This is a genomic window from Laceyella putida (genome assembly GCF_042665195.1).
Classification (GTDB): Bacteria; Bacillota; Bacilli; order Thermoactinomycetales; family Thermoactinomycetaceae; genus Laceyella; species Laceyella putida.
This window is the reverse complement of the sequence record NZ_JBHTBW010000020.1, coordinates 1-115343: the sequence shown is the minus strand read 5'-3', so window position 1 is coordinate 115343 and position 115343 is coordinate 1. Positions and strand designations below refer to the sequence as shown.

The following is a 115343-nucleotide window of genomic DNA, read 5'->3' as shown; positions in this document are numbered from 1 at the left end:
TGTCCAGCAAATGTTCTTCCATGTAATCGATCGCCTTTTGCAATGATTCAATCCATGCCATGGTTTTCACTCCTCACATAGATTCTAACAATGATTTCAAGATGAATCCTGTCCATTTGTGCTCTGTTCTGACTTGTCCCCATAGTACACCAAACCGTTGCCATATGGAAAAGGCCCCCACCGATCAAAGGGAGCCTTCTGAAGATACTGGTATTTCAAAATGAAATGGCTATCTATTCTACAAGCCTTTATTTGCTTATTTGTCCCAAGGATTTTTACGCGATTCTTTCAAAAAATTGTCCGCTTTCGCTTCTGAATAGCCTTTTCCCATTTTCCCATCATACTTGCCCTCGGGCCCAGTGGCCCAATTTGATTTGGGGTGCTTGGGCTGGATGTCCGTTTTTGATTCTTTGAACCAATGATTCATAGAAGATCACTCCTTGGAAAAAACAGGTGGATTTGATCCCGAATATTCATAGGGTTATATAACTTCGATGAATATCTTCAAAGTCCTACATGATCGGGGATGGTTTGCGGGGGCAATCATTGTCGGAAGATAAGCATGGTTCCCAGCCGTGGAGCAGCTGAATAATTGCAATGAAAAAGGATGAGGGAATGGAGTCCCCCATCCTTTTTTATTTCTTGGCCAGGTATTTGCGGATGTCGAAGGCCACGGCGACGACGATGATCAGGCCTTTGATGATTAATTGCCAGTAGGGGCTGATGCCGATAAAGGTCAGTCCGTAGTTGATGACGCTGAAGATGAGCACCCCGGTGACAACGCCGCCGACGGTGCCGATTCCGCCTGAGGTGGAGACGCCGCCGACGACGCAGGCCGCGATGGCATCCAGTTCGTACATGTTCCCGTAGTTGTTGGTCGCCCCGCCGGTCCGGGCTGCTTCCAGGACACCGCCGAGGGCATACAGGGCGCCGGCGATGGCGTAGATGGCGATGAGGTTGCGCGCCACGTTGATGCCGGAGACTTTGGCGGCGTGTTCATTGCCCCCGATGGCGTACATGTTTTTGCCGAAGCGGGTTTTGTTGAAGATCACCCAGACGATCGCGGCGACAATGATGGCGATGATCACGATATAGGGGAGCGAGTAGGTGCTACCGCCGATGGCGCCCGTTCCCAGGTCGCCGAAGTCTTTGCGCAGGCCACCGATGGGTTGGGAGCTGTTGGGCGGCAGGTCAAAGTAGATGGAGTTCAAGCCGTAGACGGCCACCATGGTGCCGAGCGTGGCGATGAAGGGCGGCACGTTGAGTTTGGCCACGATGATCCCGTTGATCAATCCGATGATGAGACCGGCGATGATGGCCAGGAGAATGGGGATCAACAGCGGCATTTCCGGCAGGTCGGGAAAGAATTTGCGTGGATAGTTTTCCATCTGCAACATCGACGCGGACAAGACGGCGGTGAAACCGACCACCCGTCCCGCGGACAGGTCGACGCCTCCCGTGATCAGGACAAAGGCGGCCCCGAGGGCGATGATCATGCGGGTGGAAGACTGCAACAAGATGTCGCGCAGGGTGATGATGGACAAAAAGTTGGTGTCATAGATGGCGATGCCGACAATGAGCACGGCCAAGACGATGTAGATGGCGTTTTGCCCCAGAAAGCCTTGCACTTTTTTGGCGTTTAATTGGTTCATGGTTCGCGATCCTCCTCTGTCAACCCATATGCTTCGTAGCCAGGCTCATGATTTTTTCCTCGGTGGCTTCGTCTCTGTCGAGGATGCCGGAGAGTTTGCCGTTGGACATGACCATGATCCGGTCGGACATGCCCATCAATTCCGGCATTTCCGAGGAAATCATGATGATGCTTTTGCCTTGTTTGGCCAGGTCGGCGATGATGGTGTAAATCTCGTATTTGGCTCCCACGTCAATCCCGCGCGTCGGCTCGTCCAGCATCAAAATCTCCGGTTGGGTGAGCAGCCAGCGGGCCAGCAGCACTTTTTGCTGGTTTCCCCCGGAGAGGTTTTGAATAGCTGTTTTGTGGGAAGGCGTTTTCACTTTCAACTTGGTGATGCCGTCCAACGTGTCTTGCAGCCGTTTTTTATCGTCCAAGAGAAAGGTTGGCGTTTCATAGCTCGCCTGGTTGGCGATGGTGGTGTTTTCCAAGATCGACAAGATGGGGAAGATGCCCGTCCCCCGCCGATCCTCCGTCAAGAGTGCCATCTTGTTGCGTTTGGCATCGACGGGGGAAGCGATGTGGACCTCTTTGCCGTGGATGTGGATGCGTCCGCTTTTGATTTTGCCGAGACCAAACAGGGCTTCCACCAGTTCCGTCCTCTGAGCTCCGACCAATCCGCCGATGCCGAGGATTTCCCCTTTGCGGAGTTCAAAGGAAACATCTTCAAACGAGTGCGGCACGGCCGAGGTCAAGTTTTCCACCCGCAAGAGCACCTCCCCGGGTTGGTTGGCCCGATCCGGGAAACGCTGGGTGAGGTCACGCCCCACCATGCGGGAGATGATCATGTCGGTGGTCAGCTCGGAGGCGGGCCATGTGCCGATCTTCTTGCCGTCCCGCATGATGGTCACATCGTCGGAGATTTGCAGGATCTCCTCCATTTTATGAGAGATATAGATGATGGCGACGCCGCGGCTTTTCAACTTGCGGATAATGCGGAATAATTGCTCCACTTCCGTGCGGGTCAAGGAAGAGGTCGGCTCGTCCATGACAATGATCTTGCTTTGGAAAGAGACGGCTTTGGCGATTTCGATCATCTGAACTTTGGAAACGGAGAGATGGCCCACGATGGCGCGGGGATCGATATCCATCTCAATCTCCTTGAACAGTTCCCATGTCGCTTGCTCCATCCGCTTGTGATCGACAAATGGGATGAAGCCCACCCGCTTGGTGGGAAAACGCCCGAGCCACAAGTTTTCCATCACGTTGCGGTAAGGGACGGGATGAAGCTCTTGATGGATCATGGATATGCCATGGGTGAGGGCGTCTTTGGAGTTGTGGATCTGGACTTTCTCCCCATCCACGACGATTTCGCCCGCGTCCGGTTTGTAGATGCCGAAAAGGCATTTCATCAAGGTGGACTTGCCGGCGCCATTTTCACCCATCAAGGCATGGACCGTGCCGGGACGCACTTGCAAGGTCACTTCGTCAAGAGCTTTGACGCCGGGAAACTCTTTTGATATCTGCTTCATTTCTAAGACGAATTCATGAGTTGTCATGATCGAGACCCCCTTTGCGAAGGAATGAACCTCAGTCAAAACAGTCGCATGAGCGCAGAAAGAAAGAGACTTCAGCCTGATCCGTCTCTTTCTTTCCGTGTCTCGCTTTAAGTCTGCTTACTTCGCTTCATTCATGTTTTCTTTGGTGATTTTCTTGTAAGGAATCCAGACATACTTGCCGTCGGTGATCTCATAGCCGGTGTTCGCTTTGTTCGGCGTCTTGCCGTCAGCCAGGACCTTGGCCAGTTCCAGGGTGGCTTTCCCTTGGTTCTTCGCATCGTTCAACACGGTTCCAAGCAAGGTTCCCTCTTCGAGCGCTTGCAGGGCGGGAGCGGTTGCGTCCACACCCACGACGGGCATGAATTTGTTGTCTTTGAAGTAGCCTTTGGCTTTCAATGCTTCGATCGCGCCGAGCGCCATGTCATCGTTGTTGGCGAAAACGGCTTCAATTTTGTCGCCGTGCGCGGACAAGAAGGCATCCATTTTCTCTTGGCCTTTCACGCGGTCCCACATCGCGGTGTCTTCCGCCAGTTTTTCTACCTTGATGCCCGCTTTCTGCACCGCTTCAATGGAGTATTTGGTGCGCAATTCAGCGTCTTGATGGCCCGGCTCACCTTTCAGCATCGCGTATTGCAACACGCCGTCCTTGTTTTTGTCCGCTTCCGGATGGGATTTGAAGTATTCGGCGATGATTTCACCGGAGAGGGTGCCGGATTCTTCCGCTTTGGCTCCCACATAGTAGACTTTGTCCCATTTCTGCATATCTTCTTTGAGCGGTTCGCGATTTAAGAACACCACAGGGATGTTGGCTTGTTTCGCTTTGTCAATCAATACGCCGGCGGCGGTGCGGTCAACCGGGTTGATTGCCAGGGCGCTGACGCGTTTGGTGATGAAGAGGTCGACTTTGTCATTTTGCGTGGGTTGCGCATTTTGGCTGTCCACGATATCGACTTTCACTTTGCCTTTTGCCGCTTCGGAGATGGCGTTGCGCACACCGGTCATGAAGGTGTCGTCAAATTTGTAGATGGCGACGCCGATCGTTTTCTCTCCGCTCTTTTGATTGCCCGAACAACCCACAGCCGCCGTCGCCATCAATGAACCGATCAATAGGATGGATAATGCCTTTTTCATGTTGATCCTCCTTTATCATGCAACATTCGTATGAAAACCCTTTCAATTATCAATGTATCACGAATATAGGGACAAGAAAGATGGAATCGTCTTCACTAAGTTGCGAAATTCTTCACTTTTTTGTCAAGGTGTCACCCGTTCTGCGGAAGGAGGCCACGGCGGTATTCACTTGGGCTGACGCCCGTGATCTTTTTAAAGACGCGGCTGAAGTAGTTGGGGTCTTTATACCCGACACTGAAACAAATTTCTTTCAAACTGCAATCGGAGTGGAGCAGCAATTGTTTGGCTTGTTCGATGCGGAGTCCGGTCAGATAGTCCATAAAGTTCATTTGAAACCGCTCTTTGAACAACTTGCTGAAATAGTGTGGGCTCAACCGCACATGGGCGGCCACTTCTTCGAGTGACAGGGGTCTGGTGTAATGTTCATCCATATACTGTTTGGCTTTGTGCAACAGGTCATGGGCGTGCAGGGCGCGTCTGTTCGTGACCCGTTCCACCAATCGGGTGAGCTCGGCGCGGGTCTGTTGTTTGATTTCGGCAAATGATTGGGATGGGCGCCATGTTATTTCGATGTCCCCGTCCAAGTGGCATTCTTTTAACATGTAGCTGACCAAGCTGAAAAGATCGGTGATGGTTTGCTTCAGTTTTTGTTCGTTTTCGCCAACGGTGCGGACGAAGTCTTCAAAGTACCGGTCAAAGTGCGTGAGCGCCCCTTCCACGTCCCCCCACTTGATGAGTTCAAACAATGTTTTCGCTTGTTCAAAGGAGAGCGCTTGCTCCAGTTGCTCCCGCAGGCGCATTTGCTCCGCTTGGGCTTCCCGTTCTTGAGACAGATCCGTCAGGGTGCGGCGGATGGCTTGGACGATTTCTTCGGTGCGGGCCGGTTTGAGCAAGTATTCTTTAACGCCTTGTTGCATGACTTGGCGGGCGTATTCAAATGTGTCGAAAGCGGAGACCATGATGAACTTCGTGTGGGGCAAGGCCTGCTTGATCTGCTTGACCGCCTCCACCCCGTCGATGCCCGGCATTTTGATGTCCAGCAAGATCACATCCGGCTTGCATTGGCGGGCCAGGTCGATCGCTTGGCGCCCGTTTTCCGCTTCACCGATGACTTGGACGTCAGGCAGATGTTTGGAGATGATCATGTTGAGCGCTTGTCTTTCCACACCTTCATCATCAACGATCAGAATGGTATACATCACGCGGTTCCTCCTTCCCATGCCGAACGGGGAGTCTTAAGGTGATGGTCGTCCCCCGGTTCGGAGCCGACTCGATGGTGACGAGATCTTCTTGACCATAAAACAGTTCCAAGCGTTTGCGAACATTTTTAAACCCGATGCCCGTCGAGTGCCCGCCTTGGCTTGCGCTGGCGACGCGATCCGCGTCTTTGCTCAGGAGTTGCCGTTTTGTCTCCTCATCCATGCCCACCCCGTTGTCGGTCACTTGCACCCGCACATGATCCGGATGTGAGGAGATCGTCAAGGTGAGCAGGGCGTCGGTCTCATATCCTTCGATCCCATGGATGAAGGCGTTTTCGACCAGCGGCTGCAAGGTTAAGCTGGGGATGGGTTGTGCCAAACAAGATTCATCAATGGAAGTGGAAAATTGGACCCGTTCGCCAAAGCGCGTCTGTTGGATGAAAAAGTATTCTTGAACGACGGCCACTTCCTCTTTCAAGGTGGTCGGTTTATTCAGGTCGCCCAGATTGTAGCGCAACAAGGCGGAGATGGAGTGAAGCAGATCACTGGTCTTTTCCGCCCCTTCGATATACGCCAGCTTGGACACCGTGTTGAGCGTGTTGAAGAGGAAGTGCGGGTTGATCTGGCTCTGTAAGCTTTTTAATTCCATTTCCTTGAGCAACTTGTCCAATTCTGATTTTTGTTTGATTTCCTGCACAAGCTGGCGGATGTTTGAGCGCATGCGGTTGAAGGTGTCCGTCAGCAAACGAAATTCATCATTGGTCGTAACCCGCACTTCTTTCCCATCGAAGTGGCCGAGCGAGATCTCTTTGGCCGCGCTGGAGAGCAGGCGGATCGGTCGGGTCATGCCATCAGAAAACCAGAGGGCGAAGATGACGCTAAAGATCATGGTCGAAGCGAAGATGGAGATGCCCATCGCTTGAAACAACTGATGTTGCTCATTCATATCGTGGTAAAACGTTTGGTAGTTGGTCAATTCGTCATTGATGAGCGTCAAGGTCATCTCCTGAATGAAGCGGGAGATGTTTTGCGCTTCGGACAGATGGGTCGAATAGGTGGTCAGTTGCTGTTTTTTAAAGGCGTCGATCACGATTTCGCTTTCGTCAAGGAAGCTGGTGATCAAGTTCTGATAATTCTTGACGGGGATCGACTGTTGCGGAAGTTGGTTCTTCAGGCGGGTGCGCAGCAAATTCAGCTGTTGGCGTTCCCGCTTGTAGCGCGCCAGGTGTTCAGGTGACCGTTCCACAAGATAAGCGTTAAGTGCTTGGTAAACGTTGTTGGTGTGTTGGGACACTTCGTTCAATAAGAAAAAACGTTGCAACAATTCATTATACTGATCAATTGATTTCTGGCTATTATGAAAGAGAAAAAAGGCGACGCTGTTTAACAGGACGACGAGAATCAAGGAATAGATCATAATTTTGGTACGTATGCGAATCATGGTGCCGGCACGCTCCATTCGACGGTTGCCTCTTGCAAGGGCAGATCCTCTTTGCCAATCACTTTGGTCTCCGTATGGTTCACGGTTGAAACGCGTTTGCCTTTGATGATATCTAGCATGAGCTTGACGGACTTGTAGCCCATTTCATAAGGGGTTTGCACCACCGTGGCTTGGATTTTGCCCCGTTTAAGCAAGTCCAGTGTTTCGGGAAGGGTATCAAACCCGATGATGTAAAAGGACTTGTCGTCGATTTCCTCGACCACTTGGGCAATCCCGATCGCGTCTAAGGCGCTTGTTCCGTAAAAGGCGGTCACATCGGGATGTTCGTGCAGGATTTTGCTCGCTTTTTCCGCGGCTTCGATCCGTGTGATATTGGATTCCTCCACGGCGGCAATGCGGATGCCCGGCGCTTGCTTGACGGCGTCACGAAAGCCTTGTACGCGCAGTTTTTGGTGTTCGGCGTCGAAGCGGCCGGTGATGATGCCGACGACGGCTTGGCCATGGGTGCCTTTGATTAAGGCTTGGCCGGCCAGGTAGCCGGACAGGTAGTTGTCGGTGCCGATGTAAGCGATCCGTTGGCTGTTGGGGGCATCGGTATCAATGGTGATGACGGGGATGCCTTTGGCGATCGCCTTGTTGATCAAAGGGGTGAATTGGCTTTCATTCAACCCTTGGGTGATAATTCCATCCACCTTGGAAGCAATGGCCATGTCGATTTTTTTCAGATGGGTTTCGATATCGGCCTGTTCCGGTCCGTTGTATTCGATGGAGACAGGAAGCTTTTTTTCCGCCGCCCTCGCCCCTTTCTCCACGAGCCGCCAATAGTCATTATCCATCTCTTCCGGGATCAGGACAAAGTGGTATGATGCGGCAGGGGTGTTGGGACGCTTCGCCAACTTGCGGTTATATTGAAGCGCTTTCGCGCTGAACGCAATGGAAAGAGAGAGGGAGAGAATCAAAAGGAAGAGGCCGAATGAATAGACCCACTTGCGATAATATGCCATCAGGGCTTGCCTCCCTTCGTGGATATGATGATGAATAAAAATATCAAAATCATATGTTGTCAAAAGATAGTGGGTGTCTTCATTATAGCCCATTCTTTAAGATGGGGTAGTTTCTCATCAAATGGAATATATATGAAAATAGCTAGGGAGAATGCCGTTAGAATAGAAATCCCCTTAAGATCGATGGATCTTAAGGGGATGGATTGTCCAAAAAACGCAGCGGCGCGTCATTGGCCGCCATAAACACGGCCCTGCTTGTCCACAACGAACGATTTGACGATGGTGCGGGCAAAGGGGGAGCCGGTGGCGGTGACTCCACGGATGTTGATGGTCATGTTGTAGGTGCCTTTCGTGGCGGGGATCCGGATGGAGCCGGGATGGATCGGGCTGCGTTTGCGGAGAATGACGCGCTCCCGCTTGTTGTTCGATTGCGGATCGGGTATGAGTTGTATTTGCGCTTCTGTTCGGATCTCTTTGATTAAGTTGGGTCTCTTCCCTGTGCCTGTGGTGGTCAGTTGAAAATCAGGCGCATAAGGACGGCTTTGCTGAAGGTGAAGCTGGGCGGACAGAGGGGAATCGAATGTGACGATCAGGGCATAGGCGGCTTTATGCGATGTGGAGGTGCGTATTTTCCAAGTGCCGGCTTGCGGCTGGTCAATCTGGACGATATGTTGCCAAGAGCCTTTGAAGATGGTATCGGTGTCTTGAGACACTTGGAACTGGGCGGGTTGAACTTGGCCATCCGGGCGAATGAGCTCGATGCGGCTGAGGGGTTGGCTGCTCATCCAGTTGAGGGTGATGCGGGTTGCTCCCGGTTCGACCGGGAAGGCTTCTTCCTTGGACCCGTCCTGTTCTCCCCCGGTAAGGTAGACATCGTTAGCGGATGGGATGGGAGGGGCGTCTTCCTGTTTAGCCGCAGCGGCTGTGGGCAGTCGTTCCGTGGTCAGGTATGGTTTGAAAACCTCGAAGGTGGGACTTCCTTGAAAGATGGACAGATGATGCCAATTGCCGGTTCGCAGGTGTTTGCCATAAGGGAGGATGGTGCTGTGAAGCGGCACGACGCCATCGCTCTCCACATTCATGTAGACGCCGCCAAACCACGTGGGGGATAAGAATGGTCCCCAACTGTTTCCCGAAATACTAAAGTAAGCGTTTTCATTTATTTCCGGCATGTTGTCGGTTTGGGCGCGAAACGAATTCATGACGCCGGTTTGCAAGCTATAGACAGCTTCATTTCTCGTTCCGATGAGGGAGGACAGCCACCATACCCAATCACTGTAGGCCAGGTCGGCGAGAGGGCTTCCATAATGGGGCGTGCCAATCGTGATCACATTGGATACCAAAGGGTGTTTCCCGTAATGAACAAGAGCGGTTTGCGTATCGATGCCGCCCTTGCTGTAGCCGACGACGACCAGTTTCTTCCCGTGAAAGTGATCGGAGATCTGTTGCAATTGATCGGCCAGCATGTTGCCGTTTGCCCAATTGCTGCGGGGCGTGCCGCCTGCGTCATGGAGTTCGACAAAGGCCGTTTCGAAACCGGCGTCCCGCGTGCGCTGATACATGTCATTCAAGATGTACCAGATACTGGCTGAGTTATATAACCCTTGGACGAACACAACCACAGGCTTATTGGGATCGGGGTGGGCGGGCGCATCGCCAATGTAGACAGAACCGGGAGTGCCCGGGATCCCGATCACGATGGGGAAGATCGAACCACCATGCGATGTGGCCTGAGGCATAAGCATGGCAACCAGAAGGATGAAAACGACACTCAGGGAAGCAAACGATTTTTTCATAAACAACCCCCTTGTTGATAGAACATTTTGAATTCAACTGTATTATAACAGATTGGGGTTTTTGTTGTTAATATGTAAAACATTTATTTAATAAAAGAATTAATTAGGGGATTTATTATTTAAGATTAAAATGGGATGGGTGGCTGTGCCATATCATGTACCGGGAGAGAACCACATGAATAATCTGCCTTCCTTCATGTTCCGATATTGGAAAAGTGAAGTGCGTTCCCGTTCTTCGTCAATCTGCCCCTTTTGCGACCGACAGGAAAGGGAAACCTTCCGGGTAGAATGGATCGCGGAGACGGAACCGTCCATTTGAAGGTGATTCCGCGCTATGTCGCCTCGCCGTACCTGATTGGTTGTGGCCTTCATTTGCCTGGGAAATATTGAAGTGTTGGAGACCAGGTGGCTTGGTTTTTGTTTGAACTGAAACAATTTTACCTGAAATCCGTCTTTATGGTATAAATAACAAATCATCCGAAAAGAGTGGGTCCCATGCACAAGAGGTTTGTCTGGCTATGCGCCATGTTTGTTTGGGGAGCAAGTTTGTTGGCTTTTCCCGGCCACACCGTCGCTTGCAGTTGCATCGAGCCGTTGCCGCCCCAGAAAGCGTTGGCGGATAGTGCGGCGGTTTTCACAGGAAAAGTGATCGAAGTGAAAGGGAAATCGATTGGGATGGAAGATTTGTCGGTGCGGGTGGCAGTGGATACGGTGTGGAAGGGACAGAAGCGACAGGAGATATGGATTAAAACACCTCCGCAAGAGGGAATGTGCCGTTTTGATTTTCAGCCGGATCAAGAATATCTCATTTATGCCAAAAGCAATCAAGGGGGATTGTACACCAACCTCTGTTTCAGGACGAAGCGGTTGGCAGATGCGGGCGGGGACTTGCAGGCCTTGGGCAAGGGGACAAAGGTTGCGCATCCCGAGAAGGCAAAGTCGCCCGGGCCTCTTACACAAGCAGAGCGGCGGAGTGACGGGTTCTTATGGAGTGCGGGGGGCATCGCGGTTGGCTTCGCTCTGTTGTTTTTTCTCTGGTATCGCTTAAAAAGGAATGGGAAATCGGATTGAGTGTCTCACGCTTTCCCAAAAGGAAAAGCGAGTCCTTGGTGAGACTCGCTTTTTTGCCGCGCTAGACGAGATAGACAAATAAGACGCCGATGAGGGTGGCGATGACATAGATGACCGACAGCAGAATAATGCTCTTCTTTCTGCTCCGGTTGTATTGTTCATTCTTCGCTTGGGACTGGGTTGATCCCAAGCGGAACGTGGCGAAAAAGGCGAAAAGGCACAGAAAGACACACAGCAATATTGCGCCTGTGATCAGCATCGCAATAAACTCCTTTGCTGGTAAGATTTTGTTCCTATTCAGGATAACAAATCGAGCGGTGGGTTGGAATACAACCCCGCCCCATTTCCTTGCCAGGTGCGGTTCCGCGTCAAGCAAAGGAATGCCGGTTGGCTGAAAGCGGGCAAGGAAGGGGGAAATGGATGTAGCCCGGCGGAAGAGGGGCCAAAACGTTGGACCGGCCAATCAGGAAGAAGGTTTGGTTGTTTCCACTTTGCTGTTTCCCATCAAGGCAATGGCGATCGCGGAAAGGACGACCGGAATCAAGGCCAAGAGAAAGGTGTAGGTGATGGAAGCGGACAGGGCGTCAACGATTTTGTCCAGGATCATCGGGGGAATCTTAGCGCGTTGGCTCGCTTCGAAGATGGCCCGTGGATCCTCGATATGGGCCAGATTCATCCCTGGAGCGCCAGGTGCGCCCTGCATGCTTTTAAAGGCTTCCGCCAGCTTGTCGGTAAACACCTTGTTCTGAATCGAGCCGAAAATGGTAACCCCCAACGTCATGCCGAGCGAGCGGAAGAACGAGTTGGTCGAGTTGGCCGAACCGCGGTAACGGGGTTCCATGTTGTGTACCGATGCCGTTGGCAAGAGCGAGAAAGAGAATCCCACACCAAAGCCGACGAGGATCATATAGACGGTCACTAACCAGCGTGCCGTATCGGGCGTCAGGGTACTTAGCAGAACCATCCCGGAGAAGTAAACGATGATCGAAACCGCCATCAGCGAGCGGAAGCGGAATTTGGTTTGGAACACCCCGCCGATTGCGCTCCCCGCCACCGAACCCAACATCATGGGGGTCAATACCAGACCGGCGTTTGTGGCGGGACCGCCATACACCGCTTGCACGAAAATCGGGATAAAGACGGTTAAGATGACAAAGGTTGCGCCGTATAAGAAGGCGATCACTTGCGATGCGGCAAACAAACGGCGCTTGAACATCCAAAAAGAAATGATCGGATCGGAAGCTTTCGTTTCCGCATAGATGAAGATCAGGAAGAAGACCGCAAAGGCGGCGAACAAGCCGATGATTTGGGCCGAGTCCCAAGCGTACTCCTTGCCGCCCAATTCCAGGGCAAACATCAGGCTAACCACCGCGACCACCAGCGTAACCGCGCCCCACCAGTCGATTTTTTGCTCTTTGTACTCAGGCGATTCTTTATACGCCACCAGAATGAGGATCATCGAGACCAAGCCGAGCGGAACATTTACATAGAAAATCCAGTGCCAGCTGATGTATTCGGTGATGTAAGCGCCCAGGAGCGGGCCGAATACGCTGGATGCGCCAAATACCGCACCCAAGAGTCCGGTCATCTTGCCGCGCCGTTCAGGTGGGAAGATATCGAAGATGATGGTGAAGGCAATCGGCATCAATGCGCCCCCGCCAATCCCCTGAATCGCCCGGTAGATGCTGAGCTGAACGATGCTTTGGGCCGTTCCGCACAGGATCGAGCCCAATAGGAAAACGGCCAGACCCAAGAGGAAGAAGCGCTTGCGTCCGTACATATCGGACAACTTGCCGAAAATCGGCATTCCGGCCATCACCGTCACCATATAGGCGGAAGTAACCCAGACGAATTTGTCCAATCCGCCCAGCTCGGCCACGATCGTTCCCATGGCGGTCGCCACAATGGTGTTGTCCATGGCCGCCATCAAGATGGCCATCATCAAGCCGATGACGACCAAGCGCAAGTTGCTTTCTTTCGAAACCATTTTTTATCTCCTTCAATGGATTGATAAAGGCATAAGACCATTTTATCGTTAGGTTTACCCGTCTCGTCAAGACAAGATTGATTGAGATGAAGGGATCCTTTTTGACACTTAGGATGCCCCAAGGGGCCCCTTGCTTTTCAAGGTTCGAAGGGAGTGGGAAAGTTTTTCAAGTCATGTTTTCAATTTTTATAAATGTGGAGAATACATGCGGGACTGGGCATCAGCCTCATGAGCGGGAAATTTCACCTACGCCCAGAATGGCGGAATCACTCCCGATATGAAGTTGATCTTTGAAAAAAGCAAAGAGCAGTGACAAGACAAAACGAGGTGCCGATTCTTAACAATGGCACCTCGTCTTCGTTCGCTATATTTTCTTCTGTAACTGGCTGAGGAACTCGATATGGTAATCATCGCGGCTTTCCATGGCTTCATCGAGATACACATGGATTTGCTTCTTCAAAAAGCGGGTTTCCTCTGTGGTGAGGAAGATGTCGGGACAACCGAATTTATTTAAAATGGATGCGATCAAAGAACGTTCTTGCCGTGAGTGATCTAACAATCTCATCAGTTTCTTGGCCAGAAAATATCTCTCTTTCAGATTGATGTAACTCATCGGGCTCATCCTTTCTTTGCAGGGATTGATGAGCGAGGGAAGCGGGATTCATGACTTCGCTCAATATCTCCCCAACGAGTTGGGCAAACTCCGGCTGGCTACGTTGGCGGGGATGCGGAAGGGGAATCGGCGCATTCAACGCGACTCTTCCGTTCCGCAACAAAATGATACGGTCCGCCATAGCCACCGCTTCTTCCACATCATGCGTAACCAGCAAGGCGGTGAAGCGATGTTCTTGCCACAGCTGAAGAATGAGTTGCTGCATTTCCATGCGCGTCAATGCATCCAGGGCGCCCAAGGGTTCATCCAGCAACAAGAGAGGGGGGCGACTGAGCAGGGCGCGGGCGAGAGCGACCCGCTGCTGTTGCCCGCCGGAGAGAGTCGCAGGCCAATCATCGGCATGGGTTCTTAATCCCACACGATCCAAGAGGGTTAAAATCTGCGCTTTTTTGACTTCTTTCGTTTGGATATGCCTTGCGCCAAGGGACACATTCCCATATACGGTTTTCCATGGCAGCAAGCGTGGATTTTGAAACATCACTCTCGCCATGCCGTTGATTTTCTTAAGAGGCTGGCCGTTTTGCAGGATTTCGCCCGCCGTGGGTCTTTCCAAGCCCGCCAGCAAGCGCAGCAGCGTACTTTTGCCACAACCGGATTGGCCCACAATGGCGATGAATTCCCCTGACTTTACCTGAAGGTCCACTTCATGCAAAACCTGCCGTTGTCCGTATTGTTTCTTCACTTTCCGGATGGTGAGAGCAATGCCTTGGTTTGTGCGGCTCATATGACCTTCCTCCTAGTGTAAGGTTGTGCGGCTGATCCGCCATCGCAAGCAGGCTTTTTCCAGTCCTTTGGCCAAGGTGTCCGCCAATTTGCCGAGAAGGGCATAGATCAAGATGCTTAACACGACAACATCCATCTGCATAAATTCACGCGCGTTCATCGCCATATATCCGATCCCGGTGTCAGACGCGATGGTTTCCGCCACAATGAGGGTCAGCCACATGATGCCAAGGGCATAACGGAGGCCGACCAAAATGGAGGGAAGGGAACCCGGCAAGATGATGTGCCAAAACAACTCCCTCTGTCCCAACCCATAACTTTTACCCATTTCGACCAAGTCGGCTTCCACCGAGCGAATGCCGTGGAAGGTGTTGAGATAAATGGGAAAAAACACGCCCAGAGAGATCAGGAACAACTTCGCTTCTTCTCCGATCCCGAACCATAAAATCGCCAGGGGAATGAGAGCGAGATGCGGGATGTTTCTAAGCATTTGCACGGTGGTGTCCAGGAATTTCTCGGCCAGGGTGAACAGCCCGTTGACCAGGCCGAGCGCCAGCCCGATCGAGCCGCCGATGAGGAGGCCAAGCAAAGCGCGGTGCATGCTGTTCCCGATATGATGGGGAAGCTCCCCCGAGGCGGAGAGCTGGATGGCCGCTTTGACAATGGCCAGCGGTTCGGGCAACGTCTGATTGGAGATCCAGCCGATATGGCTTAAGCTTTGCCACACAAGGATCAAGAGGACCGGGACGCTCCAGGGGATGAGCGCTTTTCCCGCGCGCCGGAGCAGAATGAGGATGTTCATCGAATCCCCCCTGTTTGCGTCGGAAAAATGTCATTGGCCATGAGTTCCCCTCGCGGTTGATGGATGGAAGACAGGAAATTGCTTTTATGTGGCGTGAAAGGAAGAAGGGGAAAGAGGGTTTCCGCTACCCGGTACGCTTCTTCCAGATGGGGATAGCCGGACAGGATAAACGTGTCGATCCCCAAGGCGGCGTATTCTTTCATTCGTTCCGCAACGGTTTCGGGACTTCCCACCAGGGCCGTGCCCGCCCCGCCACGAACCAACCCCACCCCCGCCCAGAGGTTGGGGCTGATTTCCAGATTCGCCCGACTGCCTTGATGGAGTTGGGCCATGCGCTGTTGACCAACCGAATCATATCGGCTGAATATCTTTTGCGTAGCGGCAATCGTTTCATCATCCACATAACGAATCAGACGATTGGCGGCTTCCCACGCTTCTTGGTCTGTTTCCCGCACGATGACATGGAGGCGAATGCCGAAACGGACCGTTCTTCCCTGTTCACCGGCCAGTTGGCGCACGAGGCCGATTTTATCGGCGACTTGCGCCGGGGGTTCCCCCCAAGTTAAGTAGACATCCACATGTTTGGCGGCCACATGCTGCCCCGCCAAGGATGAACCTCCAAAGTATAAAGGGGGATAGGGGTTCTGCGCCGGTGGAAATAAGACTTTGCCCGCTTCGATCTTGAGGTGGTCGCCCAAGAAATGCACTTCCTCCCCCTGCATCAGTTGCCGCCATACGGTGAGGAATTCATCGGTGAGCCGATACCGGGAAGCGTGATCGAGGTGGAGACCGTCACCCGCCAGTTCCACCGGATCGCCCCCTGTCACGACGTTGACCAGCAATCTCCCCCCGGACAACCGGTCAAAGGTGGCGGCCATTCGGGCCGCGGCGGTGGGAGAAATCAATCCGGGGCGCACCGCCACCAAAAAACGCATGTTCTCTGTGACGGATATCAAAGAAGATGCGGCGATCCAAGCGTCTTCGCAGGATCGTCCCGTCGGCAACAGCGCGCCACTGTAACCCAATTGGTCTACGGCTTGCGCCATTTGACGCATATATGCGAAATCGACAGAACGTCCCCCGATGGTGGTGCCGAGATATCTTCCATCCCCATGGGTCGGGATAAACCAGAATATATTCATGGATGCACACCCTCTTCCTATTTTTGAATGCCCTTGCTCCAAATGGCTTCTTTAACTTGAATCTGCTTGGGGATCAAGCCGATGTCATAAAAGGTGTCGGCAATCAACTGCTGATCAGAGACGATGGCGGGTTGGAAGGTTTCGATGCCATAGTCCGACCGGCGAATGGCCCTATCAACGGCCTTGACATCCATCCCGATCTGCTTGGCGAGCAAAGAGGCGGCTTCCTGCCGATGTTTCGCAAACCAAGCGGCGCTCTTCTTCAACTCATCCAGGAGGATGTCGATTTCCGCCTCATGTTTTTCGCTGAAGGCCTTTGTGGCGAAGAAGTATTCGCGGTTGGAGGTGATCCCATCCGCGTTGACGAGGGTTTTTGCCCCCAAGTCCACTTCGGCGGCGGAATAGTAAGGATCCCAGATGACCCAGGCATCCACGCTGTGTTTGGCGAAGGCGGCGCGGGCATCCGCGGGAGGCAGGTAAACCGGCTGGATGTCCTGGTAACGCAACCCCGCTTTTTCGAGGGATTTGACCAGGAAGTAATGAACGTTGGATCCTTTGTTCAAGGCCACTTTTTTGCCTTTCAACTCTTCCACCCGCCGGATGGGGGAATCTTTATGGACAAGGATCGCTTCCGTTTGCGGTTTGGGAGAACCCGCCCCGATATAGACAAGGGAACTACCCGCGGCTTGCGCGAAGATGGGCGGTGTGTTCCCGGTATGGCCAATGTCGATGCTTCCCGTATTCAAAGCCTCCAGCAACTGCGGCCCGGCGGGAAAGGGAACCCACTGAACCCGATAGCCCAAAGGATTTAACCGCTTTTCCAGAGTCCCGCGCGCTTTGAGGATGCTTACACTGCCAAACTTCTGGTACCCGATGCGGATCAGCTTCTCTTGCTGTGTCGCGGCATCCGGTTGGCAACCGGCAATCAGCGCGGCCACCACGAAAACAAGGGTCAACAGAATGAAGGAAAGGCTGGTTGATCTTCGCAAGGGAGTCACCTCTGTGATGAAATGTTTGTATACAGCAAAAGACCCCACTATCCCCCATGACAGGATGGGTTGCGGGGCCTCCGTTGGTACGGTTGGCTATTTTTTGTTTTTGAAGGGGACGCGGTTTCGCGTGGACGTGGAGGACTCCAAAGGGTATCGCCGTTTTTCTGTCCGGTCGATCTGGATGATGTGCGAGTCATGCACGGTGATCAACACGGAACCGTATTGTAACCCTTCCAATGACTCAATGATCTGTTGCAACTGCGCGTCAGTGAGGGATAATGATTTCATCGTGGCGGCTCTCTCCTTTTTGGTCATTTGATTCCAGAGGACAGAAGCAAAGAGAAAGAGAATGGCAACTGTGAACTTGATAAAACATAGTTAATTAGTCGGATATAAAATATAAATTCATATAAATTTAATCGGGTTTAAATCTAATATAAAGGATGGAAAGATAAAAGTCAATATTGATATAATTTTCTTTACATATAAATGCCATTTGCCAGTTGTTCACAAACGGATAAGTGCCTGATGGTGGTTTATTTGCGAAGGTAGATCGTCATTGGATGAAAACAGCTGTTCAGGCTTAAGTTCAGGCGCTGAACAGCTGTTTCTTTTAATCGACGTAAGTGTTCAATTGGGTTGCGACATTGGCGGAAATCGAAGACTCATCCCCCAAGAGATAGATCACCTGGATGTTTTTCTGGTTGGCATCCAAGTAGGTTTTAAGGTTGGCGTACAACGACGATGTTGGGGTGAGCACCAATGGCGACAGCGTCGGCGCCAAGGAGCCGGCGAACGGACCGCCCGCCAAAGCGTCCGGATAGTCTGTTCCTTTGGCGAAGACCATGAAGCGCAAGTCCATGCCAAATTCTTTGATCAGGTTTAAGTTGACGGCGTAACGGTCCGCGCCATCGATGCGCTTGACATCACCCAACGCGTCCAATTTGGTGGCGATGGCGTCCGGCACACTGCCCACTCCGCCGACGATAATGAAGTTTTTGATGCGGGTGTGGCTTTTCAGGAACGCATCAATTTCCGCTGGCAATGACGTGCTGTTTGGATTGATCAGCAAGGTTGGGATCAACGCGTCACTGGTCAGGCTGGACGCCGATAACGCATCGGGGAAATCCAAGCCGCTGGCGATAATCGCCGTATCCTTGGTTTCCGCGCCCAAGATGCGGGTCAATTCGCTGGCGGCGTTGGCGGAAACGGCGAAGCGGTTGGCCCCGTCAATGCGTTGAATGGTGGTCACGCCCAACTCTTTCAATTGCGTTTCCACCGCGGTGTCGACCGTGCCCACGCCTCCCATGATGATGGCGCGGCTGGGCTGACGACGCTGGATCTCTGAAACGGTCGCGGTTGGCAGGCTGGTTTGCGCCGTCAGCAAGACAGGGGCTTGGTTTAATCCGGCGAGGGAACCTCCCGACAGCGCATCAGCAAACTTGCCATCGCCCCCACTGGTGATAATCACCGTATCGGAAGGCGGCATTTCCTTGGACACATTGGCCGCCACATCATAACGGCTGTATCCGTCCAGGCGCTTGAGTGCGGGAACGACCAGGTCCAAGTTGATATAGGTGGCGTTGCCCGTAGCGGTAACCGATTGCATGTCCACATAGTTGTTGCCTGGGTGAAGCGGAACGGAGAAGTTGAAGTCGCCGATAAAGCTTTGCGTGAACGTTTCATTGCTGACCAGTTCCGTCTCTGTATCGGTCGTTCCGCTGAACAGCAGGCTGGATGTGTTCTGCGGCAGGCGGCTGACCGGGAACGTCGGGCTGGTGAAAGTGATCGCCGGAACGCGCAAGTCCGGTTCACTTGCGAATTGGACACCGCTGATCACATAGTCATAGCTGAGGGCGGAAGTGTTGTCCACGAAGACCATGAACGAATAATCCCCCGCCGGTAAGGTGTCGCCGCTTTGGTAGAAGGAGAGATTCCCGGAGGCATCCATGCCCACGAGGAGATAGTCGATTTTGGTGCTGGTATGGTTGGCCGTGATCTGTACTTGGCTTGAGCTGGCAACTTGGAAGACATATTCGTCTTGCCGGGTGTTGCTGGCTTGTCCTTTATAATTGACCGAGGTGGTGGTCACTTCGTCCGCCGCCAGGGGGGAACGTGATTCTCCATTCGATTTCTTCTGTTGCTTTTGTTTTGTTTCTTGTTTCATCGCCATAATCCGATGAAATTTCTTCATTTTAAAATCGTCGGTCGTTGTTTTTTTCGCTGCTTGGATCACATCTTTGCTAGCATGGGCACTGTTGGGCAGAAATGAAAAGGGCAACAGTGCGAGGAGTGCGCTGAGAAGAATGAGAATGTTGCGCAAACCGGACACACCTCTTTCTTTGTTGTTGTGATTTAACTACATCATTATATTTTAAAAATATATATAAAGAAAATAGTGGTTAAATATAAATATTAGGTTTATTATGTATTCGTATGCTTACAGAAGTTGCCGACTGAAAGCCCAACTCTTTCAAGGATGGGATGAAAGTCGGCGTTGCTCGGTAATCCCTTTTATGGGATTGTTAAGAGCAACAATCTTCAGTATAATCTAACGCATGAGCGGTGCTCATCCCACTGGTAGTGGGTTTTGTTCCTCTGTACGTCATGATATGGGGTTCCAGTGGCGAACCAATCTCTCCCACTGGGTAAAATCATGAGAGTGAGTAAAACGGAACTAGAACGCTGGTAATAGGCGTTCCGCCCATGTGGGTACATGCAACATGAGTTGTAGAACTGCATGGGACGGGCTGATGAGACAGCCCTGAACTTGGGAGTTGCATGAAGCAGAAATGGATTGAGTGCGCTAACTACCCAAGAATCCCACGGCTTCAGCCGTGTGGAGTCTCAAACAAAGAGGTGAACTTATGCGAAAAGTAGCTTCGATGCTGTTGTTGGTCGGCTTGTTGTTGGTTCTTCCGGCACAATCACCGTCGTCAGCCGCGATGTTGAATGTGATTGACTCATCGAGCAATGTTGCCGTGTACTTGGTGCCGCACGCTGATGATGAGGTGCTCAGTTTTGGGGTGCCGATCTTGAACGATCTGCGTGCCGGCAAAAAAGTGTATATGGTGCTCTTCTCGCCGGGGGAAGACTCCATCGCGCGTGAAGTGATCAATGGGAAAGCGGATGAAGAAACGGTGAGCAGCGCGTACAAGCCGGGTGACCCGGTGCGTTGCGCGTGGCATGCGCGCTACCATGACCCCGTGGCCGAAGGGTACCTGCATGGGCATGTGACCAAGGAAGAGTTTGGCCAAGCGCGGATCGATGAGTTTTATCTGGCCAGCCAAGAGATGGGCGTGCCCCGCGCCAACCTGAAGACGAGCATCCTGCCGAACGGCCAGTTTACATATGACTCCGTCAAATCGATCATCTTAACCTATGACCGCCTCTTTCCCAATGCCCAGTTCAAAACGTTTTCTTCGGTGGACTTGCATGTCGACCATGCCCTGATCGGGAAGGTGTTGGACGACATGTATGCGGAAGGGCGCATCAACAAGCCGCAGACCAATATCGTCTCCATCGCGACCGACCGGTTCCACTCCCACGGGGATGAAACGGAAGTGCCAGGGTACAAGCTGTACTTGACCGACAGCGCAGATAAGGTGAAATTGCAAAATGCCGTCAACCACGTGTACAAAGGATGGGATCCGCACAATGGCGTATACGGCTTGGGTTATCACAGCGTGCCGGCCCAGTTTGACGCGCTGCTGGCGGACACCTACACCAAAATCGCGGCGTATTGAGCAAGATAACGGTTGGAAGCTTCCGGGCTTGCAACCGTTTTTCTTTTCACTTCTTCTCGTTCTTCTCGATGGTGACTTTTTCCCATTCCGCTACCTTCAATTTCTTTAACTCAGGTTTGTCCTCCGCCTCGGAGAAGTCCACTTTGGCAAATGACTGCGTGAGCGCAATGTCACCCGCGTAAATCCAAGCATGGCCCCGTTTTTCCACATAGACACCTGTGACGACCGCATCCGTGGTCATCTCCGGATCAAAGTAGAGATAGACCGCTTTTTTGTCCTTGTCTTCCGTCCCGGTGGAACCGACCCAGACGGTGCCCTCATCCTTCAAGAACGGCTTGATATGCGCGATGCCGGCCTTGGTTTTGGTGCGCCCGGTGAGCCGGGACAGTTTGTCCAGATCGCGCTTCCCCGCGGTGTGGATTTCAATCACATAATCCAAGCCGGTTTTCTCTGCGCCATCCAAGGCCTCATATCCGCCGCAACCCGCCAGCATGAGGGGGAGTGTCAAGGCAAGGGTGAAGATGACTTGGCGTAAACGCTGGTTCATAAAGGATTCCTCCTTTGATGGCATAATTAAAAAAATAAACATTTTATTATTTAATGATTTATATTGAAAAAAACAACTCTTTTATTATTATATATAATTGTGGAGAACGAAAGAAGAAAGAAAATCAACAAGTAAATTTTTCAAGAAAACGAAAGGAACATGAATATTACAAGGAGGAAAAACATGGGATTTTTCTATGGGGAGAAGTATGCTGGCTTTCGTCGCTGTTTCTCTATTTTCCTCACGTTTGCCCTCATTCTGACCATGTTGCCGTTCGATCCGGCTCCGGTGTCGGCTGAAGGCAAAAGTCCGTTGAAATGGGGCAAAAAGAAGGAAAAGAAGGAACTTTTGGACAAGCGTACGGCCACGACCAAACTGTTTGACAACGGAGATGGGACCTATACCAAGGAAATTTATTTCAGTCCCGTACATAAGAAAGCGGGCAAACAGTGGAAGGAGATTTCCACCAAAACCAAGCGGGCCGGGGACAAGGTGAAGCCGGAAAGCACCGAGCTGGACGTCCAGTTTGAAGCGACCAGCAAAGACGGCAAATACGCCACGGTGCAGTCCGGTGAACATCGTGTAGCCTACACCTTTGTCGGCGCGGCGGGCAAAGATGCCGACGGAAAAGAGAAAGAAGAGAAAGCCCGCGACAGCCAAGCGGTCCACCAAGCGGCTGAAGTGACCTACAAGCACGTCGTGCCTGATGTGCATCTGCGTAACAAGATCTTCAACAAGAAAGTCAAAGAAGACATTGTGCTGGAGAAGTATACGGGCGTGAATGAGTTCCGGTTCCGGTTGGATACCAAGCTGGAAGCGAAAGAGCAAAAAGACGGTTCCATCCACTTGGTGGACAAAAAGGGCGACACCGTCTTCGTGCTGGGGAAACCGTTTATGGAAGACTCCAACATCGACCCGAAATCGGACGAGCCCGCCCAATCGGACGAAGTGGAGGTCGAACTGAAGCGGGAGAAGGATCACTACTTGCTCACCGTCAAGGCGGATGAGGAGTGGCTGAAAGATGAGAAGCGAAAATATCCGGTCTACATCGATCCATCCACCTCGTTGCAGACAGTGGGGGACACCTATGTGTCGGATAAGTACACCACGACCAACTACGGTTCCGACACCGAGCTGAAAGTGGGCTATTACGACACCACCACGGGAACCAACTATTCCTACCTGAAGCAAGACATCAGCGGGCTCCGCGGCATGATCATCGACTCAGCCACGTTGAACGTCCATGTCTTGCACAGTTACTACAACCCCCCGACCAAGACGGGCCTGTGGCTCGATGTGGTGAACAAGGATTGGACCGAATCCGGGTTGACCTGGAGTTACCAGCAACAAAACGGCATCACTTCCACCAATATCGGCAAGCTGGATGTGGCGGAAGGACAGATTGCCGCCTTCAACGTGAAAAGCACCGTTCAAGCCTGGGCGGATGGTACGAAAGGCAACTATGGATTCAAGTTCCACACCAATGGCAACGGACAAACTTATTGGAAGAAGTTGAGCTCTTCCGAAAGCGCCACCAACAAGCCTTACCTGTCCGTCACCTACCATGCGCCGACGGCCAACTTGCCGACCGCGCTCGCATACTCCAACTGGGCGGGCAGTGCCAACGGTTTTGTCGATTTGCGCTGGGAACCGGTGCAAGGGGCGACCGAGTATTATCTCTGGATCTACAACGGCAAAGAGTACCAGAAGCTGAATGTGGGGAACACCACCTATTACTCCACTTCCGGCAAGAAGCTGTGGCCAACGGAGGAAGAGATCGCCGCCGGACGTTATGAACTGCACATCAACCCAACCACGTTGAAAGAAGATGGCGGCGGAACCGACTTGGCCAAAGACCCGACTCCGGTCTATCGCAACGCGGGCAACACCACGGCCACGGGCGAGTATGTGTTCCGGTTAAGCGCCAAAACGCTAGCCGGGGAAACCCCGCAAACGGCGGATGTGAAGATTGCCATTCCGGATCGTACCGAAGACTTGGGAACGGAAGAGTTTTGGGCCTTCAACGAAGTGCCGGGTGGAGATGTCAACCTCGTGACGGGGAACTTGGTCATTTCTGAAACCGACTTGGAACTCCCGGGACGCGAGCCGGAGATGTCCATCGAGCGGACATACAACAGCCGTTCCAAAGCAACCGGGCCATTCGGTAAAGGTTGGACCTTCAACTATGGTATGCGTGTGGAAGAGGACAGCAAAGGAAATATTGTTGTCCATGACATGGATGGCGGAAACCATTACTTCCAGAAGCAGGTGGATGGCACGTATTCTGCCCCGTTAGGTGTGAAACTCACCTTAAAAGGTTCCAAAGCGACGGGTTGGACTATCACGGATAAAGACCAAACCGTTTACACCTTTGATACAGAAGGAAAGCTGACCCAGATCGAGGATGCGAACAAAAACAAGCTGACCTTGACTTATAACGATTTGAAGCAACTGGTGAAGATTACTGATCCGAGCAATCGGGAATTTAATCTAACTTATACCAATGGCAGAATCACGCAGATTTCGGGTCCGGATAACCGAGTATGGAAATACAATTATAACTTTGAAAGAGATTTTCTTATCAGTGTAACGGATGAAACGCAATCTATAACGAGATACGGTTACTATTATGACGGTGGATTGGAAAACAAGCTGGCTGTGGTCATTGAGCCAGGAGAGATGGAAACTTGGTATGAATATGATTATCAAGGCAAGTTGTTTAAAGTGAATGATCCGGAAGAGAGTTATACCTACATCGGGTATGATCCCATTAATAAAATGACGAAAGTGGAAGACCCCAATATCAACGAAACGTACTATTACTACAATGACGCAGGAAACCTTATCAAAGAAGTGGAGGATCCGAACGGTCTCAATTTGGTTACCACTTACACTTGGGATCACAACAACCTGACCCGGGTATGTGATCCGGAAGCGAACAAAAACCAAACTTGTGCCACGGCACCAACGGAGTTGTACGAATATGACACCAACGGCAACCTGACCAAGGCGCAGGACGCCACCGGGACGGAAACGTTCAAATACAACCAGAACAATGATGTGGTGGAATACAAGGACCCCAATGGAGAGACGTTTAAAACGTTATACGATGCCAAAGGGAATGAAATCTCGGAAGTCGACCCCGACAAAGTGAGTGAAGCGCAAGTCACCGACGGAAAAGGGAACGTTACCGAGACGACCGATGAATTGGGTGTTGGCGAAAACCTGGTCATCAATCCTGGTTTGGAACGGGTAGTCAGTGGCGCTCCTGAAGCGTGGACCGTGCAAAAAGTGAATGACAGCGGGTCGGTGGCATCCGATTCAACCGTGTATTACAGCGGCACCCAATCGGTCAAAATAACCACCAAATCCACATCGGCAAGCTTGGGGTTTGCCGGGGCGACACAAGAGCTGTATGTGGCGCCAAACACCACGTACACTCTAAGCGCAATGATCAAATCCCAGGGGTTGACCCAAGCGGGGGCATTCCTGAACGTCTTGCAGTTGAAAGAAGATGGCACCTACTCTTCGGGAGGTTGGAAAGATAACCGCTTTAGCCGGGTAAGCGGCACGCAAGATTGGACCCAGAGACAAGTGACTTTTACCACGGCGGCTGATACGGTCAAAGTCAGAATCTATCTGGAGGTCGACCATTCCAGCCTGCAAGGGGTGGGCACGGCTTGGTTTGATGAAGTGATGCTGGAAGCGGGCGATGTGTCGACCGACTATAACCCGATCGAAAACAGCAGTTTTGAAGAAGGATTGGCTTACTGGCGCACTTCCGCTGGTACCGGTTCGGTGGATACGGCCAATGCCTTTGACGGGGCGCAGTCGCTCAAAATGGCGCGCTCGTCAGCAACCGAGACCGGCATTCAATACGTGCAATACATTCCGTTAAACCAATCTACGCCTGAACCCATTACCGTCACCGGATTAAGCAAAGCATCCAACGTGACCAATACCGAAACCAAGGATCCGAACGGGGATTATTCGATTTGGGTGGATGCGATTCAAGAAGACAACACCTATGTCACGGACCAAGCGAAGTTTGCGCTCGGCACCCATGATTGGCAGCGGGCGGCCGTCACCATCAACCCGACCAAGAAGTTAAAGGAAGTGCGGGTCTATGTCCTGTTCCGCGGCAACAACACGGGTACCGTCTGGTTTGACAACATCCGCGTGAAAAAAGGCAGCGCGGTGGAGAAATACGAGTATGACGCCTCGGGCAACAACATTACCAAGGTGACCGACCCGAGCGGCAAATCGGAAGAGATCGCCTATGACGCCTATGGCAACGAAACCAGCATCAAAGATGCCAAAGGGTTGACGACGCAATACACTTATGATAAGTCCAACCAACTAAAAACGGTGACCTTGCCGGGCAACACCCTGAAAGTGCACTATACCCATGATGAAAGCGGGAATGTCATTGAGAAAAAGGTAACCAGTGCGGACGGGCAAACGGTTTATAATACGATATCCTACGAGTACGACAATGATAAAATGACGTCTGTCACGGATGAGCTGGGAAACACCACGCATTATGAATATGATGGTGAAGGAGACGTCAATGTAATAACCAATCCGAATGGTTCAACTGTGAAACACATTGAGGCTGACGATGGAACCTATGTCGGTATCCATTATAACGATACTGAATTGTATCGCATTCACTATGATGACAAAGGCAACGAGAAACAGATTGACAATGTGAAGTTGGGCACTTCCAAAACCCACACCTTTGATGCCAGCGATCGCTTGGTGCAACAGATACAAGGGAACAACACCTTAAAGTGGACATACGATCCCAACGATCAGCTCATCAAGCAAGAAGCGCAAATCGGAAGCCAATTGATCACGCACAATTACGCTTACAACGATTCCGAGAACAATATCCAGGTCAGTGACCATACTGGCAAAGTGTACCGATTTGACTACGATGAGAAGGGCAATGTCCGCACCGCTGTGTATGCGAATGGAGTGGGGACCTCGGGCTCGTATGATGACAATAACCAAGTGACCGAAGTGGTGATCGGGACGAAAGAGGGCACCCCCATCGCCAAGTACAAGTATGCGTATGATGCCAACGGCAACCGTACCAGTATTGTGGACAAGGATGGCAAAGAGCTGAAGTTCACCTATGATGTGTTGGATCAGCTCACATCCGAAACCGACCCCGTGACCGGAAACACGATCCATTACACTTATGATCCGTTGGGGAACCGGACGAAGAAAGAAGTCAAAGACAGTGCGGGCAATGTGGTTTCCAGCACGTCGTATACCTATAATGTGGGGAACCAGCTGACACAAGTGGACGGTACGGCGTATGCCTATGACAAAAACGGGAATCGGCTGGAAGATGGCAAACACACCTATGTCTGGGATGCGGGTGACCGTTTGGTTGAAGTGAAAGACAAGGCGACCGGCACCACCATCGCCACCTACGATTACGATGAAGACGGACGACGCGTTCGTTCGACAGTGGGCGGCAAGGTAACCAACTACTATTATGATGGGGAAACCAACCGCGTCCTTTACGAGACGGACGGAAACAATGCGTTGACCCGTTATTACACCTACAATGAAGACGGACAGTTGCTCAGCATGACCAAAGCGTCTGGGGAGACCTACTATTACCAAACGAACGCGCACGGCGATGTCGTGGCCGTCACCGACCAACAAGGGACGGTTGTGGCATCTTACGTGTATGACGCCTGGGGTAACATCCTGAGCAAGACGGGGGCTTTCGCTGATGAGAACCCCTACCGTTACGCGGGATACCGCTATGACACCGAGACGGGCCTTTATTACTTGATGGCGCGGTACTACCAGCCGGTGGAAGGTGTCTTCCTCTCCATGGACCCGGATCCGGGGGATGAAGATGATCCGCAGTCGCAAAACGTCTACACGTATGCCAACAACAACCCGCTTCGTTATACGGATCCAGATGGTCACTGGATTAACTTGGCCATTGGCATTGTATCCGGCATCTATCGCGGATACAAGACGTACAAAAAGACGGGAAGTTTGAAAAAAGCCGTTTGGGCCGGCGCCAAACAGGCGGTGATGGATGCGGTTCCGATTGGCCGTGTCTTCAAGGCGCTCAAGTACGGTGCGAAGGCATATAAGGCGTACAAATCTTACAAATACGCCAAAAAGTACACCAAGCGGATTCCGAAGAAAGCAACAAAGAAAAAGTATAAAAAGTACTATTCCGCAAGCAAGGCGAAAAAAGCGAACCAACGCCGTTACGGTGCTGGCAAAAAGGTTAAATCAACCAAAAAAGTTACCACAAAACGAAAAGTTTCAAGGAAACAAAGCAAATACACATCCAACCGCAGCAAAGGAAACCGCAAATACCAAAATTCCAGCGGAACGCGCAAGGTCAAAAAAGGCCAGAAGCAGGTAACTAGAAAGCAACACACCACGAAGAAAGCTCCAAAAGCGAACAAAATCAAGCGTGAGCAAGTGAGGCAGCAGAAAGAACAACAAAAATGGCAACAATGTACTGCTTCTACAATTGTGGCAACCATGGCTGCCACTTCTACAGACATGAAGCAATGTAAAGCCTCCGATATATTCGAAACGAGGGATCTTTCGAAAGAGCTCAAGGAAGAGTTGGAGTCGATAATGATCGACTATTCGGAGACGATTCTAAACCAGTTTACTGAAGAGGCAATCGGATTAAGAGTTAATTTGCCAAATAAGGAAGCTACAGGAGGAAATGTAGCAATTGCAGAAGTGCTGATCACTATTAGCGGCGCTGATGGAGATGTGCCATTACTGAACAAAGATGGGAAAACCCGTTGGAAATCCCATTCTGGCATAGGGAACCCAATCGACAAGAATCCACGTTACTTCCCCGGTTGGGAAGACATGCCGACTCCATCGACTGATCCTAATAAACCGTATGGACCATATGCACTAAAATACATGAATGATTTCATGTTAAAACTGCAAGATGGCGAGGTACCAAATCCACATGACCGTAGAAAGGATTCGGAATTTAAGATCCTCGAACCGATTGCGCGGCAAATTCTTGAGCAGAAAGCGGCAGGCAAAACAGTCAAAGGGAAAATTACCTTGTTTTCGGAAAGACCGCTCTGCTTTAGTTGCCAAGGTGTGGTAAGCCAGTTTAGAGAGATGTTTCCGGAAGTCGAATTGGAAATTTACAGCAATAAAATAAAGCTAAATGACGATGAGGATCCTTCCTTCATTGATGAAGTGAGGAAAAGACGAAAAAACAGGTAGAACAGTTAATCGTAAATATGATGAAGGGGAAGCCACTTAAAAGCGGTGGCTTCTTTTTTCATGAAGTGTAGAAATGTTGACCAACATATTACATGATAGAGATAAAAGATGTGTGATGGGGGAATGAAGTGATGCTAGAACGAGACAAAGTAAACTTATCTCTGATCCTTGCCGCCGAACAGGGAGCGGTGGAAACTGTACGTCAGCTGCTTGACGCCGGGGCCGACGTGAATGCCGTGGATGGACAAGGTGAGACGGCGCTGCATAAAGCGGCGGTTCAAGGGGACCTGGCCATGATTCAGTGTTTGGTAGAAGCTGGGGCTGATGTGAATCGGCAAAACCAAAGGGGAGAGACGGCCATCCATAAAGCGTTTTCCACCTATCAGGTGCCGCTTGGCGTGGCACAGGAGATATTGTCTCATTTGTTGCGGCATGGTGCCGACCCGATGCTGGCTGACCAAGAGGGGCGGACCCTGTTGCATCAGAATTTGGGTGCTGGTGCGCCAAAGGTGGTTGAACAGTTATCGGACTACCCCTCCTTATTGTGCATGAGGGATGGCCATGGTCGCTTGCCACAGCATTGCTCCCAAAATGAAGCTTCGTTCCGCTACTTGGCTGAACGGTCGGGGTATGTGGAGCGGTCCCTTGTCTCTTCCCAAGGCATGGAGTTGGGCGAGTGGTGCGAAGAGATGCAAGCACCTTCGCATCTCACTTACTTCGCTCCGGCCGTGGTTCGTCTCCATCCGCTCAACGATGAACTGTTGGTGGGTCATCCGGATGGGAAAATTAGTCGCTGGTGCTATGGACCGGATTTATCGTTTGCAGAAGGGATCCAAACGGATCAATGTTTTATCCAAGATCTGGCTGTTGCGCCCGAGGGGGATTGGTTTGCGGTCGTCGCACCCAACCTCTGGGGCATTGAAATACGGAGCATGCGAGGTTTGCGACGTATCGATTTGTTGCGGAATGAATATACCATGGAACCGGAGTGGATGAATGCTTTGTGCATCAGCCCCGACGGGAAATGGATCATTACTGATGTCAACGATGACGGGTATGAGGGTGTCGGTTGGGGTGACCGTGAAACGAATGCCTTTCATTTTCGGTCGTGGAAAGAGTTAGGGTACGAAGACCCGGACTATGGATATGGGACCGCGGTTCAATTGGTACTTTCGCCTGACCAGAAGCGGTTGGCGCTGAATGAATTACATGGTTCTTCCACCTTAGTCCATGTATTCCCTGGTATTTTGGCTGAGCATGAACGAAAGGGATCGCAGGATGAATGGCTGTTGAGTCAGCAGGCTTGGGCTGAAATGGGCACCTATATTTCTGACCTTCGTTTTCATCCAGACTCTAGCCGATTAATATTTTTCAAAAGTCCAAGTAACAATCAACATCGACCAGGGTGGGTGGGAGATCTCGTGGCCATTGCGGCAACTCATAAGGAAGAGCTGTGGCGTGTTTCCATTGATGCCATCCTCGCCGGATCAGAAACGGAGCTGTTTGAAAATGCATTTCATCGCCGTTACGCCGGTAAAGTATTCGTTGGCCAAGAGGAGGTGGTTTGCACCGCCCCAGGCGGACTTCTTCTGTTTTTTGATGTGGAAACAGGAGCGTTTAAGCGCAAACTGAAAGTGAACGGGCAACACATTTTGGCGATCGGCAGGCATCGGGACGGCGGCAAGATCCGGGTGGCGACGGAGCGGGAGTTGCAAGTGATCGAGTGGAAGTAAATGGTTCTCCCGCCAACGGTTTCGTTTTTAAAAAGTGACCATCCTCGTCGTAGAGGACGGTTGCTTTTCTCCTTATAACGGATAAGCCCTGGTCTGTTTCACTAGTATTGGTTATAAGCATTGACTACCTGGAAGGGAACAACCTCAGGATGAAAACAAACGATACGGAAAAGTGCTTATCTTCACCTTCAGGATTGGAACCTGGTGAATGGTGTGAACATATTCGCCTACCAAAGATGGTCCGCCTCCATCCTATCAAAGATGAGTTATTCGTAATCACGGAAAGCGGCAAGTTGGCTCGCTGGCGTTACACACCGGCACTCACGTTTGTGGATGGATTGGAAACATCGGATATCAACGATTTGACCTTTTCTTCAGACGGGCAGTGGTTTGCGGTATCGGCTCCGGCCCTCCGTAGCATTGATATCCGAAGCACGGAGGATTTGAGCCTCTTGCGTCAAATACGGAATGCGTTCACTAATGGAGAATACATGTTTTCCATGTGCCTGGATCAAGACGGAAGCTGGCTGGTGATCGATTCATGCAGGAAACCGGGTGAGTTGGATGAAGAAGAGGGGCTGGCCTGGATTCATTTGCAGACGGGAGAGGCCCATGCCCGGACATGGCCGGAGATGGATTATGTAGATCCCGAAGAATTGGGTTATGGACATATCTGCCAAATGGCGCTCTCACCCGACCAAAAGCGGTTGGCGGTGAATGAATGGAAAGAAGGCAGTGCGGTGATTCACATTTTTCCGAGCCTGCTTAAGGGACATCAGCGCACCGGATCATTGGAAGAAAGGCAATTGAGCCAGTTTGCATGGGTTGATATTAATTCCAATGTATCTGACCTTTGTTTCCATCCCGATTCCACCTGCTTGGTCTGTTTTAAGACGACAAGCATGGATGGATGGAAATATGATCATTGGCGTTATCCCTCTGTTGGTGCCGGTTGGGTGGGTGAGTTGATTACCATTTCCGCAACACGTCGGGAAGAGTTGTGGCGGGTGCCGATTGATTCCCGCTTGACCGGCTGGGAGCGGGGAATCCTGGAAGGGCATTATGCCCCTCATGGCTATGCGGGCAAAGTGTTGGCTGGAGAAACGGAAGTGGTCTGCACAACTCCAAACGGACAGCTTCTCTTCTTTGATATGAAAACGGGTGAATTTCAACGCAAATTGAAAGTGAACGGAAACCACATTTACGCCATCGGTTTGCACAAAGACGGCGACAAGATCCGGGTGGCGACGGATCGGGAGTTGCAGGTGATCGAGTGGAAGTAAATGGTTGTTCCATTAACGTTTCGTTTTAAAAAAATGACTGTCCTTATCGAGGGGATTGTTTCTTTTCTCCTTTTTATAACGGATAAACCCTTGTCTGTTTCAGTGGTATCGGTTGATAAGAGTAAGCATTGACTATCTGTTTACAGCATAAGGGGGAATAACCTCAGAATGAAAGCCAACGATTCAGAAAAACGCTTATCCTCCCCTTCCGGATTGGAACTTGGTGAATGGTGTGAACATACTCGCCTACGCAAAATGGTCCGCCTTCACCCTCTTAAGGATGAGCTGTTTGTCGCTGAGGAAAGCGGCAAGTTGGTACGCTGGCGTTACACGCCAACACTCACGTTTGTGGATGGATTGGAAACAGAAGATATCCAAGATTTGGTTTTTTCTCCAGACGGGAAGTGGATGGTGTTGTCGAATCGATCCATGAACAGGATTGACATCCGAAGCACGGAGGATTTGGGTCTCTTGAGTCAAATACAGAACGAGTTCACGAATGAATGCATGTTTAGTTTGTGTCTGGATCAAGAGGGAAATTGGCTGGTGATCGATTCATGCAAGAAACCGGGTGAATTGGACGAAGACGAGGGATTGGCTTGGATCCATTTGGAAACTGGAGAAGCATTTGCGCGAACATGGCAAGAAATGGATTATTTTGATCCCGAAGAATATGGTTATGGAATTGTCTACAAAATACAGCTTTCACCCGACCAAAAGCGGTTGGCGGTGAATGAATGGAAAGAAGGCAGCGCGGTGATTCATATCTTCCCAAGCCAGATCAAGGGACATCAGCGCACCGGATCATTGGAAGAAAGGCAATTGAGCCAGTTTGCATGGTATGATATCCACTCCTTTGTATCGGACTTTTGTTTCCATCCCGATTCCGCCCGCTTGGTTTGTTTTAGAACGACAAACTCATATACATTGAAATATGATCTTCGGCAATATGATTCTGGTTGGGTAGGAGATCTAGTTTCCATTTCCGCCACGGATCGGGAAGAATTATGGCGTGTCCCGATTGATTCCAGCTTAACCGGTTGGGAGCAGGGAGTTCCAGAGGGATTTTATGCTGATGAATATGCCGGCAAAGTGTTGGTGGGGGAAACGGAAGTGGTCTGCACCGCCCCGAACGGACAGCTTCTCTTCTTCGACATGAAAACGGGTGAATTTAAACGCAAATTGAAAGTGAACGGAAACTACATTTACGCCATCGGTTGGCATCGGGACGGTGGCAAGATCCGGGTGGCCACGGATCGGGAACTGCAAGTGATCGAGTGGAAATGATTGTTCTTCCGTTAACGTTTTATTTTTGAAAAAGCAACGATTCCATTAAGGGATGGGTTGCTTTTTCTCCTATTTATAGCGGATAAGTCATAGGGGTGTTTTATTTATCATGAACCAAAAGACTGTGCATCTCGTCAGGAGGAAAGTTGAATGCATCAAAAACATGAAGCTTCCGAATGAAGCCATCGTTTCTGCCGCCCGATCGGGAGAGTTGGATCAGGTGCGCCGACTTATTGAAGCGGGCGCCAATGTCAACGCGGCGGATGAGCAAGGATACACCGCTTTGCATGTCGCAGTCAGCAAAGAAAGCTTGCCGATGGTGAGACTTTTGGTGGAAGCGGGCGCCGATGTCAATGCGGCGGACCACAAAGGAAATACACCTTTGCATCGGCTCTTCACATTTTGCCGTTCGATGGAAAGGATGAAAGAAATCTACCTGTATATGATCCAAAGTGGGGCCGATCCAACCAGAGTCAATCATGAAGGGCGTACGTTGTTGCATATGGCCATCAATATGGGACCTGTGGGATGGAAAAATGCCTTGGCGTTGTTGGAAGACAATCCGTTGTTGCGCCGAACGAGGGATCATCAAGGCCGTTTTCCGCAACACTGCACGCATTTCGAGGAAAAATTTAAATTATTTGTGGAATTGCTGGGCGAAGTTGAAAAGACCATCTCCGTTCCATCAGAGTTGAAGCTAGGTGAATGGTGTGAAACCCTTAACTATGTGCCGTTGATAGGCTATAAGGCCCGGCCGATGGTGAGACTCCATCCGGTTCGGGACGAACTGTTGGCGTCACCCCGGCATGGCCAAATCGGCAAATGGAGATATGCGCCCAAGATTTCCTTTGAGAAGGGAATGCAAACGCACCAATATCTCATCAAAGATTTGGCTGTTTTTCCACAAGGGGATGAAATGGTGATAACCGCCGAACACCTGTGGGGAGTGGAACGGAGGTCGGGCACCGATTTGTCTCCCATCGGATTGATCCAGAATGAATACACGATGGAACCGGAGTGGATGACGGCGTTATCCATCAGCCCGGATGGAAGGTGGCTGATGGTGGATGTGGAAGAGGGGATGGGCTGGATTGAACGGGAGACGGGCGAGTTTCGGAGAACGTCATGGGAAGAGTTGGGTTATCCAGAGCCGGAGTATGGATATGGCACCGCTGTGCAACTGATCCTTTCGCAAGATCAGAAACGATTGTCGTTAAACGAATCGAAGGGCGGAGACGCTAATTTGCACATCATGAACAGTTTGTTTGCGGAAGGAGAAGGGCCGTTGGTTTCCTACTATTCAAGAGGGGAATACGAGATCACTGATTTGTGCTTCTGCAACGAGTCGCGGCGCCTGTTTTATTTTCGCTCTTCCTCTTACCATGACGCCAAAGCGAGAAATGGCTGGGTGGGTGACTTGGTCGCGGTATCGGCAACCAAACGCCAAGAATACTGGAGTGTCCCGATTGACCGGCAACTCACGGAAAATGAGCGTGGCATTTCAGAAATGGCCTATGCGTTGGGTTACGCCGGCAAAGTGTTGGCGGGGGAAACGGAAGTGGTCTGCACCGCGCCAGGGGGCCAACTCCTTTTCTTCGACATGGAAACGGGCGCATTCAAGCGGAAAGTGAAGGTGAACGGGCAACACATTTTGGCAATCGGCCGACATCGGGACGGCGACAAGATCCGGGTGGCGACGGAGCGGGAGTTGCAAGTGATTGAGTGGAATTGATTGTTTTCCGTTAACGTATCGTTCTGAAAAAGTAACCATCCTTATCAGTGGTTTGTTGCTTTTTCTTCTTATAGTGGATAAGCTCTTGTCTGTAGTGGCATTGGTTAATAAGAGTAAGCATTGGCTACCTGCAAAGGGGGAATAGACTCAGGATGAAAAACAACGATACGGAAAAGCGCTTATCTTCCCCTTCGGGATTGGAACCTGGTGAATGGTGCGAAGATTATTTGATACCGAGGAGAGTCCGCCTTCACCCTCTTAAGGATGAGCTGTTCGTCGCCGAGGAAAGCGGCAAGTTGGTACGCTGGCGTTACACACCCGCACTCACGTTTGTGGATGGATTGGAGACGGCGGATATCGAAGATTTGGTCTTTTCTCCGGACGGACAGTGGTTTGCGGTGTCGGCTCGCTCCCTTCGCAGTATCGACATCCGAAACGCGGAGGATTTGAGCCGCTTGAGACAAATGCAGAATGCACTCACCAATGGAGAATACATGTTTTCCATGTGCCTGGATCAAGACGGAAGTTGGCTGGTGATCGATTCATGCAGGAAACCGGGTGAGTTGGATGAAGAAGAGGGGTTGGCCTGGATTCATTTGCAGATGGGAGAGGCCCATGCCCGGACATGGTCGTAAATGGATTATTTCGACCCGGAAGGATTGGGTTATGGAATCGTTTACAACGTTCAACTATCACCCGACCAAAAACGGTTGGCAGTGAATGAATGGAAAGAAGGCAGCGCGGTGATTCATATTTTCCCAAGTCTGATTAAGGGCAATCAACGCACCGGATCATTGGAAGAAAAGCGATTGAGCCAGCGGGCGTGGTATGATATCAACGCTTATGTATCCGACTTGGGTTTCCATCCCGATTCCATTAAGACAACAGACCCCAATCTATGGAAGAGATATGATCATCGGGGATATGATGCAGGCTGGGTGGGGGATCTCGTGGCCATTTCCGCAACGCGGCGGGAAGAATTGTGGCGTGTTCCGATTGATTCCCGCTTGACCGATTGGGAACGGGGAATCCCGGAGGGACAGTATGTCAAGGGATACGCCGGGAAAGTGCTGGTGGGGGAACGGGAAGTGGTTTGCACCGCGCCGGGAGGACGGCTTCTCTTTTTCGACATGAAAACGGGTGAATTTAAACGCAAACTAAAACTGAACGGTACCTGCATTTATGCCATCGGTTGGCACAAAGACGGCGACAAGATCCGGGTGGCGACGGATCGGGAGTTGCAGGTGATCGAGTGGAAGTAAATGGTTGTTCCATTAACGTTTCGTTTTAAAAAAATGACTGTCCTTATCGAGGGGATTGTTTCTTTTCTCCTTTTTATAACGGATAAACCCTTGTCTGTTTCAGTAGTATCGGTTGATAAGAGTAAGCATTGACTATCTCTTTACAGCATAAGGGGGAATAACCTCAGGATGAAAGCCAACGATGCAGAAAAGCGCTTATCTTCACCTTCAGGATTGGAACTTGGTGAATGGTGTGAACATACTCGCCTACCCAGGATGGTCCGCCTCCATCCGATTAAAAATGAGCTGTTTGTCGCTGAGGAAAGCGGCAAGTTGGTACGCTGGCGTTATACGCCAACACTCACGTTTGTGGATGGGTTGGAAACAGAAGATATCCAAGATTTGGTTTTTTCTCCAGACGGGAAGTGGATGGTGTTGTCGAATCGATCCATGAACAGGATTGACATCCGAAGCACGGAGGATTTGGGTCTCTTGAGTCAAATACAGAACGAGTTCACGAATGAATGCATGTTTAGTTTGTGTCTGGATCAAGAGGGAAATTGGCTGGTGATCGATTCATGCAAGAAACCAGGTGAATTGGACGAAGACGAGGGGTTGGCTTGGATCCATTTGGAAACGGGAGAAGCATTTGCGCGAACATGGCAGGAAATGGATTATTTCGATCCGGAAGGATTGGGTTATGGCATCGTTTACAACGTTCAACTTTCACCCGACCAAAAACGGTTGGCAGTGAATGAATGGAAAGAAGGTAGCGCGGTGATTCACATCTTTCCAAGCTTGCTCAAGGGCAATCAACGCACCGGATCATTGGAAGAAAGGAAATTGAGCCAGTTTGCTTGGTATGATATCAACGCTTATGTATCCGACTTGGGTTTCCACCCCGATTCCACCCGCCTGGTCTGTTTTAAGACAACAGACACCAATCTATGGAAGAGATATGATCATCGGGGATATGATGCAGGTTGGGTGGGGGATCTGGTGGCCATTTCCGCAACGCGGCGGGAAGAAATGTGGCGGGTTCCGATAGATGCCCGCTTGACCGATTGGGAACGGGGAATCCCGGAGGGACAGTATGCCAAGGGATACGCCGGCAAAGTGTTGGTGGGGAAACGGGAAGTGGTCTGTACGGCACCAGGGGGACAGCTCCTTTTCTTCGACATGAAAACGGGTGAATTTAAACGCAAATTGAAAGTGAACGGAAACTACATTTACGCCATCGGTTGGCACCGGGACGGCGACAAGATCCGGGTGGCGACGGATCGGGAGTTGCAGGTGATCGAGTGGAAGTAATGTTCGATTCGACGCAAGGTTGTGATACCGTTTCATAGATTTATTATAATGTATTGCGTGGCAGTTTGTTTCAATGTATCTGCCTGCATATTTCTTTTCATCAACCAAACGCAATGATCGAATGTGGGAATTTCCGCTAACTGAACATCAAAAAACCCCGGGATGGACCCAGGGCAAATGAGTGGAGACAAAGGGATTAATCCTCATATTCCTCTTGATCGTAGTAGGGCCAGTCTTCATTTTCCACAAAGATATCGCCCGTTACGATGTCGATGCGAAGGTCCCACGCATATGGGACGCGCAGCCGTTGATGGACGCGACCCCAGAATTCCATCGTTTTCAGCTCATGTTCTTTGAAGAGGGCCAAGCACTCTTGGATGGCATCGCGATCCAGTTGCAGCTGGGTGTCCGTTAAGCGAAGGATGGCCACGTGTTCGGCGTGCAGTTCGCGGAATTGGTTCACCTCATCCACTGTGGCTTTGGCGATGACGGTTCCATCTCTCGGTTGGCCGTCATAAATGTTTTTTCCGACGATCATATTGGGTTTCTCCTTTTGTGTTTCATTGATAACATTATTTTATAGAATGTCCGGGTTGAAGCATAGCCTTTTGCGTGTCTGGCCTAAAGCATCTGAATTCCCAGTAAGGTGGGCGTTGTGGGATGGGCCATGTTTCATCCCCTTCGTTGATGGATACAAGAGGGACAGGCATGTGCATGTCAATATGCCATGTCGTTTCCCGGCATTCCTTTTTCCTTGTCCAATAAGATCATGATGATACGATCAAGTGGGATGGCGGAAGGACTTCTGGAATAAAGCGGTTGATGCCACAAGTTTGTTTATACATAAATAGAAGAGGAGATTCATAGACACCCATGACAGAGTTGCTCCATGAATTACAACAGGTTGAAGCGGAATTGATGGCTGGGGTTTTCGATGATCGGGAGAGGGGATGGATCACAGAGCTGCGCCCGAAGTGTTATGAATGGGTAGATCATGCGAATCCGGATGTGCAACGAACGGCGGCGTCGATTCTGTATTGGTTGGGAATCGATGCGGAATATGGGAGTCACTTGCTGGAAACGCGGCAGAAAGTGTTTCAGCTTCTGCATGCGCATCCCCTGTTTCAGAGTTCGGTTGCGGACACGCTGTTACAGGGATGGGATGAGCTCGACTGGGCCCGCATGAACCACGCCTATGGGAAGGCGGTGGATGTCCCGATTCATTTGAAAGCGATGTGTTCCGGGGATGTGCGGCTGCGCAAGCGGGGCTTGGCCGGGATCATCAATAATGTGTATCACCAGGGGGGATACTGTCAAGCCGTTCCCTATACGATTCGCTTCCTCGTTCGTTTGCTGGCAAGGGAGTATCCTTACGCTGACATGCAACAGGAAATCATAGACGTGCTGCTGTCTTGTTTTGCGGATGATGAGATCCTTGTTTACGGGCAGACGCGTCAAGCGTTGCGGGAAGGGATGGTCCTGTACCTCCCCTATCTGGAGCATGAGGAGCTTGAAGTTCAGGATCAAGTGATCGAATTGCTTGGAAAAGTGGGGGAAGGCCATCCGCTCGCCCAGCGGGTATTGATGGACAAAATTGAACGGGCGCCATGGGGATATCAGCGATCCCTCGCGCTTTACGCTTTTGGGTACTTGCGGGAATGGTCACCGGAACATGCGCAACGGGTGGTTGACTGGATGAGGACGCATCCATCCCGTGAATGGCGAAGGGATGCGGCGGTGGCGCTAATTTTTTTTCATAAGGGGAAAGGTCCGGTCGAGGCTTGGGAGAACATTCTGGATTATTTTCTCCATCATCAACCAGAGGAATCGCAAGCATATCAAACCTTCATGAAATGGTGGACGGAATACCTTTACGAGGATCTTCCCACCGACCCGGAAGGAATCATTTACAAGATCGCCAGTTTGTAGCCGTGGAATGCAGAAGAAAAAGCTGTTTACCCCTTTGTCGGGCTAAACAGCTTTTGCGTTTACTGGACGTATTGCTCCAATTGGTTGGCCACACTCGCCGAGATGGAGCCTTCATCCCCAAGTATGTAGATGACTTGGATTTTACTCCGGTTCGCATCCAAATACGACTGGAGGCTTGTGGTCAAGCTGGTCGTTGGGGTGAGGAACAATGGCGATAACACTGGTGCCGAGAAAGCGGCGAGCGGGCCGCCGGACAGGGCGTCAGGGTAATCGGTTCCTTTGGCGAAGACCAAGTGGCCTAAGTCCATGCCGTACAATTTGGCCAGGTTCAAGTTCACTTGATAACGGTCAGCGCCCACTACTCGCTTCACAGTGCCGCCGAGGGCCGTTAAGCGATCGGCAACGGCTTTGGAGACACTGCCTTCGTCACCCACAATCACGAAGTTTCTCACTTTTGTGTGGTTTTTGATGAACGTTTCGATTTCGACCGGCACTTTGCTGTCGGTCACAAGCAAAGTGGGTACCAATGCGTCACTCGCCAGGCTGGAAGAGGATAAGGCATCCGGGAAGATCAGCCCGTTGGCGATGATCGCCGTATCACTCGTGGCCGCACCCAGTTCAGCCGTCAGGTGATTCGCCGCATTGGCCGCGACAGCAAAGCGGTTGGCGCCGCTCATGCGTTTGATATTGGTGACACCCAACCCTTTTAATTGCGTTTCCACACTGGTACCGATGGTATCCGTTCCACCCATGATCACGGCGGTGGTTGGTTGGCGCCGTTTGATTTCCTCTACGATCGGCGCTGGCAGTGCGGATTGCGAGGACAAGAGAATCGGTCCTTGATACAAACCGGCCAGGGAACCGCCGGACAAGGCATCGGCAAATTTGCCCGCGCCCCCGCTGGCGATGATCACCGTATCGGATAGTGGCATTTCTTTCGCCACGTTGGCGGAAACGTCAAACCGATCATGGCCGCCAAGGCGTTTGATCGTTGGCACAACCAAGTCCAAGGTGTAGTATGTGGCGTTGCCGGAAGCCGCAACCGCGGACAGATCCACATAGTTGTTGCCCGGGTGGAGTGGCAGGGTGAAGTTGAAATCCCCGGTAAAGCTCTTATAAAAGTCGTCGTTGCTGAAAATTTCCGCTTGCGCGTTGGTGTTCCCGCTAAATATGATGCTGCTTGTATTTTGTGGCAAGCGGCTGACAGGGAAGGACGGGCTGGTAAAGGCGATCGTTGGCAAGGTGGTATCGGGTTGGCTTGCAAACGTTACGCCGCTGATCACATAGTCGTAACTGAGGGCGGAAGCGCTGTCCGCCATGACGACAAAAGAGTATTCTCCAGCCGGCAGGGTATCCCCGCTTTGATAGAGTTGGATGGAACCGGATGAATCGACGCCAGCCAACATGTAATCAATTTTCGCATGGGTGTGATTGGCTGTGATACGCACAGTGCCTGGGCTAGACACACGGAACACATACTCGTCTTGCTTTGTGTTGCTGGCTGTTCCCTTGTAGTTCACAGGGGTGGTCACGGTTTGGGCGGTGATGCCGCGCGTGCTTAACTTGGGTTCGGATTGCCATTTGGAGTGCTCTTTCACCCCCATGATGCGATGCAGGGTTTTCAATTTGTCCGCTTCAGACAGTTGCGTTTGGGTCGTGCCCACTGTTGCTGTCGCATGGGCTGTGGCGGGCAGGACGGACAACTGCAATGCCGCCACCACGGAGAGCGAAATCGTGAACAGTTTGTGCAAATAGAACACCTCCACTTATAAGAATCTCAATTAAGTGATATTATTTTACTATAAAAGTTAATTAATAGATTAGTATGAAAAGGTCGGTTATTTGATGGTTTTGTGAAGAAAAGGCAAAGAGGTGTTGAAATGAAGCGTTTGTTTTCGATTGCGCTGATTATGGCGGTGTTATTGCTTGTCCCCTCACACACCCAGTTGTCCGCCGCGACCACGGTAGTGGATCCATCGAGCAATGTGGCCGTATACATCGTGCCCCATGCCGATGATGAGGTGTTGAGCTTCGGGGTGCCGATCCTCAATGATATCCGCGCGGGCAAAAAGGTCTATCTCGTTTTAATCTCTCCCGGTGAAGACTCCATTGCGCGCGAAGTGGTGAATGGAGTGGCCGACAATGAGACGATCAGTCCAAACTATCCGCCAGGGAAGGCTGTCTACTGCAAATGGCATAAGGTCTACCATAAGCCGGAGGCGGAAGGATATCTGCATGGACATCTGACTAAAGCCGAATTCGGTCAAGCGCGCATACAAGAATTCTTTAAGGCCGGAGCGGAATTGGGCATTCCGCGTACCCAACTGAAAACCAGCATTGTCCCTAACGGATCATTTACATATGATTCAGTGAAATCGGTTGTGGCGATGTATGACCGTCTCTTCCCTAACGCTCAGTTCAAATCGTTCTCTTCGACGGATGAGCATATTGAACATGCCTTGCTTGGAAAGATTTTGAATGATTTTTACAAGCAAGGGAGACTGAGCCGCAAGCCCATGCACTATGTTTCCATTCAAACCGACCGCTTTGGAACGGGAACGGCGACGGATAAAGAAGTGCCGGGATACAAGCTGTACTTAACGGACAGCACCAACAAAACGAAGCTGACCAACGCCGTCAACCGTGTGTATAAAGCATGGAACCCCAAAGCCGGCGCGTATGGACTGGGTCAACATAGTGTACCCGCTCAATTTGACAGCTTGTTGGCGAATCCATACACCAAAGTGTCCAATTATTGAGGAAAAGCGAACTCATCGTGGCATGAGTTCGCTTTTTTCTTGACTGGTCAGTTTTCCTCCTACTCACCAGTTTTTTTTCTATATAAAATGTAGAAGAGCAATGATCTATCAATTTAGTCGGGTGAGAAAACATGAGCGATTATCACTTTAAAGTCAATTTAAAAGGCATGATTGATCTCCTGTCCAATCATTTGTACAGCACACCGCATGTGTTTATCCGTGAATTGTTGCAAAATGCGGTGGATGCGATCACGGCACGCAAACAGTGTGAGCCAACCCATGATGGAAAAGTGGGCTTGGAAGTCTTTGCGGCGGAAGGGTCGTCGCCCACCTTGTATTTGGAGGACAATGGTATCGGTTTGACGGAGGAAGAGGTCCATCAGTTTTTGGCGCAAATCGGGCAAACTTCAAAACGGTCAGAACAAGAGGCGGATTTTATCGGGCGGTTTGGGGTGGGGCTCCTGTCCTGTTTTATCGTGAGTGAAGAAATCGTGGTGATCACTCGTTCCATCAAGAGTGAAGAAACGATTGAGTGGCGGGGGCGGCCGGACGGCAGTTACCGGATTCGCAAGTTGGCGCAACCGATGTCACCGGGAACCCGCATTTACATCCAAAGCAAAGAGGGGTTTGAGCGGTATTTCGAACCGGAACAGGTGAAAGAATTTGCGCGGTATTACGGGGAATTTCTTCCCTATCCGATTTTCTTTTACGGCGAGAAGGCGATTCGGCTCAATGCCGACCAAGCTCCTTGGGACATGAATCCGATTGATGCGTTGGTCTATGGGAAAGAGAAGTGGAATGTGGACTTTATTGATGCGATTCCCCTTCACTCGCCATTGGGAGATGCGAAGGGAATCGCCTATATCTTGCCGCATTCGGTCAATATCAATGCCAAGCGGAAACATCGCGTTTACGTCAAGCAGATGTTGTTGTCGGAAAAAGTGGAGAAGATTTTGCCGGACTGGTCTTTCTTCGTGACATGTGTGCTCAATGTGAATCATTTAAAGCCAACAGTCTCCCGCGAAGAATTTTATGATGATGCGTTGTTGGAGTTGGTGAAAAAAGAACTTGGCGATGGGATCAAACGCTATCTCCGGCAATTGGCGAAGCGGAAATCTCCTTTGCTTGGGGAAATCATTCGTGTGCACTATTCTTCCTTAAAGCTGCTGGCGCTGGAAGATGATGAATTGTATGCGTTGTTTATCGATTGGCTGCCCTTTGAGACCTCATTGGGCACGCTGACGATGGGAGAGATTCGCCGCCGGTCGTCCGCGATTAGCTATACGCCGAGTGTGGATGAGTTCCGGCAGATCAGCAAGGTGGCCAAAGCGCAATCGCGTTGTGTGATCAATGGGGGCTATATGTACGACCTCGACTTGATTGAGAAATTGGGTCGCGTATTTCCGGGTACCCTCGTTGAACGGATCGATTCCGCTTCGTTCACTCAAGGGTTTGCCGACTTGTCCTTGGAAGAGCGTGAGTTGGCATATTCCTTTGTTCGCTTGGCCAATGCGGTCCTGCAACCGTTCGGTTGCACAGCGGAAATCAAAAAGTTTCATCCCCATGATTTGCCGGCCCTGTATACGACGAGTGAAGAAGGGTTGTTTTTGCGCATGGCCGAGCAAACCAAAGAAGAGGCCAATCCCCTCTTTGCTTCCATCATTGAGCAAGTGACGACGAATCGGGTAAGCCATGAGCCTGCCCAATTATGCTTTAACTTTGAAAATGCCATCATTCAAAAAGTGATCCGGGTGGAAGATGCGGAGCTTTGCCGGTTGATTGTGGAAACGCTGTATGTGCAGGCGCTGTTGATGGGGCATTACCCATTGAAGCCGCAAGAGATGATGTTATTGAATAGCGGACTGATCCGTTTTATTGAACGCGGCTTGGACGCATAAGGGGGAACAGGCAATGAAGGAACAGTTTGATGCCTTGATGGAACAGGCCGAAGCCCTGCCTTATGGTGAGGCCAAGATTGCTCTGTTGGAAGAGGCGGTGCGGTTGGCGGATACGTACCACCATACGGAGCGGGGCTTTTTCGCGCGCATGGAACTGACGGAGGCAACGGTGCATGTCGGCAGGGTGGATAAGGCATTCACGACATTCGGCTGGTGTTTGGCACAATACGATAAAGAACCTGAGGCTTATAACAGCCATGCCATCATGTGGCAGTATAAATGGATAGTGGACAAATTGGACAAGTTTCCGACGATCAGCCTAGCGCAAATCGAAGCGATGCTGGAAGACTTGAAGAGAAGGTATGCGGAACTCGGGTACACCGAGCGGTTTTACCATCAGACCAAATATGTCATGGCCAGCAGAAAGGGAGATTGGGAGGAAGCGGAACGGGAATATGAGCGCTGGATGAAGGTGCCCCGTGATTCGATTTCTGACTGTGTGGCATGTGAATTGGATTTACAACTGGAGTATTTGTTGGCGCGGAACCACTTTGCCGAAGCTTATGAACGGGTGCGCCCGATCTTGAATGGACAACTCAGTTGCCAGTCGGTTCCCCATACCACGTATGCGAACTTTTTGCTTCCGTTGTTGCATGAAGGGCGATTGGAGGAAGCGGCCCATTTTCATGAGCGCGGTTACCGCCTGATTCATGACCAGCCGGGGTATCTCTCTACGCAAGCGAAGCATCTCAAATACCTGACGGTGGTGGACCAAGCGCGGGCGATATCTTGTTTGGAGAAGACTTTGCCGGAAGCCTTGGCGACCCATGAACCCCATTCCCAGTTTGAATATTTGCTGGCCGCCGCCGTTTTTTTTGCATTCTTGGATGAGCAGGAGAAACAAGTGATCCACATACCGGAACATGTGACTGAAGCTTGGCTCAAAGAGCGGTTGGAGGCGTTGGCGCAGCAATTTGATGAGCGGAACGGAACGTCCCGTTACCGTGATCGCATCAGGGAAGAAATGCGGGAAGTGACGATGCTCACCGGGCGCGTGCGCGCATGGCGGATGGAACAAGCGGCCAAACGGGAAGAAAGCGACGCGGAGGCGCAAGCGGAGTGGGCTGAATTGTTGCGGGAGGTCGAAGCAGAAGATCCGGAAGCAATGTTTCAGCTTGCCTTGACTTTGCTGGAAGGGGAAGAGGAAGAAGAACGCGAAGGAATCAACTGGTTGCGCCGGGCGGCTGCGGCCGGACAGATGGACGCGCTCTTCGTATTGGCGGAGCAATTGCTTGAACGGCAAGCGGTTGATGAAGGGGCGGCGTTATTGAGACAAGCCGCGCAGGCGGGGCATCCCCATGCGATGAGCCAATTGGGGTATCGGTTGCTGTTTGGTTTGGGATTTCCCCGTCTGCCGGAAGAAGGGAGAAGTTGGTTGCGGCAGTCAGCCGAAGCGGGTGCGGTGGGCGGCATGTTCCAGTATGGCCTGTGTTTGTTGGATGGCCTTGGTGGTCCGCCGGAGCCGGAACAGAGTGAATCCTGGCTTCGCCGTGCCGCCGAAGCGGGCCATGCCGTCGCGATGCAAGTGTTGGGCACCCACTTATTGGAGGGGGGACTCTTTCCGCGGCGGTCGGAAGAAGGGGAACATTGGTTGCGGCGTGCGGCGGAGGAAGGGTACCCGCCTGCCATGCACCAGCTGGGCAGCCGATTGATCACAGGCGACGGGATCAACGCGCAGCCGCAAGAAGGGCAGTGGTGGTTGAAGCGAGCAACGGAAGCGGAGTTTGGGCCCGCCTTGCATGAGCTGGGCTTTCGGTTGCTTGAAGGGGATGGACTGGACAAGAACAGTCTGGAGGGAGAAGTGTTGTTGCGCCGGGCGGCCATGGTGGGAGAAGAAAGCGCCATGTTGGAGTTGGCCGGGCGTTTGTTGAACGGGGACGGTGTCGCGCTCAGATGGGGCGAAGGATTTGACTGGTTACGGAAAGCCGCCACGGCCGAACTGCCGGAGGCCATGTTTTTACTCGCATGTTATCTGCTTGATTATCCCGATTTGTCCGCGCATGAGGGAGAAGCGGTGGAATGGCTCGACAAAGCGGCCCGTGCGGGACACGAGAAAGCGCAAGAGCTGTTAAGTGAATGGGGGGAAGCATAAATCGCCGGCAGCAGTTGCCAACTCAAAAGGGTTGTCCAACCTTTGGCGCGCTATGAACCTTTGAGCTGCGGCTGGTGAGCAAACCCCTGCCGCAACCAGGGAGATACAAGTTCAAAGGGGAATACTTCGGCATTGGAATCGGCACTCACCATTCAGCCGAAGCGGAGTTGGAGTTAAGACGATAAGGGATGAGAACACCGCCGGATTTTTCGATCCGGGGGTGTTTTTATTGCTAAAATCAATTAAAATAGATTGAATAGTACATGGAATCAAAATGAATGGAGGCGGGGTTGTGGCGATTCGCAAAATCGAGCATGTCGGTGTCATGGTGAAGGACATGGACGCATCTCTGGCTTTTTATCAAGAAGTAGTGGGCATGAAACTGTTGGGCCGTGTGAAGCATAACGATGAGGCCTTGGAATTGGCCTTTCTCGGGTTCCCCGGGGCAGGCGAGACCCAATTGGAACTTATTCAAGGTTACAATGACCAATTGCCGGCGGAAGGCAAAGTGCATCACATCGCGTTTACCGTGGACGATATTGAAAAGGAATGGGATCGCCTCAAGCAGTTAAATGTGGCCTTCAATGATGAGGAGATTACGACGTTGTCCATCGGCCGCTATTTTTTTGTGTATGGTCCGGATGGGGAATGGATTGAATTTTTTGAGCCGAAGAAATAAGGAGAAGCAAAGACACCATGCTAGGATCATGGTGTCTTTTCAGGATAATGCCCAATCCTGGTGGAGGCCGATTTTCGAGAGCGGAGTGGCTGGAAGCATTTGCGAATTTATTTTTGAAGGTGTTGGTAAGCTAAATATTTTCTGGCGGACACCGGCCTAGTGGAATAGATAGCGAAGCCTAAAGAAACAAAGGTGATAAATGCGCCTACCCAGGGATTGAAAAAGACTGAAGATTGTTCGATTACCACTCCCCCTATAGCGGAGCCGGTTGCGATTCCAATGTGAGATGCAGACAAATTCAACCCGATCTGAATATCCGAAGTTTCCGGTGCGGCCTTGATTAGATAGTTCTGCTGAGCGGGATTGAGCGCCCAACTCAATAGACTCCAAACGGTTAGATTAATGATAAAGACTGGGAGGAAGTGAGTCGTGACTGGCAAAAGAATGAGAGCAGGGATAAAGTAACTGATGACCGTCAAGATCGTGTTTGATGTTCCCCACTTATCAGTGGCCCAGCCACCCATTCCTCCTCCCAATACAGCGGCAATGCCGAATACGAAGAAAAGAAAACTGAGTAAGCTATTACTAAGATTCATAACTTCTTGCGAATAATGAGTCAGATAAGCATAAAGGGTGAAGTGACCAGCCAAAAACAAAATGGTCACCAAATGGGTGCTGAGTAATTTCTTGTTTTTTAGCGTAGCAAGTTGCTGGCGTAAAGGTAGCGCTGGTTCTGGTGTCACCTTCGGCAATAAAAAGAAAACAACAATGATAGAAATGACAATGAATATGGAAAGGATAAGAAAGATATACCTCCAGCCGAAGGCTCGACCAACGACCATTCCAAGTGGTACCCCTAAAACAAGTGAACCGCTGATTCCTATGTAGATTAATCCGATCGCCCTGCCACGAAACGAAGGAGCAACCAGTTTAGTTGCTATGGTAATAGGCAATACCAATAGAAGTGAATTACTCAATGCTAATAAAACTCTAGAGAAAAGCAAAATAGAGTAATCGGGACTAAATGCGGCCATCAAATTTCCAATTAAAAATACAGACAATGAGTAGAGGTAAAGCCGTTTTCGTTCAAACTTCGCAGTAAGGTTTAATAGTATAGGACTTGCGAATGCTAAAATGGCCGAATAAATGGAGATAAGTTGGCCGGCTGTACTGATCGAAACCTGTAAGTCTTTCGCGACTAAATCGAGGATTCCACCAATAATCAATTCTACTGTTCCTACTACAAAGCTAACAGCTGCTAATACATAAACACTGATTTTCATTGTGATCTCCCCTCTGATCAAATAAAGAATGTCGAGTTAGCCGCCCTTTTTCTATGCGATTTAAATGATATCTTATAATTTTTAATGGAAAACTAAAAATACGTGACAAACAAACTAAATGTAAGTGACAGAATTGGATCAGATGAGATGATTCATGTGGGTGTTATTATGTAGGTACTCGACATACTATCATCCGTTCGATGTGTTTAGAGGGGGATACGGTGTCCAGATGGAACGCGTGGTAAGTTTATTGTTCAATCGTATTGGCTTGAAGAAGACAGGTCTGCGTGGTCTTTTTTCATTTTTCAGCATGTTTGCCCCATCTCTCTTGCAGGCTCCAACATACATGAAAAAATAAATTTAATTGGTGTAATTCAAACATCGACATTTCAAGCAAGGAGGACTTTCCATGTCTCAAACATCTTGGCTTCTGATCCTCATCGCACTCATCGCAGGCATTGCTTTGCCTGTCCAATTTTCAATTAACGCCCAATTGAGGTATACAATCGGTTCCCCGCTGGCCGCTTCGGCCATTTCTTTTTTGGTAGGAACGATTGCTTTGTCGTTTCTAACAGTTTTTTCGAACCAACCGATTCTCTTGAAAAACGCGTTGGCCGGTCCGGCATGGATATGGATCGGTGGCCTGCTCGGGGCTTTCTATGTGTTTGCCACTATCATTCTTATCCCACACCTCGGAGCAGGTACCACAGTCGCTTTGGTGTTGACAGGACAAGTGATCGCTTCCTTGATCATTGATCACTTTGGATTGCTTCATGTTCCCGTTCATACGATAGGTGTAGAACGGTTACTCGGCGCATTGCTTATTATCATAGGTGTGTTTTTGGTCCAGAAGTTTTAGTTAAACCAGCAACCTGTACCAGAAGGGCACAGGAGCACTCGAAAATCGACTCCGGGACCACGTTTTAGAAAACTCAAAAGACACCATGCTTGGATCATGGTGTCTTTTGTTCGCCGGTTTCGCTCTGCAAAACGGCCAAGTCCTGCACAAGCAATTCCCGTTCTTTGGGCAGCGTCCAAGTCCCTTTGAATCGGAACGTTTTTTTATCATAGACAGAGATGATTCCGCCAGCGTGATCGCTTTGGTCCAGGGGTGTTAACACATAGAGGTGTTCGCTGTCCGCATCCGCACGGAAAACGGGATGCTTCAATGTCGCCGTGGAGCGGGGTTGCCAAGTGTCGGCGTCGATGACGCTGAGCTTGGTTTGGTTCTGGTAGGTGAGATAAAAGGAGTCGCCTTGCGGAAGAATAAACTCCGGCCGCCCATAGGGGACGTCAATGTAGCGGATGCTCCAATCCTTAAGGGACACCACGGCGATCTGTCGGTGTGCGTCCACCGAAGTCAAGACGCAATGGCCATGGATGATCTCCATATCATTGGCCAAGTCGATTTGCAGGGGAAGCGTTTGGATGAGGGAAGCTCGGTTTCTGTCCAATACGTACAACACGGGCTTCTTTTGATGGATGATCGTGGCAAACACGTAAACATGATGTTCATCAAAGGTGGCCACACGCAGAAAACCGGGGAGTTTCACCCGATGAGTCTGGTTGGCCTGTTTCATTTCCAACGTACCTGCGTTGAGTTCGGTGTTGTAGGTGGCGATTCGAATGCCTTGGGCCTCTTTGACAAATAACGGATAGAGCAAACTTGCCTGTTTGCGCGATTGCCCTTTTCGGTCGAGGTAAATCAAGTGATTGCCGTATTGGACAGGGAGAATCAACTCTCCTCGGGGATTCTGTTCAAGATGGAAGATGCCCCCTTCTTGCAGCGGCACCGAGCGGTTGACCTCACCAAGACGATTGAGGAAAACAAGACGGCTGGCTGATTGCGCGGCGCTTGTATAGATGACCGCGAGTTTGCTCGGTTCCGTTGTGTTTGTTGGGGGAGCGGAAGCACATGAGCATAACCCCATGAGACAGAGAACTAGAAAGAGGGATATGAACCAACGCATGGTGTTCTCCTTTTCCTAAATGAGTGAAACAAACTCTGCAAAAACAACGGTTTAACCTTGGGAGTAAAACTCATATGTGAGCGGGCTCTCGATCAGGTCGACGGGCCAGACGGCCAATCCATCATTCAGATCGTAGCCGCGGTTGTAATAAGCGCGCCAAACGAGTTGGGAACAATAGAAACTGCTTGTGGTTGTGACATTGAAGAAGTTGTAATTGTAGGGTTTGCCGATTTGTTGGCGGTTGTATGAAGCCGCATAGCTGTAATCGGCGCCGGTCGCCCCTTGAACGCGCAAGCCTTTGACTTTGGTGTAGCGTGTCGACCAATCGTTGACCCAATGGCGCACCCCGTTTAGATCGCCCTTGTTGCCGAAAGATTCCACAGTGTAACCGGCCACATCCGACACTACCGCGGCGTGTCCACCCGCCCATGCGGAGGAACCGGAGCTGGTTCCATCCAGCGTGACCAAGATTTCCCCCGGCGCCCCAATTGCGCCAGTAACGGAAGCGTCGCTACGGGTTCCAGCTCCGTTGTCCCAGTTGGCAATCGCTTGTTTTGTTTTTTCTTTGGCTTGTTGAATGTCTTGCTGTTGGAGCGGGGTGTAGGAAATCGGGGGGGAAGCGGCGTGTCCGACAGGAGCGGCGCAGAACAGGACACCAAAGAGACAGAGGGCGCTTAACCAGGTTGCTTTTTTCATGGATGTTCACCTCTGAACAGGAGAATTAGGGTTCATCTTCATTATACGTTAAAATATAAGAAATATTTAATCTATTTGTAAATTTAAATTATTTAACTATTAAACGATATGTCTCGGCTGATATGGCGTGCGTTTTTATTTCTTTTCTGCTTTTTCTTATTTATGCATAGTATAATAATATGTGAGATGTTTCCATTACTCTGATAAGGGAATGAGTGAAATCGTGAACACAAAATGGCTGAGACAAATGGCGTTACCTTTTTTTGCGGCACTATTTGTGATATGTTTCACAAAAGATCTGGTAGAGCAATTATTGCTCTGGGCGATCGGTGTGACCGTTCCATTGACGTTGCGTCTGACTGAGACGCGTCGGCGGACAGGGGAGGTTTTTCGTGCATATCGGTGGGCTTGGCGTTGGTATCCCTGGTGCATGCTGATGGGAGCGGTTTCGTTTCTCTTTCCCAAGGGAAGTGTCGCAGGCTTCCTCTCCTTGCCATGGCTTTGCTTCACGATGCTTGTCGCCTTGTACGGATTTGCGCGGTTAACCGGGCGAAACAGATGGGCCTTGGAAGAGATTGCGATCGACAGTGGCTTATTGTACTTGGCCTTGGGTGGGGGATGGTTGACGGCGAGCCGATTTGGCGTGCCCGTCCTTCATTTTAGTGAAGAAATTATCGCGCTGACGGGGATTCATTTTCATTATTCCGCTTTTGTGGTGCCGATCTTTGTCGGCCTGTTGGGCAGATGGGTGGATTGGCGTTCCCGTTTTCCCCGTGGATACCGGTTGATGGCGGTGGGAGTGATCACAGGCCCCATGATCGTGGCGATGGGCATCACTTTTTCAACCGTGTTGGAGTTTGTGGCGGTTGTCTGGTTTGTCTTGGCTTTGCTGATATATACGGTACTCGTCCTTCCTGTGGCTTGGAAACAGGAGGCGCGGTGGGAAATTCGCACCTTGTTCCTGCTTTCCTCCCTGACGATTTGGGGCACGATGGCGTTATCTGTTCTCTATAGCTTGGGCCGGATGATTCATGTTTCCTTCCTTACGATTGACGAAATGGTTCTCTTCCATGGGGTCGGAAATGCGTTTGGATTTGTGACGGCAGGCGCATGGGCATGGTTGAACATCCTTCCTCCGGCTCGTGTGTCCCCCTATGGCATTCCGCATAGCCGACTGACAGGGAGATGGCGGATTGGAGCCGACATGTTGACGCGATCGGGTTGGAGCGATGAGACTCGTCGGGTAACCGGGCTCGTTGATGATTTTTCCGCTTTTGCGCGGCCTGATTTCCGGCCTGAAGCGGTCCATCCGGCGATTCGGTCTTTTTATGAAGATACTCTCGCTTACCGGTTGGAGGCGGAGGTGGAGTGGCAAAAGGGATTTCGGCGTTTTTCCTTTTGGTATGCCCGGTTGACGAAGCGGATTGAACAATGCAATCTTCCCAGGCACGGTGAGGCGGTTACCGAAATGAAAAGCCAACTGGTTGCCGTCAAAGAGTCATGTGATGGGAGAAGGGGGGGCCGTGCCTGGGTGCGTACCCATGCCGACACAGGCCAAGCCGTGTTCGTAGCGGCTTATGCCACCCATACCTTCGCGGGAGAAACGTATATGAATATCGGGCTGCCTTGTCCTTGGGGCAATTTGACTGGCGTGCTCAGGATGGAACATGGCGACAGTCCAGCGGGAAAAGGAGATGGGTTGGTCTTGACGAGTCTCCAGGGAAAGGAATCCGGCGATCAGGGGATCTACTATTATTCTCGACTCGGCCTCTTCTCCTTGCCCCTTCATGAGCGCTTTCACGTTTGGGCTGATGAAGCCGGGAGGTTGCATGCGGTACATGACATGTGGATATGGAAATGGAAGTTTCTCCATATCCGTTACCGGTTGAGTCGCATGGAGGAAGCGGAAATTTCGCTAGCGGAGTAAAAAAAATAGACAAAGCGTCAAGATGGGCGCTTTGTCTTATTTATGTTAGAGATGGGGGTAGTTTCACTTCACTGACTTCCGGTTGGGACAACATGAGTGAATTGGCGAAATCATCTGTCAACAAAATGTGGCGTTTTCCTTGCTTTTCAACATAATCAATCTTGCGCTCGCGCCTCAATTGGCTTAAGCGGGTATTGTGGCGCGAGTGGATCGGATGGCGGCAGCTAGCTCTTCATGTGTGATGGGAAAGGGAAGGGCAAGCTGATGCTTGGATGCCTTGGACTGGAAATTCCTTGACAGATAGACGAGAAAGTGGACGAGCCGATCTTCCACATATTTATAGTGCTTGATCATTTGCAACGCCTGAACGCGGGTCCAATCCTTCCGCAACTTCACCATGACAGGAACAGCGATCGGAGAGTGGAGAATTTCTTGACAATCGCAGATCGCGACCTGGACGGGGTTGTGGGGGCGAAACTCACAGATCCGATCTGGGATATTGGGCAGCTCCACGATCTCTCCTTTCTGCAAGATGTCCAACAAGACATGATTGCCATCCTCTCTGATTTCCCACAAGGTGCCGTGCCCTCTTTGGATCAGGTATACCTTGTCAGATTCCACATAGATGGGCTGATTCTACAACTCGTGCTGGGGGCATTGACTCATGTAATGTAGTACGGTTTTCTCCACGCCTATGCCTCCGCAAAATAAAAAGCTGAGAGGAGATTGCATTTTTATTATAAAAAGGGGTCAAAGTTTACTGCAATGAGTTAAATAACGCGTTATTCTTCAGATATTTTATCGAATTTAACGCAGGTGATTTGACGCAAAATCAGGAGAAAAGGATCCAAAAGCGGTTCAAGTGAGGGATCAAAGGCCCGGAAGGTTAAATGGAGTAGTTAAAAATCGAGAAAAACAGAGGATGAACTTCAGTCATTTAACTATTTTGGTTAACTGGATTTTCTGTGGTGAAACTGTTTTAATTTTTATATGAAATGAAATGTTTCACGATGTGCGTGCCCTTTCGACATGCCACAGTGTGGTCATGGGGTCTCACACAACCGATAAAGTAGTTGACAAGGAGGGATTTCAATGAAACAGTGGCAGTGGTTAGCGGTTCGTTGGAAAGAGAAGACCGGCACAGAAGATGCCAAGAAACCACAAGACCCCCCCGATGTGGTGACCGAAGGGGATCAGCCACCTCCCGGCGGCATGCCAGTTGAAGATTGATCCGGGATAGCGGCAAATGGACAGGATGGAAGCTGACCCGTGGGCAGGATCAGCTTTCTCTGTCTGCTAACGTAGTTGGGGCATGCAAATTTCCTTCAAATTTGAGAGCCATGTCATAATAATCCGCAGCTTTTTTATAGGCATTTTTCTCGTAATAATGTCGGCCCAAATCATGGGCCATTTTTTTTGCCAGGTTCAGTTGGTTCCGTTCAACGGCCAATTCAATCAGTTTCTGCGTTTCTTTTTCGTATAATTGGTCCTTGAAATGAGATTTATATAACATCGCTTTAAACATGCAAAACTCAATATAGTGGTACCATTGTTGATGGGTTTCCGCGATGCGCAAGCCTTCCTTTAGGTATTGGTCCACTTTGGCCAAGTCTTTTCGCTCCATATAGATCAGCACCAATTCGCGGTACGTGTGCACCTTGGGTTGATCGGCCCCGATCTTGTTCCGCAGGTGAAGGCATGTCTCATAATGCTGTATGGCCGTTTCTATTTCTCCCTTCAATTGATAAGCGCGGCCGTAATTGTATTCGATCATGCCAAGAAAATTGACGTTTTCGGTCCTCAATACGATCTCCAACGCCTGATCCAAACACTTGATCGCCTGATTGTATTTGTGGTTTAAATTGTATTGCGTCGCTTGGGTGATGAGCACTTTGGCCAGGTCAACCTCATTGCCCAACTTTTTATGTAATTCATAGCATTTTTGCGAATAGTGCAGGCAAATCGTCTTGTCTTGGGATAAATGTTGTTTGACGAGGCTCAGATTGTAATTGAGAATGGCCAAGTCCTTGTCACCCACCCAACGGGATAGGCGTTCGGCCCGTTCGTAGTAATCCGTTGCTTTGATGTAATCTTGTGTGGCGAAAAAAATATTGCCGCAGTTGAGATAGTAGTAAAAAAATTCGACGGCCAGATCGGGTGGAGCTTCATCGGGAATCGATTGCTGCGATAACTGGAAAATGTGCTGCGCCTCTTTGATTTTGTTGTCGGCCAGATAATGCCGGATCAAAATCGTGTATATGTTGATCAAAGTGTCCAAAAGATGAGATTCAAACAGGGCAAGCTTCAGTAGATATTCATCTGTTTCATTAAGGATGCGGGTCTTTTTGTATTGGTTGATGATGTTGGTGATCCGTTGTTTCTTTTTGTTGGACTGATCATCGCTTATGTCCTCGGGAGCAATACCGAGCTTCTGGCATACAGCGCGGATAAATTGGGCGGATGGCTTGGATTTGCCATTTTCAACCCGGCTGAGATAAGCGATGGAACAGATGCCTTCGACCAATTCACTCTGCTTCATATTCTTCATCATACGAATTTGTCGTATTTTTTCTCCGATATGCATGGCCACCTCAAGTCCTACTCTATTGTTTTTTTCTTTATTCTCAATATACCAAAACATTGTAGCAATTGAAATTTATTTGTGTAAAGGATGGTTTTCCCCTTCTATAGTAAGATGGTAAGAGAATCAAACGATGGGAGAATGGGAAATGAAAAAATCGATCATCTTGGGGTGTGCGCTTCCCACCACCATTTTCGTCGGTCGTGATGGGGAGATTGAGAAAAATCGTGCAGGGGGTGCGACCGGTGGAAATGGAGGTGGCGCTTCGGAAGATCGCCCAAAAATGAGGGGCAACCCAAGTGATAGTGTCGGTTTTTTTGTCTTGATTTATATGATAAAAAGCGATATTTAAACAAATTATTGCTTAATTTAAACAAGTTCTATGTTATAGGCAGGTGGAATGATAGTATAATAGATGTCCGCAGAATGATTAGAATGTGATAACTGCCTCACCAAAATGAAATAGGAAAGGGCTTGATAACATGTTTGGCAAAGTGGCATCTGATGTGCTGGGCTTAAGTGATGTCGGGATTGTCATCAAACCGGAAGATTATAACAAAGTCGACACCGATGATTATGTGATGCATGAGGATAATGAGCGCATTTATTTCCTCATCAAATCGAAGGCGGATGAATATTGCTTTACCAACAAGGCGCTGATCCATCTGGACGGAACCAGCGCGGCGAGCAAAAAACGCACACTTCGCCGCTATGATTATTGCAACTACAGAATCTCCAATGTGACCCTGGAGACAGCCGGCATGATGGATATCGACGTGGAAATCAAATTCATGCTGGGTAAAAACATGGAGTACTCGATCGACGTACATAAAAAGCATATGGAAGAGTTGAAAGACCTCTACAAAGCGTTGATTCGCATCGGCATCGTACAAAGCGACAGTGAAGCGCTGTTGGGCTTTGCCAGACAGAGCTTGGAAATGGCCTCAACCACCTTGAGCCAAATCAGAAGCACGGAAGGCGTACTGAGCCAACAGTTTAAGGAATTGAACCAAATCGCTTTTGATTGGCTTGCGAGCACGAGAAATCGCTATCTCGTGACGGATTACGGTTTCGTGTTTGATCGTTACATCAACAGCTAATCGCGGCTTTTGCCCCCCGCCCTGTGTGCCCGTGAAATGGATCACAGGGCTTTTTGCTTTCATATAATAATTGAAATGGAACGTGAGATACGAGAAAATAAGTGTAAATCTTCCTAATCCAAATGGCATTCCAAATCAGCTGGACTGTGAAGGGAGCGGACGATGGTGGATGACCCGAGAAGTCGGATATGGGGAGTGGGACTTTTAACCCTGGCTTTTATCTTCGCTCTGCTATTGGAGCAATCGTTTCTGGTGCATATATTGGGCGTCGGATTGGCGATGGTGATCTGGACGAAACTTACGACATTGTTCCCGCGTAAACTATCTGACTTTTCACTCACGCAAAAAGTCCTTTACGTTTTCTTGATGCTGTCTGTGTTTGGTTTGACGATGGCACTGGTGACGAACAGGGGATGAAAAAGCCAGCTCTTCTCCAACGGGGGAGAGTTGGCTTTTTGTTTGACATGGGCTTATTCAATCCTGTTCCGCATCCACCCAGGCTTGTGACCATTTTTCAATCTCCCTGATGATTGGTTCCAGCGCAAGTCCTTTGTCGGTTAAGGAGTATTCTATGCGAACTGGGGTTTCCGGGTATACTGCTCGTTTAACAATTCCCTCATGTTCCAAGTCTTTCAGTCTCTCGGATAGAAGCCTTCCGCTGATGGGAATGTTGGATTCTATTCCACAAAACCGCTGAGGGCCTGAAAGAAGCTGATAAATAATCAACCCTGTCCAACGTTTGCTGATGATGTTCATTGCCTTTTCCATTCTTGGGCATAAAGAAGATGACTTCATGTTAAATCACCTCACTATATGATGATTATAGCATAAGGTTACTTAACATTATTAAATAATAATTGATTGGTTAGTTTATTTATGTGGACAAATGATATATGATAAGTGGATTGTCACAAAAATCGCGAGGGACTTAACTGAATTTTCAACGGGGAAAATGAAGGGTATCGGTTTGCATAAGAGCGTTTATGAGAGGGTGTGTCTGATAAATTTGTCGGCGGTTTCAAAACCGTTTTCCCATTCGCTTGCTCATTGGGGAATGGTTTTTCCGCCTTCTCCCAATGGTCAACCCGATTTGCCAAACACGCCCTAGTCAGGTGTTTGTTCTACTTTAAGAATGGTGAACTTTTTAATGGATTAATCCATAAGGACTGAGCGACAAGATATATTTCATAATATGATGAAAAATCAGATATTTTAAACGAGAGAAAAATATTTGACACAAAAGAGATGATAGGATAAATTATAGAGGAAGCGGAAATTATATATAAAATCCAAATATAATATAACATAAAAACGGATGAAAGTCAATAGTTAATTTATCGGCAAATTCGATTCCGGGAGAAGGAGGTTAACGGCGAAAAATGAACGTCATTCCTGAGGCGAAAAGCGTTGCGCTGATAAGGGAGGAAGGGAAGCTACCATGTTTTTATCCCGCATATTCAACTCTATAAACAGTTCGATTCAGGAAAAAGTTGTGAGCGAATTACTTGAATTGAATCAAAAGACGAAAGAATACGGCTTGATCTTAACTCCCGATCAAGTACAAAACATGATGGCCGTCAGAAATAAAGTGCTGCATGATTATGGACGGGTGGAACTGGGCATTGAGGTGACGAAAGAATTAATTGAGGTTTTTTGCGCTTCTCCTTATATCAATGACGCAAATTATGCATCCACGCTAAATGAGTTGCACGAGATCTTTTATTATTTAAGAAACGAAACGGAAGATAAGATCGGCGATTTTAAGCTGATTCATATCATGAAGGATTACTTTGACAATGATTGCGCGGGTTCTTTGGAACTTTTAAAAAGCAAACTTGAAGAGTTTGCCGAGAATTTCAGAAGAGAAGCACTGCTCAGTGAGTCGTTGTTCGAAGGGGATGATTAGTATTGGAATCTGAGAACTTAAAAGATGTTTCGGCATTGGTCGCACGGAGCAAGATAAGAAAGGCGAATCTGAAGCGTAACCAATATACCATATCCCTCTTGAATGAAGGACTGCGCGCGGGAATGCTGAGCAGCCAAGAAGTTTACAACATACAACATGGATTGATTCTTGTCCTGCAGGACTTGATCAGACGGTATACCCAGGGGGAAAGTTCCTCTGTCACCTCTGAAACTGCGGAGAGCATCATGGCTTCCATCTTGTATGCCGTAGACGCTTATACCCTCAGCTTTGAGCAACCGGATATAGCCGTTATTGATTTAAAAACCGCTGATATTAGAAAAGTATATGAAAAAGGGGTTGATCTGGTCAGTCAGTGCTTCGAAGAAACGAAACTGCTCTACAAAGAAATCAAAAGAAACAAATTGGATGTTCCAGTGGATGCCTACAACATGACCATTGAGGAATCATTGCCTGTGTTCATGAAAAAATACGGCATCATTTTTGATGCCCATAACACCATGGCCAGCATTGATTATCCTTTGGCGATTGATGACATGCGTCTGCAGGGTGTTTTTTATATCAGGCAATATTTAGAGCGTCTAAAAATGGAGACGCGATTTTGTCATTTTTTTAACGGACAGGACCTACTGGATCTTTTGGCCGACTTTGGAAAGGCCTGCAGGTTTGACTACCGAATCGAATTATTTAACATATTTGAGTTGATGTTAAACAATTCGGTTTTTTCGATTTTATCAGGGAGGGATGCAAATCAGGTCAAGATTTCAGCCTATCAATATAACCAGTTAAATCGGTTGTTCACTCATTTCAATGCGTCTCAGATCAGTTCCTCTATTCATGAAGCAATGGATCGATTGCAGCACGATTTAAAAACAGATCCTCAACTCACAGACTACATGAATCAATGCAGAGACAATCTTATACAGAGAGTTGTCAACGCCGCCAATCATAACAGTCTGGAAACCGTCATCATCACGGAAAAAGAAGAGAAGCCAAAATCCATTGTGCTGTTATTAAGCGAGGCAGACAGGATGAGTGATGTCCGCTTGCGATTATTAGTTGAAGAAATCATGCAATGTGAAAAAAAAGAAGACAAAGTTCAACTCATCAGATCCAATTTTTTTTCACTGCATGATTATTTAGACTTGCTGGATTCCAATTGTTTGTTCGAAGACGAGTACGAAGCGCTCTTTGAGACATTTGGCGATATGGAACTGGCTATCTTCGCGAAAATCGTGTTTTATGAGGAGTTGCGGAGTGATTTCCTGGATTTTGAAACGATCGTTTTAAGCGGGAAAGAGGCCGAGACCGAATGGAGAATGCATTATATTGAATTTATGCAAAGCTTAAGCAAAGACAGGATCGGATCCATTGAAAACTTTATTTATGATATCGACTATGAGGAAATCAATTTTTATTGAAATTGAGTTCTATAAATTCAGCACATTCACCTAGCCAGGTGAATGTTTTTATAAGAAAACAGCTCACTTTTATCTTTTTCAAGAAAAATACTTATTTGTCACGGGAATTGATTTGACTGGTCAGTTCATGATTTAATAAGTGACAACACGGGATGAATCTCCTAATTCATGGAGTGGAAGGGGGAATTTTCTCGTGTCTTTTTGGGTGTTTTCCCTTACACTATATACTTCAAGGGAGTTTATCCTTGTTATCGCAGGAGGATGAAGTGATGAAACGTTGGGGACTTATCGGGTTATTATCTGTTCTCATTCTCGTGGTTGTCGTGACGGGTTGCAGTACCCTGGCGGGTGCGAAGAGTGATGTCACTCTGCGCATGGGAATCGTGCCAAAAGGGAACCCTGAAGAAATGCGAGAGCGTTATGAAAAGCTGATCGCCCATTTGGAGAAAGAGTTGGGTGTCGATATTGAAGTGTATATGCCCAACAGCTACGATAGCGTCATTGCGGCGATGAAAGAGCGGAAGATCGATTTTGCGCTGTTTGGCGCCTATTCCTATGTGAAAGCGGAGAAAGAATTGGGGGCGGTTCCGTTGGTGGTGGAGTCTTATCCCGAAACGGGAATTGGGTATCACAGCTTGATTGTGACCCGCAAAAGCAATGGCATCCAGTCCATCGCCGATCTGCAAGGAAAGCCGTTCGCCTTTGTGGATCGCACCTCCACGTCGGGTTACTTGATCCCCAACGCCCATTTTCAATTATTGCATATCCAATCCCGCACATTCTTCAGTGAAACGCGCTTCATGGGAAGCCACACCGCCGTGGCGAAAGCGGTGTTGAGCGGGCAAGCCGTCGGCGGGGTGATGGATGACCTGACCTATAAGGCGCTGTTGAAAGCCGGGGAGATCAAGCAAGGCGACTTAACCGTCCTTTGGCAATCCGATTTCATCCCGGGCTCGCCGATCGCCGCCCATCCGGAGATGGATGCCCAGTTGCGGTCGAAACTGACGGAAGCGCTGGCCAATGCCCATGTCAAAGAACCGGATGCCGTGAGGGAACTGGGACTGGTCAAATACGTGAAAGCCGACCGCGGGATGTACCAATCGGTGCGCAATGCGTCGTTCTTGATCGATGCGGGTTACACCATGAATCAATAGTTTGAACGGAACGGGGCGACCGGCGCGAATGGGGCCTTGTCGCCTCGTTTTCTTAGAGTGAGAACTGGAACAAAAGGCACGCTTCCCTAATGGGAAAGGGTGCCTTTTTTATAATTTTTGCAACGGTCTTCTGATTAAATTTCTGCTAGAATGAAGAAATGCAATAGGATATTCATGGCAAAGGAGTGAACCGGATGGGTCGTCGATTAGTATCTGATGATATCAACGATGATTTGATGAAAGATTCGACTGAAGACGTGATGGACTATGAGCCGCTCGAACGGGAAAAACCGAAGCGCAAAGGCTTGAAGCGGTTCTTTTCATTTCTGTTTGGGGTGATTCTGATTCCGGTTGTGATGACGATTGTGTTGTCCGCCTATAAAGACAAAACAAACAACTGGGTGTATGAGCTGTTGGGCATGAAGCAAGCACAAGAGACGGAGATAGACCAATTGAAGCACTTGGCCGCGGATGGTAACATGATTCATTACAACTGCGGCCCGTTGGGTTCCACCCTGCGCGGGGTGATTGATAACTGCGGTGAGCCGGTGTTGAGCCAGAAGACGTTCAATGTCGCTTACACCACCCAAACGCTTGGTTACGCGAAGGGAGATCATTATGTCTCATTACTTTATTTTGAAAATGAGCATTTAAAGCGGATGGTCATTATTGATAACACATTCTCATCCATAACGTTGAACGACATTAAGCGAACCTTTGGAGCGACGAGTGACAAGCCCTTGGAATCGGAGAAGGACAAGGTTAAAACGCTTGCTTACAAATACGCACTGGAAGACGGAAAAGAATTGAGATTTACGGTGCGCAAGGATAACCAGAAGTTATTGCAGATTGAATTGACAGATGAGAACAGGAAGTTTCCATTGGCGAAGAAAAACACCTATCTGAACCAAATCCACCGGGCACCGTCCCACAAGGAAACAAGCGGCGGACTGGATGCCATGAACAAGCTGAAGGCGGCGGTCAGCAAGGGGGATATGATCAACTATGACTGCGGCCCGTTGGGAACCAGCTTGGCTGACGTACATAAAAAGTGCGGCACGCGCGTTTCCGCGAAGGGTTACAATATGGAAGAAGGGACGCAATATCTGAACTACGGTTATAAAAACAGGGAGATCCATACCAAGTTTTATCGCGGGGTGCTGGCTTCCATTTCCGTGAACTCTTATTCTTATAACGCTGGAGAATCCTTCGATTCCACCGTGGAGAGACCCCCGTTAAACATCACGCCGCAACAAGTGAAGCAAGTGTTCGGCAAACCGACGAAGGAGAATGGAACGGATCTGTTTGGTTCCAAGTCCAACTCTCTCACATATCGGATTGAAGATAAAGAGCTCTCCTTCTACTTTAACGACAAAAACCAATGCCAAGATATCTGGCTGCGCAAGGCGGACATGTTTGATGAGCAATTTGGCTATATAAAACGGGAGTTCAAGCAGAAACAAGCCAACCGTTGACGGCAAGGAGGGAGACACATGGGAAAAAATCAGAAGAAAAAAAGCAAATGGTTATCCACCATCATGGTTGTACTTTTGATACCGGCGATCTTGACGATCATTCTGATGGCATTTGAGGACCAAACCAATGCCTGGATGATGCGGATCGCCGGCAATGAACCGGTGGAGATGAAAACGAAACGCCTGGCGGAAAAAGGGGAATTGATCTACGGCGACTGCGGCGCATTGGGGGACCCATGGTCCAAAGTGGTGGAGGAATGCCCCAATCACGTGTATCAGTTGCGGTCACAATCCACGGCCGCTCCGTATGAGTTGAAGCAGGAGCTGCGGGTCAAAGGGGAAGCCAAGCGGACGGTTACGTACCTCTTCACGAATCAAGTCTTGACCGCGATGGAAGTGTCCGATCCCGCGTTTGCCTCGGTTCCCTTTTCCAAAGTGAAAAAGGAGTTTAACGACTTAAAGCATACCGGCAATGATGACATTTATGAATATGCTTATCCCGTCGGCAATAATGAAGTGATTTTTCGCTATGATCCAGATAAGCGGTTCTTGCGCACCATTCGCTTGGAACGGAGCGGCGTGACCGCAAAAGCGGGCAAGCCTGTGGCTACTTCGCAAAAGAAATATCAGGCCAGACCCGGCAAAGAAATGCCCTTGGCAGGGGGAGTGAAAGCGGCGCAAGCGTTAAAACAACGCATGGGGACGGGTGATTTGCTGGCGTATGACTGCGGCGGCTTGGGTACCGCTTATGAAAAAGTATTGAAAACATGCGGCAAAGAGACGGTATGGGAAGAACACGATCAAGAGAAGAAAATGAAGCAAATTCGTTATGAATATAAAAACCGCTTGATCAGCTTAACCTTTCATCAGGATAAACTGTCGCGGATCGAAGTGGAGCAAAAAGGCCAGCCTTGGAAGATCACGGGAGCGGATGTGGGCAAGGCGTTTGGCAAACCGGTCAAAACGGAGTGGCAGCGATCTTATTATCAACTGGGCCAGCGAGTGGCGGTCTTTTCCTTTGATGAAACCATGCGATTGAACAATGTGTCGGTGGCCGATCTGCAGTGGCATAAGGATGAATTGCATAAAAAGAAAACGGATGAGATCGAGATGGAAGATTTGATTTTCTAAAAGAGAAAACCCCGCGGAGAACGAAATCTTCGCGGGGTTTTTGTGATTTCCCTACGTAATCGCAATGACTGTCGGCGTGTAGTCGATGAGAAGCATGCCGCGCTCGGCATATTCGTCGTCCGGGCCGCAGGTGACGGGGCTGACGTAGTGGCAGACCAATTTGTCGCACACCCCGTAGGAGTCCAGCGGTTCCGTCATCAGGAATTGGTCGAGAATCTGGCTTTCGGACACCTCGTCCAACTGCTTCCCGGCGCATTCGGTGTGGGCGATGACATTGATGCCGCCCTGCACGTTGTGGTAGGTGATCAGGTGGGCGAAGGTGAACGGTTCACCATCCTGGTGGATGTGGTTGGGGGAAGCGAACGCTTCTTCTCCCGGACGGACATCAAACTTGACCAAATGAACGCCGACGTGGATGGGCAGCACCAGGTCGCGCGCATCCCAAAACGTTTGGGCGAAGTCGTACTGGATGATGTTATGTAACAGGGGATTGGCCTTGGTTTCTTCGGTGAGCGGCGTAAATGCGCGATACTCATCGACATACTCGGCATTGAAGGTTCCCTGGAAATATTCGCAGACTTCCACGCCATCTTCCCGCACATGGTTGGGCAACCAGTGCAAGGTGCCGTTCCATGGCAAGATGATGGCGCGGGAATACCGGCGGAAGCGGGTTGTGTTTGGTGCGTACGGATCGAGCGGCAGATCGGCAAACGCTTGCTGCAACTGGGCCAGTTCTTGGCGCATCGCCGGATATTGCCACTCCCGTTGAAGATCAAATCGGATAAAGCCCTTTTCTTGTAATGGTTTAGATTGAATGAATACCTTTTCCATATCGTCAAACCTCCTGTTCAAATCATACCACGTTGCGCCGGTTGAGAGACGATTTTTGCGAAGTGCGAATCTTGGGACCATGTGGGTGAAGCGGTGGATAAAGAAATCGCGGAAGTGGAAGCGGCGATGGCGGTTACGACGGCAGCGGCGGCGACATGATGAACGGGTGACGGATGATGGCGTGTAAAAGAAGTTGGAACGTTGCGCAGCAAGCGGAGTATGTGACGATTAGCGAGTTGGTTCAATTATCTGGCATTCGATACAGCACGATCAAATATTATTACGGAAGAAGGCATGCTTCCCTTTGAGCAGGAAGAGGCGCGTTTGACCAGAAGGTATCATTGCGTGACCGCGCCGCAGCGGTTGCAAGAGATCCGGGCTTTAAGGGAAGGGGAACTGACGATTAAGGAGATCAAAGAGAAATTCACATCCCAAGAGCCTACATGAATGATTCGATTGCCAGAGATCAACCGTGAGGATGTAACCCTTTTCTCAAGGGCTTCATCGGTTGGGAAAAGGGTTTACCATTGAACAGAAAAATAAATTGGACGGAATGGTAATTTATCTGTTGACATTCGCTTTGACTCTTTATATAATAAATCTTGCAGTCAATCGAATATGGGGCATTAGCTCAGCTGGGAGAGCGCTACACTGGCAGTGTAGAGGTCAGCGGTTCGAACCCGCTATGCTCCACCAAAGACAAACCGCGAGATTTCGCGGTTTTTTGCTTTTCTCAGGAATTAGAAAAGGGCCAAACTAGGCCGTTTGACCACATTTTGACCACACACTTAAGGTAAGTAGAATGCGGTAGAAGGCATTAGATGCACTTGCAAAAATAAATTGATACTTGAGGAAATCATTTTTACAAATTAAAAAAGGCTCCTATTTTACATATAATTGCAAGGAAGAGTCTTTCATTTTATGCAAACAGTCGTGGCAACAAAAGAAAGGGTTAAATAAGTTTTCATTTTGTATCAATGCCTATAATGTGCGGTGGACAAGTTTCCACCAACAAAAGCCGTTGGCTAGGTATTAGATGGATATGAAATAGTACCAATGTAGACTGTCTTTTTATATTTATAATTTTTATTATCCTATGATATTTATGATTTTATTTTCATAAAGATGCAATCATAGGTAAAAATTGTGGATTTCGAAAAACTTTTGTAACGATTCATAAATATAATAACTAATGAATGGTCTTTGAAAGGGATGGAACTAAATTATTGATGCTGATAAGATTGACTTGATATTTCATCAATAATCGTTTAGGAGGTTTTTGTATGTTCAGGATTTTGACAGGATCAATCTTTTGTCTGATATCTTCAATCTTATTTACAACTCGTTATATTGCTGCTGCAATTTTAAATGCTAAATTCGAAGTGGGATCGAATTTCCCTTATTTCCTTGGATTATTAGGGAGCGAGTTGCCAATTGCAAGTTTCATTACGCTACTCATTGGAGTTGTTTATATCATCTGGGGAGAAGTCGAAGTGAGAAAGGGAGTAAGATGACATATGTTTAATCTTTGTCGGAACGTAAAGGCGGTGATGCTTTTACGTAGAAATAAAACAGTATAGGAGAGATGTACGTTGTTATTGTTTGAGCGTAAAGTTGTTCCATTTATTTCAGCAATAGGTTTATCGTTCTCTCTTATTTTAAGTTCGTGGGGATCAGTAAACGCAGAGGAGTCAACGCCTGATGGATTGCCAACCCCAACCGATTCCGAAACTATAGCAGTATATGAAGTGGAAAATGGGCAGATTGTACGTGAAGTATCAATTGAAGAGTACCAAGCCATTCAAGAAACACCTGCAGGTAATTATACTGCAAACAACAGTGTAACTACACGAGATGTTAATGGAGCAGTTGCAATCTACCGCCAGGATGTTCGCACAACTTCAAGACAAGCGGTTGGCCGAGTATCCAGAATTGTTGAAAATAAGACGAGCTCCCCAGCAACATATTCAATTTCTTACTCAGCTACACGCGGAGTTACTTACTCAGTATCTGTGAGTGGTTTAGATGTACAAGCTATCAAGAACACTTTAGGAGCTTCTTGGACAATTCAAAGATCGGTTACTGATAATGCAACGTTGACTGTTAAACCTGGTTATAGAGGTTGGTGGCATTTTGACGCAAATGTAAATGTAAGCAAAGGCTACTTAACTAAAATTGGACAGGGCGGTGTCGTTATTAGTAAGAGATATATTACAACAACTAGTCCTAGAACAGTTAGTGGAATGTTGGATGGTTGGTTAGTTGCTAAACAATCCAAATTATAATAAATTTAATTAGTTAATATTTTGATAGGTTCTAATAGTTAGTATTCTGTGTAGCAAGTTGAGTATAATATCATAATGTGCGGTATAAATATGAGTCAATGGAAACTTCGTATTTTAAAGCCAGGAGAAAAAGAAGTAATATCTAATCCAAGTTGGGATCAGATTAAATCAGTCTTGGATCATGTGGATGGATACAACCTTGATAACGTTTCTTTGTTTTCCGATGAGGCCGGAGATTTAATGGTTGCTGGGGGAGACGAATACAATGGAATTAGACTATATTATGTTTCCTATTATTACGATGGTTACAGCGAAGATTTAGTTAATCCTTCTGTATCAAAGAAAGATGAAGAGCATATTAACATTACAGTTCAAAAAGTTGGAACTGACATACTCAAACGATATCTTGTTGAGTATAAGGACATGATTAAAGCTTTTAAACATTTCTTTGAAACGGGAGAACTTACAAAAGATCAAGAATGGGAATAAGTAACGTAATTGGGGAAGATATATTTTCACCCCGTCTAGTATTGCTAAGGGCCATCATTAAAGATGGTTCTTATTTTGGTTTAATTTTATTGTTTAAGTAATGTTCAATAAAAATAAGCAGGATGAAGTCGATGTGAAGCTCATTTTTACCAGGAATTAGGCAAGACCACCGCTTGACCACATTTTGACCACACACTTAAGGTAAGTACCTTACGCTAGAAGGCATTAGACGACATAGTTTTATAAAGATTAGGGGAACACCTCAGCTGTACTATTACTACAGTATCAGGTGTTTTGTTTTTTAATGAGTGTATTGTTTTACTTGTTCGCTTTCTCAGGAGGATTGTAGTTTCTTTTTTAATTAGCATTTGCGGAGCATCTTCACAGATCAATTCTAGTTTAAAAAACCGAATCTAGTAACTAGACTCGGTTTGATTGATAGATTTAATTTATAGGGGTTGTAGATTGAACAGAGCTTTTGCTTCGCTCTATAAATTTCTTGTAAATAAAATTTACGTCCTGAACATAGACGCTTTCCTCTGGAATGTTTTTTTATTGCCTTTCAACAAAAAGGTTGTTGACCTTCTTTGTCAACAACCTCATTCAGCTTTCTGCAAGGGTAAAGGAATTACTCCATAAATACGTGTTTCCCAATTTTAATAGTTTTCATTTTCTTGGAGCGATTTTTCATCCACTTGGAGGATGCTGTCTCAGGATTGTAGTAGTACAGAGCACCTTTTGTGGGATCCGCACCTTGAATCGCCTGATATACAGCCTTGTATGCTGAATCATTTGGTTTGAGGTTAATCTGTCCATCAGAAACAGCGGTAAAGGCTCCTGGTTGGTAAACGACACCTTTTACCGAATTGGGGAATATGTCCGAATCAACACGGTTCAAGATCACTGCTGCCACTGCAACTTGACCTTTATACGGTTCACCGCGGGATTCACTGTAGACGGCGCGGGCAAGCAAGTCAATTTCTTCTTGGGAAAAAGTCGCTTTTTTCAGTGCGCCAGTTGTTTCCGGGCCAACGATTCCATCAATCCATTTTAAGTGATATTTCTTTTGTAATTTGATGACCATATCCCGGGTATAGGCATCATAGACGCCAGTCACATCTTTATTATAAAGACCCAGTTGTTTGAGTCGTTGTTGCACATCTTTCACTGAGGCAACATTATTTTTTTGGCCAACTTTTAATAGCGCATTGGCTGCATCCGCTTGATGGTAAGGTGCCATTGCCACCCCAAACACCACTCCGACAGCGAGCCCGCTGGCCAGAAATTGTTTCAAGCGTTTCATCAAATCCTCCTCCTTTTTGCCTCCGAGGTTAGCTGACGGGTTCGGGATTCGGAGATTTCCCGGCAACTGCCATCACAGTTGCTTCACCCCAACAGAAGATTGCATTCCCCCGTATCTGTTTACACAGAATTCGGCTTAGGATTTTTTGAACCGGTTCAAAATAACCTTTCTCATTATAAAGAGGGATTTTATATATACTCAATAGTAACTATCTGGGCTTAGATGAATCATTTTCCTGTTAACAAGGAGTTATCCACCTATCGGCAAAGTTTGCCTGTTTTTGAGTCCACTTTCACATGGTGGTTTTCCCGTCCATCCCCTTGATGAGGACATAGAACACGTCGACACCTTTTTCCTTTTTCAGCTGGATGGATTTGACGGTTCCCTTGCACTGCTTCAAAGCGACGGTTTTCACTTGTTCTTTGGATAATGTTTTCGCCTCTTGCTTCGTTTCGATTTTCGTTGGGTGGATCTGAGCTGCGTCCACCGAATGATGAGTGGTTAAACTCTAGTGGTTTGTCTCTTCAATCATTTGCTGGAGTTGTCGGGAATACCGTTCATATAACTTTTTTGCTTGCTGGTCTTTTGTGGACAAGCTAAATATGTCCAGATCAGCTTTGCACTTTTCCAAAGTGGTCAACAATTTTGCTTTTTCCTGCGGTTGTTGGACTTGATGTTGATCATCATAACAATCCACATATAGTTGTCCTTCTGAGTCTACTTGCCCCAAAAAAACATGTTCCGACGCGATGCTTTTCTTCTTCAACTCCGCCTGAAGCCATTCGCGGGTCAATCCTCGTTTCGCCAATTCCTCATCTAAAATAATGCCATCCGCAATCACCACATACGGGATCTCTTCTTTTGTTACTTTCAAACCTAACATTTTTGGCGTGATTGGTTGTAACTCTTTGTACACAAAGGCGTTGATATTACCATCTGGTTCAATCACGGCGATCTTGATATCGGAAATGTGAAATATGCTTCTCTTGCGAAGCTGTGCCATCAGCTCATCAATGGTGATCCGTTCCTTTTTCAGATTCTCTTCCAACACTTTCCCGTCTTTTATCAAGACCGTTGTTTTTCCATCTATCCATTCTCTGATTTTCTTACTTTTAAGCTGTAAAAACTCCATTCCAATCGCGACCGAAACCCAAACAATCAGAGAAACAATTCCCAAATGCCAAGTGCCATCCGTTTTCGATGGAATAGAGGCCGCCAACCCCCCAATGGTTATGCCCGTTATGTATTCAAAAGGTGAAAGCGTGCTTACTTGCCTCTTTCCCAATAATCTTGTCAATACAAACAGGATGATAATCGCGCCCAATGTCCGCAATACCACTGCTATCCAATCCGGCATCGTTTCTCCTACTCTCGCGTAAATATTCTAAATTTATTTTGATCACTTTCCATTCAATCTATTCATTTATCCGATTGTATGACTGGAATTCATTTGTTTGGGGATTCTACACAGTAAGGATAAATCTATAAGAGGTGTTTTTTTTGAAAAGACAATTGGCAATATGGGGCGGTTTTTTGGTCGGAATCCTAACTGTGTTTATTACGATATTTACGGGCATCCAATTTTCCACAAACAGGATGGTATTAAATTTCAGAGGTCGTCGAGATCAAAGTCCATATTCTGATGTTTACTCTAATGCATGTACCGACGTTCGGCGGGTTGGCAGAGAATGGAGTTGAATTGTACCAACCGAAGTCATCAAAATAAAAGAGAGGATGTGAAAAAGTGAATGAGAGAAATGGATGGGGAAAGTGATATCTGGCATCGCCTTTGTTTGGGGAGAGGCGATGCGAGTTTTGTCTAATCTACCTAGCCTGTTGGACCGGAGCGGACAGTCTTTTCCTCCCTGTCGAAACAGAGAACAACATGGCCGACCGCCCGGAAAGCATATTCACAGAAAGCCGCTTTCACCAAAAAAGCCAGGGATATATTCCTCTGACTTTGAACCAGCGGACTTTCCTTTCTGATCCTTGCAAATCATGGCTTGTTTCGCAGGCATTCTCCGCTCCAGTCGCTTCACTTGGAATAAAATCAATGACAATATAAATACCTGCGGCAACAATGTCTCCCAGGCCCCCAGCCAATTGACCCGAGGGAGGGTACTGGAAACATGGGCCGGTAACCGATCCGCCACTTGCAAAGCGTGGATGCTTTCACCGAGAAACTTGAAGCAAGATCAACGCCAATTCCCGGGAAATTAGTCCTGCGGTTGGTAAATATCCCAGGTGATTTTGATGGATTCAGCGATATGATCCGCAACCGTTTCAGCATCCTGATCATGGATGCGAATTTTGGAATTATGAAGGGAATAGGCATCTAATCTCTTCAGAAATAATTCTTCAATTTCGTCCAATGTTTTATTTTTAAGAACAGGGCGGCTATCGATAATTAAAGGTAGCCGACTTTTCCAAGAGTCCCAAGATAAATCAAGAAAATACACAATACAATGGGATAAACAAACCTCTCTGACTTCTTTCTGCAGGTAAGCTCCTCCACCTAGCGAGACAATTTTTAAACGAGTGTTCATACAAGTATCGATGATAAATTCTTTTTCTATTTGGCGAAAATAGGGCTCTCCAAATTCCTGAAAAATCTGGGGGATGGGCATCTTATAAGTTTTTTCAATTTCTACATCTATATCAACAAAATCACGATACAGCTTCTTTGCAACCAATTGGCCAATCGTGGTTTTACCTACACCCATAAAACCAATGAATACAATATTTTTTTCGCGAAGGGGGATTTGTAAATTTTCTGTCATAAAAACCGACTCTCCCAACTGTTACGGATATTGCCTTAAACCTCTGCAACGGACTCGTTTTTGTTTAATGACAACTATAGTATGAAAAAGTGTGTTTCTCAACTAACCACTGAATTTTTTTGGGAGAATGGATCGAAACTTACATCGCAAAGGACACTTGGCAATCATCGTAATCATAGCGGTCTTCAAGCGGCGTTATAATAGTAGGAAAAATATATTGGTTTCGTATATTCTATTTTATAAATAAATTGTTTTTGTCAACGCTTACAGTAGGGTCTATCATTTTAAAACCGGAGCTGGTGGTTCGTGAGTCATGTTCTGGCTGAACAGTGCAAGAATGGAGGAAATGGATCGACCTCTTTTTAGACGATATAGCCATTTGTCTAAGAGGGGGGTCTTTTTTGCGTTTAAAAATGGGCGACTAAGAATGGATTCATTTCAACTGATATGTCCATGCAGTATCTATGCGAAAGTACATTTTTTTATAGTAGAATCAGTCGTTGCCTGACTATATTGGATCAATTTCAATAAGATCTTGCCGTTTTCAGGGTTGATTCACAAATGAATCAATTCGATTCGATTTTGAATCGAAATGAAAGAGTGCGATCGCTATTTCCCGACTTTCCTCTAATCGTGTCAATCTAAGTCCATCTTAGATTGGGTATTTATTATTGGCATGAATCTTGCTTGTTTTTTATACAGAGGATGAAGGATTTATCAATCTTGATCGGTGCGGTACAGAATACCCAATCGAAATATGCCTATTTTTTTCAAAATGATATTTTTAAAATGCGATATGAGTGTTTGATATGAAGAAATTCTATTAATCAATCTTTATGATTAAATAGATGTGGGGGGTTGAAATCATGCTAAAAACCATCGCAGTCATTGGCAGTGGCGTGATGGGACGAGGAATTGCCTATACGGCGGCAGTTTCAGGATTTAAAGTGGCTTTGCAGGATGTATCCACAGAGGCATTGGAAAAGGCAAAGTTATATGTCAGCTCTGAACTGGGAAGAAGTGTTGAAAAAGGTTATCTTCAAGCGGAACAAAAGGATCAGGCAATGAAGAACTTATCCTATACCACGGACCTGGTCGAGGCCGTAAAAACAGCCGATCTGGTGATAGAAGCTGTCTTTGAATTAATGGATTTAAAAATTGAGGTCTTTAAACAGTTGGATGCCCATGCTCCCGTACACGCTGTTCTGGCTACGAACACTTCGACGATGAGTCCCACTGAGATTGCCGCTCAAACCTCTCGCCCCGATCAGTGTGTGGCCATGCATTTCTTCAATCCTGTCCATAAGATGAAGTTGGTTGAAATTATTAGAGGGTTGGAAACATCTGATGAAACGTTGGAAATGGCAAAACAGGTCGCTAAGCAAATGAATAAAGAATCGGTTGAGGTTAATGAATTTCCCGGTTTTGTCACGAGCCGAATGAACTGTTTAATCGGGAATGAAGCGATGAATATGCTGATGGAAGGTGTGGCGTCTGTAGAAGATATTGATAAAGCCATCAAATTGGGGCTTAATCATCCCATGGGACCGCTGGAGTTGGCCGATTTGGTTGGATTGGATACCCGGTTGCGCAATATGGAATACCTATACAAAGCCTTGGGGGAAAAATATCGTCCCTGTCCTCTTTTGGTGAAATATGTGAAAGCGGGAAGATTGGGCCGGAAAACGGGTGCTGGTTTCTATAACTATGACAACTAGGGCGTGTCTGATAAATATGTCGTCACCCAAATGAATTTTCATAATAGGTGGAGGAGTGAATAAACAGGATGGATTTTCAATTATCTGAGGATATTTTAGCCTTAAAAAATGTCGTGCGAGATTTTATTAAAGATGAAGTCGACCCGTATGCCAATGAGATTGAAGAAAAAGATGAAATCCCCGAACAGATTATGAACATGTCCAAAGAAATGGGACTGTTCGGGTTAAGCATTCCTGAAGAATACGGTGGGTTGGGAATCAACATGATAGGAAAATGCGCCGTTTTTGAGGAGTTGGGAAAAACCCATAACGGCTATACCACGGTCATTGGAGCGCATGCCGGGATTGGAACCGTGGGAATCGTTGAAATGGGAAATGAACAGCAGAAAAAGAAATATCTCCCCGACATGGCGTCAGGACATCGCATTGGCGCTTTTGCCTTAACAGAACCCAATGCAGGATCCCAAGCTTCCAATCTGAAAACGAGAGCGGTTCGAAAGGGGGATAAATACATCATTAACGGCTCGAAACATTTTATTACCAATGCGCCGATAGCCGATGTTTTTACGGTTATGGCGGTAACCGACCCGGAAAAAGGGGCCAAAGGAATCACCTCTTTCATTGTTGAAAAAGATTTTCCCGGCTTTCATGTCGGAAAAATAGAAGAAAAAATGGGATTGCGAGGTTCGCATTCAGCGGAACTGGTATTTGAAGAGTTGGAGGTTCCGGTGGAGAACGTCTTGGGTGCAGAAGGTCAAGGTTATGTGAATGCGCTGAAAATTCTTGCCAATGGAAGGGCAGGCCTTGCGGCCAGAAATTTGGGGTCTTGCCAGAAACTTTTAGATATGAGCGTGAGATATGCACAAGAAAGAGTTCAATTTGACAAACCGATCATTGAAATTCAAGCGGTCCAGCACATGCTGGCGGAAATGGCTTTAGATATCGAAGCTCTTCGTTGGCTTACCTATCGTGTGGCATGGATGACGGATCAAAAGATGAATGTGATAAAAGAAGCGGCGATGGTCAAGTTATTTGGTTCGGAAGTGTATAACCGTGTGGCGGATAAGGCGGTTCAAATCCATGGCGGAATGGGATATATCAAAGAATTTCAAGTTGAGCGATATTATCGTGACGCACGGATTACTAAGATTTATGAAGGCACTTCAGAAATCCAGAAGAATATCATTGCGGCTCAATTAAAAAAACAATATTCATAAGTAGATATGGGAACACACTTCCTTGTAAAGATGTATCCATCACCTGCCAACATGAGTGAATCCTGTGAGGGGTTTGCTTATTATACTAAGACAAACGAACGTCTGGATGATATAACCCAGTTATCCAATGGATGAGAACTGGGTTTTTATATTGTTAGAGAAGGGAACAAAATTAAATGGCAATCTTTCATAGAGAGAAAGGGGGAGCGAAATGAATATCAATATGCTCCAAACCTTGGATAATATCCCTTTTCCCATCGTAGTGACCAAACGAGACTATTCGATAAAATATTATAATTCCCTATTTCATGAACAAATCTCTGATGTGGAAACTGGAGTAGACGTTCGCCAATTGTTTGATGAGTGGGAGGACAAAGAGAAAAATCTTGTTTCAGTTACATTTCATGAGGCTCAATACCTATTGATATACAACTATCGCGCATATGAATCGCAAGAACTCATTTTCTTTATTCTCGCGGACGGATTATATATTAAATTGTTACAAGAAAAGATTAATGAATTGGATAAACTGAATGAAGAATTGGATGCGATCATTGATAACTCCTATGATGCCATCTACATTACCGATCGAGAAGGAACAACCTTAAGGACGAACTCAGCGATTGAAAGGATTACGGGCATTCCCAAGCACTATTATATCGGCAAAAAGGTGGACAGTTTAATAAAAAGAGGAATTTTAGGAGAATCCGTTACGTTCAAAGTTTTGAAACAAGGGAAAACAGTAAGCCAAATTCAAAATAAATTAGCCGGCAAGGAAATCTTGATGACAGGGACTCCCATCTTTAATAAAGAGGGCGAAATTGAAAAAGTGATCACGAATATCCGTGATCTCTCAGAATTGAATGCGCTTCACCATGAATTGAAGAAAACGCTGGAATTAAATAATCAATACCGAAAAGAATTAGAGAGATTAAAGTCCAAAACCCGCCAAGACCCGGATGTGATCGTGGAAAGCAAACGGATGTTGGATATATACGACATGGCTGACCGCATTGCGGATTTCGATGCAACCGTTTTAATTTTGGGGGAAACCGGGGTGGGAAAAGATATATTGGCCAGACACATATATCGTTCCAGCCAACGCCACGGAAAAGGGAAATTCGTGAAAATCAATTGCGGGGCAATCCCCTACGATCTTCTGGAATCGGAGTTATTCGGATATGAAGCGGGTGCTTTTACCGGAGCCAATCAGGCGGGAAAACAGGGTTTGTTTGAATTGGCGGACAAAGGAGTATTATTTTTAGATGAAATCGGGGAGTTACCTTTAGCATTGCAAGTGAAATTGCTTCGTGTACTGCAAGAAAAACAAATCCAACGAATTGGTGGGATCAAGCCTAAAAAGATTGATGTCAGGTTGGTTGCCGCAACCAATCGTGATTTAAAAGAAATGGTCAAAAAAGGGGAATTTAGAGAAGATTTATTCTATCGGTTAAATGTGATTCCGATTTTTGTTCCCCCACTCAGGGAAAGAAAAGAGGATATTTTACCTCTTGTTCAGTATTTCTTAAAAACTTTCAACGAGAAATATCGGATTTCAAAAGAATTTGATCGGAACTTAAAAGAGTTTTTTTATCATTATGATTGGCCGGGAAATGTAAGAGAGTTATCTAATCTCATCGAAAGATTGGTTTTAACGGTACCTTCAAAAGTGGTCACAGTGCATGATCTTCCAACTGAATATCATCCGTATAATGAAGCAAAATCATCCGAACATGATCGGGATAACAATGATCAAGCGATGGGCAATGATCAGGGTCAAACATCCCTGTCAACGCTGACTTTAAAAGAAGCCATTGAAAATGCTGAACGGCGGTTACTGACCTTTGCCGTTCAACAATATAACAGTACCTATAAAATTGCGGAAAAACTTGGAACGAGTCAGGCGACCATCGTTCGAAAACTGAAGAAATATAACTTGACAACATTGAATTAAATCATTCTAAGATGCATGATTTTAAAAAAGCGCAATTTGATTGTGCTTTTTTTTATTGTGACATTGGCAATGATTCAATCGTGCATCAGTCTTTGAGGAAAAGGATTCAATAGAGAATCACTTGGCCAACGAACTCAACTTTCGCAGGTCATTTTCCTTTGGAATCGACCCATATTTAATAACGATTGATTCGTTTGAATGGTTGGCATAATTATTGCTTATCCAAAGAAGTAGAGGGGATGGCATGGGATCAGAATAACAGTCGGTAAAGTGTTAAGAAGATGGTTTGATACATGGAATTCAAAATTTTTTCTATGGTGGGAATAAGATGAGAGATGAAATTGTGATTGTCTCGGCAGTAAGAACGGCTATCGGGAAATTCGGCGGGACATTGAAGGATCTCAATTCAGGGAAATTGGGTGCTTTGGTCATTGAAGAAGGGGTGCGGCGAGCGGGTATTTCTCCAAAAATGGTGGATGAAGTCATTATGGGAGAGGTGCGGCAATCCACGGAATCTTCCAATATGGCCAGGGTGGCTGCTTTGCGTGCGGGGATCCCTGAGACAGCGACAGCTTATACGGTGAACCGCCTATGCGCTTCCGGGATGCAGGCCGTTGCATCCGCCGTTCAGCAAATTGCCTTTGGACAAGCCGACGTCGTGGTGGCTGGAGGAGCGGAAAGTCTTAGCAGATCCCCGATTTACTTGCGAAACGCGCGTTTTGGAGAAGGAAATCCGGTGATCATTGATTCCAATTTGGAAAACGGACAGCAACCGATAGAAATATATGGACCGAATTTGGGAATGGGGATGACGGCGGAGAATGTGGCTGAACGTTACAACATATCACGCGAGGAACAGGACGCTTTTGCTTTGGAAAGTCAACGGCGGGCAGCGGCTGCCATTCGGAATCATACATTTAAGAATGAAATCGTCCCGGTCGAAGTGAAGCAAAAGAAAAAAACGATCCTCTTTGATACGGACGAGTTTCCACGTGAGACTTCCTTGGAACAACTCGCTGCCCTTAAGCCGGCGTTTAAAGAGGGAGGGACTGTAACAGCGGGAAACGCATGCGGACGAAATGACGGGGCTGCCGCATTGGTATTAATGTCCCATCAAAAAGCGGAAGAACTCGGATGCAAACCGCTAGCCAAAGTCATGGATTGGGCCGTGTCCGGCGTATCCCCGGAAATGATGGGAATCGGTCCCGTTTTCGCGGTTCGAAAGTTATTGAAGAGAACCAAAATGGCCATGCAAGACTTTGGATTAATAGAATTAAATGAGGCATTTGCAGCTCAAGCGCTGGCTGTGATTCGTGATTTGAATCTGGATGTGGAAAAATTGAATGTCAATGGCGGGGCGATCGCCCTTGGGCATCCGTTGGGGGCTACGGGAGCGAGGATCATGACGACCTTGCTTTATGAAATGATGCGTCGAAATGAGCCATATGGGTTAGCCACCTTATGTGTGGGTGGAGGTCAAGGCATGGCCATCGCGATAGAGCTTATGAACTAGAGAACGAAGCGTGATCCAATAAAGAATGTTTGATCAATTGGAATGGATATTCGCATGAAAAACCGGCTAAAGGAAAGAGGAGGCCTATATGGATTTTAAACTATCAGAAGAGCTGCAACAAATTCGGGTGATAGTCAGAGATTTTGTTGAAAATGAGGTTGAGCCTTACGCCCAGCAGATTGAGGAAGAAGATGCCATTCCTGCGCATTTGGTTGAAAAGGCCAAGGATTTGGGGCTATTCGGGATTAGTATACCAGAGAAGTATGGCGGCATTGGTCTCACCACAGTGGAAAAGGCCATATTGTTGGAGCAACTGGGACGAACCCATAATGGGTTTGTATCCTTGATTTCAGCTCATACGGGAATTGGCAGTACGGGCCTCGTCAAGTTGGCATCTGATGCGTTAAAAGAAAAATATCTGCCGGATATGGCTGCAGGAAGAAAAATAGCGGCCTTTTGCTTATCTGAACCGGGCGCGGGTTCGGATGCGACCAATTTGGCAACCCGGGCGGTCAAAAAGGGAGACAAGTGGATTCTTAACGGAATGAAACACTTTATTACGAATGGGCCCATCGCTGATGTCTTTACCGTATTCGCCGTCACGGACAAAGAGAAAGGGGCCCGCGGGGGAATTACGGCCTTCTTGGTAGAGAAGAACTTCCCTGGTTTGATGATCGGGAAGATCGACAAAAAAATGGGATTGAAAGGTTCCTATACATCCCAGATTATTTTCGAAGATTGCGAGGTTCCTGATGAGAATGTGATTGGGGAAGTGGGGATGGGTTATTCGTCCGCTTTGCGCATTTTAGGCGAAGGACGAGTCGGCTTGGCAGCCCGATCCGTGGGCTCTTGTGACAAGTTGATTGAAATGTCCGCCCAATACGCAAAAGAACGGGTTCAATTCGGCAAACCGATTGCGAAAAATCAAGGAATCCAATGGATGCTGGCGGAAATGGCGACTGAAACGGAAGCGGCCAGAGCCTTGACATATCGGGTGGCATGGTTGATCGATGAGGGAATGAAGGCGATCAAGGAAGCCTCCATGGCCAAGCTATTCGCAACGGAGGTGTATAACAAGGTGGCGGATAAGGCGGTTCAAATTCATGGCGGGATGGGATATATCGCAGAATATCCAGTGGAACGCTTTTACCGCGATGCCCGCATTACCAAAATCTACGAGGGGACAAATGAAATTCAGAAAGTGATCATTTCTCAACGAGTGTTGGAAGAATGTTGAAACTGAACGATGAGATGAAGCCTAGGCGTGCAAAACGGAGTCTTATTCACATGTGACAGGGGGAATTGTGAAATGACCATCATGGCACTGGATGAGATCAAACAAGCCTTTGAGAAGAGTCCTTTTTTCTCCCATCTTGGGTTTCAGATTATTCATTTTGAAGAAGGAAAGGTTGTTTTGGAACTCCACGTTCGACCCCATGTTACCAATGTGAATCAAACCGTGCATGGGGGTGTGTATGCCACCATGTTGGATAACATCATGGGGATGACCTTTCGTTCCATTGTCAAATATCCGTTAACGACAATGAATTTGAATATTCATTACTTGAATTCAATTAGCGAAGGGAAATTGGTGGCTACGGCAAAAGTGCTTAAACATGGATATAAGCTGCTGACCGGTGAAGGAGAAATCCGAGATGGAAACGGGACAATATTGGCCAAAGGGATGGGAACCTTTAAGGTGATAAGGAAATAGGTTGTGATATCTTCCAATCGCGGATTAAATGGTGATGGGGGCTAAGGAAATGAGCTTTGAAAATATCTTGGTGGAAAAAAACGGCGCCATGGGTGTCATCAAAATCAATCGACCTGAAGTACGAAATGCATTGGATGCAAAAACATTGAGGGAAATCGAGCGGGCATTGGAAATTCACGAACGTGATGAAGAAGTAGGAGTGATTGTGTTCACTGGAGAGGGAGAGAAGTCCTTCGCAGCTGGTGCGGATATACGCCAGCTACGGGAAAAACAGGCATTGGACGCCCTTGTTCCTGGGATGTCCGGAACTTATCGGATGATTGAAAATTCCAGCAAAGCCACGATTGCCGCTATCAATGGCTTCGCACTTGGTGGCGGATGTGAGCTAGCGATGGCTTGTGATATCCGAATTGCAGCCGACCATGCCAAGTTGGGATTGCCGGAATTAAATTTGTCGATTATTCCCGGGGCTGGCGGAACCCAGCGTCTCTCACGAATCATTGGAAAAGGAAGAGCATTGTATATGATTTTGAGCGGCGAAATGATTTCCGCCCATAAAGCGGAAGAGATCGGTCTGGTATCGAAAGTCGTCCCGATGGCCGCGCTATGGGATGCGGTGAAGGAGCATGCCGAAAAAATCTTATCTAAAGGCCCCCTGGCGGTGCGGTTAGCCAAACTCAGTGTAAATCGTGGATTTGATATGGATATGGATACAGCACTTGTGATCGAAAAGTTGGCGCAAGCCGTATTGTTCGGATCTGAGGATAAAAACGAAGGAACCCAAGCTTTTTTGGATAAAAGATCACCGGAGTTTAAAGGGAGATAGATCAGGAAGATATACTATGATCCATCTTTTTGCAATGCGTCCGGCATCTGTCCAATGAAAATCTCGAACTCTTGCCTCTCTAATGGTAAGGTCCAATAACAGGTGAAGTGGGAAGTTGATGCGCCATCGGTGTTAGGCTCCCTATTTCGCCTGTTTTTTTGCGAGTGGTTACATTGTTTGTTTTGTTGATACAAACCTGTATTGATGATTCAAAAAAGAATGGCATTTTACCGAAAATTGATTCCGTTTCGTATCATGCAAAAAGAAATGAACCAAGTTCGTGACATGGACGCGTTGGCATTGAATTTGCATATTTACTATGTTAAAGGCAACCTACGTGGAAGGAGGATAGGTATGGAAGAAAGGCCATGGGTCCGCTTTTATCCCCCCGGAGTTCCCAAAGAGATTGAGTTTCCTTCCATCTCTCTCCATCAATTACTGGTGAGATCGGCGAATGACTATCCGGAGAATACAGCCATTATAGATGGCGATCAGATGATCACATTCCGGCAGGTAAAGGAATGGAGCGAAAATTTGGCAGCCAATCTATTGCGGATGGGATTTCAAAAGGGACAGCGGATGGCGATCATGCTGCCCAATGGTTGGGAGTACGTTGTTTCTTACTATGCGATCCAACGTCTCGGTGGTGTGGTCGTTCAAGTCAACCCGATGTATCAGCAGCAAGAATTGGAGGGGATCCTTGATGACTCCATGGCATGGGGAATCATTGGCCATCATGAGATCAAGGACAAGTTAAGCGGAATCTCGTTTGTGCAAGATATAGCTAAGATCTTCATCTATCCGAAGCAAAGCGAGTCCGTGGAATGTTCTTTTATGGAAATGCTGGCTGATCAGGGGCATCCGTTGCCTGACCTTGACATAAATCCGAGGGAAGACATTGCCGTATTGCAGTATACGGGAGGAACCACTGGAAGATCGAAAGGCGTCATGCTGACTCATTACAATCTCATTTCCAATCTGTATCAGAATTTCAGTATTTACAGAGGTGTGTTAAAACGTCCAGGAGAAAAGTTGCTGGGCATTTCACCGTTCTTCCATGTTTATGGAATGAACAATTGCATGAATTTCTCAATATTTACTGCGGCAACCATCATCTGTGTGAAAAAATTTGATCCGGACCATGTCATGGAACTGATCCAAAAGCATCGCCCCACATTCTTTCCGGGAGTGCCGACGATGTATATCGCGCTGCTTCATCATCCACTCGCCCAGGAAATTGGATTGAACTCGATCAAAGTTTGCAGTAGCGGTTCCGCCCCCATGCCAGTGGAGGTAATGGAAGAATTGGAACAAAAAACAGGTGCGTTCATCATTGAAGGATATGGACTATCGGAGGCCTCCCCTTCCACTCATCGGAACCCGATTTGCGGAAAACGGAAAATTGGAAGTATCGGGATACCCATTCCCGGAACGGATAGCAAAGTGGTCGATCTGGATATGGGTACGATCGAACAGCCTCCTGGCGTCCCGGGGGAACTGATTGTGAAAGGACCGCAAGTCATGAAGGGGTATTGGAATAATCCGGAGGAAACCCGTCTCGTTTTGCGCGATGGATGGTTGTACACAGGCGATATCGCCATGATGGATGAAGAAGGCTACTTTACCATCGTGGGTCGGAAGAAGGAAATGATCATATCCGGTGGTTTCAATATTTATCCGAATGAAGTGGAAGAAGTGCTATATCAGCATTCGGCAATCAAGGAGGTCTGTGCGTTTGGGGTACCCGACTCCTATCGGGGAGAGGTTGTCAAAATTGCTGTTGTTCTGCGCCGGAATCGGCAGGCCACTGCACAGGAACTGATGCAGTGGTGCGGGGAGCGGCTAGCCCCGTATAAGGTCCCCCAATATGTGGAGTTCGTGGATGAATTGCCAAAGTCGACAGTCGGAAAAGTGTTAAGAAGAAAAGTAGCGGAAGCGTACGGAAAAAAAGGATATGTGGATAAGCAGAAATCGTAGTGGATACAGATTTAAAAGTGAATTGTTGATGCAAAAATGATTTGTAGCAACCTGAAGTTTAGCAATATTAGCCTGACTAACGATTCATATTTGAATCATCGCAATGCAATACCTGCTATACATGGGGTTTTGAACGAAAGTTCTGTTTTGTGAGGAGTTTGTGACTCTTATGCCGGTTGCGGCTGAAGAGTCATGGAGGTTTATCAGTTGGTATGGAAATTGCAAATAAGTAGGGTAAGAAGCTGAAAAGGAGGTCTGCCTGGATTTTAAGTGGTTGAAAGCGCTTTAGTGAATGCGGGTCATCTCTCAACGCACGCGAGAAGAATGTTAAACAATAGACAACACAAACCGAACAAAAATGAAACTCTGATAAAGGAGAGACAACAAGATGATCGATTTTCGCTTGACAGAAGAACAACGCGAATTTCAAAAATTGGCCCATGAATTCGCCAAAAATGAAATCCGCCCAGTGGCTCACATTTATGATGAATCGGAAGAAATGCCTTGGGATATCATCAAGAAGGCTGCCAAATTGGGACTTACCGCTTATCGTTATCCAGAAGAATACGGCGGCCTCGGAATCAATGATCCGATTACGACCATGTTGATTACGGAAGAGCTGGCTTGGGGATGTGCGGGGATTGCGGTCGCCATCAATGGAACCGGCCTGGCCGCTACAGCGATCATGGTCGCGGGCACGGAGGAACAGAAGAAGAAATACATCCCGATGTTTTGTGACATGGATGATCCGAAACTGGGCGCCATGGGATTGACGGAACCGGGAGCGGGTTCTGATGTGGCGGCCATGGCGACAACCGCGGTCCGGGATGGAAATGAATATGTGCTGAACGGCACCAAGCAATTCATCACCAATGGAGGGATTGCCGATCTTCACGTCATTTTTGCCCAGACGGATAAGTCCAAGGGTTGGGATGGCATCGCCGCATTCGTTGTGGAAAAAGGCAATCCGGGATTGAAAATGGGGAAAAAAGAGCGAAAACTGGGAGTTCGCGCATCCCATACGGCCCAGGTCATTTTGGAGGACTGCCGGATCCCCCTTGAAAACCGGCTTGGCGGAGAACCCGGATCTCCCGGCTATATCTCCGGGTTGGCGGCTCTGAAGATGCTGGAAGCCACCAGGCCGGCCGTTGGTGCCGCGGCTCTGGGAATCGCCAGGGCTTCTTATGAATATGCGTTGGCGTACGCCAGAGAACGGAAGCAATTCGGCATCCCGATCATCAAACAGCAAGCGATCGGCTTCAAGCTGGCGGATCTGGCCACGGAAATTGACGCAGCGCGGCTTCTGATTTGGCGTGCTGCTTGGATGGTGAAAAATAACCTTCCTTTCCGATTGGGAGAGGGAAGCATGGCCAAGCTGTATGCGGGCGATGTGGCCGTCAAAGCCTCTCTGGAAGCGATTCAGATTTTGGGGGGATATGGATATACCAAGGAATATCCAGTGGAAAAGTGGCTGCGCGATGCGAAGATTTATCAGATTTGGGAAGGAACGGCGGAAATTCAGCGGCTTGTCATTTCCCGATTGCTGGATAAAAACGGATAAGGAGATGCAATGCGGTGAGCAGACCTTGGCATAAATATTATCCGGAAGGGATTTCGCATGAAATAGAGCTTCCATTGCTTTCATTATACGACCTATTAAAACAATCAGAAAAAGATTATCCCTTTCATCAGGCCATCATCGATGGCGATAAGGTGTTTACTTATAGAGAGCTGAAAAAGGCGGTGGATCGGTTCGCATCGGCCCTTTTCCGCCTCGGGTTTCGCAAAGGCGAACGGTTGGGGATCATGCTGCCAAATTGTGCGGAGTACATTATTGCCTATTATGGAGTGCAACGCCTGGGCGGAATCGTTGTGCAGGTAAATCCCATGTACCAGTCATCGGAGTTGGAGCACATCATTCAAGATTCGGAAGCAGGCTGGCTCATCTGCCAACAGGCGCAAAAAGGAAAGTTTGAGCGAATCCGTTTTGATCACAAGCTGCGGTTTATTTTTACGGATGGCCAACCGGAACGAGATGCCCATTCCTTTGGTGATCTGATTGCGGATGGGGATACCCGGCTTCCGGCGCCGAATATTGATCCTAAAGAGGATATCGCGGTGCTTCAATATACAGGTGGAACGACAGGGCGTTCCAAGGGAGTGATGCTCACCCATTTCAACTTGGTATGCAATATCATCCAAACTTTTGCATTTTCCGGAGGAGCCTATGAACGGCCCGGTGAGAGAGTTTTAAGCGTGATCCCGTTCTTCCATGTATACGGCATGAACTGTTCCATGAATCTCACCATCTATGCGGCTGGAACGGTGATATGCGCAACAGGGTTCAAAGTTGACAAAATCCTTGAAATCATTCGGAAGCACCGGCCGACTCATTTTCCCGGCGTTCCCACAATGTATATTGCTTTGCTGAACCATCCAGATTCCGAGCATAGCGGGATTGATTCCATCAAAATCTGCAATAGCGGTTCGGCACCGATGCCGGTGGAAGTGATGAAGCAGTTTGAACGGAAGACCGGGGCAAAAATCTTGGAAGGATTCGGATTATCGGAATCCTCACCAGTAACGCATCGAAACCCTGTCCGCGGACTTCGCAAGCCCGGGAGCATTGGGATCCCTGTGCCGAATACCGACAGCAAGATCGTCGATCTGGAGACCGGAACAAGGGAAATGCCTCCGGGAGAAGCTGGCGAACTCATTATCAAGGGACCGCAAGTGATGAAAGGGTATTGGAAGAAACCGGAGGAAACCGCCCTGTGCGTACGCGACGGATGGCTGTATACCGGTGACATCGCCACAATGGATGAAGATGGGTATTTCTACATCGTCGGTCGGAAGAAGGACATGATTATCGCCAGTGGATATAATATCTATCCAACTGAAGTGGAAGAAGTGCTTTATCAGCATCCGGCTGTGGCGGAGGTCTGTGTGTATGGCGTGCCGGATCCATATCGGGGTGAGACGGTGAAAGCGGCCATTGTTCGCAGACAACAGGTTGCCGTATCCGAAGAAGAGCTGATTCAATGGTGCTCGGATCGGTTGGCCAAATATAAGGTTCCCAAGGCGATTGAATTTCGGGAGCAATTGCCGAAATCTACGGTAGGGAAGATATTGAGGCGGAGTTTGATAGAAGAGGAACGGGTAAGGGCGAAAGACGGACTGAGAAAGGACGAGCATGGCAATCAGCAAAAAAATGAATAGCGGGGAGGAATGAAAGTTGGTAGAAGCCGTCATCGTTTCCGCGGTAAGGACACCGATTGCCAAAATGAGGGGAGCGCTAAAGGATCTGCATCCTTCCCTTTATGGAGGGTTAGTGATCAAAGAGGCGCTTAACCGAGCGCAAGTGGCAGGCGGAGAAGTAGATGATGTGATTTTTGGGAACTGTCTGGGTGGTGGAGGAAACATGGGGCGGTTATCACTTCTCCAGGCCGGGCTTCCTCTATCCGTCCCAGGAATGACGATTGATCGCCAATGCGGATCGGGAATCAATAGCGTTGCCCTGGCCGCCCAGGCTGTTATAGCCGGAAGCGGAAAAATATTTGTTGCGGGGGGAACAGAAAGCATGACGAGGTCCCCATATCTGTTGGAACCCCCTAGTCAAGCTTTTGACCGGACGCCCCCGAAGTTTGTCCGCCGTCAGTTGTCGCCCGATCACATCGGCGATCCACCGATGGGGATCACCGCCGAAAATCTTGCGGAACGTTACGAAATCAGCAGGGAAGAGCAGGATGCTTTCGCTCTGCGCAGTCAGCAAAACATGAAAAAGGCCGTGGGGATGGGATGGTTTAAGGAGGAGATTGTTCCGGTTCCGCTCAAGGATAAGAAAGGGAATACGCTCTTATTCGACACGGATGAACATCCCAGACCGGATACCACGATGGAAGCGCTGTCCAAATTGCCGTCTGTGTTTAAGGGGGATGGCTCGGTTACGGCTGGAAACTCATCGGGTGTGAATGACGGAGCTTCCGCTCTGGTGATCATGTCCAGCCAAGAGGCTGAACGGAGAGGGTTGGAGCCCTTGGCGAAGATAAAGCATTGGGCGGTTGCCGGAGTGGATCCGAATATCATGGGGATCGGCCCGGTGCCCGCAACTCGGAAAGTGTTGGCAGAAATGGGATTGAGCCTGGAGGATATGGATCTGATTGAAATCAATGAAGCATTTGCGGCCCAGGTGCTGGCTTGCGACCGGGAACTCCATTTCGATTGGGAGAAAGTCAACGTGAACGGTGGGGCGATTGCCCATGGACATCCGATTGCGGCTACGGGTGGTGTGCTGGTGATGAAATTGGCTTATGAAATGAGAAGGCGGAATGTAAAACGAGGGTTAGTTACCGCTTGTATCGGCGGCGGCCAAGGCATTGCCCTCATTTTGGAACGATAAGGGACAAATCAAGATGGATATCATCCAAACAAACCTGAACGACCATCTATATGGGTGTTGGATCATCAATGGCATCGAACATCATATGGGAGGGAAGGATATGAGAGTTCAAGATTTGTTCGATTTGACCGGCAAGGTCGCTTTAATCACTGGCGGAGGGCGCGGTTTGGGAAAACAAATCGCCGAAGCTTTTGGCGAAGCGGGTTGCAAAGTGGCCATATGCTCAAGAAAACTTGAAAACTGCGAAGAAACGGTATCGGTCCTGCGCGAAAGCGGCATTCAGGCGCTGGCTTATCGCTGTGATGTTACGAACCAGGAAGAAATCAACCGAACGGTTGACAGTGTTTTAAAAGATTGCGGGAAAATTGATATTCTCGTAAATAACAGCGGAGCGACTTGGGGAGCACCGATTGAAGAGATGCCGCTGGAAGCGTGGAACAAGGTCATGAACGTCAATGTCACAGGTACATTTCTCATGTCAAAAGCCGTCGGAAAATTAATGATAGAGAGAAAGTGCGGGAAAATAATAAACATCGCATCCGCAGCCGGGTTAAAAACTTCGGAAAGCTTGAATGCCATTGGCTATAGCACGAGTAAAGCAGCCGTCATTCATTTCACCAAAGAGTTAGCTAGAAATTGGGCCAAACACGGCATTTACGTGAATGCGATCGCACCTGGAATGTTTCCGAGTCAAATGACCAAAGAGGTTTTGGCCGCCCAGTATGACAAAATCGTAGCCAATATTCCATTGGGTAGAGTAGGAAATGATTACTTATTGAAAGGAGCCGCTCTATTCCTTGCTTCCCAGGCAAGCGATTTTGTAACAGGCCATATTCTTGCGGTTGAAGGCGGAAGTACCCTTTAAAGGTTATTGAAAGGTGGAGGGATTGATGATCATTGATCGGAGTGTCATTGGCAGCACATCTGAAGTAAAAGTATTTGAGGTGGAAAAAGGCGCCATTCGGGCTTTTGCTCACGCCATTGGTGACGATAATCCGCTTTATACGGACGAAGCGTTCGCAAAGGAACACGGGTATGCAAGCCTAGTGGCTCCGCCCACGTTTCCGACCACATTTCGTGTTCCCATACCCAATGTGAAGTTTGAACTGAGCCGGGTTTTGCATGGAGAGCAAGAATACAGTTATGAACGGCCGATTGTGGCAGGTGACATCTTGCGCTGCGTGAACAGAGTTGTCGACGTATATGAGCGGCAAGGGAAACTTGGAACGATGACGTTTCTTGTCACTGAAATCCGCGGTGAGGATTTGGATGGCAAGTTGGTGTTTTGTGGGAAAAGTACAGCGATTCTTCGCTGAATGGAGGGAGACCATTGCAAAGCATGGATTGGGAAAGCATCGAAGTGGGGCAGGAGATCGAACCGCTCGTAAAGCCTGCTATTGAAAAAGTGCAATTGGTGAAGTACGCCGGTGCTTCGGGGGATTTCAATCTCATCCACACCGATGATGAAACAGCACGCAAAGTTGGTTTGCCAGGGGTCATTGCACACGGCATGCTCAGTATGGGATTCATGGCCCAACATGTTGGACAATTGGTTGGAACGTATGGATTCGTCAGCCGTTTGAAAGTGCGCTTTGCGGGAATGGTACGCCCGGGGGACGTTCTGACGTGCCGTTTGAAGGTTACAAACAAGGACCAAGTAAAACGCACCGTCAGCTTGGATGTATCTGTCGAAAAGGAACCGGGGCAAGTCTTAACTTCTGGTGAGGCCGTTTTGACGTACTACTAGGGCGTCTGGCAAAACAAGTTGACCATTGGGAGAAGGCGGAAAAACCTTTTCCCGATGAGCGCCGATGGACAAGTGAAGCGCATGGGAAAACGGTTTTGGAGCCGCCGACCTATTTATCAGACACGCCCTGGAATGGTGTCAACAGCAATCTGTCAATGGTCGGGGAAATGCTTCGGCGTATATTCATAGAGGAAGATATCGCCGGAACATTTAGAGTAATTGGAAAACAAAAAGAGGAGGAAAACAAAATGGCAAGATTTTCGAATCGGGTAGCGGTTGTTACGGGAGCAAGCAGGGGGATTGGGAAGGCGACGGTACGGCGTTTGGCTACAGAAGGTGCCAGTGTTTGCATGATGGATATTGACGAGCGAGGGTTGAAAGAATCTTATGAAGAGCTGTTGAAAGAAGGATTTTCCCTGTACCCGTTAACGGTGGATGTTTCCAAGCGGGATCAGGTCGAGGCCGCCTTCGAGGAGGTAGTGAAGCGTTTTGGACGGATTGATATTCTCGTAAATAATGCCGGGGTGATCCGGGACAATTTGCTGTTTAAAATGACCGATAATGACTGGGATACGGTAATGAATGTCCATCTTAAAGGGTCCTTTTATTGCAGCCAAACGGCTCAAAAGGTGATGGTTCAGCAAAATTACGGAAGAATCATCAACATTTCTTCCACGTCAGCCTTAGGAAACCGCGGACAGGCCAACTATGCCACAGCAAAAGCTGGATTGCAGGGCTTTACCAAAACGCTTGCGCTGGAATTGGGGAAATACGGGATTACGGTCAATGCGGTTGCGCCAGGTTTTGTGGAGACGGAAATGACCAAGGCTACGGCGGAGCGTATCGGCATCAGCTTTGAAGATATGGTAAAGAGATCGGTAGCCGCCATTCCGGTGGGGCGCACCGGCAAACCTGAAGATATTGCTCATGCGATTGCATTTTTTGCCCAAGAAGAATCTTCATTCATCAATGGACAGGTTCTCTATGTGGCTGGGGGACCGAAAGCGTAGATTTGTATGATTTCTTTCTTAAATGATATGGGCCATTGTAAAAAATGAGTAAATCATACCAAAAGAGTCTTCCTTTTTGCTGGAAGACTCTTTTCCTTGCGATGGGCATTCGCACAATTTAAAGATGATCCGAAAATGAAAATTTTAGGGTAAAAACACAAACCGCATGTTGACTTTGCTCAACATGCGGTTTGGTCTTGTGAGGCTATCTGAGATGTTTGTGAAGTCACTCTTATTATAAATGGAAAATGTTACGAAAGTTATTCGACAATATAGAAAAAATGTTTGCAGATGAGAAACAAAGTAAGAACCTTTTGTATATTTTCTGGTGCGATGAGGGAACAAATCGACTATCAACTACTGAGACAATTCACTTCATCCATGGTCCATCATATCCGTTAACGTTTTGGTTAGAATATATGCCTAATGGCCTCCACCTAACAACTTCAATAATCTCTTCAAACGTTCGTATCCGCCAGGAAGGACAACAAACATACAAACGCGTTTCATGGTTCCATCTCCTCCCACTTGGTATTATAGGGAATAAGGTCATTAAATCAAGGAGAGGATTATGTTGAATTTGAATGAATAACCCCAATCTATTGACGAAATTTACGGAAAACGGGACTGGAGAGAGTTAGGGCCCTATATTCGAGTGGGCTTTTTGATGGAGGAAGTGGGGGAGGTAGCAAGAGCCGTACGAGCCATTGAGATTGTTAGAAATCGACCTGATGAAAAAGAAAGCGCCAGAGCTGAAAAATGTGGTTTACATTGATGGTAGACCGGACGGACACCACTGTCCTCCTCAGAGGGGAAATCGGGGTGGTAAAGAGGTGTTCGCCGGAGCGATTCATGAAGCCAGCCTTTTCTCTGACGGTTCCTTTGTTGCACTCAACATGGCCTCCATCTCGGAAACCCTGATCGAATCGGAGCTTTTCGGCTATGAGGCCGGTGCATTCACCGGGGCCCAAAAGGACCGATGAGCAATTTGATCCGGGGGATCGAGTAGGCGATCGACAACCGGATGCACATTCTCAACATCAGCATCTCCGCGGGGCGCACTGTTTCCATCTTCCTGTCCGGGCCGTGAACGCCGCCGCCCAACGGGGCATTCTGGTGGTCGCCGCGGCCACTCGGCAACTGTTGGCCGGCCGGGCGATCCCGCTGGGTTCTGTCCGATCGACGGGGGCCGGTCTGGTGAGGTTCTTTGACTAAGGGGAATTCCATACGCATCGTGATTCCCATGATGATGGCGGATCAAGACCGTTCCTTTGTGAAACGGCTTTTTTTATCCTCTTGTTTCCCGGTGTGTTTTATTTTTTTTACTTTAGTACAAAATAATGAAAAGGAATCAAAAGGAAGGAGCCTCATCCATGTCCGGGTTCAAAGGATTTCGCAAGCGCAGAAAACGGAAGAACAGCGGAAGTGATCCGGTCATTCCCAGCACGGGGGAAGATTTGCGGGTCGCCCTCCATCCCGAGCTGGAGAAGAACCGCCGGGTAATGAAGGATTTGTTCGAGCGGTGTTACGACGTCACATTCCGTCCCTTCCGGATCGGAAAGGAAATCGAGGCGGAAATCGTCTACATCGAGAACATGGCCGACATCAAAGAACTGAACGATCACGCCCTGGCTTCCTTGATGAAAGCCTCCCTCACCCGTCCGGAGGAGATTGAAGGGTTCCTTCGCGAAGAATTGCCCGTCGTCTCCGCCAAACCGGTTCAAACCTTTGACGAGTGCGTCAAGCAGGTGGCGGCCGGTGATCCCGTTCTGTTCATCGACGGATGGGACCGGGCACTGAACCTGGGGCTGCGAAAATGGGAAAAGCGGGGGATCAGCGAACCGGAGAGCGAACCGGTGATCCGCGGCTCCAAGGAGGGATTCATCGAGTCGGCCCTGTCGAACACCTCCCTGCTGCGCCGCAGAATCCAAAGTCCCCAATTGAAAATGGAGGAAATGCGGCTGGGCCGTTACACCCAAACCCGGGTCATCGTCGCGTACATCGAGGGAGTTGTCAACGAGGGCGTGCTGGACGAGGTGAAACGGCGGCTGGAGCGGATCGACATCGACGGGGTCCTGGAATCCGGGTATATCGAGGAACTGATCGAGGACAACCCCTTCTCGCCGTTTCCCCAGATAAACGTCACCGAGCGGGTCGACGTGGTGGCCGCCGACTTGTTGTCGGGACGGGTCGCCATCATTACGGACGGATCACCCGAGGTGATGACTGTGCCCCTCAGCTTCCCGACGCTTTTGCAGGCTGCGGAGGATTACTATGTCCGTTTCACTTATGCCACGGCCATCCGATGGCTGCGATACCTGCTGTTTTTCTTCTCCCTGACCGCTCCGTCCTTTTACGTGGCCACGATCACTTTTCACCCGGAAGCGGTGCCCACGGAGCAGCTCTTCAACTTCGCGGCGGCCCGGGAAAAGATTCCCCTCCCGACTGTCATTGAAGCGTTGTTGATGGAGATCGCTTTTGAAGCGTTGCGGGAGGCCGGTCTTCGCCTGCCGAAAATCGTCGGTCCCGCTGTCTCCATCGTGGGCGCACTGATTATCGGGGAAGCGGCGGTGACGGCGGGACTGGTCTCCGCTCCGGTGGTGATCGTCGTGGCGATCACCGGGATCGCTTCTTTCTCCGTTCCCCGCTATGCGTTGGGGTTTACCATGCGCATCCTCCGCTTTCCCCTGTTGATCCTGGCGGGGTCCTTAGGCATGGTCGGCTTTTCCCTGGGGCTGATCGCCCTCGTGGTCCATTTGGCTACGCTCCGTTCCTTCGGCATGCCATATCTCTCCCCCCTCGCACCGTTCCGGCTCGAGGAACTGAAGGATGCCCTCTGGCGGGCCCCACGGTGGAAGATGGATCAGCGTCCGAGCCTATCCCCCAACGACTACCGGCAGTCGCCGGACCAAAAACCGGGGCCGGAACAAGGAGGGGAGAGATGAAGATGAAAGGAGGAACCGGGATGATCGAGCGGGGACGCATCAGTGCCGGCCAGATGGCCCTGATCTTATACACTGGTTGCGTCGGCGTCAAGATTTTGACCGCGCCTCATCTGGCGGCCAAGTGGGCGGGACGGGACATATGGCTGACCCCCCTGGTGGCGGCCGTCAGCGGCGTCTCCTTTTATCTCGCGCTCAAGCTCCACCGGCGGTTTCCCGGGGAGACGATCATCCAGTACAGTCCCCGGATTCTCGGCTGGTTCGGCAAGGGGATCGCGCTGTTATACTTGGTCATCTACATCCATGCCTGCTCCTTCGTGATCCGGTATTATGGGGAGATTGTAAACGGCGTGTTTTTGCTGGAGACGCCCCCGGCGGTGGTGATGGGCGGGATGGCCTTGGTCTGTGCGGCCGCTGTCCGGGGCGGGTTGGAGACCATTGTCCGTTCCGCCCAATTCCTCACCCTGCCGGCCTTCGCCGTCTTGTTGACCCTTACGGTTTTGTCGTCGACGGAGTGGGAGGTCGATAACCTCTTTCCGATTCTGGAACACGGAATCGGTCCCGTGGTGAGAGGGGCGGTGAACCCGTCGATCTGGTACAGCGAATACTTTTTGGCCGCTTTTCTGCTGCCCTACGTGAAGGAACAGGACAAAGCGGGACGATGGGGTGCCATCTCCGTCTTCGGCTCGATGTTGACTCTGACGGTGTTCGATCTGATCGCCGTGTTTGTGTTGGGAAACCAATCGGCGACCTTCCTCTATCCGCTCTTTGAAACGTTCCGGCTCATCAGTCTGGCGGGGTTTTTTGAACACATCGATGCCTTTTTGCTGGCGATGTGGTTGACCATCATCTTCGCCAAGATCTGTCTTTTCCAATACGTCGCCGTTCTGGGATCCGCCCAGTGGCTGGGCCTGTCCGACTACAAACCCCTGTCGCTACCCATCGCCTTCATCCTGGTCGCCGTCAGCATCTGGACCGCGCCGAACCTCTCCTTTTTGAACCGATTCCTCGATGGGGAAGGCGTGTTCTACAGCCACCTGATTCAGGTGGTGATTCCCCTGGGGCTGCTGGCGGTGGCGGGGATCCGGAAAGTGAAGGGGACGAGGGAGGAGGGAAACGTATCATGAGAGCGGGACGCCTGAAGGGAGCCGGGAAAAGGGCCTTGTGCCTGTTGTTGATAGCCTCCCTCCCGATCCTCCCCGGTTGCTGGGACCGGAAGGAATTGAACGAGATCGCCCTGATCCGGGCCCTCGGAATCGACCGGACGGAGGACGGGCAGATCGAAATGACGCTTCTGCAAGCGATTCCCCAGCGGGTGGGTACGGACAGCGGCACTGGAGGAGGGGGCAAACAGCAGCAAATGGTCCTTTCCGCACGGGGCGTCACCATCCCCGAAGCGCAATCCAAATTGCAGGAAAAAATGGGGCGTCGCATTTTCATGGGCCACCAAGAAGTGGTTGTGTTGGGGAAGCGGCTGGCCAAAACGGGGATTTGGGAAGCGCTAGACTACTTTGCGCGCCATCCCGGGTTGAGGAAGGATGCCTTTGTGTTCGTGACCGAAAGTTCGCCGAAGGAGATCTTCGAGACCGTTGCGCCGGGGGAAACCATCTCCACGGGAACCCTTTATAAGATGGTGAAATTGGAGCGGGCGGTCAACTTGACCTTGATGCGGCTGCTGCAGGAGGTATCCGGTGACGCGGAAGCCGCGGGCATCCCCGTGGTGATGAAGGTGAACGACACCACTCTGGCCATGGATGGTACCGCCGTCTTCCGGGGGGATAAAATGGTGGATCACTTGGATCGGAAAGCGGCAGAAGGGCTGATGTGGATTCGGAATGAATTTACCACCAGGATGGTCAACACCCGTCTCCCAGGGGAAAGGGGATATGTCTCCATGGAAGTGGTTCGGTCGGAAATCGAGCTGATCCCGAAGATCGAAGGGAAGAAGCGGCGGATCCTCTTGAAGGTGACCTCCGAAGACGATGTGCGTTTTAACGGCACCCGTCTGACTCTGTACCATCCGTCGAACGTCGACCGGATTGCCCGGGCGATGGAGCGGATCCTTCGGGACCGTATCCGCCAGACGGTGGAAAAAGTGCAAAAAAAAGACCGGGCGGACGTCCTCGGATTTGCCGGAGCTTTCCACCGGGAATACCCCGAGGAATGGGCCAAGGTGAAGGATCGTTGGAATGAGCAGGTGTTTCCCCGATTGGATGTGGACATCCAGGTCCGTGTGCACATCCGCCGGCCCGGAGTGACCGACCGACCGGCGGGCCTGCCGGAGGAGAAGGTGAAGGAGCGATGAATTGGGCAAAAGTGTTGGGTGTCACGGTGGTCAGCGTATTGATCGTGCTGTTCGAGTGGCCGCTAATCAACCGGGGGCGTAAAAAGGAGAAGGCGGCCCTGTTGGTGTTCACCGTCATCGGGTGGGGATTGTGGCTGTTGCTCATCTATTTCCCAGACTTGCCCGGCCCCACCCATTTCGTGCAGAATTTGTTGCGCCCCCTCGGCAGGTTGTTGGGCGAGTGAGGGGTGGTCCGGGTGGAGACGCCACAGGTTTTGTGTCCGCGACAGATATCAAGTGAAAATCGCCGTCAAGGCCGCCAAGGGGGAAACAGTGGTCAAGCTCTATCCCGCCAAAAGACAACGGACCATCATCCATGAAACGGAGAACGGGTCCGAAAACATGTGTCGTCATCGGAGTATGACCAGACCCCGCGGCGGTGCCCGGGGTCTGAGTCCGTATGGCCCAATGGGTGGACGGATCATGAGGATTAGGAAACGTCGTACTATTAGCCAATAAGTATAATTTGTCGTTGGAAGAGATTGTCGAAGTACATAAAGAAAAGTTACAGAAGAGGTATCGGAAAATTCCGTCGAATGATTCTGGAGGGAAAGGCAAGGTCGATTGATATAAGTTGATTAATGAGGCATGGGTTCCCTTCAACCCATGCCCAGATATCGTTGTTCCCCGGCCTTCTCCTAATTGATGATCCCATGATCGATGATCTCCACATCCGCCTTTGCTTGAAATCGAATATGGGGGTATTCTTTCTCCAAATCGATCTTTTTCCAATCTTGATAATGATACGCCTTCAAGTTCCTGCCCACCCCAAATCCATCGAAATGGGCCCGCTGCATTTTGTTTAGGAGATGATTCATCTGATCGGTGAGCATCGCGGTAAGTTTTTGGTTTAGTTTTTTGGCCTTTTCTTCTTTGTCGAGATGATCCATCGGATATTCTGTCACGTTTACATTCAGTTTGGTCAAAAAAGTGACCTCGATCTTCTTGCCATGAACCGCCACATTCATGTTGGATTTTACTTTGTAGACGTCGAGCGAGATGAAATTGGCCTGATACGGATGCTTGTTTTGAAAGAGTTTCAACGTCAATATCGCGCTTTCTTCTTTTTTGCCTTTCATCAACAGGTACAGCATGGATTCGTTTGGGTTGAGGGTTCCCGCCATGCGCCGGCCATGGAACATGGACATTCCATCCACCTTGATATCTCTTCCATCGGAAACCAAATAGGGAAGGGCAAAATCCTGTCCCGGATCCAAGAGCATCGCTAAGATGGTCTCGATATTTTGCTCTTCCACAAGCGTCGCTGTTACCTTGGTATCAATCATTTCGTCCACATATTGCCCGATCAGGGATTGGCCGATTTGATTGATCCTCACGATATCTTGGGCACTTCCGCGGGCCACGGCGATATGCGCATTGAGGGAAGCCTTGGGATCCCTATATATAAGATCCAAAATCGGGTAGATATCGTCTTTCGCGACTTCTTCCCCCAAGAGCAGTGTACGCATTTTAGACGTCCTAAGCCTTCCGTTCACTCTCATATCGAGTTGCTTCCTTGCATCTCTTATTGACTTTCCCACTGCTTGAAAAGTCGTATTGGTAGGATTTCCTCCGCTGTTCGTCGGGGCATAGCGGACCGCTCCGGTTTCCAGGATGTCTCCCCCAGGCAACCGATCAATCCCAACCAGAATAACCATTCTGGCATCGCGCAAATAATCCTGATCCCAACAGCCCGTCAGGAAAAGAACGGTCAACATGGCGATCAACGGTGCCAGCCGCTTCCGTTTCATATGTCCACCCCCTCTTCTTTCCGCTTTCTCAGGAGCGAAACCAGCAGCAGAAAGGCGGGAAACGCAAAAATAAAGAGATAGCTGGTAAAGCTGAGCCATTTCGCAAACTGCGTAATCTCGTAGCGGTTCCCCGGAAATAAAGCGATGAGAAAACTGATGGCCCCGGCCAACCAAACACTCCATTGGTACTTCACTTTGCGGAAGATCGAAGCAATCCCTTTTCCGGCCATATACAAATAAATCATGTAAGTGGTGGTCGCCACCATCACACCGAACATCAAGAAAAACAAATCAAGCCGCTCCACCATCGGCAAGCGGAACGCTTTCAGCAAGTAAATGACGGGGTCCCGGATCAACGGCACCTCTTCCGGGGCATAAACGACCAAGCAAGTAAACGTAAGCAGCGCATAAATAATAACAACCACCCAGACACCCAGGGAAGCGGCTTTCAACTTGTCCTTGTCCGTTCCTTCCACAAAGGGGTAGGCGACCAGAACAAGCTCAAATCCCAACATGCCGATCGTGGCTTCGTATATCGCTTTAAAAATATTGATCCAGCCCGCTTCATCAATCGGAAGGATGTACAAATAATTGGCGTTCTGAAGCGGCCAATAGACCAGGAGGAAAATGGTGCCGAACCAAAACGAGACAAAAACGAGAAAGCGCGCAATGATCCGCAAATCGGAAATGACCAAATAACAACTCACCAACACCATCAGCAACATCAGGATCCAGCCCGGCGTCAAAAAATAAACCCATTCCTTGCTGATTCGGGTGTACAAATCCAACACCAGACTGCAAATGAGCAAAAAATATATAAGGTAGAGAAAGGAAATCACTTTTCCCAAAAATTTTCCCAGAATCTCCGGAGCAAATTCAAACAGGGTTTTGGTGGGGAACCGTTTATTCAACGCCCACATGATAAACAGAAACAGTTGCACAAGCAGTCCGGAGAAGATGATGGAGAGCACGCTCCCTCCCTTGGCCACCATTTGCACATCCCTTGGCAGGGAAACGAATCCCACTCCCACCATGGCTTGCATGATTACGAAGCTTAATTGTCCCGGAGTGATTTCAGCGCGGTTTTTCATTCTCTTTCCACTCTCTCGAAGTCCTCTCTTGGTTCAAAATTTGCGGATGCGGATCTTGCGGGCGCTCATTCAGTTTCCATACGGGGAAGCGGATGAGGGTATCTTTCATATCCCTGATTCTCAGGGGCATGATCGGCGTAAAGTACGGGGTCCCGAAACTTTCCAATTTGCACAGGTGGATAAAGATGACCATGAATCCGAACAAAATCCCCAAAATCCCGAACAACGCCGCCGCAATCATCAAGGGAAAACGCAAAATACGAATCGAGGTGCTCATGTCATTGGAAGGCACAACAAAGGAAGAGATGGACGTAAGGGCCACCACAATGATCATGGTGTAAGAAATGAAACCGGCCCGCACCACCGCGTCACCGATCACCAACCCCCCCACGATGCCGATGGTTTGACCAACCGGGCTCGGCAGGCGAATACCGGCTTCGCGGATCAATTCCATCGTCAATTCCATCAGGAGCGCCTCCATGAGGGGGGGAAAAGGGATGGTTTGCAACGTCCCTTGAATGTTATAAGCCAAATTGGTGGGCAAAACCTCCGGGTGAAAAGAAACGACCGTGATATAGGCCGCCGGAAGGATAAAGGCGATCAAAAAGGCGGCATAGCGGATCAAACGCACGAAAGAACCCACAATCCAACGGCTGTGGTAATCATCCGGTGTTTGGTAAAAGGCGAACAGAGTGATCGGAATGATCAGGGCGGTCGGGTCCCCTTCGGCAAAAATGGCAACCCTCCCTTCCATCAGATTGGACATCACCCGGTCAGGCCGTTCGGTGTTCAACGCTTGCGGAAAAGGCGATAAAGGCTGGTCCTCAATGTATTCCTGTATAAATCCCGGTGAAAGTATGGTGTCGGTGGAAATCGCCCGCAAACGCCGGTCCACTTTCTCAATCAGCTCCGGATTTGCCAAATGCTGCATATAGGTGATCGCAACCTTTGTTTTTGTCTCTTTGCCGATGTAATAATAACGGACAACCAGATTGGGATTCTGAATCCGCTTTCGCAAAAGTTGAATGTTGGTCGACAAATTCTCGATAAAACCGTCATGGTCGCCCCGAACGACCCGTTCATTTTGCGGTTCTGCAATCCCTCTTTTATCGGTTGCTTTGGCGGCGGCGAGATACACCGCCTTCTTTCTGTCCAATAGGACCACACACCAGCCGCTCAGCAATTTGGACACGGCATAGTTTAAATCGGCTGCTTTTTCGAGTTCGGGAGAGAGAATGACTTGATCCAACTCATCTTCATTGGAAGTCTGGATCGGCTCAATAATGTACCGGGTTATTTTTTCGCTGTCACACATAGATTCCAAATACAGCATAACCCCTTCACTATCCGCAAACGTTACTTTTCTTTCCGTCAGATCACCGGTGTTAAACAACTTTTCCTTTATGTACCGGACATTGTCCTCCAATCTGTTGGAAGGAGGTGCTTCCGCCTGAAGGGTGCTCTTTATCGTTTTTCTTTGCCCGTACCGGTTATTGTTGAACATGCGTTTAAAAAAGGACATTTCCCCCACCTGCATCCTCCATTTTCCTTAGATATTGCCTGATTGCACTCCGGTTATTCTAAAACGGGCGAAATAAAAAAGCAGATCCCGATGATCGTGGGCTTTATATAGTGAATGGGTGAAGATATTGTTCTGGCAAATATTGATCGGTTTTGAGTGGGGTTGTTTCTTAGAGAGGAATGATTGGAACCTGGAATGCCATATTGGAAACCTTTGCAATCACAAAAGAGCACTTGTAGTACTATGCAGCCGACCTAAGCCCGTTGAAAATAAAAAGAATCATCCGGGGCTCTTCTCATGAATAAGCTAGGTGAGTGGGATGAGATCTTGCTGGAAATGAAAGTTATAAATCCCTTGCAACCGCTCGGATTGAAGGGATTTCTTTTCTTTTGTGATTATCACCGGCGAATTGCCTGTTTGTTACTTAAAACCTTTCATTTACTTCCCAAGACTCCACGATCTGATGGGCGGTTTGCGGATCGTAGCCTCTTCCCATCAAATAGGCAATCGCCGCCACTTCGCGCAACGCGTGTTCGAATGAAGTGTATCGAGCTTCACGAAGACCATACTGGACAAAGGATTCCACCGCTCCCAATGTGGGGGCTTTCAGTCCCGGATAAAGGGGTTGCCGCGGATGCCGTCTCGGCTCTCTGGGGTAAAATTGGTGAGGATGCGGAGCATCAGACATGATATTCATCTCCTTTTTGAAAACAGATGGATTCATCATGCAGTATATGTGGAAAATCTTCTGATGCACTGCCCAAAAATGACATGATATTTGAAAGCGATTAGGCACTGAAAAGGTTTTTCCGCCTCCCCCATTGGTCAACTTGATTTGCCAGACACGCCCTGGCCGGGAGGTCCACACGAGATCCTTTGAAACCATGTGAGTCAAAAGAGAAACCCCCGGGAGATCCCGAGGGTTTTTTCGTGGTTTTCGCCATCATGTGTTTTGCGTGCGCAGTAGCATATGGACTTAGTCAATCATTGCTTCCGTATCACCTTAATAATTCCTCGATCGTTTCTTCCCAGCGTTTGATGACAGAGATGGAATCCTTCAACTCAATTCTGACTCCAGATGTGATGCCGGCGTATTTGGCGACGTCTTCCCGAACAGAGACAACGCTTGCCGCAAAGCGTTCCCGCTTGTGTTTTGCATGGGACAATGCTGCCAGCCTTTGCAGCGAAAGGCGCACATAGTGAGCTTTTCCTGCGATGAATGCAACGAGTGTCGCTTTCCCTGTCCGAATGATGTTCGCGGTGGTGGTGGTGGCGGGCCACAGAGCCAATCTGAGCTGGGTCGGGCTGGTGGCGATGATTTCACCCACACTGATCATGGCGGTATGGGGCCACAAGTCTTCCGTGACGGTTAGCAACATCATGGCCTCATGTTGTTTCGCGTCGAGGTTTTTTCCGTTCAAAAGTTGATATAGTTCCGGTGAAAGCTCTTGCTTATTCATCTTCATTCACCTTATTCCTTTGATAAACGATCTCTTCTTCGCGCTTCCTTGTCGCATCCATTCTTTGAACTTCGCACCCTTCATGAATCTGAAGGGTAAGAATCATGCGAACTTCAAGCATATTAAAATGGATGTGTTCTTCTAAGATAACATCTGTTCACCATGAGAGGGAAGGTTCGTTTCTCATCGGATGCAGAAACAGCTGCGCAGCCGATTGAAAGGGATATGTGAGATGCTACCGCCCGGCAAGATGTGAAGGCGGAAGAATAATCAAATTGATAGAGGTGATCTACATGAATGTGAACAATTCTACGAATGGAATGCATTGATTGGAAAGGTGCGCGCGGAGTTGGAGAAAGGCACGCCGCCTGAGAGTCCTGTGGTGTTGCGATTGGCCAAACGGTGGAAAGAATTGATCGACATGTTTTCCGCCGGAGACCCTGAGATCACAAAAGCAGCCGAACGTTTTCATGCCGAAAACCCGAATAATCCATTGCAGCGGAGTGGACGGGGAGCTTTATAAATATATCGGCAAGGCGTTGTCACACATTTAATGCGTAATGAAAAAGGCCGTATGCTCCACACCATAGAGAGCATACGGCCCTTCTTTGTTTTTTTCTTTCCGCTTCGATTGAACCGTGAAGGTGAAGGGGAGTCGGAGCGTCCATGAGTTGAGGAGGTGTGTAACAAATTCCCCGGTTCAACCTCAAGTCGCCTTTGTTGCTTGTCTCTTATTGATCCACTGCTTTCGCGGCATCGATTCTGCCGTGAATCCAATCGGTGCCTGTGCCGGGGATCTTTTCCGCCGTTCCTTCAATGGCTTTGCGAATGTCACTTGCGCTTTTGCCTTGAGAAGCGAGGAGCGCCGCTTCACCGGCGACGAGAGGGGTGGCCATCGAGGTGCCGGACATGGTTTCATAACCGCCCCCGGGAACGGTGGATAAGATGTCCACGCCGGGAGCCGCCACATCCACCCAGTCGCCAAAGTTGGAGAAATACGCTTTGAGGTCGTTTTGGTCTGTGGCCGCTACCGCAATGGCATCGTCATAATAAGCGGGATAGCTTGGCGCGTTGGTTGACTCATTGCCGGCTGCGGCCACAATGACCGCTCCTTTGCCGGCTGCGTATTTGACGGCATCCTCCAGGGCTTTTGAATTTTCTGATCCGCCCAAGCTTAGACTGATGACCTTCGCGCCGGCATCAGCGGCGTGGGTTATCCCACTGGCCACAGAATCCCAAGTGCCGGAGCCGTTTTCATCCAAGACGCGTTCCGCCAAGATGGTCACTTCAGGCGCCATGCCGACGATTCCTTCATTATTGTCCGTTTTGGCCGCGGTGATACCGGCGCAATGCGTGCCATGGCTATTTTCATCCATTGGATCATTATCGTTGTCGATGAAGTCTTTCCCTTTTTCCACTTTGCCGGCGAGATCCGGGTGGTTGTAATCAACACCGGTGTCAACGATAGCCACTTTCACCTCAGAAGAACCTTTCGTCACATCCCAAGCGGCCTCTGCTCCCACCTTTTGCGGGGCGTATTGCTCCGAATATTTCGGATCGTTCGGGGTGAAGGCGGCATGAATTTCGCCGTTTGGCTCAACATATTCCACTTGGGGGTCTGCTTTGTAAGTGGCGATCGCCGCTTTGACGCTTTGCCCTTTCTTTACCGTAACCACCTGATAACCCAACTTGGGGTTGGTGGAGGTAACATTCCCTTTTGCTTTTGCATGGAGAGAAGCGGCCTTGGATGAAGAGGCACCCGGCTTGAACTTAACGATAATTTCCTGCGGATGTTGCTGTGTGGCCTCCGCATGCACACCTGGAATGGATGTGGAGACCACCATCGTTCCCAATGCCAAAGCGGCCACAATGGAAAGTGAATGTTTAAACATCAGCTCACCCTTTCAATAAATATAATATTTAACAAAATAAGAATAATTAAAAAATGTTACAAAAGTGTTTCCGGAATGATGTATTAATGTGGAAATTATTTCATTTAATCTAATGTATGTCTATTGATTTTTTATATTGAAATTGTATTAAGTTGCTTTTTTATAGGTTGTTTTTGGAGTTTATTTCAATTACAACCGATCGATGACAATAAATGAAGATGGAAATGTTAACTTATTGCTTTTGGCGCATTTACATAGAGGCTCAAAACCGTTTTCCAAAGACCGCCTCTTATATGTCATATGCATTCGCTATTGGTATATACTCCTCCTCTTTTTGTTCTGTTGTATAGACAACTCTACCAATATGGAGTAAACTACGAATAGATAGAAAATTATATTATGTAAAGAATATTTAAAAACAATACAAATATTGGGGTTTCATCGTGTGCCGTCCTGCAAAACACACATGTCAGGTGAAATTTATCCAGAAAAGGAGAGGGAGTAATGAGGTTCAGAAAAACGGGAAAGCAGAGGGTGTTGATCGTGGCGATCGTCGCTGTGTTTATGTTCAGCCTGTTTCCGGCAGGGGCGTCCACATCGCATGTCTCCGCGGCCACCTGTCAGGAGCCGGCATGGAATGCGGCAACCGCCTACACCGGAGGCACGCGCGTATCATATAACGGCAAAATTTATGAAGCGAAATGGTGGACACAAGGTGAACAACCGGATTTGAGCGGCGAATGGGGTCCATGGAAATACATCGGCGACTGTGGCGGCGGAGTGGTTGATACGGAAGCGCCTTCGGCTCCTGCCGATTTGACGGTTGCCGACACCACCAGCTCCAGTGTCTCGCTCTCGTGGAAGGCGTCAACCGATAACGTGGGCGTATCGGGGTATGACGTATACCGCGGCGCGACGCTCGCCGCAAGCACAACGGGGACCACCGCGGTCGTGACCGGATTGGCCTCCAACACAACCTATTCATTCACCGTTAAAGCCAAAGACGCAGCGGGGAATGTTTCCGCGGCGAGCAATCAAGTGAGCGCAACGACGAAGCCCGGCGACTCAAACGAGGTCACGCGGAGGTATGTGGCCTACGCCAGTACGTGGAACACAAGCATCTACGACCTGAAACCAGAGAATATTCCCAATTATATCACGAATGTGAACCTTGCTTTTGCGAGACCGGATACGGCCTATCGCAAAGGTGCTTACGAGTTTGACCAAGCGGTTGCCGGCTTTGAATTCGTCGAAGGCGCGACGACCAACAACCAACACCGGACAGAAGAAGTTCACCTCTCAACAGGCGCAGGACCTGCGCAATAACATCGCGGCACTGAAGGCGCGCGGCACAGAGGTTTGGATTTCGGTCGGCGGCTGGGCATACAGTCAGGGCAGTCAGTGGGCGAACTTCAGCGCACCGCGTGTGGTCGACCTGGCGCTTGATTTGGGCGCTTCCGGTGTCGATATTGACTGGGAGTCCAGCGGCAGCAGCTGCAACAAGCTGGAGGCGGCTCAGTTCAGTTGCTCCAAAGACGGTGAGATCGCCGGTATCATCACCAACCTTTACAACGAGATCCATTCGCGCGGGGTGAACCTGAAAATCTCCATCGCCGGCTGGTCGACGGGCGCTTATTATGTCAAGGGCACGCCGTTTGAAGAAGGAAAGGTGCAGTGGGGTTCACCTTTCGGCGGGACGATGTACCGCGTCGTGAAGGATCACGGCAGCAAGATCGACTTCATCAACCTGATGTCCTATGACGCAGGCGATTACTATGATCCGCGCGAGGGGTACGAGTCTTACCGCGCCATCTACAACGGTCCGATCAATATGGGCATGGAGATCGCTCCCGAGGGAGCCGGCGGAGCCGTTCTGGAGGTAGCGGCGCCGGCCGGTACCGTATATGACGCGGACATGCTCACCGGGCAGAACAACATAGCGACGTAGTACTACAATGTCGAGACCATGGTCAAATATATCAAGAACAAGGGCAGATCCAACGACGGGTTCATGATCTGGCAGCTCTGGAAGCAGCGCGTCCATCAGCCGGCCCCTGCCGGAGCGGCGACAGAGAACAGCGCCGGCCAATACGTGTGCCGGAATTTGCCGCTGGCGGGAGACTGCAACCAAACGATCCCGAACCTTCCCAAGCTCACTCCTTAATCGCCAAAAGGAGAAGGAGGCGAGTTTGTTCTCCTTCTCCTTGCCAAGAGGCCCACATAAAAAGCCCGCGGGCAATGCCATCAAATAAAAACAAAGCCACAATAACATTAAAGCGCTATTCATTCTATATTTTATATGGAAAGAATAGCGTTTTTCCGATGTTGATATTTGTTTTCTCAGCTTGATAAGCTGTGAATGTGGAGTCTCAACTGTTTTCAACTTGACGGATAAATTCGCGCATCAATTCTGGCAAGTTGTTCCATGCGTGACCGGAGATGAGATTGCCATCGATGTGCGTTTGTTTGTCCACGTAGGTTGCGCCGAGTGCTTCGATGTCAGGTTTGCAGGCGATATACGCCGTCATTTCCCGGCCTGTGATTAAATCTTTGATGGGGGAGAGGGAGATTCCTCCATGACAAACGACCATGATCGGTTGGTTCTTCTCAAAAAATGGGCGCAGGATGCGACCGTAATCCGGATGGAGGCGAATATATTCGGGCGCTCGGCCGCCTGGAATGATGAGGGCGTCATATTCATCCGGATTCACCTCGGCGAATGATTTGGTGGCTTCAAGGCCATAGCCCTTTTTTTCGGTATAGGTTTCCCAATCTTCGAAATCATGCACAACGGTATGGATTTTTTTCCTGGTCGGAGCGGCGATATCCGTTTCATACCCTTGTTCCAAACAGCGGTAGTAAGGATAATACACTTCCAATGCCTCGACAGCGTCACCGGTAACGATTAATACTTTTTTGGCCATAACGATTCCTCTCCTTTATGATCAAAGGTGGGTTGTTTGGATTATACCATCTCTTTCTCTCCATGTGTGGAATTTAAACCACTTTTTTATTCTTTGGGTTTAAATAGCCGGAAAAATCGGCCTCGTCCCAACCGCAGGCGGATTTTTTCACTTCCACTTCGCATTCCTTTTTTGGCCTGCTTCGATAGCATGGTTCGTTTGGAAAAACAACCGCCTTACCGATGAGGTGAGACGGTTGCGGATGTTATTCATAAGGCCGCGGTTGATAAAAATAATTGGGGGTCACGATTTTATCTTCGTATTGGTGATGGAAGATATGCGTGGTGGCGGGGGAAAGGGGAGGGATCAGCCATGTCCAATCTCCAGTCAAGTCCCGATCGGCCTTCATTTCGTTTTTTTCAAATACTTTAAACTGCTGGGCCGCCGTATGATGATCGACGATGGTCACACCATGCAGCTTGAAGGAATCCAGTACGGCAACATTCAGCTCGACCAGGGCGCGGTCTTTCCACAGCGTGGAGTTGGAGCGGGTATCGAGGCCCAGGTTTTTGGCTATGCGCGGAAGCAAGTGATAGCGGGATTCATCCGCCAAGTTGCGCGCCCCGATTTCCGTGCCCATATACCAACCGTTAAACGGGGCGGCCACGTAGCTGATGCCCCCGATTTCCAAACGCATATCGGCAATCATCGGGACGGCGTACCACTTGACTTGCAAATCGCCGAACAGATCATAGTGGGGATGGCGAATCGGCACTTCAAGGATAAGCTTTTTGGGTATCTGCATATAAAGCGGTCGTTGGCCGTTCACTTGGATGACCAAAGGCAATGGATCAAACGGCGTGCCTTCCCCGCGCCAGCCCATCGCAAGGCAGACCTTGGTGAAAGAAAGAGAGGAAGGATCACCGATGACGCCGTCACGGGTTTGGTATCCCGCATAGCGGATGAGTTGGTGATTCCATATTCGCACAGGCGCCCTGCCATGGATTGCCGGCCGAAAGATGGTGATGGTGGGGCGGATTTCCCCTCCGTTGGTCGCATAGTCAATATGATGCAGCAAGGCTTGAAAAATATCGGCTTCCTTTTTCAAATGACGGGCATCAATCACGCTTAACCGATTCCAAAACAAACGCCCGATGCACCGGTTTGAGTTACGCCAAGCCATTTTGGCGCCATGGGACAATTCTTCATATGTATGCTCATAATAGCCATATTGATCGATGTGCCGTTTCACTTCATGTACTCTCGCTTGGGTTTCACTGACCGATTTCCCCAATTCGTGATAACAACGCCGAATGAAAAGTTCCGCTTCGTTGAATAGATGGCTGTTCATGGGGGAGCGGGAACCCTCCTTTTTTAATATAATGTATAGATTCACATTAATCATATCAGCTTGATATGATCTGGGAAATGGCAACTTTTAATATAGAATTGTTTGCTTCAGATGATATATAATCCTTCTATTGTTTTTGTTAAATGTTTACCCATGCGACTCAATGGACACGAATCCGGATGAATGGGGGTGAATGATGCTAAAAAAGAACTGAGGCAAACGTTCGTTGCCTAAGTTCCGCCTTGGGATGTGCACCGTAAAGGTGGTTTCTTTGTCCGTTTGGCTGGCCACGGCGATCCGCAGGGTGAATGGGAAAATCATCGGCCCTCCGCCAAAGGATGAACAAGATCCAGGCTATGTGGATGAAACCTATCCCGGCTACTTGATGTATGTGCCATGTGGCCGTCAACATGATCAGGGGGAGAGCTGGACGGAGGTGTACAAGCAAGAGGTGTGGTATTTTGATTGGGTGTTGAAGAGGAAAGGGATGGTTAATTCAAAACACCTCCGAATGGCTAGATGATCCATTAAGGAGGTGTTTTTCTGGGCACGAGTTATGAGTGTAAGTTTATCATGAAACGGTTTGATAGAATGCAGTGAGTTTTGGAACATGTTAGCTGAATGAAGGGAACACAGTGGTTTGAGCTAAATGATGAACTGCTCAATTGGCATTTTGCTAAAGTATAATTAGCAAAAGACAGCTTAGCGGCTTGCCTTAGTCTATTTTGTCTTGATCACCCCAATCATGACCAATTTGTCCCCGATTTTGACTGAAGTCCCCAATAAAGGCGTTGTCTCCGACATTCCCTTCGATATGGATAGAGATGCCCATAGATTTTTGCGTTTCCAATTCCATTTTCATATTGCTGAGTTCCATCATGATCAAGTTGAGAAATGGAAGAATGACTTCATTGATAAAGTTTCGAACCGCTGATTTGCGACCAACTTCTTCTTTCACCTTCACATTTTTGATGAATTTTTCATCGAGTAATTCATCCTTATCCCGATACGGATAAATGGCCTCAAAAATGGTAAATCGTCGATAAGCAAGGCGCAAATACTTGAACAAAGCAAAATTAAAGGCAATCTCTTCATCGTCGTCATCAGGGGTGGCCAATTTACGGTCAAAGATGATACCAGCCTCCACAGCGGATTTAATATCATAAAAACGGACGGTACGTTTCCTTACGAGTTCAAATACTAACGGCTGTTTATGAACGAATTTAATAATGCTGCGGATATAATTATAGAAGCCTTCGGGTGGAATATATGGCGAGCTGTTCCGCAAATACTCCAAGTTATTCATCGTATTGTTGATATCATTGAGCATCTGGGTCCGATTCGAATCAGGCCTTTCCTTTTCGAGCAAGGACTTCACCCACCTCTCCTGAAACGAATTTACAATGGGAATGGAAAGGGCATCTTTCACAGCGGTAAGAGATAGGGATGAAACCTTCTCTGTTCTGTTTGTAAGGTCTGTTCAAAAAATTTGATCGTTTTTTGCGTCGTTTCCGTTTTGTCATTTACGTAGTAAGGAGTCGTGTGGTTTTTATAAATGATCTGGCCCTCTACCTGATTTTCGTTAAAATACCTTTGCAATAAGATGATCTGTGCGAATAACCGTATCAGATGGTAAGGTTGAGCGCGTGGGACATAATAGGGAAGAGTCTCTTGTGAACGATCCATCGTAATGATTAATTTATCTTCTTCATCATCGTATCTCCACTGTATATCATCATCCACCAAGGTGATTTGATATTCTTGCTCTTTATCTTCCACAGTGATAAATTCGATGAAAGGAAAATGGGGTTGCGTGATTTTGGATAGCAATTGCTCTTTCATGCTTTCCATCTGTTCTTGTTTCTGCTGTCTTTCTTCCAATGCTTGATGATATTCCTCCATTTGTTGTTGGTACATATCATGATCGTTAAACCATGACCAATGAGCTTTGCGCTTTCTGAACTTAATAAAAGCGAGCAACAATAAGATATATAGAGGTAGGGAATAGATGATCTTCGGTCCCATTCCGATTAGCAACACAAAACCAATCAACAGGAGAATGAGCGCATTCTTTTGATTTTTCTTCCATTTCTTCGCCAACCAATGAAGGGGGTCTTTTTCACTAAAATACTGAATGATTTCTTTCTTATTATTCCATGCCAACCAAGCACAAACCATAAACAACATCAAATAGATGACGGTCGGATTTGTTAGCGCGATAATAGATTGAATGATCAACAGCGCTTGCAACACCAGATAGCCAATGAGCCAATACTTTATCTTTGTCTTTTTGTTTTTATTGACTTTGGGTTTCTTTGGTTTGGGTGGCAGTTCAAACGACTGGAGAGCAAACCATTGTCTATGAAGGGTTTCGGCTTCGTTCACATCGATTTTTTTCCGCCGGCTCTCACTTTCCCGCCATCGTTCTGAACAATAGAGATATTCCTCAATTTCTTCGGTGTGGATATATCCGTGCATTCCCATCGTTTCCCCTCCGGCAAGCTACAGGAATAAACTTAATATTTGCGAGATGGAGCCTACATTTGTTAATAAGGGGGAATCAGCCTTCAATTTCGATTTTATGTCGTCCAAGTGAGTGACAAGGGATTTCAGCACAGCGCGTTTCGGCTTTCCTTCTTCGATAAAACGATGATTTAATTCCATCAATTCAAGGGATTCTTCTCTTTCTTCTGTTGAAAGCTCCTTGCTCTGTTCGGTCAAATGGGAAAATTCTTCAATCAGTCTTTTTAACTCTGCCACCTTTGATTCCTTTTCCAGTTCCGCATTGACGCGGTTATGGGAGTTGATCGTCCCTTGGTTACGTGAAAAGTCTCCAATCATCGCGTTGTTTCCGACATCACCCCCGACATGAATGGAAAAATTGGTTCGCTCCGCTTCTTTGTTCATTAAATTTGCCTCCTTTGATGTTGAAACCGATCCAAACGTTTGGTATGATTTTATTATAATAAACTGATTTATGGAAATCAACACAACAATGGTTATTTGACTGAAAAACCTATGCCGAATCGATAAAATTCGGCGTGAAACAAACCTCTTTTGTGATCATTCAATTTCACCTTCTTTACTCGTAAATTGTGGACTCGTTGGAAGAATTTGTGCGCAAGTTAGATGCACAAGAAAATTACTATCATGTGGAATGAAAAAAGCGAAGCTTAAAGGAGGAAGTCAAACATGAAGGATTATTCTTTTTTAAAAAAGTACATTCTGCGGTCAGAAAGCGATCAGGCTCCGGGGCAAAAGCACACGTTTTATCCACTTGATCAAAGTCAAATCATAGAAGCCGAGAACAGAATAAATCGAACATTTCCAAGAGAATTGAAAGATTTCTTTGAGCAGATTGGCTATGGTTTCATGTGCAAAGACGGGAAAAATCTCTTCACTAACCGGTTGATGGACCCACATTCGATCGCTGATTTGGTGTTGGGCGAGAATATTTATGAGGATTACTATTTAATTGATGAACTGGAAGAAGAGCCACATCTTTTTCCGTTTTTCGAGGTGGGAGATGACAGCTTTATTTTCTTGGATTTGAACCAACAGAGTGAGAAAGGGATCTGTCCTGTTGATTATGCCGGTATTAAAATCGCAGATTCGTTAGAAGAGTTTATGCGAAAGCTGGATGCGCAAGAGAATTACTATCTTGCTGTTGATGTGGATTGATATCATCCCACTGTATGAAAACGCTTTGATTTCTGAGGAGATGGTAGTTTGGAAGACAATTTATCGGTTTTATTAACTTTTATCCCCAAAATAGAGAAGGGAAATCGATTTGTTTTGGGCATAGATGGGTTAAGCCGTTCAGGAAAAACTACACTCGCAAATAAGCTTAGTCAGGTATTGCAAGAGAAGAAAATCCAAGTTTGCGTCTTTCACATGGACGACTACATTGTAGAGCGTGAAAAACGTTACAATACTGGGCATGAAGAATGGTTTGAATATTACCACTTACAGTGGGATGTTGAATGGCTAAAAGATCATTTGTTCAAAAAACTGAAGGTGTCTAACCAGCTTAACCTTTCGATATATGATGATGCAACTGACACACATAGTACGCAGAAAATAAAAATTCCTGATACTTGCGTTATTATAATAGAAGGGATTTTTCTCCAACGTAGAGAGTGGAGAGGTTTCTATGATTGTTTAGTTTACTTGGATTGTCCAAGAAATAAGAGATTTTTACGTGAAAGGGACTCCACCCAAAAGAATATTGAAAAGTTTAGGAATAGATATTGGAAAGCAGAAGACTATTATTTAAAGACAGAAGCTCCAACAGAACAAGTCCATTTGGTTTTAAAAAATTAGGTCACCGTACATCGTCATCAAGTTAAGTAAATGAAATACTCAAAGCATTAGAAAAGATGGCGATTGATTAATGTGAGGTAGCATCCGGCCATTTTGTCGCCGTCTGCCCAAGAAATGGCAAAATGACTTGAGATGCCACTTAGAAAACAGTCTTTTTCTGTCGCATGCCTGGGTGATGATCGGTAGCTATATTCCTGAGAATGCCCCTGCCGTTTGAAATGGTGGAGGGCTTTTGTTGTTAAAAACAGAATGAAGGCAAAAGGTTGAAATAAATGATGGATGTTATTGATCAGGCAGATTATTCGATATAAAATAGATCTGTTGGCGAACATACGTTTTGTTGCGGTCCTTTTCACAGGAATAGTGGGATCGTTCCATTCGCTTTATGATAATTTCATTAGATAGGCGGTACATTCATGATGGATTGGTCGAAATATGAAGATTTGTCTAAACAGTGGATCGAAAAAGGTAAAGCATACGCATTTGCGGTAAACGAATATAATAAAAAAGTTTTTTCACAGGGATATGATGCGGACGTGAAGCCGCCTGAAGAAACCCGTGCGGAATTGGCTCGCACCGTGTTGGAAGTGATCCATGAAGCCAATCGAACAGGAGAGATAGATCAGTTGCGAGCGTGGTTTCCACCGGCCTATGCTCCTTTTATCCCATGGGTTGAGAAAAATCAATCATATCTGGATTCATTATTTATGATTGATGAAGATCTTATCTGTTTTCGAAAAAATTCGTTTGAAAAAAGCCCGCAAGCGTTTATCGTTAATGGACAGAAATGCTCCATTCTGGACAAGGTATTGTGTGTTGGAAGGTCGCCTGACCGCCGTTTTTATGCTTTGGCATATATTGATCGCATTGAGCTTTATGAAGGATGGAATGGTGTAAAAGTTTGCCAACTTCATTGGCCGAAACATCTGGAAGGGCTTGAAGAAACGAAAGAAGTCGTTGCGGGACAACCAGCGCCATCAATCACTTCGCTGCTGGTTTTTCCTGATGGGAAGAGAGTACTCTTGTTGAATCGATCCGGTTTGTTTGTCATAGAAGAAACGAAGGCATTTCGAATTCATCCTGATCGTGCGGATATAGAAGAAATGTTCGCGGGGGATTGGGCAAATGATGAACATCCATTGTCAGTCGATCTCAGTATGGAGCATGTTGCCATGTCGCCTGATGGGAAGTATATTGCTGTGGGAGATCAAGCGAGCAACCATCGGATTTTGGATGCTTCCTTTCGGGAAATAGCGACGATTGCACCATCATCCAGTTATCCGCATTATGCGATATTTCGATCCGACAGCAAGCAAGTGGCTTTCAATTCCTGTCACTTCTATAACGGTGAAACAGTTGGTATTTCTCTGGATCATTTGTCATTAACAAAAAGGGGATTTTCTGACATCCATGATCGCACGGAGGAAGATGACGTTGTATTGAATGGATATTGTCGCGTTTATGCCGGAGTATCAGTAGAGGATCGATACATATTTGGCGATGCTTACGGCTTTATAAACGCTCATCACAGCAATGGCGAGCTGTTGTGGGATTTCCATGTCGGAGGGACGATAACCGGGATGGATGTGAGTGAAGATGGAAGGAAGATCGTTGTGGGTACCTATGGCGGCATGCTACATCTCATTCATCTCGATACAGGGGAAGTTGATCCCTTCGCGATTGGTTTCTCTACCAACAAGGAGTTGAGAAGATGGTTGATGTGGGATGAGCTGCCGCAGCCGCTTGTGTGGTGAATGGTTGTATATGCTTTATATCCACATGAAAATATATGATCTGTCTGTTTATCAATGCCAAATCGAATGCTCCGCTCCGAAACATCGAACACATACTGTATTTTCATAACTTAGGCTTGAAGGACAGAGCAACGAAGTAACGGGGGGAATTCAATATGAAGGAAAAAATAGAAAAGCTGATTGAACAAAGTGATTTGTTATCTGAACTTAAGCCAGAGATAAAAAGGCTTCTTTCCTATACCATTGCCCTGGATTTTGAAGTGGTTGAACCTGGATCATTGCCGACAGGATCGTCAAAAATCGGAGGGCGGCCTGAGCTGCCACCTGACTTTGAATGGCCATGGGTTCACGAGAAGGTAACATTAGTAGAAGAGAACGGGCCAGTTGAGAAGGTATTCAGTAATCCCTTAATGTTTGTTGCTCAAATAAACTTAGCTGATTTAGCGGCCATTAAGCCTGATCTGTTTCCGAACAATGGTATTCTCTACTTTTTCGATGACTACAACGGGTCTGAAGAGGGGTGGAAGGTTATTTACTATGATGGACCGATGGATAATTTAGTGAGAATCAAGCATCCAGAAGAAAATGAGGAAGAGAAAATTGATTTGCGATGCTACAATGACATCCGTTTAAACGAATGTAGCATTCGTTTTTGCCCAGAATGGATGCTTCCACTAACTGAAAATGAGAAGGTATGGAGCATCATGAGTCCAGAGCGGTTGGGGGATCGTTATCAAGAACAAAAAGAGATATATAACAATCTACTGGATCAAATACGCTCTTTGTCGCCTAGCCGTTATTTTCATCGTATTCTTGGATACCCTGACGCTTGGGAGGTTTGGGATTTAACCTATACTGGTGAGCAAGAAAAAGAAGAATGGCTTTTACTACTTCAACTTGGAGACGATAATAGAGCCATGATGTCTTGGGGGGATGGAGGCTGCTTAAACTATTGGATTCGCCCTGAAGATCTAAAAAATAAATATTTTAACAACATATACCGGTGGTGGGAACAAGGATGTTAAGATTCAAAGCCGCCAACGTTCATGTTTGTATCGGGCCTTGAATCTTACGTATGCGGTTGTTCTGGTACTCATAGACTAAGTGCCTACTGGCTGGAGGGAAGGTTAACGTGATAGGTGATGTGGTGGTCCAACCTTCCCCAAGCTGTGTCAGTCTTAGGGGGCATGTCTGATAAATATGTCGGCGGCTCCAAAACCGTTTTCCCATTCGCTTCACTTGTCCATCGGCGCTCATCGGGAAAAGGTTTTTCCGCTTCCTCCCATTGGTCAACTTGATTTGCCAGACACGCTCTAGGGCGTGTCTGGTAAATCGAGATGAGCGAATTTCTATTAGCCGGCGGCGGTTTTTGAGTCTTTATTTCGCGGTGCTTCATCGGATCCTCATGTTTTTTGATGGCTCCTATACGGCGTAATTATTCAGACACACTATAATCCAATCGTATTAGATTAAACTAAGTAAAAGGGATTGGCAATTACGAGACGCTATCTCAGAATAATTTATGTTTTTATTTCGGTAATTTAAACAAAGTCTCATATCGCTCATAGAATTCTTCCTTTAAAATGCCAAATAGATGAATATCATGCCGTTCACCGTTATGGATTTCATGTTTCCTACAAACCCCTTCCCGTTGAAAACCGACACACTCAAAACATCTTTGAGATCTGGAATTAAATCCATATATTTCAGCATAAATCTTTTCAAGGTTTTCCACTTTAAATCCGTAATCAACCATTATACGAATAGCCGTTCTTCCAATTCCTCGACCTCGAAAACCCCGTTCACCAATATTGATATATATAGTTGCATATCGATTTTGTCGATTAATTGATTCAAGTGAAATTTGTCCAACTAATCTTTCACTTACTTCAATGCCAAACACAACACAACCCTCCAGAGAGTTGTCTAAAATATTTTGTTCGAATTTCTTTTTGAATTGGGCACGGGATAGTTTTTTACCCCATGAAGAGTAAATGTCTAATTCATAATCGAGATGCCAATCATACATTATTTCAATATCTTCTGGTTCAAAAGGTCGTAAAGTGACACCGTTTAAAGAAAACATAATCAACTACCTCCTTTTGGTAAATTGAACTAACCAACTATTCTGTTAACAAGGGACGCTTTTTGAGTCTGCCTTCATTAAGTAAGGTAGCTAGACTCAGACTCGGACTTGTCTTTTATTCTTGCAAAGGGATGTTATACCCGTTGCGATTCTCCTCTACTTCCTCAGTCTTTCTTAACTTGATTAACGGCTTTAAGTTACTCCACTTTCGAAAAAACTCTCCTGTTTGCCTTTTGGTTATTTGGAAGTTGCTACCTATCTTATTCTTTCTCCGACCAATTTAAACGGGCCAACTCTTTCATATTTAAGACTAATCTCCTTTTCCTTATTTTTAAATGTGTCAATTAATTGTTTAATTTGCCTTTCACTAAGATTACCATTAATATTGATATTCGGGATTCTGCTTTTATCACTATTACTGTTATTTATTTCAGCCAATTTGAATATAGGATCTATTTCTTTAGTTCTTTCATTAAATGGTGCAACAATATAAAATTCCTTGTATTTCGTCAACACAACCTTATGAGTTGAGGTATTATTCTCGTACATTACATAATACATTGTTTGTCCAGCTGAATCTAATAAGCCAGTTATATAAGCCGATATAGCTATTATATAAATAGAAACTACCAATATATATATTGTGCGCAATATTTTGTTATTAAAAAATCTATTCAATATATAATAAACACTGATAATAAATAGGATAACAATCAACTCTAGGACAACAGAAATATTATAATGACCCCATACGCTTCCAGACGAAAGATAAAGTATAATGGAAGGAAGCTAGAAAGGGGT

General features: G+C 48.2%; 101 protein-coding genes, 1 tRNA gene, 3 pseudogenes and 1 riboswitch (1 of these 106 running past the window's edge). Of the genes and pseudogenes, 61 read left to right on the top strand and 44 right to left on the bottom strand.

Annotated features, from left to right (window positions below; translation table 11 throughout):
* From ACFQNG_RS08340 to ACFQNG_RS08300, 9 genes are all read right to left on the bottom strand, one after another.
* A protein-coding gene (locus ACFQNG_RS08340; RefSeq protein ID WP_379864453.1) for an AraC family transcriptional regulator crosses the window boundary here: on the bottom strand, positions 1–61 show its start. It extends 803 nt beyond the left edge of the window; the window shows 61 of its 864 coding nt (coding positions 1–61); it begins with the start codon at positions 59–61; the stop codon falls past the left edge of the window.
* A 195-nt stretch (positions 62–256) separates the two neighbouring features.
* Positions 257–427: a hypothetical protein gene (locus ACFQNG_RS08335; RefSeq protein WP_379864452.1), complete on the bottom strand. Its 171-nt coding sequence runs from the start codon at positions 425–427 to the stop codon at positions 257–259.
* A gap of 208 nt (positions 428–635) precedes the next feature.
* On the bottom strand, positions 636–1652 hold the full coding sequence (gene mglC / locus ACFQNG_RS08330) for a galactose/methyl galactoside ABC transporter permease MglC (protein ID WP_379864451.1): 1017 nt from the start codon (positions 1650–1652) through the stop codon (positions 636–638).
* A 19-nt stretch (positions 1653–1671) separates the two neighbouring features.
* Complete coding sequence (locus ACFQNG_RS08325; RefSeq protein WP_379864450.1) at positions 1672–3189, bottom strand: sugar ABC transporter ATP-binding protein; 1518 nt, start codon at positions 3187–3189, stop codon at positions 1672–1674.
* 117 nt (positions 3190–3306) lie between these two features.
* Positions 3307–4320, bottom strand: a complete 1014-nt coding sequence (locus ACFQNG_RS08320; protein ID WP_379864449.1) for a galactose ABC transporter substrate-binding protein — start codon at positions 4318–4320, stop codon at positions 3307–3309.
* A 131-nt stretch (positions 4321–4451) separates the two neighbouring features.
* Positions 4452–5519, bottom strand: coding sequence for a response regulator (locus tag ACFQNG_RS08315; RefSeq protein WP_379864476.1), 1068 nt, complete (start codon positions 5517–5519; stop codon positions 4452–4454).
* A complete protein-coding gene (locus ACFQNG_RS08310; protein WP_379864448.1) occupies positions 5497–6978 on the bottom strand; it encodes a sensor histidine kinase in 1482 nt (493 codons plus the stop codon). The genes ACFQNG_RS08315 and ACFQNG_RS08310 overlap by 23 nt, the downstream gene beginning before the upstream one ends.
* Complete coding sequence (locus ACFQNG_RS08305) at positions 6957–7964, bottom strand: sugar-binding protein (protein ID WP_379864447.1); 1008 nt, start codon at positions 7962–7964, stop codon at positions 6957–6959. The genes ACFQNG_RS08310 and ACFQNG_RS08305 overlap by 22 nt, the downstream gene beginning before the upstream one ends.
* Positions 7965–8191: 227 nt before the next feature.
* Positions 8192–9760: an alpha/beta fold hydrolase gene (locus ACFQNG_RS08300; RefSeq protein ID WP_379864446.1), complete on the bottom strand. Its 1569-nt coding sequence runs from the start codon at positions 9758–9760 to the stop codon at positions 8192–8194.
* Between the two features lie 495 nt (positions 9761–10255).
* Here ACFQNG_RS08300 and ACFQNG_RS08295 point away from each other — a divergent pair, with 495 nt between their 5' ends.
* Positions 10256–10831, top strand: a complete 576-nt coding sequence (locus ACFQNG_RS08295) for a hypothetical protein (RefSeq protein WP_379864445.1) — start codon at positions 10256–10258, stop codon at positions 10829–10831.
* Between the two features lie 61 nt (positions 10832–10892).
* On the opposite strand, the gene ACFQNG_RS08290 is transcribed toward ACFQNG_RS08295, so the two are convergent.
* From ACFQNG_RS08290 to ACFQNG_RS08255, 8 genes are all read right to left on the bottom strand, one after another.
* Complete coding sequence (locus ACFQNG_RS08290) at positions 10893–11090, bottom strand: hypothetical protein (RefSeq protein ID WP_379864444.1); 198 nt, start codon at positions 11088–11090, stop codon at positions 10893–10895.
* Between the two features lie 204 nt (positions 11091–11294).
* Positions 11295–12818, bottom strand: a complete 1524-nt coding sequence (locus tag ACFQNG_RS08285; RefSeq protein ID WP_379864443.1) for an MDR family MFS transporter — start codon at positions 12816–12818, stop codon at positions 11295–11297.
* Between the two features lie 506 nt (positions 12819–13324).
* A complete protein-coding gene (locus tag ACFQNG_RS08280) occupies positions 13325–14215 on the bottom strand; it encodes an ABC transporter ATP-binding protein (protein WP_379864442.1) in 891 nt (296 codons plus the stop codon).
* Positions 14216–14227: 12 nt separating this feature from the next.
* Positions 14228–15016, bottom strand: coding sequence for an ABC transporter permease subunit (locus ACFQNG_RS08275; protein ID WP_379864441.1), 789 nt, complete (start codon positions 15014–15016; stop codon positions 14228–14230).
* A complete protein-coding gene (gene ssuD, locus ACFQNG_RS08270) occupies positions 15013–16158 on the bottom strand; it encodes an FMNH2-dependent alkanesulfonate monooxygenase (RefSeq protein WP_379864440.1) in 1146 nt (381 codons plus the stop codon). The genes ACFQNG_RS08275 and ssuD overlap by 4 nt, the downstream gene beginning before the upstream one ends.
* 17 nt (positions 16159–16175) lie before the next feature.
* Positions 16176–17156, bottom strand: a complete 981-nt coding sequence (locus ACFQNG_RS08265; RefSeq protein ID WP_379864474.1) for a sulfonate ABC transporter substrate-binding protein — start codon at positions 17154–17156, stop codon at positions 16176–16178.
* A gap of 87 nt (positions 17157–17243) precedes the next feature.
* Entirely contained in the window at positions 17244–17438 is a 195-nt protein-coding gene (locus tag ACFQNG_RS08260; RefSeq protein ID WP_379864439.1) for a YezD family protein, read from the bottom strand.
* 325 nt (positions 17439–17763) lie between these two features.
* Positions 17764–19473: a cell wall-binding repeat-containing protein gene (locus ACFQNG_RS08255; protein WP_379864438.1), complete on the bottom strand. Its 1710-nt coding sequence runs from the start codon at positions 19471–19473 to the stop codon at positions 17764–17766.
* Positions 19474–20017: 544 nt separating this feature from the next.
* Here ACFQNG_RS08255 and ACFQNG_RS08250 point away from each other — a divergent pair.
* The gene (locus ACFQNG_RS08250; protein ID WP_379864437.1) at positions 20018–20896 is read left to right on the top strand and encodes a PIG-L family deacetylase; all 879 of its coding nucleotides are present in this window, start codon (positions 20018–20020) and stop codon (positions 20894–20896) included.
* Between the two features lie 46 nt (positions 20897–20942).
* Here ACFQNG_RS08250 and ACFQNG_RS08245 read toward each other — a convergent pair whose 3' ends face one another.
* Positions 20943–21443, bottom strand: a complete 501-nt coding sequence (locus ACFQNG_RS08245) for a hypothetical protein (protein ID WP_379864436.1) — start codon at positions 21441–21443, stop codon at positions 20943–20945.
* Positions 21444–21626: 183 nt separating this feature from the next.
* On the opposite strand from ACFQNG_RS08245, the gene ACFQNG_RS08240 reads away from it, so the two are divergent.
* The 8 genes from ACFQNG_RS08240 (at position 21627) to ACFQNG_RS08205 (ending at position 37281) form a co-directional block, all read left to right on the top strand.
* The gene (locus ACFQNG_RS08240) at positions 21627–28694 is read left to right on the top strand and encodes a DNRLRE domain-containing protein (RefSeq protein ID WP_379864435.1); all 7068 of its coding nucleotides are present in this window, start codon (positions 21627–21629) and stop codon (positions 28692–28694) included.
* Positions 28695–28825: 131 nt separating this feature from the next.
* Positions 28826–30427, top strand: coding sequence for an ankyrin repeat domain-containing protein (locus ACFQNG_RS08235; RefSeq protein ID WP_379864434.1), 1602 nt, complete (start codon positions 28826–28828; stop codon positions 30425–30427).
* 149 nt (positions 30428–30576) lie between these two features.
* Complete coding sequence (locus ACFQNG_RS08230) at positions 30577–31710, top strand: WD40 repeat domain-containing protein (RefSeq protein WP_379864433.1); 1134 nt, start codon at positions 30577–30579, stop codon at positions 31708–31710.
* Between the two features lie 168 nt (positions 31711–31878).
* A complete protein-coding gene (locus tag ACFQNG_RS08225) occupies positions 31879–32997 on the top strand; it encodes a lactonase family protein (RefSeq protein WP_379864432.1) in 1119 nt (372 codons plus the stop codon).
* A 109-nt stretch (positions 32998–33106) separates the two neighbouring features.
* Positions 33107–34729 carry an ankyrin repeat domain-containing protein gene (locus ACFQNG_RS08220; RefSeq protein ID WP_379864431.1) on the top strand — a complete coding sequence of 541 codons (1623 nt, stop codon included), beginning with the start codon at positions 33107–33109 and terminating at the stop codon, positions 34727–34729.
* Between the two features lie 152 nt (positions 34730–34881).
* The gene (locus tag ACFQNG_RS08215) at positions 34882–35364 is read left to right on the top strand and encodes a lactonase family protein (RefSeq protein ID WP_379864430.1); all 483 of its coding nucleotides are present in this window, start codon (positions 34882–34884) and stop codon (positions 35362–35364) included.
* On the top strand, positions 35365–35991 hold the full coding sequence (locus ACFQNG_RS08210) for a hypothetical protein (RefSeq protein ID WP_379864429.1): 627 nt from the start codon (positions 35365–35367) through the stop codon (positions 35989–35991).
* 168 nt (positions 35992–36159) lie between these two features.
* Positions 36160–37281 carry a hypothetical protein gene (locus ACFQNG_RS08205; RefSeq protein WP_379864428.1) on the top strand — a complete coding sequence of 374 codons (1122 nt, stop codon included), beginning with the start codon at positions 36160–36162 and terminating at the stop codon, positions 37279–37281.
* A 196-nt stretch (positions 37282–37477) separates the two neighbouring features.
* On the opposite strand, the gene ACFQNG_RS08200 is transcribed toward ACFQNG_RS08205, so the two are convergent.
* Positions 37478–37819: a hypothetical protein gene (locus tag ACFQNG_RS08200; protein ID WP_379864427.1), complete on the bottom strand. Its 342-nt coding sequence runs from the start codon at positions 37817–37819 to the stop codon at positions 37478–37480.
* A 335-nt stretch (positions 37820–38154) separates the two neighbouring features.
* On the opposite strand from ACFQNG_RS08200, the gene ACFQNG_RS08195 reads away from it, so the two are divergent.
* Positions 38155–39210, top strand: a complete 1056-nt coding sequence (locus tag ACFQNG_RS08195; RefSeq protein WP_379864426.1) for a hypothetical protein — start codon at positions 38155–38157, stop codon at positions 39208–39210.
* Between the two features lie 59 nt (positions 39211–39269).
* Here ACFQNG_RS08195 and ACFQNG_RS08190 read toward each other — a convergent pair whose 3' ends face one another.
* A complete protein-coding gene (locus tag ACFQNG_RS08190; RefSeq protein ID WP_379864425.1) occupies positions 39270–40961 on the bottom strand; it encodes a cell wall-binding repeat-containing protein in 1692 nt (563 codons plus the stop codon).
* Positions 40962–41090: 129 nt separating this feature from the next.
* Between ACFQNG_RS08190 and ACFQNG_RS08185 the strand changes: the two genes are divergently transcribed.
* From ACFQNG_RS08185 to ACFQNG_RS08170, 4 genes are all read left to right on the top strand, one after another.
* Positions 41091–41969, top strand: a complete 879-nt coding sequence (locus ACFQNG_RS08185) for a PIG-L family deacetylase (protein ID WP_379864424.1) — start codon at positions 41091–41093, stop codon at positions 41967–41969.
* Positions 41970–42100: 131 nt separating this feature from the next.
* Positions 42101–43867, top strand: coding sequence for an HSP90 family protein (locus ACFQNG_RS08180; protein WP_379864423.1), 1767 nt, complete (start codon positions 42101–42103; stop codon positions 43865–43867).
* Positions 43868–43880: 13 nt separating this feature from the next.
* Positions 43881–46019 (top strand): tetratricopeptide repeat protein, encoded by a 2139-nt coding sequence (locus ACFQNG_RS08175; protein WP_379864422.1) that lies wholly within the window; start codon positions 43881–43883, stop codon positions 46017–46019.
* 292 nt (positions 46020–46311) lie between these two features.
* Complete coding sequence (locus ACFQNG_RS08170) at positions 46312–46698, top strand: VOC family protein (protein WP_379864421.1); 387 nt, start codon at positions 46312–46314, stop codon at positions 46696–46698.
* A gap of 107 nt (positions 46699–46805) precedes the next feature.
* On the opposite strand, the gene ACFQNG_RS08165 is transcribed toward ACFQNG_RS08170, so the two are convergent.
* Complete coding sequence (locus ACFQNG_RS08165; protein WP_379864420.1) at positions 46806–47981, bottom strand: MFS transporter; 1176 nt, start codon at positions 47979–47981, stop codon at positions 46806–46808.
* 229 nt (positions 47982–48210) lie between these two features.
* On the opposite strand from ACFQNG_RS08165, the gene ACFQNG_RS08160 reads away from it, so the two are divergent.
* Both ACFQNG_RS08160 and ACFQNG_RS08155 read left to right on the top strand, forming a co-directional pair.
* Positions 48211–48339 carry a hypothetical protein gene (locus ACFQNG_RS08160; protein ID WP_379864419.1) on the top strand — a complete coding sequence of 43 codons (129 nt, stop codon included), beginning with the start codon at positions 48211–48213 and terminating at the stop codon, positions 48337–48339.
* A 51-nt stretch (positions 48340–48390) separates the two neighbouring features.
* A complete protein-coding gene (locus tag ACFQNG_RS08155) occupies positions 48391–48840 on the top strand; it encodes a DMT family transporter (RefSeq protein WP_379864418.1) in 450 nt (149 codons plus the stop codon).
* Between the two features lie 94 nt (positions 48841–48934).
* Here the strand turns inward: ACFQNG_RS08155 and ACFQNG_RS08150 are convergent, their stop codons facing one another.
* Both ACFQNG_RS08150 and ACFQNG_RS08145 read right to left on the bottom strand, forming a co-directional pair.
* Positions 48935–49951, bottom strand: a complete 1017-nt coding sequence (locus ACFQNG_RS08150) for a YncE family protein (RefSeq protein WP_379864417.1) — start codon at positions 49949–49951, stop codon at positions 48935–48937.
* Between the two features lie 51 nt (positions 49952–50002).
* Positions 50003–50647, bottom strand: coding sequence for a YiiX/YebB-like N1pC/P60 family cysteine hydrolase (locus ACFQNG_RS08145; protein ID WP_379864416.1), 645 nt, complete (start codon positions 50645–50647; stop codon positions 50003–50005).
* Positions 50648–50870: 223 nt separating this feature from the next.
* On the opposite strand from ACFQNG_RS08145, the gene ACFQNG_RS08140 reads away from it, so the two are divergent.
* Positions 50871–52574 (top strand): YndJ family protein, encoded by a 1704-nt coding sequence (locus tag ACFQNG_RS08140; protein WP_379864415.1) that lies wholly within the window; start codon positions 50871–50873, stop codon positions 52572–52574.
* 183 nt (positions 52575–52757) lie between these two features.
* Here ACFQNG_RS08140 and ACFQNG_RS08135 read toward each other — a convergent pair whose 3' ends face one another.
* Positions 52758–53150 (bottom strand): cyclic nucleotide-binding domain-containing protein, encoded by a 393-nt coding sequence (locus ACFQNG_RS08135; protein ID WP_379864414.1) that lies wholly within the window; start codon positions 53148–53150, stop codon positions 52758–52760.
* A 516-nt stretch (positions 53151–53666) separates the two neighbouring features.
* Here ACFQNG_RS08135 and ACFQNG_RS08130 point away from each other — a divergent pair.
* On the top strand, positions 53667–53804 hold the full coding sequence (locus ACFQNG_RS08130; RefSeq protein ID WP_379864413.1) for a hypothetical protein: 138 nt from the start codon (positions 53667–53669) through the stop codon (positions 53802–53804).
* A 49-nt stretch (positions 53805–53853) separates the two neighbouring features.
* Here ACFQNG_RS08130 and ACFQNG_RS08125 read toward each other — a convergent pair whose 3' ends face one another.
* Positions 53854–55158 (bottom strand): helix-turn-helix domain-containing protein, encoded by a 1305-nt coding sequence (locus tag ACFQNG_RS08125; protein WP_379864412.1) that lies wholly within the window; start codon positions 55156–55158, stop codon positions 53854–53856.
* A gap of 145 nt (positions 55159–55303) precedes the next feature.
* Between ACFQNG_RS08125 and ACFQNG_RS08120 the strand changes: the two genes are divergently transcribed.
* From ACFQNG_RS08120 to ACFQNG_RS08110, 3 genes are all read left to right on the top strand, one after another.
* Entirely contained in the window at positions 55304–55507 is a 204-nt protein-coding gene (locus ACFQNG_RS08120) for a hypothetical protein (protein ID WP_379864411.1), read from the top strand.
* A 130-nt stretch (positions 55508–55637) separates the two neighbouring features.
* Complete coding sequence (locus tag ACFQNG_RS08115; RefSeq protein WP_379864410.1) at positions 55638–56255, top strand: PH domain-containing protein; 618 nt, start codon at positions 55638–55640, stop codon at positions 56253–56255.
* A 165-nt stretch (positions 56256–56420) separates the two neighbouring features.
* The gene (locus ACFQNG_RS08110) at positions 56421–56672 is read left to right on the top strand and encodes a hypothetical protein (protein ID WP_379864409.1); all 252 of its coding nucleotides are present in this window, start codon (positions 56421–56423) and stop codon (positions 56670–56672) included.
* Positions 56673–56729: 57 nt separating this feature from the next.
* Here the strand turns inward: ACFQNG_RS08110 and ACFQNG_RS08105 are convergent, their stop codons facing one another.
* Positions 56730–57050 (bottom strand): winged helix-turn-helix transcriptional regulator, encoded by a 321-nt coding sequence (locus tag ACFQNG_RS08105; RefSeq protein ID WP_379864408.1) that lies wholly within the window; start codon positions 57048–57050, stop codon positions 56730–56732.
* 697 nt (positions 57051–57747) lie between these two features.
* Between ACFQNG_RS08105 and ACFQNG_RS08100 the strand changes: the two genes are divergently transcribed.
* From ACFQNG_RS08100 to ACFQNG_RS08080, 5 genes are all read left to right on the top strand, one after another.
* Positions 57748–58161 (top strand): DUF6323 family protein, encoded by a 414-nt coding sequence (locus ACFQNG_RS08100; protein WP_379864407.1) that lies wholly within the window; start codon positions 57748–57750, stop codon positions 58159–58161.
* A 2-nt stretch (positions 58162–58163) separates the two neighbouring features.
* Positions 58164–59600, top strand: coding sequence for a DUF6179 domain-containing protein (locus tag ACFQNG_RS08095; RefSeq protein WP_379864406.1), 1437 nt, complete (start codon positions 58164–58166; stop codon positions 59598–59600).
* 269 nt (positions 59601–59869) lie between these two features.
* Positions 59870–60754 carry a phosphate/phosphite/phosphonate ABC transporter substrate-binding protein gene (locus ACFQNG_RS08090; RefSeq protein ID WP_379864405.1) on the top strand — a complete coding sequence of 295 codons (885 nt, stop codon included), beginning with the start codon at positions 59870–59872 and terminating at the stop codon, positions 60752–60754.
* Between the two features lie 194 nt (positions 60755–60948).
* Positions 60949–62229: a DUF4309 domain-containing protein gene (locus ACFQNG_RS08085; protein ID WP_379864404.1), complete on the top strand. Its 1281-nt coding sequence runs from the start codon at positions 60949–60951 to the stop codon at positions 62227–62229.
* Between the two features lie 18 nt (positions 62230–62247).
* Positions 62248–63360, top strand: a complete 1113-nt coding sequence (locus tag ACFQNG_RS08080; RefSeq protein ID WP_379864403.1) for a hypothetical protein — start codon at positions 62248–62250, stop codon at positions 63358–63360.
* Positions 63361–63411: 51 nt separating this feature from the next.
* Here the strand turns inward: ACFQNG_RS08080 and ACFQNG_RS08075 are convergent, their stop codons facing one another.
* Positions 63412–64191 (bottom strand): 2OG-Fe dioxygenase family protein, encoded by a 780-nt coding sequence (locus ACFQNG_RS08075; RefSeq protein WP_379864402.1) that lies wholly within the window; start codon positions 64189–64191, stop codon positions 63412–63414.
* Between the two features lie 17 nt (positions 64192–64208).
* Positions 64209–64436 carry a hypothetical protein gene (locus tag ACFQNG_RS08070; protein ID WP_379864401.1) on the bottom strand — a complete coding sequence of 76 codons (228 nt, stop codon included), beginning with the start codon at positions 64434–64436 and terminating at the stop codon, positions 64209–64211.
* A 79-nt stretch (positions 64437–64515) separates the two neighbouring features.
* On the opposite strand from ACFQNG_RS08070, the gene ACFQNG_RS08065 reads away from it, so the two are divergent.
* The 5 genes from ACFQNG_RS08065 (at position 64516) to ACFQNG_RS08045 (ending at position 66965) form a co-directional block, all read left to right on the top strand.
* Positions 64516–64638 carry a hypothetical protein gene (locus tag ACFQNG_RS08065; RefSeq protein WP_379864400.1) on the top strand — a complete coding sequence of 41 codons (123 nt, stop codon included), beginning with the start codon at positions 64516–64518 and terminating at the stop codon, positions 64636–64638.
* Positions 64639–64811: 173 nt separating this feature from the next.
* A tRNA-Ala gene (locus tag ACFQNG_RS08060) sits at positions 64812–64887 on the top strand.
* Between the two features lie 587 nt (positions 64888–65474).
* Positions 65475–65705, top strand: coding sequence for a hypothetical protein (locus ACFQNG_RS08055; protein WP_379864399.1), 231 nt, complete (start codon positions 65475–65477; stop codon positions 65703–65705).
* Between the two features lie 78 nt (positions 65706–65783).
* Positions 65784–66476, top strand: coding sequence for a hypothetical protein (locus ACFQNG_RS08050; RefSeq protein ID WP_379864398.1), 693 nt, complete (start codon positions 65784–65786; stop codon positions 66474–66476).
* 90 nt (positions 66477–66566) lie between these two features.
* The gene (locus ACFQNG_RS08045; protein ID WP_379864397.1) at positions 66567–66965 is read left to right on the top strand and encodes a hypothetical protein; all 399 of its coding nucleotides are present in this window, start codon (positions 66567–66569) and stop codon (positions 66963–66965) included.
* A 628-nt stretch (positions 66966–67593) separates the two neighbouring features.
* Here the strand turns inward: ACFQNG_RS08045 and ACFQNG_RS08040 are convergent.
* The 4 genes from ACFQNG_RS08040 to ACFQNG_RS08025 all read right to left on the bottom strand — a co-directional run bounded on the left by ACFQNG_RS08040 (position 67594) and on the right by ACFQNG_RS08025 (position 71048).
* The gene (locus ACFQNG_RS08040; RefSeq protein WP_379864396.1) at positions 67594–68268 is read right to left on the bottom strand and encodes a cell wall hydrolase; all 675 of its coding nucleotides are present in this window, start codon (positions 68266–68268) and stop codon (positions 67594–67596) included.
* A 2-nt stretch (positions 68269–68270) separates the two neighbouring features.
* A riboswitch (cyclic di-AMP (ydaO/yuaA leader) is annotated at positions 68271–68414 on the bottom strand.
* 146 nt (positions 68415–68560) lie between these two features.
* On the bottom strand, positions 68561–68755 hold the full coding sequence (locus ACFQNG_RS08035; protein WP_379864395.1) for a hypothetical protein: 195 nt from the start codon (positions 68753–68755) through the stop codon (positions 68561–68563).
* 21 nt (positions 68756–68776) lie between these two features.
* A complete protein-coding gene (locus tag ACFQNG_RS08030) occupies positions 68777–69625 on the bottom strand; it encodes a DUF421 domain-containing protein (protein WP_379864394.1) in 849 nt (282 codons plus the stop codon).
* Between the two features lie 859 nt (positions 69626–70484).
* On the bottom strand, positions 70485–71048 hold the full coding sequence (locus ACFQNG_RS08025) for a shikimate kinase (protein WP_379864393.1): 564 nt from the start codon (positions 71046–71048) through the stop codon (positions 70485–70487).
* Positions 71049–71914: 866 nt separating this feature from the next.
* Between ACFQNG_RS08025 and ACFQNG_RS08020 the strand changes: the two genes are divergently transcribed.
* The 22 genes and pseudogenes from ACFQNG_RS08020 (at position 71915) to ACFQNG_RS07915 (ending at position 94594) form a co-directional block, all read left to right on the top strand.
* Positions 71915–72766 (top strand): 3-hydroxyacyl-CoA dehydrogenase, encoded by an 852-nt coding sequence (locus tag ACFQNG_RS08020; protein WP_379864392.1) that lies wholly within the window; start codon positions 71915–71917, stop codon positions 72764–72766.
* A gap of 68 nt (positions 72767–72834) precedes the next feature.
* Positions 72835–73983, top strand: a complete 1149-nt coding sequence (locus tag ACFQNG_RS08015; RefSeq protein ID WP_379864391.1) for an acyl-CoA dehydrogenase family protein — start codon at positions 72835–72837, stop codon at positions 73981–73983.
* 211 nt (positions 73984–74194) lie between these two features.
* The gene (locus ACFQNG_RS08010; protein ID WP_379864390.1) at positions 74195–75937 is read left to right on the top strand and encodes a sigma-54 interaction domain-containing protein; all 1743 of its coding nucleotides are present in this window, start codon (positions 74195–74197) and stop codon (positions 75935–75937) included.
* 328 nt (positions 75938–76265) lie between these two features.
* The gene (locus ACFQNG_RS08005) at positions 76266–77450 is read left to right on the top strand and encodes a thiolase family protein (RefSeq protein WP_379864389.1); all 1185 of its coding nucleotides are present in this window, start codon (positions 76266–76268) and stop codon (positions 77448–77450) included.
* Positions 77451–77538: 88 nt separating this feature from the next.
* Complete coding sequence (locus ACFQNG_RS08000) at positions 77539–78687, top strand: acyl-CoA dehydrogenase family protein (protein WP_379864388.1); 1149 nt, start codon at positions 77539–77541, stop codon at positions 78685–78687.
* 72 nt (positions 78688–78759) lie between these two features.
* Positions 78760–79164, top strand: a complete 405-nt coding sequence (locus ACFQNG_RS07995) for a PaaI family thioesterase (protein ID WP_379864387.1) — start codon at positions 78760–78762, stop codon at positions 79162–79164.
* A gap of 49 nt (positions 79165–79213) precedes the next feature.
* Entirely contained in the window at positions 79214–79990 is a 777-nt protein-coding gene (locus ACFQNG_RS07990; RefSeq protein WP_379864386.1) for an enoyl-CoA hydratase/isomerase family protein, read from the top strand.
* A gap of 354 nt (positions 79991–80344) precedes the next feature.
* The gene (locus ACFQNG_RS07985) at positions 80345–81967 is read left to right on the top strand and encodes a long-chain-fatty-acid--CoA ligase (RefSeq protein WP_379864385.1); all 1623 of its coding nucleotides are present in this window, start codon (positions 80345–80347) and stop codon (positions 81965–81967) included.
* Between the two features lie 391 nt (positions 81968–82358).
* A complete protein-coding gene (locus ACFQNG_RS07980; RefSeq protein ID WP_379864472.1) occupies positions 82359–83528 on the top strand; it encodes an acyl-CoA dehydrogenase family protein in 1170 nt (389 codons plus the stop codon).
* Between the two features lie 14 nt (positions 83529–83542).
* On the top strand, positions 83543–85186 hold the full coding sequence (locus ACFQNG_RS07975; RefSeq protein ID WP_379864384.1) for a long-chain-fatty-acid--CoA ligase: 1644 nt from the start codon (positions 83543–83545) through the stop codon (positions 85184–85186).
* A 16-nt stretch (positions 85187–85202) separates the two neighbouring features.
* A complete protein-coding gene (locus ACFQNG_RS07970; protein ID WP_379864383.1) occupies positions 85203–86366 on the top strand; it encodes a thiolase family protein in 1164 nt (387 codons plus the stop codon).
* 100 nt (positions 86367–86466) lie between these two features.
* The gene (locus ACFQNG_RS07965) at positions 86467–87231 is read left to right on the top strand and encodes an SDR family oxidoreductase (RefSeq protein ID WP_379864382.1); all 765 of its coding nucleotides are present in this window, start codon (positions 86467–86469) and stop codon (positions 87229–87231) included.
* Between the two features lie 25 nt (positions 87232–87256).
* Positions 87257–87682 carry a MaoC family dehydratase N-terminal domain-containing protein gene (locus ACFQNG_RS07960; RefSeq protein WP_379864381.1) on the top strand — a complete coding sequence of 142 codons (426 nt, stop codon included), beginning with the start codon at positions 87257–87259 and terminating at the stop codon, positions 87680–87682.
* A 23-nt stretch (positions 87683–87705) separates the two neighbouring features.
* Positions 87706–88113 (top strand): MaoC/PaaZ C-terminal domain-containing protein, encoded by a 408-nt coding sequence (locus ACFQNG_RS07955; protein ID WP_379864471.1) that lies wholly within the window; start codon positions 87706–87708, stop codon positions 88111–88113.
* Between the two features lie 248 nt (positions 88114–88361).
* Positions 88362–89123 (top strand): beta-ketoacyl-ACP reductase, encoded by a 762-nt coding sequence (locus tag ACFQNG_RS07950; protein ID WP_379864380.1) that lies wholly within the window; start codon positions 88362–88364, stop codon positions 89121–89123.
* Between the two features lie 601 nt (positions 89124–89724).
* A pseudogene (locus tag ACFQNG_RS07945) lies at positions 89725–89883 on the top strand (nucleoside triphosphate pyrophosphohydrolase family protein); the annotation flags it as partial.
* Positions 89855–90106 carry a sigma 54-interacting transcriptional regulator gene (locus ACFQNG_RS07940; protein WP_379864470.1) on the top strand — a complete coding sequence of 84 codons (252 nt, stop codon included), beginning with the start codon at positions 89855–89857 and terminating at the stop codon, positions 90104–90106. The pseudogene ACFQNG_RS07945 and the gene ACFQNG_RS07940, both read left to right, overlap by 29 nt.
* The gene (locus tag ACFQNG_RS07935; RefSeq protein WP_379864379.1) at positions 90066–90338 is read left to right on the top strand and encodes a hypothetical protein; all 273 of its coding nucleotides are present in this window, start codon (positions 90066–90068) and stop codon (positions 90336–90338) included. The genes ACFQNG_RS07940 and ACFQNG_RS07935 overlap by 41 nt, the downstream gene beginning before the upstream one ends.
* A 125-nt stretch (positions 90339–90463) precedes the next feature.
* Complete coding sequence (locus ACFQNG_RS07930; protein ID WP_379864378.1) at positions 90464–92068, top strand: spore germination protein; 1605 nt, start codon at positions 90464–90466, stop codon at positions 92066–92068.
* A complete protein-coding gene (locus ACFQNG_RS07925) occupies positions 92065–93192 on the top strand; it encodes a GerAB/ArcD/ProY family transporter (protein WP_379864377.1) in 1128 nt (375 codons plus the stop codon). The genes ACFQNG_RS07930 and ACFQNG_RS07925 overlap by 4 nt, the downstream gene beginning before the upstream one ends.
* Positions 93189–94370 carry a Ger(x)C family spore germination protein gene (locus ACFQNG_RS07920; RefSeq protein ID WP_379864376.1) on the top strand — a complete coding sequence of 394 codons (1182 nt, stop codon included), beginning with the start codon at positions 93189–93191 and terminating at the stop codon, positions 94368–94370. Before ACFQNG_RS07925 ends, ACFQNG_RS07920 begins: the two co-directional genes overlap by 4 nt.
* Positions 94367–94594, top strand: coding sequence for a hypothetical protein (locus ACFQNG_RS07915; protein WP_379864375.1), 228 nt, complete (start codon positions 94367–94369; stop codon positions 94592–94594). Before ACFQNG_RS07920 ends, ACFQNG_RS07915 begins: the two co-directional genes overlap by 4 nt.
* Before the next feature lie 453 nt (positions 94595–95047).
* On the opposite strand, the gene ACFQNG_RS07910 is transcribed toward ACFQNG_RS07915, so the two are convergent.
* The 5 genes and pseudogenes from ACFQNG_RS07910 to ACFQNG_RS07890 all read right to left on the bottom strand — a co-directional run bounded on the left by ACFQNG_RS07910 (position 95048) and on the right by ACFQNG_RS07890 (position 100233).
* A complete protein-coding gene (locus tag ACFQNG_RS07910) occupies positions 95048–96160 on the bottom strand; it encodes a Ger(x)C family spore germination protein (protein ID WP_379864374.1) in 1113 nt (370 codons plus the stop codon).
* A complete protein-coding gene (locus ACFQNG_RS07905) occupies positions 96157–97251 on the bottom strand; it encodes a GerAB/ArcD/ProY family transporter (protein ID WP_379864373.1) in 1095 nt (364 codons plus the stop codon). Before ACFQNG_RS07905 ends, ACFQNG_RS07910 begins: the two co-directional genes overlap by 4 nt.
* Positions 97235–98700: pseudogene (locus ACFQNG_RS07900) on the bottom strand (spore germination protein); the annotation flags it as partial. The gene ACFQNG_RS07905 and the pseudogene ACFQNG_RS07900, both read right to left, overlap by 17 nt.
* A 497-nt stretch (positions 98701–99197) precedes the next feature.
* Positions 99198–99461 (bottom strand): hypothetical protein, encoded by a 264-nt coding sequence (locus tag ACFQNG_RS07895; RefSeq protein WP_379864371.1) that lies wholly within the window; start codon positions 99459–99461, stop codon positions 99198–99200.
* Between the two features lie 310 nt (positions 99462–99771).
* Positions 99772–100233 (bottom strand): pyridoxamine 5'-phosphate oxidase family protein, encoded by a 462-nt coding sequence (locus ACFQNG_RS07890; RefSeq protein WP_379864370.1) that lies wholly within the window; start codon positions 100231–100233, stop codon positions 99772–99774.
* Between the two features lie 274 nt (positions 100234–100507).
* Between ACFQNG_RS07890 and ACFQNG_RS07885 the strand changes: the two genes are divergently transcribed.
* Entirely contained in the window at positions 100508–100756 is a 249-nt protein-coding gene (locus ACFQNG_RS07885) for a TipAS antibiotic-recognition domain-containing protein (protein WP_379864469.1), read from the top strand.
* A 208-nt stretch (positions 100757–100964) separates the two neighbouring features.
* Here the strand turns inward: ACFQNG_RS07885 and ACFQNG_RS07880 are convergent, their stop codons facing one another.
* Positions 100965–102125, bottom strand: a complete 1161-nt coding sequence (locus tag ACFQNG_RS07880; protein ID WP_379864369.1) for a S8 family peptidase — start codon at positions 102123–102125, stop codon at positions 100965–100967.
* Between the two features lie 564 nt (positions 102126–102689).
* On the opposite strand from ACFQNG_RS07880, the pseudogene ACFQNG_RS20930 reads away from it, so the two are divergent.
* Positions 102690–104289, top strand: a pseudogene (locus ACFQNG_RS20930) (fibronectin type III domain-containing protein).
* Positions 104290–104494: 205 nt separating this feature from the next.
* Here ACFQNG_RS20930 and ACFQNG_RS07865 read toward each other — a convergent pair.
* Together ACFQNG_RS07865 and ACFQNG_RS07860 are read right to left on the bottom strand one after the other, a co-directional pair.
* Entirely contained in the window at positions 104495–105049 is a 555-nt protein-coding gene (locus tag ACFQNG_RS07865) for a DJ-1/PfpI family protein (protein WP_379864365.1), read from the bottom strand.
* A 244-nt stretch (positions 105050–105293) separates the two neighbouring features.
* On the bottom strand, positions 105294–106379 hold the full coding sequence (locus ACFQNG_RS07860; RefSeq protein WP_379864364.1) for a nitric oxide synthase oxygenase: 1086 nt from the start codon (positions 106377–106379) through the stop codon (positions 105294–105296).
* Positions 106380–106650: 271 nt separating this feature from the next.
* On the opposite strand from ACFQNG_RS07860, the gene ACFQNG_RS07855 reads away from it, so the two are divergent.
* Complete coding sequence (locus ACFQNG_RS07855; protein ID WP_379864363.1) at positions 106651–106902, top strand: hypothetical protein; 252 nt, start codon at positions 106651–106653, stop codon at positions 106900–106902.
* A gap of 192 nt (positions 106903–107094) precedes the next feature.
* Here ACFQNG_RS07855 and ACFQNG_RS07850 read toward each other — a convergent pair whose 3' ends face one another.
* The 3 genes from ACFQNG_RS07850 to ACFQNG_RS07840 all read right to left on the bottom strand — a co-directional run bounded on the left by ACFQNG_RS07850 (position 107095) and on the right by ACFQNG_RS07840 (position 109286).
* Positions 107095–107676, bottom strand: a complete 582-nt coding sequence (locus ACFQNG_RS07850; protein ID WP_379864362.1) for a hypothetical protein — start codon at positions 107674–107676, stop codon at positions 107095–107097.
* 128 nt (positions 107677–107804) lie between these two features.
* On the bottom strand, positions 107805–108863 hold the full coding sequence (locus tag ACFQNG_RS07845; RefSeq protein ID WP_379864361.1) for a hypothetical protein: 1059 nt from the start codon (positions 108861–108863) through the stop codon (positions 107805–107807).
* Positions 108864–108881: 18 nt separating this feature from the next.
* Positions 108882–109286 (bottom strand): hypothetical protein, encoded by a 405-nt coding sequence (locus ACFQNG_RS07840; protein ID WP_379864360.1) that lies wholly within the window; start codon positions 109284–109286, stop codon positions 108882–108884.
* Positions 109287–109571: 285 nt separating this feature from the next.
* On the opposite strand from ACFQNG_RS07840, the gene ACFQNG_RS07835 reads away from it, so the two are divergent.
* The 4 genes from ACFQNG_RS07835 (at position 109572) to ACFQNG_RS07820 (ending at position 113481) form a co-directional block, all read left to right on the top strand.
* Positions 109572–110060 carry an SMI1/KNR4 family protein gene (locus ACFQNG_RS07835; RefSeq protein ID WP_379864359.1) on the top strand — a complete coding sequence of 163 codons (489 nt, stop codon included), beginning with the start codon at positions 109572–109574 and terminating at the stop codon, positions 110058–110060.
* Between the two features lie 48 nt (positions 110061–110108).
* Positions 110109–110702 carry a kinase gene (locus ACFQNG_RS07830; RefSeq protein WP_379864358.1) on the top strand — a complete coding sequence of 198 codons (594 nt, stop codon included), beginning with the start codon at positions 110109–110111 and terminating at the stop codon, positions 110700–110702.
* Between the two features lie 416 nt (positions 110703–111118).
* Positions 111119–112456, top strand: a complete 1338-nt coding sequence (locus ACFQNG_RS07825; protein ID WP_379864357.1) for a DUF2267 domain-containing protein — start codon at positions 111119–111121, stop codon at positions 112454–112456.
* Between the two features lie 155 nt (positions 112457–112611).
* The gene (locus ACFQNG_RS07820; protein ID WP_379864356.1) at positions 112612–113481 is read left to right on the top strand and encodes a YwqG family protein; all 870 of its coding nucleotides are present in this window, start codon (positions 112612–112614) and stop codon (positions 113479–113481) included.
* Between the two features lie 503 nt (positions 113482–113984).
* Here the strand turns inward: ACFQNG_RS07820 and ACFQNG_RS07815 are convergent.
* Positions 113985–114542, bottom strand: a complete 558-nt coding sequence (locus ACFQNG_RS07815) for a GNAT family N-acetyltransferase (protein ID WP_379864355.1) — start codon at positions 114540–114542, stop codon at positions 113985–113987.
* Positions 114543–115343: the final 801 nt, after the last annotated feature.

Excerpts from the sequence above, each read along its gene's own strand:
- ACFQNG_RS08335 (WP_379864452.1), bottom strand. The coding sequence starts at position 427 with ATGAATCATTGGTTCAAAGAATCAAAAACGGACATCCAGCCCAAGCAC.
- mglC (WP_379864451.1), bottom strand. The coding sequence starts at position 1,652 with ATGAACCAATTAAACGCCAAAAAAGTGCAAGGCTTTCTGGGGCAAAAC.
- ACFQNG_RS08325 (WP_379864450.1), bottom strand. The coding sequence starts at position 3,189 with ATGACAACTCATGAATTCGTCTTAGAAATGAAGCAGATATCAAAAGAG.
- ACFQNG_RS08320 (WP_379864449.1), bottom strand. The coding sequence starts at position 4,320 with ATGAAAAAGGCATTATCCATCCTATTGATCGGTTCATTGATGGCGACG.
- ACFQNG_RS08315 (WP_379864476.1), bottom strand. The coding sequence starts at position 5,519 with ATGTATACCATTCTGATCGTTGATGATGAAGGTGTGGAAAGACAAGCG.
- ACFQNG_RS08310 (WP_379864448.1), bottom strand. The coding sequence starts at position 6,978 with ATGGAGCGTGCCGGCACCATGATTCGCATACGTACCAAAATTATGATC.
- ACFQNG_RS08305 (WP_379864447.1), bottom strand. The coding sequence starts at position 7,964 with ATGGCATATTATCGCAAGTGGGTCTATTCATTCGGCCTCTTCCTTTTG.
- ACFQNG_RS08300 (WP_379864446.1), bottom strand. The coding sequence starts at position 9,760 with ATGAAAAAATCGTTTGCTTCCCTGAGTGTCGTTTTCATCCTTCTGGTT.
- ACFQNG_RS08295 (WP_379864445.1), top strand. The coding sequence starts at position 10,256 with ATGCACAAGAGGTTTGTCTGGCTATGCGCCATGTTTGTTTGGGGAGCA.
- ACFQNG_RS08290 (WP_379864444.1), bottom strand. The coding sequence starts at position 11,090 with ATGCTGATCACAGGCGCAATATTGCTGTGTGTCTTTCTGTGCCTTTTC.
- ACFQNG_RS08285 (WP_379864443.1), bottom strand. The coding sequence starts at position 12,818 with ATGGTTTCGAAAGAAAGCAACTTGCGCTTGGTCGTCATCGGCTTGATG.
- ACFQNG_RS08280 (WP_379864442.1), bottom strand. The coding sequence starts at position 14,215 with ATGAGCCGCACAAACCAAGGCATTGCTCTCACCATCCGGAAAGTGAAG.
- ACFQNG_RS08275 (WP_379864441.1), bottom strand. The coding sequence starts at position 15,016 with ATGAACATCCTCATTCTGCTCCGGCGCGCGGGAAAAGCGCTCATCCCC.
- ssuD (WP_379864440.1), bottom strand. The coding sequence starts at position 16,158 with ATGAATATATTCTGGTTTATCCCGACCCATGGGGATGGAAGATATCTC.
- ACFQNG_RS08260 (WP_379864439.1), bottom strand. The coding sequence starts at position 17,438 with ATGAAATCATTATCCCTCACTGACGCGCAGTTGCAACAGATCATTGAG.
- ACFQNG_RS08250 (WP_379864437.1), top strand. The coding sequence starts at position 20,018 with ATGCGAAAAGTAGCTTCGATGCTGTTGTTGGTCGGCTTGTTGTTGGTT.
- ACFQNG_RS08245 (WP_379864436.1), bottom strand. The coding sequence starts at position 21,443 with ATGAACCAGCGTTTACGCCAAGTCATCTTCACCCTTGCCTTGACACTC.
- ACFQNG_RS08240 (WP_379864435.1), top strand. The coding sequence starts at position 21,627 with ATGGGATTTTTCTATGGGGAGAAGTATGCTGGCTTTCGTCGCTGTTTC.
- ACFQNG_RS08235 (WP_379864434.1), top strand. The coding sequence starts at position 28,826 with ATGCTAGAACGAGACAAAGTAAACTTATCTCTGATCCTTGCCGCCGAA.
- ACFQNG_RS08230 (WP_379864433.1), top strand. The coding sequence starts at position 30,577 with ATGAAAACAAACGATACGGAAAAGTGCTTATCTTCACCTTCAGGATTG.
- ACFQNG_RS08225 (WP_379864432.1), top strand. The coding sequence starts at position 31,879 with ATGAAAGCCAACGATTCAGAAAAACGCTTATCCTCCCCTTCCGGATTG.
- ACFQNG_RS08220 (WP_379864431.1), top strand. The coding sequence starts at position 33,107 with ATGAACCAAAAGACTGTGCATCTCGTCAGGAGGAAAGTTGAATGCATC.
- ACFQNG_RS08215 (WP_379864430.1), top strand. The coding sequence starts at position 34,882 with ATGAAAAACAACGATACGGAAAAGCGCTTATCTTCCCCTTCGGGATTG.
- ACFQNG_RS08210 (WP_379864429.1), top strand. The coding sequence starts at position 35,365 with ATGGATTATTTCGACCCGGAAGGATTGGGTTATGGAATCGTTTACAAC.
- ACFQNG_RS08205 (WP_379864428.1), top strand. The coding sequence starts at position 36,160 with ATGAAAGCCAACGATGCAGAAAAGCGCTTATCTTCACCTTCAGGATTG.
- ACFQNG_RS08200 (WP_379864427.1), bottom strand. The coding sequence starts at position 37,819 with ATGATCGTCGGAAAAAACATTTATGACGGCCAACCGAGAGATGGAACC.
- ACFQNG_RS08195 (WP_379864426.1), top strand. The coding sequence starts at position 38,155 with ATGACAGAGTTGCTCCATGAATTACAACAGGTTGAAGCGGAATTGATG.
- ACFQNG_RS08185 (WP_379864424.1), top strand. The coding sequence starts at position 41,091 with ATGAAGCGTTTGTTTTCGATTGCGCTGATTATGGCGGTGTTATTGCTT.
- ACFQNG_RS08180 (WP_379864423.1), top strand. The coding sequence starts at position 42,101 with ATGAGCGATTATCACTTTAAAGTCAATTTAAAAGGCATGATTGATCTC.
- ACFQNG_RS08175 (WP_379864422.1), top strand. The coding sequence starts at position 43,881 with ATGAAGGAACAGTTTGATGCCTTGATGGAACAGGCCGAAGCCCTGCCT.
- ACFQNG_RS08165 (WP_379864420.1), bottom strand. The coding sequence starts at position 47,981 with ATGAAAATCAGTGTTTATGTATTAGCAGCTGTTAGCTTTGTAGTAGGA.
- ACFQNG_RS08160 (WP_379864419.1), top strand. The coding sequence starts at position 48,211 with ATGGAACGCGTGGTAAGTTTATTGTTCAATCGTATTGGCTTGAAGAAG.
- ACFQNG_RS08155 (WP_379864418.1), top strand. The coding sequence starts at position 48,391 with ATGTCTCAAACATCTTGGCTTCTGATCCTCATCGCACTCATCGCAGGC.
- ACFQNG_RS08150 (WP_379864417.1), bottom strand. The coding sequence starts at position 49,951 with ATGCGTTGGTTCATATCCCTCTTTCTAGTTCTCTGTCTCATGGGGTTA.
- ACFQNG_RS08145 (WP_379864416.1), bottom strand. The coding sequence starts at position 50,647 with ATGAAAAAAGCAACCTGGTTAAGCGCCCTCTGTCTCTTTGGTGTCCTG.
- ACFQNG_RS08130 (WP_379864413.1), top strand. The coding sequence starts at position 53,667 with ATGAAACAGTGGCAGTGGTTAGCGGTTCGTTGGAAAGAGAAGACCGGC.
- ACFQNG_RS08125 (WP_379864412.1), bottom strand. The coding sequence starts at position 55,158 with ATGCATATCGGAGAAAAAATACGACAAATTCGTATGATGAAGAATATG.
- ACFQNG_RS08120 (WP_379864411.1), top strand. The coding sequence starts at position 55,304 with ATGAAAAAATCGATCATCTTGGGGTGTGCGCTTCCCACCACCATTTTC.
- ACFQNG_RS08115 (WP_379864410.1), top strand. The coding sequence starts at position 55,638 with ATGTTTGGCAAAGTGGCATCTGATGTGCTGGGCTTAAGTGATGTCGGG.
- ACFQNG_RS08105 (WP_379864408.1), bottom strand. The coding sequence starts at position 57,050 with ATGAAGTCATCTTCTTTATGCCCAAGAATGGAAAAGGCAATGAACATC.
- ACFQNG_RS08090 (WP_379864405.1), top strand. The coding sequence starts at position 59,870 with ATGAAACGTTGGGGACTTATCGGGTTATTATCTGTTCTCATTCTCGTG.
- ACFQNG_RS08085 (WP_379864404.1), top strand. The coding sequence starts at position 60,949 with ATGGGTCGTCGATTAGTATCTGATGATATCAACGATGATTTGATGAAA.
- ACFQNG_RS08080 (WP_379864403.1), top strand. The coding sequence starts at position 62,248 with ATGGGAAAAAATCAGAAGAAAAAAAGCAAATGGTTATCCACCATCATG.
- ACFQNG_RS08075 (WP_379864402.1), bottom strand. The coding sequence starts at position 64,191 with ATGGAAAAGGTATTCATTCAATCTAAACCATTACAAGAAAAGGGCTTT.
- ACFQNG_RS08055 (WP_379864399.1), top strand. The coding sequence starts at position 65,475 with ATGTTCAGGATTTTGACAGGATCAATCTTTTGTCTGATATCTTCAATC.
- ACFQNG_RS08045 (WP_379864397.1), top strand. The coding sequence starts at position 66,567 with ATGAGTCAATGGAAACTTCGTATTTTAAAGCCAGGAGAAAAAGAAGTA.
- ACFQNG_RS08040 (WP_379864396.1), bottom strand. The coding sequence starts at position 68,268 with ATGAAACGCTTGAAACAATTTCTGGCCAGCGGGCTCGCTGTCGGAGTG.
- ACFQNG_RS08030 (WP_379864394.1), bottom strand. The coding sequence starts at position 69,625 with ATGCCGGATTGGATAGCAGTGGTATTGCGGACATTGGGCGCGATTATC.
- ACFQNG_RS08025 (WP_379864393.1), bottom strand. The coding sequence starts at position 71,048 with ATGACAGAAAATTTACAAATCCCCCTTCGCGAAAAAAATATTGTATTC.
- ACFQNG_RS08020 (WP_379864392.1), top strand. The coding sequence starts at position 71,915 with ATGCTAAAAACCATCGCAGTCATTGGCAGTGGCGTGATGGGACGAGGA.
- ACFQNG_RS08015 (WP_379864391.1), top strand. The coding sequence starts at position 72,835 with ATGGATTTTCAATTATCTGAGGATATTTTAGCCTTAAAAAATGTCGTG.
- ACFQNG_RS08010 (WP_379864390.1), top strand. The coding sequence starts at position 74,195 with ATGAATATCAATATGCTCCAAACCTTGGATAATATCCCTTTTCCCATC.
- ACFQNG_RS08005 (WP_379864389.1), top strand. The coding sequence starts at position 76,266 with ATGAGAGATGAAATTGTGATTGTCTCGGCAGTAAGAACGGCTATCGGG.
- ACFQNG_RS08000 (WP_379864388.1), top strand. The coding sequence starts at position 77,539 with ATGGATTTTAAACTATCAGAAGAGCTGCAACAAATTCGGGTGATAGTC.
- ACFQNG_RS07995 (WP_379864387.1), top strand. The coding sequence starts at position 78,760 with ATGACCATCATGGCACTGGATGAGATCAAACAAGCCTTTGAGAAGAGT.
- ACFQNG_RS07990 (WP_379864386.1), top strand. The coding sequence starts at position 79,214 with ATGAGCTTTGAAAATATCTTGGTGGAAAAAAACGGCGCCATGGGTGTC.
- ACFQNG_RS07985 (WP_379864385.1), top strand. The coding sequence starts at position 80,345 with ATGGAAGAAAGGCCATGGGTCCGCTTTTATCCCCCCGGAGTTCCCAAA.
- ACFQNG_RS07965 (WP_379864382.1), top strand. The coding sequence starts at position 86,467 with ATGAGAGTTCAAGATTTGTTCGATTTGACCGGCAAGGTCGCTTTAATC.
- ACFQNG_RS07960 (WP_379864381.1), top strand. The coding sequence starts at position 87,257 with ATGATCATTGATCGGAGTGTCATTGGCAGCACATCTGAAGTAAAAGTA.
- ACFQNG_RS07955 (WP_379864471.1), top strand. The coding sequence starts at position 87,706 with ATGGATTGGGAAAGCATCGAAGTGGGGCAGGAGATCGAACCGCTCGTA.
- ACFQNG_RS07950 (WP_379864380.1), top strand. The coding sequence starts at position 88,362 with ATGGCAAGATTTTCGAATCGGGTAGCGGTTGTTACGGGAGCAAGCAGG.
- ACFQNG_RS07940 (WP_379864470.1), top strand. The coding sequence starts at position 89,855 with ATGAAAAAGAAAGCGCCAGAGCTGAAAAATGTGGTTTACATTGATGGT.
- ACFQNG_RS07935 (WP_379864379.1), top strand. The coding sequence starts at position 90,066 with ATGAGGCCGGTGCATTCACCGGGGCCCAAAAGGACCGATGAGCAATTT.
- ACFQNG_RS07930 (WP_379864378.1), top strand. The coding sequence starts at position 90,464 with ATGAAAAGGAATCAAAAGGAAGGAGCCTCATCCATGTCCGGGTTCAAA.
- ACFQNG_RS07925 (WP_379864377.1), top strand. The coding sequence starts at position 92,065 with ATGAAGATGAAAGGAGGAACCGGGATGATCGAGCGGGGACGCATCAGT.
- ACFQNG_RS07920 (WP_379864376.1), top strand. The coding sequence starts at position 93,189 with ATGAGAGCGGGACGCCTGAAGGGAGCCGGGAAAAGGGCCTTGTGCCTG.
- ACFQNG_RS07915 (WP_379864375.1), top strand. The coding sequence starts at position 94,367 with ATGAATTGGGCAAAAGTGTTGGGTGTCACGGTGGTCAGCGTATTGATC.
- ACFQNG_RS07910 (WP_379864374.1), bottom strand. The coding sequence starts at position 96,160 with ATGAAACGGAAGCGGCTGGCACCGTTGATCGCCATGTTGACCGTTCTT.
- ACFQNG_RS07905 (WP_379864373.1), bottom strand. The coding sequence starts at position 97,251 with ATGAAAAACCGCGCTGAAATCACTCCGGGACAATTAAGCTTCGTAATC.
- ACFQNG_RS07895 (WP_379864371.1), bottom strand. The coding sequence starts at position 99,461 with ATGTCTGATGCTCCGCATCCTCACCAATTTTACCCCAGAGAGCCGAGA.
- ACFQNG_RS07890 (WP_379864370.1), bottom strand. The coding sequence starts at position 100,233 with ATGAATAAGCAAGAGCTTTCACCGGAACTATATCAACTTTTGAACGGA.
- ACFQNG_RS07880 (WP_379864369.1), bottom strand. The coding sequence starts at position 102,125 with ATGTTTAAACATTCACTTTCCATTGTGGCCGCTTTGGCATTGGGAACG.
- ACFQNG_RS07865 (WP_379864365.1), bottom strand. The coding sequence starts at position 105,049 with ATGGCCAAAAAAGTATTAATCGTTACCGGTGACGCTGTCGAGGCATTG.
- ACFQNG_RS07860 (WP_379864364.1), bottom strand. The coding sequence starts at position 106,379 with ATGAACAGCCATCTATTCAACGAAGCGGAACTTTTCATTCGGCGTTGT.
- ACFQNG_RS07845 (WP_379864361.1), bottom strand. The coding sequence starts at position 108,863 with ATGGGAATGCACGGATATATCCACACCGAAGAAATTGAGGAATATCTC.
- ACFQNG_RS07840 (WP_379864360.1), bottom strand. The coding sequence starts at position 109,286 with ATGAACAAAGAAGCGGAGCGAACCAATTTTTCCATTCATGTCGGGGGT.
- ACFQNG_RS07835 (WP_379864359.1), top strand. The coding sequence starts at position 109,572 with ATGAAGGATTATTCTTTTTTAAAAAAGTACATTCTGCGGTCAGAAAGC.
- ACFQNG_RS07825 (WP_379864357.1), top strand. The coding sequence starts at position 111,119 with ATGATGGATTGGTCGAAATATGAAGATTTGTCTAAACAGTGGATCGAA.
- ACFQNG_RS07820 (WP_379864356.1), top strand. The coding sequence starts at position 112,612 with ATGAAGGAAAAAATAGAAAAGCTGATTGAACAAAGTGATTTGTTATCT.
- ACFQNG_RS07815 (WP_379864355.1), bottom strand. The coding sequence starts at position 114,542 with ATGTTTTCTTTAAACGGTGTCACTTTACGACCTTTTGAACCAGAAGAT.